This window comes from Lentzea kristufekii, from assembly GCF_033949925.1.
GTDB classification, from domain to species: Bacteria; Actinomycetota; Actinomycetes; order Mycobacteriales; family Pseudonocardiaceae; genus Lentzea; species Lentzea kristufekii.
Map to the genome: position 1 here is coordinate 226,591 of NZ_JAXAVV010000009.1, position 115,343 is coordinate 341,933.

The 115,343-nt window shown below is 69.4% G+C and carries 86 protein-coding genes and 1 pseudogene (2 of these 87 only partly in view); 50 read left to right on the forward strand and 37 right to left on the reverse strand.

Translation table 11 applies throughout. The features are described 5' to 3' along the window. Nucleotides 1-700, reverse strand: partial view of a LacI family DNA-binding transcriptional regulator gene (locus tag SK571_RS20225; protein WP_266040462.1) — the 5' portion only. The gene continues 314 nt to the left of window position 1, outside the view; only the first 700 of its 1,014 coding nucleotides appear in the window; its start codon is at nucleotides 698-700; its stop codon lies beyond the left edge, outside the window. 121 nt (nucleotides 701-821) lie between these two features. Here SK571_RS20225 and SK571_RS20230 point away from each other — a divergent pair, with 121 nt between their 5' ends. The 5 genes from SK571_RS20230 to SK571_RS20250 are packed head-to-tail and all read left to right on the forward strand — an operon-like array spanning nucleotide 822 to nucleotide 6,465. After that, nucleotides 822-2,099 (forward strand): extracellular solute-binding protein, encoded by a 1,278-nt coding sequence (locus tag SK571_RS20230; protein WP_319985646.1) that lies wholly within the window; start codon nucleotides 822-824, stop codon nucleotides 2,097-2,099. Then, nucleotides 2,099-3,070, forward strand: coding sequence for a carbohydrate ABC transporter permease (locus tag SK571_RS20235; RefSeq protein ID WP_319985647.1), 972 nt, complete (start codon nucleotides 2,099-2,101; stop codon nucleotides 3,068-3,070). Before SK571_RS20230 ends, SK571_RS20235 begins: the two co-directional genes overlap by 1 nt. Before the next feature lies 1 nt (nucleotide 3,071). After that, nucleotides 3,072-3,887 carry a carbohydrate ABC transporter permease gene (locus SK571_RS20240; protein WP_319985648.1) on the forward strand — a complete coding sequence of 272 codons (816 nt, stop codon included), beginning with the start codon at nucleotides 3,072-3,074 and terminating at the stop codon, nucleotides 3,885-3,887. An 18-nt stretch (nucleotides 3,888-3,905) separates the two neighbouring features. Then, nucleotides 3,906-4,901: an endo-1,4-beta-xylanase gene (locus tag SK571_RS20245; RefSeq protein WP_319985649.1), complete on the forward strand. Its 996-nt coding sequence runs from the start codon at nucleotides 3,906-3,908 to the stop codon at nucleotides 4,899-4,901. A gap of 13 nt (nucleotides 4,902-4,914) precedes the next feature. Beyond that, nucleotides 4,915-6,465 carry a glycoside hydrolase family 43 protein gene (locus SK571_RS20250; protein WP_319985650.1) on the forward strand — a complete coding sequence of 517 codons (1,551 nt, stop codon included), beginning with the start codon at nucleotides 4,915-4,917 and terminating at the stop codon, nucleotides 6,463-6,465. Nucleotides 6,466-6,469: 4 nt separating this feature from the next. Here the strand turns inward: SK571_RS20250 and SK571_RS20255 are convergent, their stop codons facing one another. From SK571_RS20255 to SK571_RS20275, 5 genes are all read right to left on the reverse strand, one after another. Then, the gene (locus SK571_RS20255) at nucleotides 6,470-6,940 is read right to left on the reverse strand and encodes a roadblock/LC7 domain-containing protein (protein WP_319985651.1); all 471 of its coding nucleotides are present in this window, start codon (nucleotides 6,938-6,940) and stop codon (nucleotides 6,470-6,472) included. 5 nt (nucleotides 6,941-6,945) lie between these two features. After that, entirely contained in the window at nucleotides 6,946-7,320 is a 375-nt protein-coding gene (locus SK571_RS20260; RefSeq protein ID WP_319985652.1) for a hypothetical protein, read from the reverse strand. Between the two features lie 279 nt (nucleotides 7,321-7,599). Then, the gene (locus tag SK571_RS20265; protein WP_319985653.1) at nucleotides 7,600-8,295 is read right to left on the reverse strand and encodes an RICIN domain-containing protein; all 696 of its coding nucleotides are present in this window, start codon (nucleotides 8,293-8,295) and stop codon (nucleotides 7,600-7,602) included. Beyond that, nucleotides 8,223-8,615, reverse strand: coding sequence for a hypothetical protein (locus tag SK571_RS20270; RefSeq protein WP_319985654.1), 393 nt, complete (start codon nucleotides 8,613-8,615; stop codon nucleotides 8,223-8,225). The genes SK571_RS20265 and SK571_RS20270 overlap by 73 nt, the downstream gene beginning before the upstream one ends. Before the next feature lie 454 nt (nucleotides 8,616-9,069). After that, nucleotides 9,070-9,807 (reverse strand): FadR/GntR family transcriptional regulator, encoded by a 738-nt coding sequence (locus SK571_RS20275; RefSeq protein WP_319985655.1) that lies wholly within the window; start codon nucleotides 9,805-9,807, stop codon nucleotides 9,070-9,072. Nucleotides 9,808-10,030: 223 nt separating this feature from the next. On the opposite strand from SK571_RS20275, the gene SK571_RS20280 reads away from it, so the two are divergent. Next, nucleotides 10,031-11,458, forward strand: a complete 1,428-nt coding sequence (locus tag SK571_RS20280) for an RICIN domain-containing protein (RefSeq protein WP_319985656.1) — start codon at nucleotides 10,031-10,033, stop codon at nucleotides 11,456-11,458. 11 nt (nucleotides 11,459-11,469) lie between these two features. On the opposite strand, the gene SK571_RS20285 is transcribed toward SK571_RS20280, so the two are convergent. Together SK571_RS20285 and SK571_RS20290 are read right to left on the reverse strand one after the other, a co-directional pair. Beyond that, nucleotides 11,470-12,360 carry a cellulose binding domain-containing protein gene (locus SK571_RS20285; protein WP_319985657.1) on the reverse strand — a complete coding sequence of 297 codons (891 nt, stop codon included), beginning with the start codon at nucleotides 12,358-12,360 and terminating at the stop codon, nucleotides 11,470-11,472. A 208-nt stretch (nucleotides 12,361-12,568) separates the two neighbouring features. Beyond that, complete coding sequence (locus SK571_RS20290) at nucleotides 12,569-13,570, reverse strand: LacI family DNA-binding transcriptional regulator (protein ID WP_319985658.1); 1,002 nt, start codon at nucleotides 13,568-13,570, stop codon at nucleotides 12,569-12,571. Nucleotides 13,571-13,782: 212 nt separating this feature from the next. Between SK571_RS20290 and SK571_RS20295 the strand changes: the two genes are divergently transcribed. After that, nucleotides 13,783-14,814, forward strand: coding sequence for a LacI family DNA-binding transcriptional regulator (locus SK571_RS20295; protein ID WP_319985659.1), 1,032 nt, complete (start codon nucleotides 13,783-13,785; stop codon nucleotides 14,812-14,814). 163 nt (nucleotides 14,815-14,977) lie between these two features. Then, nucleotides 14,978-15,667, forward strand: coding sequence for a GH12 family glycosyl hydrolase domain-containing protein (locus tag SK571_RS20300; RefSeq protein WP_319985660.1), 690 nt, complete (start codon nucleotides 14,978-14,980; stop codon nucleotides 15,665-15,667). A gap of 4 nt (nucleotides 15,668-15,671) precedes the next feature. Here the strand turns inward: SK571_RS20300 and SK571_RS20305 are convergent, their stop codons facing one another. Together SK571_RS20305 and SK571_RS20310 are read right to left on the reverse strand one after the other, a co-directional pair. Further along, entirely contained in the window at nucleotides 15,672-16,649 is a 978-nt protein-coding gene (locus SK571_RS20305; RefSeq protein WP_319985661.1) for an acetylxylan esterase, read from the reverse strand. Between the two features lie 33 nt (nucleotides 16,650-16,682). Further along, nucleotides 16,683-19,508 (reverse strand): glycoside hydrolase family 3 C-terminal domain-containing protein, encoded by a 2,826-nt coding sequence (locus SK571_RS20310; RefSeq protein ID WP_319985662.1) that lies wholly within the window; start codon nucleotides 19,506-19,508, stop codon nucleotides 16,683-16,685. Between the two features lie 160 nt (nucleotides 19,509-19,668). Between SK571_RS20310 and SK571_RS20315 the strand changes: the two genes are divergently transcribed. The 11 genes from SK571_RS20315 to SK571_RS20365 all read left to right on the forward strand — a co-directional run bounded on the left by SK571_RS20315 (nucleotide 19,669) and on the right by SK571_RS20365 (nucleotide 36,469). Further along, complete coding sequence (locus tag SK571_RS20315; protein WP_319985663.1) at nucleotides 19,669-21,351, forward strand: type 2 periplasmic-binding domain-containing protein; 1,683 nt, start codon at nucleotides 19,669-19,671, stop codon at nucleotides 21,349-21,351. A gap of 59 nt (nucleotides 21,352-21,410) precedes the next feature. After that, on the forward strand, nucleotides 21,411-22,304 hold the full coding sequence (locus SK571_RS20320) for an ABC transporter permease (RefSeq protein ID WP_319985664.1): 894 nt from the start codon (nucleotides 21,411-21,413) through the stop codon (nucleotides 22,302-22,304). A gap of 5 nt (nucleotides 22,305-22,309) precedes the next feature. Beyond that, on the forward strand, nucleotides 22,310-23,278 hold the full coding sequence (locus SK571_RS20325; protein WP_319985665.1) for a carbohydrate ABC transporter permease: 969 nt from the start codon (nucleotides 22,310-22,312) through the stop codon (nucleotides 23,276-23,278). A 6-nt stretch (nucleotides 23,279-23,284) separates the two neighbouring features. Next, nucleotides 23,285-24,313 (forward strand): LacI family DNA-binding transcriptional regulator, encoded by a 1,029-nt coding sequence (locus SK571_RS20330; protein WP_319985666.1) that lies wholly within the window; start codon nucleotides 23,285-23,287, stop codon nucleotides 24,311-24,313. Between the two features lie 39 nt (nucleotides 24,314-24,352). Continuing rightward, nucleotides 24,353-26,389, forward strand: coding sequence for a glycoside hydrolase family 31 protein (locus tag SK571_RS20335; RefSeq protein ID WP_319985667.1), 2,037 nt, complete (start codon nucleotides 24,353-24,355; stop codon nucleotides 26,387-26,389). Then, nucleotides 26,386-28,368, forward strand: a complete 1,983-nt coding sequence (locus SK571_RS20340) for a beta-galactosidase (RefSeq protein ID WP_319985668.1) — start codon at nucleotides 26,386-26,388, stop codon at nucleotides 28,366-28,368. Before SK571_RS20335 ends, SK571_RS20340 begins: the two co-directional genes overlap by 4 nt. Further along, nucleotides 28,365-29,819: a glycoside hydrolase family 43 protein gene (locus tag SK571_RS20345; RefSeq protein ID WP_319985669.1), complete on the forward strand. Its 1,455-nt coding sequence runs from the start codon at nucleotides 28,365-28,367 to the stop codon at nucleotides 29,817-29,819. The genes SK571_RS20340 and SK571_RS20345 overlap by 4 nt, the downstream gene beginning before the upstream one ends. Nucleotides 29,820-29,831: 12 nt before the next feature. Then, complete coding sequence (locus SK571_RS20350) at nucleotides 29,832-31,838, forward strand: cellulase family glycosylhydrolase (protein ID WP_319985670.1); 2,007 nt, start codon at nucleotides 29,832-29,834, stop codon at nucleotides 31,836-31,838. A gap of 116 nt (nucleotides 31,839-31,954) precedes the next feature. Further along, the gene (locus SK571_RS20355; protein WP_319985671.1) at nucleotides 31,955-33,274 is read left to right on the forward strand and encodes a jacalin-like lectin; all 1,320 of its coding nucleotides are present in this window, start codon (nucleotides 31,955-31,957) and stop codon (nucleotides 33,272-33,274) included. Then, nucleotides 33,274-34,869, forward strand: coding sequence for a PHP domain-containing protein (locus tag SK571_RS20360; RefSeq protein ID WP_319985672.1), 1,596 nt, complete (start codon nucleotides 33,274-33,276; stop codon nucleotides 34,867-34,869). Before SK571_RS20355 ends, SK571_RS20360 begins: the two co-directional genes overlap by 1 nt. A 181-nt stretch (nucleotides 34,870-35,050) precedes the next feature. Then, a complete protein-coding gene (locus tag SK571_RS20365) occupies nucleotides 35,051-36,469 on the forward strand; it encodes a cellulose binding domain-containing protein (protein ID WP_319985673.1) in 1,419 nt (472 codons plus the stop codon). Nucleotides 36,470-36,472: 3 nt separating this feature from the next. Here the strand turns inward: SK571_RS20365 and SK571_RS20370 are convergent, their stop codons facing one another. The 6 genes from SK571_RS20370 to SK571_RS20395 form a co-directional block, all read right to left on the reverse strand. Continuing rightward, nucleotides 36,473-36,898, reverse strand: a complete 426-nt coding sequence (locus tag SK571_RS20370; protein WP_319985745.1) for a nitroreductase family deazaflavin-dependent oxidoreductase — start codon at nucleotides 36,896-36,898, stop codon at nucleotides 36,473-36,475. Between the two features lie 29 nt (nucleotides 36,899-36,927). Then, entirely contained in the window at nucleotides 36,928-37,767 is an 840-nt protein-coding gene (locus SK571_RS20375; RefSeq protein ID WP_319985674.1) for an expansin EXLX1 family cellulose-binding protein, read from the reverse strand. Then, nucleotides 37,764-38,726 (reverse strand): galactofuranose ABC transporter, permease protein YjfF, encoded by a 963-nt coding sequence (gene yjfF, locus SK571_RS20380; RefSeq protein WP_319985675.1) that lies wholly within the window; start codon nucleotides 38,724-38,726, stop codon nucleotides 37,764-37,766. The genes SK571_RS20375 and yjfF overlap by 4 nt, the downstream gene beginning before the upstream one ends. Continuing rightward, nucleotides 38,723-39,706 (reverse strand): ABC transporter permease, encoded by a 984-nt coding sequence (locus SK571_RS20385; RefSeq protein ID WP_319985676.1) that lies wholly within the window; start codon nucleotides 39,704-39,706, stop codon nucleotides 38,723-38,725. The genes yjfF and SK571_RS20385 overlap by 4 nt, the downstream gene beginning before the upstream one ends. A 58-nt stretch (nucleotides 39,707-39,764) precedes the next feature. Beyond that, nucleotides 39,765-41,297 (reverse strand): sugar ABC transporter ATP-binding protein, encoded by a 1,533-nt coding sequence (locus SK571_RS20390; protein ID WP_319985677.1) that lies wholly within the window; start codon nucleotides 41,295-41,297, stop codon nucleotides 39,765-39,767. Between the two features lie 110 nt (nucleotides 41,298-41,407). Beyond that, the gene (locus SK571_RS20395; RefSeq protein ID WP_319985678.1) at nucleotides 41,408-42,379 is read right to left on the reverse strand and encodes an ABC transporter substrate-binding protein; all 972 of its coding nucleotides are present in this window, start codon (nucleotides 42,377-42,379) and stop codon (nucleotides 41,408-41,410) included. Nucleotides 42,380-42,543: 164 nt separating this feature from the next. Between SK571_RS20395 and SK571_RS20400 the strand changes: the two genes are divergently transcribed. From SK571_RS20400 to araA, 6 genes are all read left to right on the forward strand, one after another. Continuing rightward, entirely contained in the window at nucleotides 42,544-45,015 is a 2,472-nt protein-coding gene (locus SK571_RS20400; protein ID WP_319985679.1) for an alpha-L-arabinofuranosidase C-terminal domain-containing protein, read from the forward strand. After that, a complete protein-coding gene (locus tag SK571_RS20405; RefSeq protein ID WP_319985680.1) occupies nucleotides 45,012-46,451 on the forward strand; it encodes a family 43 glycosylhydrolase in 1,440 nt (479 codons plus the stop codon). Before SK571_RS20400 ends, SK571_RS20405 begins: the two co-directional genes overlap by 4 nt. Before the next feature lie 108 nt (nucleotides 46,452-46,559). Continuing rightward, nucleotides 46,560-47,546 carry a LacI family DNA-binding transcriptional regulator gene (locus SK571_RS20410; protein ID WP_406602010.1) on the forward strand — a complete coding sequence of 329 codons (987 nt, stop codon included), beginning with the start codon at nucleotides 46,560-46,562 and terminating at the stop codon, nucleotides 47,544-47,546. Between the two features lie 1,156 nt (nucleotides 47,547-48,702). After that, the gene (gene araB, locus SK571_RS20415; RefSeq protein WP_319985746.1) at nucleotides 48,703-50,376 is read left to right on the forward strand and encodes a ribulokinase; all 1,674 of its coding nucleotides are present in this window, start codon (nucleotides 48,703-48,705) and stop codon (nucleotides 50,374-50,376) included. After that, nucleotides 50,376-51,029 carry an L-ribulose-5-phosphate 4-epimerase gene (locus SK571_RS20420; RefSeq protein ID WP_319985682.1) on the forward strand — a complete coding sequence of 218 codons (654 nt, stop codon included), beginning with the start codon at nucleotides 50,376-50,378 and terminating at the stop codon, nucleotides 51,027-51,029. Before araB ends, SK571_RS20420 begins: the two co-directional genes overlap by 1 nt. A gap of 17 nt (nucleotides 51,030-51,046) precedes the next feature. Further along, nucleotides 51,047-52,549, forward strand: a complete 1,503-nt coding sequence (gene araA / locus SK571_RS20425) for an L-arabinose isomerase (RefSeq protein WP_319985683.1) — start codon at nucleotides 51,047-51,049, stop codon at nucleotides 52,547-52,549. Here araA and SK571_RS20430 read toward each other — a convergent pair. Further along, nucleotides 52,519-53,346 carry an alpha/beta fold hydrolase gene (locus tag SK571_RS20430; protein ID WP_319985684.1) on the reverse strand — a complete coding sequence of 276 codons (828 nt, stop codon included), beginning with the start codon at nucleotides 53,344-53,346 and terminating at the stop codon, nucleotides 52,519-52,521. The genes araA and SK571_RS20430 overlap by 31 nt on opposite strands. Before the next feature lie 155 nt (nucleotides 53,347-53,501). Here SK571_RS20430 and SK571_RS20435 point away from each other — a divergent pair, with 155 nt between their 5' ends. The 3 genes from SK571_RS20435 (at nucleotide 53,502) to SK571_RS20445 (ending at nucleotide 57,419) form a co-directional block, all read left to right on the forward strand. After that, nucleotides 53,502-54,269, forward strand: coding sequence for a hypothetical protein (locus tag SK571_RS20435; protein ID WP_319985685.1), 768 nt, complete (start codon nucleotides 53,502-53,504; stop codon nucleotides 54,267-54,269). A 157-nt stretch (nucleotides 54,270-54,426) separates the two neighbouring features. Beyond that, nucleotides 54,427-56,403, forward strand: coding sequence for an RICIN domain-containing protein (locus SK571_RS20440; RefSeq protein ID WP_319985686.1), 1,977 nt, complete (start codon nucleotides 54,427-54,429; stop codon nucleotides 56,401-56,403). Nucleotides 56,404-56,477: 74 nt separating this feature from the next. Further along, nucleotides 56,478-57,419, forward strand: a complete 942-nt coding sequence (locus SK571_RS20445) for a cellulose binding domain-containing protein (protein ID WP_319985687.1) — start codon at nucleotides 56,478-56,480, stop codon at nucleotides 57,417-57,419. Here SK571_RS20445 and SK571_RS20450 read toward each other — a convergent pair whose 3' ends face one another. Continuing rightward, the gene (locus tag SK571_RS20450; protein WP_319985688.1) at nucleotides 57,420-58,403 is read right to left on the reverse strand and encodes a LacI family DNA-binding transcriptional regulator; all 984 of its coding nucleotides are present in this window, start codon (nucleotides 58,401-58,403) and stop codon (nucleotides 57,420-57,422) included. 73 nt (nucleotides 58,404-58,476) lie between these two features. On the opposite strand from SK571_RS20450, the gene SK571_RS20455 reads away from it, so the two are divergent. The 4 genes and pseudogenes from SK571_RS20455 to SK571_RS20470 all read left to right on the forward strand — a co-directional run. Beyond that, the gene (locus SK571_RS20455) at nucleotides 58,477-59,649 is read left to right on the forward strand and encodes an MFS transporter (protein ID WP_319985689.1); all 1,173 of its coding nucleotides are present in this window, start codon (nucleotides 58,477-58,479) and stop codon (nucleotides 59,647-59,649) included. A 276-nt stretch (nucleotides 59,650-59,925) separates the two neighbouring features. After that, a complete protein-coding gene (locus SK571_RS20460) occupies nucleotides 59,926-62,109 on the forward strand; it encodes a pectinesterase family protein (protein ID WP_319985690.1) in 2,184 nt (727 codons plus the stop codon). Then, entirely contained in the window at nucleotides 62,106-62,981 is an 876-nt protein-coding gene (locus tag SK571_RS20465; protein ID WP_211335798.1) for a carbohydrate ABC transporter permease, read from the forward strand. The genes SK571_RS20460 and SK571_RS20465 overlap by 4 nt, the downstream gene beginning before the upstream one ends. Nucleotides 62,982-63,295: 314 nt before the next feature. Continuing rightward, nucleotides 63,296-63,772, forward strand: a pseudogene (locus SK571_RS20470) (carbohydrate ABC transporter permease); the annotation flags it as partial. On the opposite strand, the gene SK571_RS20475 reads toward SK571_RS20470, so the two are convergent. Beyond that, nucleotides 63,718-65,049 (reverse strand): RNA-guided endonuclease InsQ/TnpB family protein, encoded by a 1,332-nt coding sequence (locus tag SK571_RS20475; RefSeq protein WP_319985691.1) that lies wholly within the window; start codon nucleotides 65,047-65,049, stop codon nucleotides 63,718-63,720. The pseudogene SK571_RS20470 and the gene SK571_RS20475 sit on opposite strands and share 55 nt — an antisense overlap. A gap of 173 nt (nucleotides 65,050-65,222) precedes the next feature. Here SK571_RS20475 and SK571_RS20480 point away from each other — a divergent pair, with 173 nt between their 5' ends. Then, nucleotides 65,223-66,494, forward strand: coding sequence for an ABC transporter substrate-binding protein (locus SK571_RS20480; protein WP_319985692.1), 1,272 nt, complete (start codon nucleotides 65,223-65,225; stop codon nucleotides 66,492-66,494). Continuing rightward, nucleotides 66,491-67,636: an enolase C-terminal domain-like protein gene (locus SK571_RS20485; protein ID WP_319985693.1), complete on the forward strand. Its 1,146-nt coding sequence runs from the start codon at nucleotides 66,491-66,493 to the stop codon at nucleotides 67,634-67,636. Before SK571_RS20480 ends, SK571_RS20485 begins: the two co-directional genes overlap by 4 nt. 33 nt (nucleotides 67,637-67,669) lie before the next feature. Here the strand turns inward: SK571_RS20485 and SK571_RS20490 are convergent, their stop codons facing one another. After that, nucleotides 67,670-68,434: a pectate lyase gene (locus tag SK571_RS20490; protein WP_406602006.1), complete on the reverse strand. Its 765-nt coding sequence runs from the start codon at nucleotides 68,432-68,434 to the stop codon at nucleotides 67,670-67,672. A gap of 227 nt (nucleotides 68,435-68,661) precedes the next feature. Here SK571_RS20490 and SK571_RS20495 point away from each other — a divergent pair, with 227 nt between their 5' ends. The 7 genes from SK571_RS20495 (at nucleotide 68,662) to mmuM (ending at nucleotide 78,501) form a co-directional block, all read left to right on the forward strand. Then, nucleotides 68,662-69,540, forward strand: a complete 879-nt coding sequence (locus SK571_RS20495; RefSeq protein ID WP_319985694.1) for a pectate lyase family protein — start codon at nucleotides 68,662-68,664, stop codon at nucleotides 69,538-69,540. Nucleotides 69,541-69,783: 243 nt separating this feature from the next. Beyond that, nucleotides 69,784-72,660, forward strand: a complete 2,877-nt coding sequence (locus SK571_RS20500; protein WP_319985695.1) for a glycoside hydrolase family 48 protein — start codon at nucleotides 69,784-69,786, stop codon at nucleotides 72,658-72,660. Nucleotides 72,661-72,671: 11 nt separating this feature from the next. Then, complete coding sequence (locus tag SK571_RS20505; protein WP_319985696.1) at nucleotides 72,672-73,940, forward strand: lytic polysaccharide monooxygenase; 1,269 nt, start codon at nucleotides 72,672-72,674, stop codon at nucleotides 73,938-73,940. Beyond that, on the forward strand, nucleotides 73,925-74,392 hold the full coding sequence (locus tag SK571_RS20510; protein ID WP_319985697.1) for a hypothetical protein: 468 nt from the start codon (nucleotides 73,925-73,927) through the stop codon (nucleotides 74,390-74,392). The genes SK571_RS20505 and SK571_RS20510 overlap by 16 nt, the downstream gene beginning before the upstream one ends. Nucleotides 74,393-74,412: 20 nt before the next feature. Beyond that, nucleotides 74,413-76,161: a glycoside hydrolase family 6 protein gene (locus SK571_RS20515; protein ID WP_319985698.1), complete on the forward strand. Its 1,749-nt coding sequence runs from the start codon at nucleotides 74,413-74,415 to the stop codon at nucleotides 76,159-76,161. A 235-nt stretch (nucleotides 76,162-76,396) separates the two neighbouring features. After that, nucleotides 76,397-77,422: a LacI family DNA-binding transcriptional regulator gene (locus SK571_RS20520; protein WP_266043960.1), complete on the forward strand. Its 1,026-nt coding sequence runs from the start codon at nucleotides 76,397-76,399 to the stop codon at nucleotides 77,420-77,422. A gap of 182 nt (nucleotides 77,423-77,604) precedes the next feature. Further along, nucleotides 77,605-78,501 carry a homocysteine S-methyltransferase gene (mmuM, locus tag SK571_RS20525; protein ID WP_319985699.1) on the forward strand — a complete coding sequence of 299 codons (897 nt, stop codon included), beginning with the start codon at nucleotides 77,605-77,607 and terminating at the stop codon, nucleotides 78,499-78,501. Nucleotides 78,502-78,894: 393 nt separating this feature from the next. Here mmuM and SK571_RS20530 read toward each other — a convergent pair whose 3' ends face one another. The 6 genes from SK571_RS20530 to SK571_RS20555 form a co-directional block, all read right to left on the reverse strand. After that, on the reverse strand, nucleotides 78,895-80,181 hold the full coding sequence (locus SK571_RS20530; protein WP_319985700.1) for a ricin-type beta-trefoil lectin domain protein: 1,287 nt from the start codon (nucleotides 80,179-80,181) through the stop codon (nucleotides 78,895-78,897). Between the two features lie 23 nt (nucleotides 80,182-80,204). Beyond that, nucleotides 80,205-81,494 (reverse strand): cellulose binding domain-containing protein, encoded by a 1,290-nt coding sequence (locus SK571_RS20535; RefSeq protein ID WP_319985701.1) that lies wholly within the window; start codon nucleotides 81,492-81,494, stop codon nucleotides 80,205-80,207. Between the two features lie 45 nt (nucleotides 81,495-81,539). Then, nucleotides 81,540-84,374: a glycosyl hydrolase family 95 catalytic domain-containing protein gene (locus tag SK571_RS20540; protein ID WP_319985702.1), complete on the reverse strand. Its 2,835-nt coding sequence runs from the start codon at nucleotides 84,372-84,374 to the stop codon at nucleotides 81,540-81,542. A gap of 25 nt (nucleotides 84,375-84,399) precedes the next feature. Then, on the reverse strand, nucleotides 84,400-85,737 hold the full coding sequence (locus SK571_RS20545) for an extracellular catalytic domain type 1 short-chain-length polyhydroxyalkanoate depolymerase (RefSeq protein ID WP_319985703.1): 1,338 nt from the start codon (nucleotides 85,735-85,737) through the stop codon (nucleotides 84,400-84,402). Further along, nucleotides 85,734-87,107 (reverse strand): glycoside hydrolase family 43 protein, encoded by a 1,374-nt coding sequence (locus SK571_RS20550; protein ID WP_319985704.1) that lies wholly within the window; start codon nucleotides 87,105-87,107, stop codon nucleotides 85,734-85,736. Before SK571_RS20550 ends, SK571_RS20545 begins: the two co-directional genes overlap by 4 nt. A 77-nt stretch (nucleotides 87,108-87,184) precedes the next feature. Beyond that, entirely contained in the window at nucleotides 87,185-88,558 is a 1,374-nt protein-coding gene (locus SK571_RS20555; protein ID WP_319985705.1) for an endo-1,4-beta-xylanase, read from the reverse strand. 457 nt (nucleotides 88,559-89,015) lie between these two features. On the opposite strand from SK571_RS20555, the gene SK571_RS20560 reads away from it, so the two are divergent. After that, complete coding sequence (locus SK571_RS20560; RefSeq protein WP_319985706.1) at nucleotides 89,016-90,398, forward strand: glycoside hydrolase family 6 protein; 1,383 nt, start codon at nucleotides 89,016-89,018, stop codon at nucleotides 90,396-90,398. Between the two features lie 217 nt (nucleotides 90,399-90,615). Here the strand turns inward: SK571_RS20560 and SK571_RS20565 are convergent, their stop codons facing one another. Then, a complete protein-coding gene (locus SK571_RS20565) occupies nucleotides 90,616-92,988 on the reverse strand; it encodes an RICIN domain-containing protein (RefSeq protein WP_319985707.1) in 2,373 nt (790 codons plus the stop codon). Nucleotides 92,989-93,286: 298 nt separating this feature from the next. On the opposite strand from SK571_RS20565, the gene SK571_RS20570 reads away from it, so the two are divergent. The 6 genes from SK571_RS20570 to SK571_RS20595 all read left to right on the forward strand — a co-directional run bounded on the left by SK571_RS20570 (nucleotide 93,287) and on the right by SK571_RS20595 (nucleotide 101,573). Next, nucleotides 93,287-94,054: a FadR/GntR family transcriptional regulator gene (locus SK571_RS20570; RefSeq protein WP_319985708.1), complete on the forward strand. Its 768-nt coding sequence runs from the start codon at nucleotides 93,287-93,289 to the stop codon at nucleotides 94,052-94,054. 141 nt (nucleotides 94,055-94,195) lie between these two features. Continuing rightward, nucleotides 94,196-95,233, forward strand: coding sequence for a LacI family DNA-binding transcriptional regulator (locus SK571_RS20575; protein WP_319985709.1), 1,038 nt, complete (start codon nucleotides 94,196-94,198; stop codon nucleotides 95,231-95,233). A 173-nt stretch (nucleotides 95,234-95,406) separates the two neighbouring features. Further along, nucleotides 95,407-96,420, forward strand: coding sequence for a cellulose binding domain-containing protein (locus SK571_RS20580; protein WP_319985710.1), 1,014 nt, complete (start codon nucleotides 95,407-95,409; stop codon nucleotides 96,418-96,420). 39 nt (nucleotides 96,421-96,459) lie between these two features. Then, entirely contained in the window at nucleotides 96,460-97,923 is a 1,464-nt protein-coding gene (locus SK571_RS20585) for a non-reducing end alpha-L-arabinofuranosidase family hydrolase (protein WP_319985711.1), read from the forward strand. Nucleotides 97,924-97,986: 63 nt separating this feature from the next. Continuing rightward, nucleotides 97,987-99,624 (forward strand): glycoside hydrolase family 27 protein, encoded by a 1,638-nt coding sequence (locus SK571_RS20590; RefSeq protein WP_319985712.1) that lies wholly within the window; start codon nucleotides 97,987-97,989, stop codon nucleotides 99,622-99,624. Then, a complete protein-coding gene (locus SK571_RS20595) occupies nucleotides 99,621-101,573 on the forward strand; it encodes a family 43 glycosylhydrolase (RefSeq protein ID WP_319985713.1) in 1,953 nt (650 codons plus the stop codon). The genes SK571_RS20590 and SK571_RS20595 overlap by 4 nt, the downstream gene beginning before the upstream one ends. A gap of 4 nt (nucleotides 101,574-101,577) precedes the next feature. On the opposite strand, the gene SK571_RS20600 is transcribed toward SK571_RS20595, so the two are convergent. From SK571_RS20600 to SK571_RS20620, 5 genes are read right to left on the reverse strand one after another with little or no spacing between them, the layout of a single operon-like run. Beyond that, a complete protein-coding gene (locus tag SK571_RS20600) occupies nucleotides 101,578-101,913 on the reverse strand; it encodes an anti-sigma factor family protein (protein WP_319985714.1) in 336 nt (111 codons plus the stop codon). Beyond that, the gene (locus SK571_RS20605) at nucleotides 101,910-102,419 is read right to left on the reverse strand and encodes a sigma-70 family RNA polymerase sigma factor (RefSeq protein WP_319985748.1); all 510 of its coding nucleotides are present in this window, start codon (nucleotides 102,417-102,419) and stop codon (nucleotides 101,910-101,912) included. The genes SK571_RS20600 and SK571_RS20605 overlap by 4 nt, the downstream gene beginning before the upstream one ends. A 12-nt stretch (nucleotides 102,420-102,431) precedes the next feature. Then, nucleotides 102,432-103,205, reverse strand: coding sequence for an enoyl-CoA hydratase/isomerase family protein (locus tag SK571_RS20610; protein ID WP_319985715.1), 774 nt, complete (start codon nucleotides 103,203-103,205; stop codon nucleotides 102,432-102,434). A gap of 10 nt (nucleotides 103,206-103,215) precedes the next feature. After that, the gene (locus tag SK571_RS20615; RefSeq protein ID WP_319985716.1) at nucleotides 103,216-104,448 is read right to left on the reverse strand and encodes a hypothetical protein; all 1,233 of its coding nucleotides are present in this window, start codon (nucleotides 104,446-104,448) and stop codon (nucleotides 103,216-103,218) included. After that, entirely contained in the window at nucleotides 104,445-105,983 is a 1,539-nt protein-coding gene (locus tag SK571_RS20620; protein WP_319985717.1) for an amino acid adenylation domain-containing protein, read from the reverse strand. The genes SK571_RS20615 and SK571_RS20620 overlap by 4 nt, the downstream gene beginning before the upstream one ends. Nucleotides 105,984-106,197: 214 nt before the next feature. Between SK571_RS20620 and SK571_RS20625 the strand changes: the two genes are divergently transcribed. Beyond that, nucleotides 106,198-106,530 carry a hypothetical protein gene (locus SK571_RS20625; protein ID WP_090064653.1) on the forward strand — a complete coding sequence of 111 codons (333 nt, stop codon included), beginning with the start codon at nucleotides 106,198-106,200 and terminating at the stop codon, nucleotides 106,528-106,530. Between the two features lies 1 nt (nucleotide 106,531). Here the strand turns inward: SK571_RS20625 and SK571_RS20630 are convergent, their stop codons facing one another. Genes SK571_RS20630 through chvE form a run of 5 tightly spaced genes read right to left on the reverse strand, consistent with a single transcriptional unit; the run spans nucleotide 106,532 to nucleotide 114,567 of the window. Beyond that, nucleotides 106,532-107,617, reverse strand: a complete 1,086-nt coding sequence (locus SK571_RS20630) for an aldose epimerase family protein (protein WP_319985718.1) — start codon at nucleotides 107,615-107,617, stop codon at nucleotides 106,532-106,534. 13 nt (nucleotides 107,618-107,630) lie between these two features. Next, on the reverse strand, nucleotides 107,631-110,705 hold the full coding sequence (locus tag SK571_RS20635) for a family 43 glycosylhydrolase (RefSeq protein ID WP_319985719.1): 3,075 nt from the start codon (nucleotides 110,703-110,705) through the stop codon (nucleotides 107,631-107,633). Nucleotides 110,706-110,738: 33 nt separating this feature from the next. Continuing rightward, a complete protein-coding gene (gene mmsB / locus SK571_RS20640) occupies nucleotides 110,739-111,953 on the reverse strand; it encodes a multiple monosaccharide ABC transporter permease (RefSeq protein WP_319985720.1) in 1,215 nt (404 codons plus the stop codon). Next, complete coding sequence (gene mmsA, locus SK571_RS20645; RefSeq protein WP_319985749.1) at nucleotides 111,950-113,455, reverse strand: multiple monosaccharide ABC transporter ATP-binding protein; 1,506 nt, start codon at nucleotides 113,453-113,455, stop codon at nucleotides 111,950-111,952. The genes mmsB and mmsA overlap by 4 nt, the downstream gene beginning before the upstream one ends. A 26-nt stretch (nucleotides 113,456-113,481) precedes the next feature. Beyond that, entirely contained in the window at nucleotides 113,482-114,567 is a 1,086-nt protein-coding gene (gene chvE, locus SK571_RS20650) for a multiple monosaccharide ABC transporter substrate-binding protein (RefSeq protein WP_266043986.1), read from the reverse strand. Nucleotides 114,568-114,829: 262 nt separating this feature from the next. Between chvE and SK571_RS20655 the strand changes: the two genes are divergently transcribed. Continuing rightward, on the forward strand, nucleotides 114,830-115,343 hold the start of the coding sequence (locus SK571_RS20655; protein ID WP_319985721.1) for an esterase/lipase family protein. It continues 1,052 nt past the right edge of the window; the window shows 514 of its 1,566 coding nt (coding positions 1-514); it begins with the start codon at nucleotides 114,830-114,832; its stop codon lies off the right edge, out of view.

The window sequence follows — 115,343 nt, forward strand, 5'->3', positions numbered from 1 at the left end:
GGTACCGCGCGGACGCGGCCGCCACGTCCGCGTCGTAGTCACCGCGCCGGACCAGGGTCTCGTCCACCGCGACACCCGCGCTGGCGAGGGCTCCCCGGTAGCCGGTTTCGCGCTGCTGCGCGGATTTCAGGTCCTCGCGGCCGGTGAGCAGCCCGATCCGGCGGTGGCCGAGTGCGAGCAGGTGCTCGGTCGCGAGCCGTCCGCCGTGCAGGTTGTCCGAGTCGACCGTGGGCAGCGCCGCGCGCCCGGTGTGCGGGTCGACCGCGACGACGGGTGTGCCGGGCAGGCCTTCGAGGTCGACGGCCGGCGTGACCAGCACGGCGCCGTCGACTAGGGTGCCGCTCAGCCGCGTGAGGTACCGCTGCTCCCAGCCGTGGGGGTCGCCGGTGCGACCGCCCGCCGAGTACACGACGAGCTCGAAACCGGTGCCGCGAATGGCATCCGCCGCGCCCTTGAGCAGTTCGGTGCTGAACGGCTCGATGTCGGCGACCAGGATGCCGATGACGTTCGTGCGGTGGTTGCGCAGGCTCTGCGCGACGAGGCTCGCCTCGTACCCCATGTCCTTGATCACGGCGGTGACCCGCGCGAACGTCTCCGCGGAGACGCCGTACCGCTGGTTGAGGACCTTGGACACGGTGGCTACCGAGACGCCGGCCTGAGCGGCGACGTCCTTGATCGTGACGCGAGAGCGTGGAGGCACCGGCACAGGCTAGCCGTGTAAAACGTTATCGACAACGATTGACACGAGACCGATTTCACGCAATTCTCTGGCCCCAACACAGGCAGTCCAACCGGCCGACGTCGTCAGGAGTGGACCCGAAATGCGTTCCAGAAAGCCCCTTGCCCTCTTCGCCGCCGCGGCTTTCGTGCTGGCCGGGTGCGGTGGTGGTGGCGGCGACGCCTCCACAGAAGGTCCCGTCACCCTCACCTGGTGGCACAACCGGACCACCGAGCCCATGAAGTCGAAGTGGCAGCAGATCGCCGACGACTTCCACAAGACCCACCCGAACACCTCGTTCACGATCGAACCGCTGCAGAACGAGCAGTTCCAGACCAAGGTGCCGCTCGCCCTGCAGGGCAACACCCCGCCGGACCTCTTCCAGCAGTGGGGCGGCGGAGCGCTCGCCGACCAGCTGAAGTCGGGCAAGATCGCCGACATCACGCAGGCCTCGTCGGGCTGGATCGGTCCGCTGGCCAAGAACGCCGACGGCTGGAAGGCCGGCGGCAAGCAGTACGGTGCGCCGTACCTGATGCACGCGGTCGGGTTCTGGTACCGCAAGGACATCTTCGCCTCCGCCGGAATCACCTCGACACCGACCACTGTGGACGAGCTGAACGCGGCGGTCGCGAAGCTGAAGACCGCGGGCGTCGTGCCGATCGCGCTCGGCGGCAAGGACCGCTGGCCGGACGCGTTCTACTGGGCCTACTTCGCGGTGCGCCAGTGCTCGGTCGACACGCTGAAGAAGGCGGTCGAGAAGACCGAGCTCACCGACCCGTGCTTCCTCAAGGCGGGCGAGAACCTCAAGAGCTTCCTGGACACGAAACCGTTCCAGGACGGGTTCGTCGGGACGCCCGCTCAGCAGGGCGCGGGCAGCTCGGCGGGCCTGGTCGCCAACGGCAAGGCGGCCATGGAGCTGCAGGGCGACTGGAACCCCGACGTGATGCAGGCGCTCACGGAGGACAAGGAGATCGGCTCGAAGATCGGCTGGTTCCCGTTCCCGAGCGTGCCGGGCGGGCAGGGCGATCCGAGCGTGCTGCTCGGCGGTGGTGACGGGTTCTCCTGCACCACCCGCGCGGCCAAGGCGTGTGCCGAGTTCCTCGGGCACCTCGTCGGCGACGACGTGCAGAAGATCCTCGCCGAGACCAACTCCGGTCTGCCGGTGACCCCTGCCGGGGTGGCCGCGCTGAAGAGCGAGCCGCACAAGCAGATCGCCGAGGCCATGACCAAGGCGTCGTATCTCCAGTTCTACTTCGACACCGCGTTCCCGACCAAGGTCGGTCAGGCCCTCAACGACACCATCGCGAACTTCTTCGCGGGTCAGGGCGGACCCGACACCATCGTGAAATCGGTGAGCGAAGCAGCAGCCGGGAACAAATGATGAGTGCCGCGATCACCACGCGGCCGCCGACCGCCCCCGTGCCGCACGCGCCAGCGGCCGGGGGCACCCGGCGGCGGTCCCGACTGCGAACCCGCCTCGAACTCGCCCTGCTGCTCGTCCCGGCACTGGTGCTGTTCGTCGGGTTCGTCCTGATCCCCATCGGCGTAGCCGGTTACTACAGCCTCTACTCGTGGAACGGCTTCGGCCCGCTCACGGACTTCGTGGGGCTGGACAACTACGTCGAGGCCTTCTCCGGTGACGTCTTCCAGGGCGCCATCGGGCACAACCTGATCATCGCCACGCTCTCGATCGTCGTTCAGCTGCCGCTGAGCATCGGCCTGGCGCTGTTGCTCAACCGGAAGCTGCGCGGCCGGACGTTCCTGCGGATGGTGGTCTTCGCGCCGTACGTGTTGTCCGAGGCCGTGACCGCGGTGATCTGGCTGCTGATGCTGCAGCCCGGCGGGTTCGTCGACGCGATCCTGCGCGGTGTGGGCCTGGGTGGACTCGTCCAGCTGTGGCTCGCCGACCAGTCGCTCGTGCTCTACACGCTCTTCCTGGTGATCACGTGGAAGTACATCGGGTTCGGCGTGATCCTGCTGCTGGCCGGCCTGCAGGGCGTTCCGCCCGAGCTGCGGGAGGCCGCCGCGCTGGACGGCGCGAGCGCCTGGCAGACCACCCGGCACGTCGTGCTCCCGTTGCTGGGACCGACGATCAGGATCTGGGTGTTCCTGTCCGTCATCGGGTCGTTGCAGCTCTTCGACCTGGTGTGGATCATGACGCTCGGCGGTCCCGCCAACGCGTCGACGACCATGGCCACCTACCTGGTCGACCACGGCTTCAAGCGCTACGAGTTCGGTTTCGGCAGCGCGGTCGCGGTGATCCTGTTCATCATCTGCTTCCTGTTCGCGTTGCTGTACCAGAGGTTCGCTCTGCGTCGCGACACCCAGGGCGCGTTGACGGGAGTGCGCTGAGATGTCACGTCGTAACACCGTCGGCTACCTCGCCGCGTTCGCCGTCATCGGCGTGACGGTGGTGCCGCTGTTGTTCGTGGTGCTGGGCGGTTTCCGCACCACGGCCCAGATCAACTCCTCACCGGCCGGGTTGCCCGGCCCGTTCGTGTGGGACAACTACCTGGAAGTGGCGACCTCGCTGCAGTTCTGGCGCCTGCTCGGCAACAGCATGCTGATCGCGGTCATCGCGACCACGCTGGCGGTCGTGCTGGGGTCGATGGCGGCGTTCGCGTTGTCCCGCTACGTGTTCCGGGGCCGCGAGGCGTTCTACACGTTGTTCACGCTGGGTCTGCTGTTCCCGCTCGGCGTGGCCACGCTGCCGCTGTACCTGTGGTTGAGAGAGCTGAACCTGCTGGAGAACCCGCTCGGTGTCGCGATTCCGGAGGCGGCGTTCTCGCTGCCCGTCACGATCGTGATCCTGCGGCCGTTCATGAACGCGATCCCCGGTGAGCTCGAGGACGCCGCGCTGCTCGACGGCGCGGCCAAGCTCGGCTTCTTCTGGCGGATCCTGCTCCCGCTGTCGCGGCCGGCGCTGATCACGGTGTCCGTGCTCGCGTTCGTCACGAGCTGGAACTTCTACCTGTTGCCGTTGCTGGTGTTCAACGACTCGACGAACTTCACGCTTCCGCTCGGCGTGGCGATGTTCCAGTCCGAGCACACCCAGGACACCGCGAAGGTGCTCGCCTTCACCGCGCTGTCCATGATCCCCGCGCTCACGTTCTTCGTGCTCGCCGAACGCCGCATGGTCGGGGGCCTCACCGGTTCCGTGAAGGGCTGAATCACAAGGGAGTGAATCATGCGAACCCGATTAGCTGCCGGCATCGCCGTTCTGGTGGTGCTGTCCCAGACAGTTCCCGCTTCGGCGGCGGGACCGTTGAAGAGCGTCACGAACAGGTACGTGGGCAGTGCGGTGGCCGCCCAGCACCTGACCGCCGAGGCCGACTACAAGAAGGTGCTGACGCGGGAGTTCGACAGCGTCACGCCCGAGAACGAGATGAAGTGGGGCGTCGTCGAAGCCGTGCGCGGCCAGTACGACTGGTCGGGCGCGGACGAGATCGTCAGATACGCCAAGAAGACCGGCAAGTCCGTGCGAGGACACACGCTGGTCTGGCACAGCCAGCTGCCGGACTGGGTCGACGACCTCGAGGCGGCGGAGCTGCGGGACGTCGTCAAGAACCACATCAGGACCGAGGCGGGCCGCTACCGCGGCAAGATCCGCGCGTGGGACGTCGTCAACGAGGCGTTCAACGAGGACGGCACCCGCAGGCCGACGGTGTTCCAGGAGAAGCTCGGCGACCGCTACATCGCCGACGCGTTCCGCTGGGCCCACGCGGCCGACCCGAAGGCGAAGCTCTACATCAACGACTACAACGTCGAGGGCCTCAACCCCAAGAGCGACGCGGTCTACGAGCTGGTCAAGTCGTTGAAGCGCCAGGGCGTGCCGATCCACGGCGTCGGCATCCAGGCGCACCTGTCGCTGATGTACGGCTTCCCGGCGGGCGTCAAGGAGAACATCGCCAGGTTCGCCGCGCTCGGGCTGGACGTCGCGATCACCGAGGCCGACGTGCGGATCCCGTTGCCCGTCACGCCCGAGAAGCTGGTCGCGCAGGCGGACTACTTCGGCCAGGTGTGGGACGCCTGCCACGCGGTGCGGCGGTGTGTCGAGTTCACCACGTGGGGCTTCACCGACCGCCACTCGTGGGTGCCGGACGTGTTCCCCGGTGAGGGCGCGGCCTGCCTGTTCGACGAGAACCTGAGGCCGAAGCCGGCCTACGCCCGTCTCAACCCCTAGCGGGAGTCTCCACTTGGCACAGTTCGAGAACCCGGTCCTGCCCGGCTCACACCCCGATCCTTCGGTGTGCCGGGCGGGATCGGACTACTACCTCGTCACGTCGACCTTCGAGTACTTCCCCGGCCTGCCGATCTACCACAGCAGGGACCTGGTGCACTGGCGGCTGCTCGGGCACGTGCTGGACAGGCCGTCCCAGCTGCCGTTGCAGGGCGTGCGCGCGTCCGGCGGCCTGTACGCGCCGACGATCCGCCACCACGACGGAGTGTTCTACGTCGTGTGCACGCTGGTCGGCGGCACGGCGAAGAGCGGCAACTTCGTCGTCACCGCCACCGATCCGGCCGGTGAGTGGTCGGAGCCGCGGTGGCTGCCGGAGGCGGACGGGTTCGACCCGTCGCTGTTCTTCGACGACACCGGCCGCGCGTGGTGGACGGCCACCCGCGAGGTGGCCGGTGGCAGGCCGGGCCAGACCGAGGTCTGGCTGCGCGAGTTCGACCCGGAGCGGCTGGAGCTGATCGGCGACGAGCACGTGCTGTGGACCGGCGCGCTCCGCGACTCCGTGTGGCTCGAAGCACCGCATCTGTACGAAGTGGACGGCAAGTACTTCCTGCTGTGCGCGGAGGGTGGCACGGACTTCGAGCACTCGGTGGTCGTGGCGACGGCGGACGAGGTCACCGGTCCGTACCGCGGTTCACCGCTCAACCCCGTGCTGACCCACCGGCACCTCGGCCGGGACCACCCGATCGCGGCTGTCGGGCACGCCGACCTGGTGCGCACCCAGGAAGACCAGTGGTTCGCGGTGCTGCTCGCGACCCGCCCGTACGGCGGCTACTACTACAACCTCGGCCGCGAGACGTTCCTCGTGCCGGTGTCCTGGGAGGCGGGCGGCCCGGTGTTCAGCCCGGGCACCGGTCGTCTCGAGACCCGGTACGACGTTCCCGACCTGCCCGCGCACCCGTGGCCGGAAGCCGGTCCGACCGACGACTTCGACGCGCCGGTGCTCGGTCCTGAGTGGTCGTTCCTGCGCACACCGGACGAGGAGTTCTGGTCGCTCACGGACCGGCCCGGCCACCTCCGGCTGGCGGTGCGCCCGGAGTCGATCAACGACCTGGTGACGCCGAGCCTGGTCGTCCGGCGCCAGCAGCACCAGGACTTCCACGCGTCCTGCGAGGTCGAGTTCGAGGCCGCGGGTCCGACCGAGTGGGCCGGACTCGTGCTGCTGCAGAACAACGACCACCACGTCAGACTGCTGCTCGGTGCCGGACGCGAGGTCACCCTCGTGCTCCGTGCCGGTGGCCGCGACGAGCTCCTCGCCACGGCACGGCTGCCGGAAGGTCCGGTGCGGCTGTGCTTCGAGGCCGTCGGCCAGGAGTGCAGGGCGCTGGTCGCCGGGTCCGCGCAGGAGTGGCGGCCGCTCGGCGAGCCGTTCGACGGACGGGTGCTCAGCACGCAGGCCGCGGGCGGGTTCACCGGCGTCCACATCGGACTGTACGTGACCGGTGACTGCGTCGCGGGCACCTCGTGGGCGGACTTCGGCAGCTTCACCTACCGGAGCCTGGACGGCTGATCGATCACCGGCGAGCGGCGACCGCCTGCTGCAGCAGGGCCAAGGCCTTCTTGGCCACGACGTTGAACATGCCCATCGTGGTGTCGCGCTCGCCGAGCACCACCAGCAACGTGTCGGCGTCGACCCCGAAGACGCCGACCTGGCCGGACTCGCCCTCGAAGAACACCGCTCGCGGGCTGCCGACCCCGGCCTGCGAGGTGAACTGGGTCGCGAGCCCCGCGGCCGCCGAGGCCATCGCGGCGACGCCGTCGTCCTCGATGCCGCGCGTGACCCCGCACAGCACCAGGCCGTCCCGCGTCGCGACCAGCACCCCGTTGATCGCCACGGAGTCGAAGCTGTCGTGGACCTCCTGCAGTGCCTCGGTCATCAACTTCGCGGCGGCACTGGTAGGCACGTGCCGTTCTGCCGCCGGAGGGGCTTCCGACAGCGGTCCGCGCCGGCGCAGGGGCAGCGCACCCGGTGCCTGGGTCGACATCTCGTTCACACCGTGAGGCCGGCTTCGATGGACTTGAGGTTGTGCCGGGCCAGCGCGAGGTTGGCGCGCTCCCGGTCCAGCACGAGGTAGAGGAACAGCTTCGAGTCGCTCCGCTTGCCCGTCGTCAGCAGGCGGATCAGGTGGTACTGGCGGTGCAGCGTGATGAGGATGTCCTCGATCTCGTCGTTCAGCTTGAGCGCCGCGATCACCCGCTGCTTGGCCCGCACGACCTCGGTGTTGCCGGCCGCGGCCACCTCCAGGTTCAGCCAGTCGCCACCACCGATCGAGCCCAGCGACATGCCGCTGTCGTAGTCCACGAGCGCGGCTCCCACGGCACCGGTGATCGTCATTGCTTCTTTGAGCGCTGTCTCGATGTCCATTGCGACTGCTTCTCCTAGTACGCGACCGGTCACGCGCGGCGACGATCTGCCTGCTCTTCGCTGAAATCCGCTGGCAGACCGTGTGATCGACTCACCCTACGTCGCCGCGCCGGGGCGGGGGACAGGTCCGTTCGGAGCAACGTGCGGGCAGGACAGTCCGTTCAGGACCGGAGGGGAACGGCCCGAGCCTCTACAAAGGACGTTCTCTCGCGGTGAGGCTCACCTGGGTGCCGACAAGGCAGTGGCGTGACCGGCGGACCGGCCACGCCACTGGACGTCCTAGAGCCGCTGGAGCCCGAACCGCTGGTTGAGCCCGCTTCCCGTGGTCCACTGCGAGATGCGGGCACCGTCCGCGGTCGAGGCCTGCCACACGTCCACGGCGAGCCCGCTCTGCCGGTTGACCAGGCTGATCACGCCGAGGCCGTGGTCCACCACCTGCCACTGCCGGCTGGGTGAGCCGGAGTCGGGCTGCTGGGTGATGTCGGCCCCGGTGCTGGAACTCGCGACCTGGAGCACCAGGCCGCTGTGCCGGGCCCGCACGCGGTAGTAGCCGCTGCCGGAGTCGAGGAGGTCGAACACCTGGTTCAGCCCGCCCGTGGCCGTCCACTGGGTGGCGGTGGCACCAGCGGACGCGGATCCGCCGTTGATGTCGACCAGCTTGGAGCTGTGCTGGGCGACGAGCCGGTAGTCCACCCCGGTCTGCACCGGACCGGTGCCGCCACCCGCGGTGCCGACCGGCTCGCTGGACAGCGCCTGTGCGTCGGCGAGGTTCGGGTAGGTGTAGGTGTAGTCGCGGTTGGGGAAGAGCTTGTAGGTGTCGAGGGGGTGCACGCCCCAGCTGTCGTTGCCGCCGATGCCGGTCTGGCGCAGGTTCAGCCGCAGCACCACGTCCTGGCGCCGGGTCAGCTGGTAGTCGTGCCGGACACCTTTCGAGAGGTCCTCCGGCGTGAAGTACGACGGCCGTTGGCACCCCACCACGGGTAGGTGACGTTGAGGTAGATCGGGAAGTCGTAGCCGTGCAGCTGCCAGTTGGACGGCACCGGGATGGTCGCCCAGCCGCTGTCGTCGACGTCGGTGCGCCAGAAGTTCAGGTCGCGGTCCGCGGGGCGGTTGGCGTACTTGGACCGCCATCTGCCGCTGATGTCCAGCCGGAACGGCGAGTTCGTGCGGTCCAGCGCGAGCGCCTGCTGCAGGTCGGCGTAGGGCATCAGGGTGGCGTGCGCCGGTTGGGCGTTGACCGCGAAGATCCCGATGTTGTTGTTCCACTCGGGAATCCGTTGGGAGGGTCGGGCCACGCCGCCGCGGCCGGGAGCGGGGCCGCCGCGGCCGGCGTGGCCAGGCTCGGCACGGCGAACGCCGCGAGTCCTCCGCCGGCGGATCCTGCGTCGGTGCGGCGGCAGGCTCTCGTCAGGGGTGGTGGACGAGGTGCTCTCCTAGCCGGTCAGTGCGGCGAGCGAGCGATCTGACGGGCCGCCGCGGGTGGACAGCCGAACATCGCGACCCCGATGGGAGGAAGGGCCGTTCGAGTTCACGGCACGGCTCACGCCGGCCGATGTCCGGTGCCGGCGGCGGTGCGGCGATCCGGAGAGGTCCTCAGTGGACTGTGGACGGTCTCCTGCCGTGCGGGCACGGCAGGGTGGCCGGGTGTTCCGGCGAGCGGCTGGACGTAGAGCGGCCAGCCTTTTCAGTGCGACACATCACACCGAGCAGCGAGAAGGTTGTAGCACACACCCGGAAGACGGGTCCAGGTCAGCCGAACACGCGGCGCTGGATCTCCCGCCGGTAGTCCTCGAGGGTCCGCTCCACGTGCACGGCGGCCGCGTCGGCGGCGGCTTCGGGGTCGCCCCGCCGGATGGCCTGGTAGAGCGCGGCGTGCTCCTCGACCGCCTCCGCGGTGTGGCTGCCCACCCCGCCGTGGAGGCCGATGATGTTGGACTGGCGCTGCAGGCGGCGGGCCTCGCGCACCGCCGCGACGAGGAACTGGTTGTGCGAGGCGGCCGCGATCGCCGCGTGGAAGTCGTCGTCGCCCTGGTCGAACAGCGCGGCCTGACCGGTGAGGTGACCCTGCCGGCACATCTCGGCGGCGGCCTCGATGGTGTGCAGCTCAGCGGGGGTGGCGCGGGTCGCGGCGTACCTCGCGGCCGCGGTCTCCTGGACCCGGCGGAACTCGAAGAGCATGTAGACGTGGTCGAGGTCGGTGGGCAGGAAGAAGCCGCCCCACCGGGAGGCGCCGAGCATCCCCTCGTCGTTGGCGACGTAGAGCCCGCGGCCCTTGTGCGCGCGCACCCTGCCGAGCGCCGAGAGGATCTTCACGGCCTCCCGCACGACGGTCCGGCTGGTCCCCATGCGGGCGGCCAGCTCGTTCTCGGTCGGCATCCGGTCGCCGGGGCGCAGCTCCAGCTCGGCGATGAGCTCGAGGATCTTCTCCGCCACGACCTCGTAGCCGGGCCGGTAGGCGGGCGGTGCGTACGCGGCATCGGCATCCACCGGACGGCTCCTTCATGAGTAAGACTTTTCCCCGTCGAACGAGGATACACGCGGCGATCGAACGAGCAGGCAAACCCGTCGAACGCGAGTTCAACGCCGTCCAGGGTGAAGATCTCCCGTCAGGCCAGGGCGAAGAATAAGCATGCTCATTTGCTTGACGGTGCCTCTGCCAGGCTGCCATGGTCCCACCGGGCACGGGTGGCACGACGTAGTGGAGCAGTCGATGAGTCGTTGGAAAGCGCTTACCGCCTTGCGGTTGTTGATGTCGATCCTGCTCGCCACCGCACTGGCGACCGCCGTCCCGGCCACCGCGCAGGCGTCCACGAGCCAGTTCAGAGGCGTCAACTGGGCCGACCAGAGGGACAACTTCGTCAACGGCGTGCTGTACCCGTCCGGGCTCAGCGCGTCGGACACCTACTCGTCGGCGGCCGTCGTCGCGGACCGCGTGGTGGGACAGCTGTACTCGCTCACCGGCGCCAACACGGTGCGGCTTCCGATCAACGAGCCGACCGTCACCAACTACTGGGGCACCTACACCGGCGCGATCGACACCGCGCTCGGCAAAGGCAACGTGATCTTCGCGTACTGGGCCCACACCGGTGGCAGGCCGCAGAACCAGGCCGCTTTCGAGAGGATGTGGGACACCGTCATCGCGAAGTACGGTGCCCATCCCAACGCGTACTTCGAGGTCATCAACGAGCCGCACGGCTACAGCACGACCGACCTCAACAACATGTACAGCTCCTGGCTGAACAGGTACTCGGCCGTCCCGCGCGGCAGGGTGGTCCTCGACGGCGCGGGCCTCGCCCAGAACGTCCCCGCGGTCGGCGGCGACAGCAGGCTCAACGGCACGCTGCTCGCGGTGCACGACTACTCGTTCTTCGCCGGGTACGAGAGCGAGACCCAGTGGGCGGACCACATCGCGAGCTACATCGGCGCCTACGCGAGCCGCACCATCGCCACCGAGTGGGGCGGCGCGATGGGTCCGGGCACCAAGAACGGCGTGTCCTTCGACGCGATCGACTACAGCGTGCCGAGCGGGTCGTACATGGCCGACTACGTCCGGGGAGTCAGCGCGAAGCTGCGCAGTCTCGGCATGGGCAGCGTGTACTGGCCCGGCCTGCGCGACGGCGACTGGTACAGCCTCACCACCAGGAGCGGCACGGCGCTGTCGCTGACGAACCGCTCGGGACTGCAACGGCTGCGCTACTCCTGGGGTCTGGGCGACGCGGGCACCGAGGTCGCCGGGATCCGCAACGTCGCGACCGGCTGGTACGTCGACGGTCTCGGCAGGACCACCGAGTCCCCGGCAGGACAGGGCACGGGTGGTGCGAGCCCCGGTCAGCGGTGGGTCGTCGAGAACTCGGGGGCCTACGTCCGGATCAGGAACGCGACCACCGGCCTGTACCTCGACGGCCTGGGCCGCACGGCCAACGGCTCGGACGCGGTCCAGCGCGCCGGCAGCACCGCCACCAGTCAGCAGTGGACGGTGCTGACCGGCACCAGCAGGGGTAACGACGTGCGCATCAGGAACCGCGCCACCGGGCTGTACCTGGACGGCATGGGGCGCGCGTCGACCGCCGCGAACCTCGGCCAGTGGAGTGACAGCAACAGCGTCAACCAGCAGTGGCGGATCGTCGCGGCGGGCTGACCGCGCACACCTCAGGCGAGCGAACAGGCGTGCCCGTTGAGGGTGAAGGCGCGGGGCGTGGTGCTGCTCCCGGACGCGGTGAAGCCCATCAGCACCGACTCTCCCGCCGGGATCGCGACGTTGTACGGCACCGCGGTCGCGGCGACGTCCCCGCCCGTCTGCCGCTGGGTCGCGTTCCACATCTCGGACACCGTCTGCCCGCCGGCGAACGTCCACCGCAACGTCCAGCCGTGGATCTCCGCGGCACCGGTGTTGCGGAGGGTGACGTCGGTGCGGAAGCCGCCCGGCCAGGTGTGAGTGACGACGTAGGCGACCGAACAGCCGGTCACCGGCTTCGGGGCGGCGGGTGTGGACGGGGCCGGGGCGGTGGGAGCCGGTGGTGGGGCGGAACTCGGAGCGACGCAGGGCGGACCCCACCGCCCGAGCCGCTTGGCGGACGCGGACTCCTCCGCCTCTCGCATCGCGCGGTCGTCGGGGTTCTCGCTGCGCGTCATGCCCATCTCGACGGCGAGCAGCGCGTAGTCGGTGCCGTCCGCCAGGCGCAGCGACACCACCGGTTCACCGTCCGGTGTCCGCTCGACGGGCTTCTCGAGCAGCATCGTCTTCGCGAACGTCGTCGACGCGTCCGCCCAGCACGCGTCGGGCGCGGCAAGCCCCTTGACGCGCACCTCCTCGCCGTCGGAGAGCCGCACCGTCCGGACGTCCACGACGTTCTGGACGGTCGCGGAGTACGCGGTCTTGAGCGGCGGCTCGATGATCGAGGGGAACGCGGGCGGCGTCGTGCCGGCGACCGGGGGTGCCGGCTCCCCGCCGCAGCCCGCGACACCGACCAGCAGAACCGCGGCGATCGCCGGCCACCTGGTCGCCGGAGCAGGCCGCGCGTCGCCTCGTGATCGTGTCATTGTTCCTCTGCGGGGCTGCGGCGAACACCAGGAGGAGTACGCCCGAACGGTCGATGTGATCCCGGGAGGCTACGACCTTTCGGAGGAACACGGAAGATCTTTCGCACCAGTGAAAAGTGTTCTTCGACGCTTTCGAGTCGAATTCCTGTCGAATGCTCGGTGCGCGTGAAAATGGAGAACAACGTTGCCGACTCGGCAGCGAGGAAACTCAGCGGCCGGCGGTGCTGCCGCGATCGGTGAGCATCGGCTGGAGGAGACGCACCTCCGGCGCGAGCTCACGGCCCAGACGGGCCATCACCATCTCGACGGCGATCGCTCCCAGGTCCTCCGCGGGAACGGCGATCGAGGTGAGCGGGACGGGCAGCGTCTCCGCGACGTCGTCGGGGCACAGCGTGATCACCGACAGGTCGCCGGGGACGTCCAGCGACCGGCGCCGCAGTTCGAGCAGCAACGGGCCGAGGACGGCCTCGTTGTGCACCACCAGTCCGGTGGTGCCGCGGTCCGGGTGCAGCACGTCGTCCAGGCACTCGGACACCGCGTCGTAGCCGGGGGCGCACGAGTGGACCGAGGCGAGCAGACCGCGTTTGGCGGTCTCGCCCTGGAACCCGGCCAGCAGCCGCGCGGCGAAGCTCGTGCCGCGTGCGTAGACCGGGGGAGGTGAGCCGATCAGCGCGATCGAGCGGTGTCCGCGATCCGCGAGATGGCTCGCCATCTGCCTTCCCGCGGTGGCGAAGTCGAGGTCGAGGCAGCTCAGGCCCTCGTGGTCGTCGGGCACGCCGAGCAGGACGACCGGAGCGTCGACGTCGCGCAGTTCCGGCACGCGCGGATCCGCGCTCTCGACGTCCATCACGATGATCGCGTCCGCCATGGACCGCGCGATGACGCGGTGGGCCTCGCCGGGGCCCGCCTCCTTGGTCAGCAGCAGCACGTCGTAGTCGTGGTCGCGGGCACGTGCCACGATCGACGACACGAACCGCATGATGATCGGCATGTTCTGGTCGGAGTGCAGCGGCACGACCAGGCCGACCACGCGCGACCGGTTCGAGGCGAGCGCCCGCGCTCCGGCGTTGGGGTGGTAGCCGAGGGCCGCGATGCTCTGCTCGACGCGGCGCTTGGTCTCCTCGGAGATGCTGCGCTTGCCGCTCAGCACGTACGAGACCGTGCTGATGGAGACGCCGGCGTGGTGGGCGACCTCCTTGATCGTGATCATGCCCGCCCTTCGCGCCGGTTCGTCGCGAGCATCGTAGTGCGTGGGACCTGTGTGGTCGAACAGCTGTCGAACTCCGGCGCGGTAATCGTCGAACTCGTCGAACAGGTGCGGTGTGCTTGACGTGCGGGTTTCGCCTGTGTCACATTCTGAAACCACGTTCGAAGCGCTTCGATTTCATTCTGCTCAGGCGCTGCGGGACCGGAGGTGTCGACGTGGTCACCATTGTGGACGTGGCGAAGCACGCGGGTGTCGCGCCCAGCACGGTCTCCTACGTGCTGACCGGCAAACGGCCGGTTTCGGCCGAAACCCGAATGCGCGTGGGGGAGAGCATTCGGGTTCTCGGCTACCAGCCGCACGCGGGGGCGAGGGCGTTGGCCGGAAGCCGGACGAATGTGCTGGCCCTCGTCCTGCCGCTGCGGGAGGGCGTGCACCTGCCGGTGGTGATGCGGTTCGCCTCCTCGGTCGTCACGACCGCCCGCGAGCACGACATGGACGTGCTGCTGGTGACCGCGGACGAGGGCGCCGCCGGACTCCGGCGGGTGGCCGGCACGTCCAGGGCGGACGGGTTCCTCGTGATGGACGTGGGGCTGGACGACGAACGGGTGCCGGTGCTGCGCGACCTCGGCCGCCCGGCCGTCCTGCTGGGTCATCCCACCGTGGCCAACGGTCTGACCTGCGTCGACCTGGACTTCGAGGCGGCGGGCGCGCGGTGCGTCGACCACCTCGTCGAGCTCGGGCACCGCAGCATCGGCTTCCTCGGGGCGCCGGGAGCGGTCTACGCGCGCAACACCGGGTTCGCGCAGCGCACCCTCACGGGGTTCAGCTCCGCGGCCATGCGGCGCGGTGTCGCCTCGACGGCCCTGCCCGCCGAACGGCACCGCGACGCCGTGCGCGCCGTGGTCAGGACGCTGCTCGGAGAACTGACGCGGATGACCGCGCTGGTCGTGCACAACGAGGCGGTGCTGGGCTGGGTCGTGGAATGCCTGCGCGCCGAGGGCCGCCGCGTGCCGGAGGACGTCGCCGTGGTCGCGATCTGCCCGGACGAACTCGCTGAGCAGCTGCGACTGACCTCGGTGCAGCTGCCCGCCGACGTGCTGGGGCGGCGCGCGGTCGAGCTGCTGATGGCCAAGCTGAACGGGCAGAAGCCCCCCGCGCTCACGCTGCTGCCGCCGAAGCTGTTCAGCCGGACGGGGCAGGCCGGGCCCAGGCTCGTGGTGGCGCCCCCGCCTCGCCAGGTCGGCTGAGTGGTGAATCGGGATTCGGCGCCACACTCGGGCTTGTATCCTCATCGAATTTTTTCGCTCGGCGGTGTTCGATGATTTCGATGTTAGGTTGAATTCAACGAACCGCTTCGGCTCTCGGGCGGTGCGAATTCCGTTCAATGGTGTGCGGAAGGACAAATCGAAGATGAAAATCGTGCGTGCACTTGTTGTCGTGATGGCTGCTGTCCTGGCGGTCCCCCTGGGGGCCGGCACCGCGTCCGCCGCGGCCTGGAGTTCCTCGGACAGGTGGGGAACGTGGTCGAACGGCGGCTACACGGTGCGCAACAACATCTGGGGCAGCGGGTACGGGCCGCAGACGGTCTGGGCCAACTCCTACAGCAACTGGGGCGTCTGGGCGAACCACCCCAACACCGGGGGGATCAAGTCCTACCCGCACTCGGAACGGCAGGTGAATCGGCGGCTCAGCTCTCTCGGCAGCCTGTCGAGCAGCTTCAACGTCTCCTACCCGAACTCCGGCGCCTACACGACCGCCTACGACATCTGGGCGGACAACCACGCCTACGAGATCATGCTGTGGATGAACAAGGTCGGTCCCGTCGGCCCGATCGGGGCGCGGGAGACGACGGTGTCGGTCGGCGGCCACACCTGGGACGTCCACCGCGGTTCGAACGGCTCGAACCAGGTGTTCTCGTTCGTCCGCACGTCCAACACCGGGTCCGGCACGGTCAACGTCAAGGCCGTGATGGACTGGATCCGCAACCGCGGCTGGTTCGGTGACGTCACGGTCGGCTCCGTCCAGTTCGGCTACGAGATCACCTCGTCCAGCGGCGGTCTCAACTTCACCACCAACAGCTACTCGGTCTCCTTCGGCTGACCGGTCACGGCGCCAGATCCCGGTCGCGCAGCCACTCCAGCTGCGTGACCGGGTTGGACCCGTACCCGCCACCGTGGTCGGCGAACGGCCACACGGTCATCGTCCGGTCCTCGCCCGCGTAGTGGTTGAAGGCGGCGTACACGGTGGACGGCGGGCAGACCGGGTCCATCAGCCCGACGCTGAACAACGACGGCGCCGTCGCCCGTTGCGCGAAGTGGACACCGTCGAAGTAGGACAGCGTGCTGAACGCCGGCTCCACGCGGTGCCTGCTGTGCCAGCGCAGGTACTCCGCGATCTCCACGTACGGCCCCTCGCCGGCCATCTCGGCCGCGCGCCGGAAGTGGCACAGGAACGGCACGTCCGGCAGTGCGGCCGCGACGCGCTCCCGCGCCAGCCCGGCGACGGCGATCGTGAGCCCTCCGCCCTGGCTGCCTCCCGTGACGACCACCCGGTCCGGGTCCACGGCGGGGAGGTGCGGAACCGCGTCCACGGCGCGGACGCAGTCGGTGATGAGGCGGCGGTAGTAGTAGTCGTCCGGTGAGTCGATGCCGCGGGTCATGAGGCCCTTGGCCCACTGGGTGCCCCCGCTCGCCGCGAGGTCCGGGGTGTCGTGGCCCTGGCCGCGGCTGTCGACCACGAGCTGGGCGTACCCGGCGGCGGACCACAGCAGGTGGTCGGTCGGCAGGCCGCGACCGCAGCTGTAGCCCATGTACGTGACGACGACGGGCAGCGGGCCGTCGTTGCCGCGCGGGCGCAGCAGCCAGGCGGCCACCGGGTCGCCGCCGAAGCCGGGGAAGCGGACGTCGGCGACCTCGACGGTGCGCAGCAGGTGCCGGTCGGTGACCTCGGTGGTCTCCACCGCGCCACCGGCCGAGCGGGCCTCGGCGAGGGTCTGCTCCCAGAACGCGTCGAAGTCCGGTGGTGCCTGCATCTCCGGGCGGTAGACGACGAGTTCGTCGAGCGGGGCGTCCGTCAGCGGCATCGAGGCTCCTTCAGGCGGGTCGGCGTGCGGATCTCATTCTGCGGCGGAGAAGCGGAACGACGTGAGCCGGCAGGAGCCGTGCAGGACCACCCGCAGGTCGTGGACCCCGGTCACCGGTGACGGCAGCTCCGACGAGACGGTCGTCCACTCGTACCGGCCGCCGGTGGCCGGTACCGCGATTTCGGCCAGCACTCCCTCGTCCGTCCTGAACTCCAGTCGTGCCGAGGGGTCCTTCGAGGAGATCTCCGCCTCGACGCGGACGGCGCCGGACAGGTCGGTCCGCCCGAACCACAGGGTGGCAGGCCGGCCGGTGTCGGCAGGGGTGACCGCGTCACCGGTCACGCGCGTGGCGTCGACGAGGGTCACGTTGTCGTGGTCGTCGAAGTCGGCGGCGAGAAGGCGGCCGACGCCCGCACGAGGTGCGGGAGCCGGTCCCGCCACCGCGAGCGGGGCGGTGAGCACGACGTCCCCGGCGGAACGGGCGACGAGAACCTCGTAGTCGCCGGGATCCACCGCGAAGGCACCGGTCGTGACGTCCCAGTGAGAGAGCCGGTCCACCGGCAGCCGGAAGGACAGGATCCTGCTCTCGCCGGGATCCAGCGTGACCTTGCGGAAGTCGGCGAGCCGCAGTTTCGGCGCCTCGTAACGAGCCTGCAGCGCACGGACGTAGAGCTGGACGACCTCGCTGCCGGTCCTGGTGCCGGTGTTGGCCAGCGTGACGGAGAGGTCGACGGCGCTGTCCGGGGTGGCGGTGTTCGACGACAGGATCAGGTCGCGGTGGGCGAAGCCGGTGTAGGAGAGGCCGTGGCCGAAGGGGTACAGCGGCGCGGCCCGGTGGTACTGGTAGGTCCAGCCCGCCTTGATGATGTCGTAGTCGAGCGGGTGCGGCAGCGCGTCGCGGCCGCGGTACCAGGTCTGCGGGAGGCGCCCGGAGGGATCGGCCTCGCCGAGCAGGACGGCGGCCAGCGCCCGGCCTGTCTCCTGCCCGCCGTGGGACGTCCACACCACGGCGGGCAGGTGCTCGTCCGCCCAGTCCAGGGCGTAGGGGTAGCTGCTCATCACGACCAGCGCCGTGTCCGGGCGGATCTCCGCGACCGCGCGCAGCAACGCGTCCTGGGCGGCCGGGAGCGCGATTCCCGCGCGGTCCTCGGTCTCCCGTCCGTGGATCAGCGGGTGGTTGCCGAGGACCACCACGGCGACGTCCGCCGACAGTGCGGCGGCCAGCGCTGCCGCGGTGCCGTCCCGCAGGACCTCGCGCTCCCAGCGCTCGGCGGCGTCGGCGGTCTCCGCGGTGACGCTCACCCGGCCGTCGACGGGGTCGACGACGGCGTACCGGCCCGTGAGGACGTTCTGCAGCAGCACCGAGTCCTCGGCGGGCACGAGGCGGAACGTCTCGCGGACCTCCCAGCTCTTGATCCGCTCCTGCTCGGCGGCCAGCGAGGTGTCCTGGAGGCCCAGGTAGCGCCCGGACTCCGCCGACCGCAGCGTCAGCACGCCGTCGCCCCAGTCGACGACGTCGAACGCCGTTTTGCCCAGCAGCTCACCGCTCGTGCGCGAACGCAGCGCGATCCGGTCCGAGCCGTCCGCGACGACCACCTCGCCGCCCTCGCCCAGAACGGACCGGAGTCCATCCGCGACGGTCACCTGGTACGGAAGCGTGCCGCTGTACCAGTCCTCGCACACCATGTCGGCGAGCGGGCCGATGACGGCGATCCGCGCCACGCTGCTCCCGTCGAGCGGCAGCAGTCCTTCGTTGCGCAGCAACACGACCGACTCCGTCGCGGACCGCAGCGCGAGGGCGCGGTGCTCGGCGCAGCCGATGACCTCGGGGCCGATGGTGGCGTACGGGTCGAGTTCGGGGTCGAACTCGCCGAGGCGGAAGCGGATCTCCAGCTGCCGGCGCACGGCGCGGTTCACGTCCTCCTCGCCGATCAGGCCGCGCTCCAGCGCCTCGCGGAGCCTGCCGATCGGGACGGCGCTGTCCTCGCCGTGATCGGTGAAGCTGTCGATGCCCGCCTTGAGGGCGGCGGCGTGGGACTCGGCGTGGTCGTCGAAGTAGTGCTCCGGGTCCACCAGGTTGGACGGCGCCTCCGCGTCGCTGACCACGAACAGCTCACGCCCGGTCGGCTCGGCCCAGCGGCGCAGTTCCGTCTCGATGAGCGGCGTGACGTGGCACGGGCGGCCGTTGACGAGGTTGTAACCGGCCATGGCACCGGTGGCGGCACCCGAGGCGACCACCGGGCGGAAGGCCGCGAGGTCGTACTCCTGCAACACGCGCGGGCGCAGGCCGGAGGACGTGACGCAGCGGTCGTCCTCGTTGTTGTAGGCGAGGAAGTGCTTGAGCACCGGGGCAGTGCGCAGGTACCGGTGGTGGTCGCCCGTGAGGCCGCGGCAGAACGCCGTGCCGATCCGCGCGGTGTGCACCGGGTCCTCGGAGTAGCCCTCCTCGTTGCGGCCCCAGCGGGGGTCGCGCAGCAGGTTCAGCACCGGAGCCCACGCCTGCAGGCTGTTCCTGCCCGTGCCGACGGCGGCCGGGCGGTGGTAGTGGAACGCCCTCAGCTCGACCGAGGTGGCCTCGGCGACGCGGCGCACCAGCTCCTCGTCCCAGGTCGCGCCCAGCCCGACCGCCTGGGGGAAGACCGTGGCGGGGCCCAGCCACGCGACGCCGTGCAGTGCCTCCGACCCGGTGCGGAACGCGTCCACGCCGAGGCGGGGCACGGCCGGTGAGTACTGGTGCAGCATCGCGATCCGCTCGTCGAGCGTGAGCCGCGCGAGGAGATCGTCGACGCGCTTGCGCATCGGCAGCGCGGAGTCGCGAAAAGGCAGCCGATCGACGGCGGGCACGGACTCGGAAACCACGTGGTAACCCCTCAGCTCGGAGCTAGCGTTGAAGCGTTTCGACGTTGTCACGCAGAGGTTTCTGCTGTCAACGGTCTTGTCTGATGCGACCTGCGTCACTAACCTCCCCGACATCTGTTTAAGCGCTTCGACACTTCAACGATGAAGGATCGGTTCCGCCATGGGCAACGAGTTGAACCGCAGAAGCTTCCTGAACGCCGCCGTCTCGGCGGCCGGGCTCGTCGCGATGGGACCACTGCTGTCCGCCTGCGGTAGTGGCCCGGCGCAGCGGGCCGGAGTCGGTTCGGAAGCCGCTCTCAAGGCCGTGTTACCGGCCTACGTGCCGAACACGTCGATCAAGCCGGACATCCCGTCCGTCGCGGGCGGCCCCGACGTGATGACGAACCCCGGCTTCCTCAGCTACCCGGCGAACCGGGTCGCCACGGTGTCCGGCATCCCCGGCAAGGGCGGCACGTACTCGGCCGTCACGCCGCTGTGGGGAACCATCCCGCCCGCAGACAACGCGTTCTACGCGGCCATGAACAAGGCTCTGGGCGTCCAGCTGGAGATGAAGCCGGCCGACGGCAACAACTACAACACCATCATCCCGACGATGACCGCCTCGAAGCGGCTGCCGGACTGGATCCAGCTGCCGACCTGGTGGAACTCCCAGATGAACGTCGGCGGGCTGGTGGGGAACCAGCTCGCGGACCTGACGCCTTTCCTGTCCGGCGACAACATCAAGAAGTACCCGAACCTCGCGGCCATCCCGACCGCCGCGTGGCGCACCGGTGCCTGGGGCGAGAAGCTGTACGGAATCCCCTCCTTCGCCACCGGCTTCCAGATCGCGGGCACCCTCTACTACCGCCGCGACGTCTTCGACGCCAAGGGCATCACCGCCGACCAGGTGAAGTCCGCCGACGACCTGATGAGGCTCGGCAAGGAGCTGACCGACGCCAAGAGCGGCGTGTGGGCGTTCGACGACGTCTACCGCTACCTCTACACCTCCTTCGGCGCGCCGCTGAAGTGGCGGGTGGACAACGGAAAGCTGGTCCACCTGTATGAGACCGAGGAGTTCTACGCCGCGCTCGACTGGAACAACCGGCTCGCCACCTCCGGATACGTGCACCCCGACGCGCTGGCGGGCGACAACGCCAACGGCAACACCAGGTTCTTCGGCGGGAAGACGCTGATCTCCAGTGGTGGCACGGGAACGTGGAACCTCGCCGACCTCCAGTCCGGCAGGGCCGCCGACCCGAACTACCGGCGCGGAGCGTTCAACATCATCGCCGCCGACGGCAAGAGCACGCCGCGCGTGGACATGGGCGCGGGCGCCAGCATCATGAGCTACCTCAACATCAACCTGAAGCCGGAGCAGATCGAGGAGTGCCTGGCCATCGCGAACTACCTCGCGGCGCCGTACGGCTCCGCCGAGTTCACGATGGTCAACTTCGGCGTCGAGGGCACCCACTTCACCATGGTCGACGGCGTGCCGACGGCCACCGAGGCCGGCAAGAAGGAGGTCCAGGCGCAGACCTACCCGTTCCTGGCCGCGCCCGCCGCCGCGGTCAACAGCCCCGGCGTCGACTTCGTCACCAAGGACTACTGCGCCTGGCAGGCCGCCAACGTGAAGGCACTGGCCAAGCCGGTCTTCTGGAACATGAACATCAGCATGCCACAGGCGCAGGCCACCGCGGACGCCGCACAGCAGGTCGAGGACGCGATGAGGGACTGCATCCACGGCAAGAAGTCGGTCGCCGAGGTGAAGGACGCCGTGGCGAGCTGGAAGACCAGTGGCGGCGGGGACAAGCTCATCCAGTGGACGAACGACAACGTCCTGCAGAAGCACGGCACCGGGCAGTGACCACGGCGACCCCGACGCGGCCGGACCGCGGGACGCGACCGGCGCGACTGAGCTGGCGGGTGAGGTTGCGCCGCGACCGGTCGTTGATCCTGATGACGCTGCCCGCCGTCGTCCTGCTGCTGGTCTTCAACTACGTCCCGCTGTTCGGGCTCGTCACCGCGTTCCAGGAGTACGACCCGCTGGCCGGGATCTGGCACAGCACGTGGGCGGGACTCGACCAGTTCCAGCGCCTGTTCGGTGACGCGAACTTCTGGAACGCGGTGCAGAACACGCTGTACCTGAGCTTCGTGCAGCTGATCCTCTTCTTCCCGGTGCCGATCGCGCTGGCGCTGCTGCTCAACTCGGTGCTGTCGTCGAGGGTCCGCAACTTCATCCAGTCGGTCGTCTACCTGCCGCACTTCTTCTCGTGGGTGCTGGCCATCACGATCTTCCAGCAGATGCTCGGCGGCGCGGGTGCGCTCAACCACTTCCTGCGCAACAACGACATCGGTACCTGGGACGTCATGACGAACCCGGACACCTTCGCGTTGCTGATCTCCGCCCAGGTGATCTGGAAGGAGGCGGGCTGGGGGATCATCGTCTTCCTGGCCGCGCTCGCCGCCGTCAACACCGACCTCTACGAGGCCGCGGCGGCGGACGGCGCCGGGCGGTGGCGGCGGCTGTGGCACATCACCCTGCCCGGTCTGCGCGGCGTCATCGTGCTGATGCTGGTGCTGCGCCTGGGAAACGCGCTGACCGTCGGCTTCGAGCAGTTCCTGATCCAGCGCAACGCCGTGGGCTACGACACGGCGGACGTGCTGGACACCTTCTCGTTCTACTACGGCATCGCGACCGGTGACTACAGCTACGGCGCGGCGGCGGGTCTGTTCAAGAGCGTGATCTCGCTGCTGCTCATCTGGGGTGCGAACAAACTGGCGCACGCCTTCGGCGAAGACGGGTTGTACCGGAGGTGACCGACATGCTCACGATCGAACGCACGCTCGACGTCGCGAAAAGCCTTGCGCCGCAGCCGGTGCGCAAGAAGAAGCGGAATCCCCGGCCGGCGTGGGAGGAACCGCCGACCGTGATCGGCGAGGCCGCCAAGGGCATCACCCTCGGCGGCGTGCTGCTGGTGATGCTGGTGCCGCTGTGGATCATCGTGGTGACCAGCCTGTCCACCCAGGGCGCCGTGAACCGCGCCGGTGGCCTCGTGATCTGGCCCGACGGACTGACCTTCGAGGCCTACCGCGTGATGCTGGAGGACACCACCGTGCGCACCGCGCTGCTGGTGAGCCTCGGCATCACCGCGGCCGGCACCGTCGTGTCGATGGCGGTCTCGGTCATGTGCGCCTACGGCCTGTCGCGGTCGCGGTCGTTCGCGCACCGCTTCCTGCTGACGCTGTTGATCGTCACCATGTTCGTCAACGGCGGCCTGATCCCCACCTTCCTCGTCGTCACCGGGCTGGGCGGCTACGGCCAGTGGTGGTCGCTGATCCTGCCGAGCGCGATCTCCGTGTTCAACATCCTGATCCTGCGGTCGTTCTACTCCAGCACCTCGGCCGACCTGATCGAGGCGGCGCGGATCGACGGCGCGGGGGAGTGGCGGATCCTGTGGTCCATCGTGCTGCCGACCTCGCGCGCGGTGACCGCGGTGATGGCGCTCTTCTACGGCGTCGGCTACTGGAACTCGTTCTTCAACGTCATGTTGTACATGCCCACGGACAGCGAGAAGTGGCCGCTGCAGTACGTGCTGTACACGTACGTCAACCGGGGCAACGGCATGCCGGGCTCGGTCAACTCGGGCTTCGGCACGGCGTTCTCGCAAACGGCGCCGCTGTCGCTGCAGATGGCCGTCGTGGTGCTCACGCTCGTGCCGTTGCTCATCGTTTACCCGTTCGTGCAGAAGCACTTCCGCACGGGCGTCCTGACCGGCGCGATCAAGGGCTGAACATCCATGGTGACCATTGCCGACGTGGCCAGGCACGCGGGCGTGTCGTCCAGCACGGTCAGCTACGTGCTCAGCGGCAAGCGCGCGATCTCCGAGGAGACCCGCCGCCGGGTGCGCAGCGCCGTGCGGGAGCTCGGGTACCACCCCAACGCCGGTGCGCGTGCGCTGGCCGCACGGCGGTCGCACATCATCGCGCTGATGGTGCCGTTGCGCACCGACGTCTACGTGCCGGTGATGATGGAGATCGCGATCGCGGTGACCACGGCGGCCCGCCAGCACGGGTACGACGTCCTGCTGATCACGAACGACGAGGGGCCGGACGGGGTCCGCCGGATCGCCGCCAGCGGTCTGGCGGACGGACTGATCCTGATGGACGTCGAGCTGGACGACGAACGCATCCCGGTGCTGCGCGCCCAGGGCACCCAGGCCACGCTGATCGGGCTGGCCGACGACGCGCGCGGAGTGTCCTGTGTGGACCACGACTTCGCGGCGGCCGGTGCGTTGTGCGCGGACCACCTCGCCGATCTCGGTCACCGCGAGATCGCGTTCATCGGCTACGGATCCGGGGTCTACCACCGGCACGCGGGGTACGCCGAGCGCACGCTCGCGGGGTTCCGCGACAGGGCGGGGCAGCGCGGGTTGCGCTTCCTGCACCGCACCTGCGAGGGCACCTACGAGAGCACCGCGGGCACGCTCGCCCGCGTTCTCGCCGACCGTCCCGGCACCACCGGGTTCGTGGTGCAGAACGAGGGCGCGATCGGCCCGTTGCTGACCCTGCTGCGCACCAGCGGGCGGACGGTTCCCGAGGACGTCTCGGTGATCGCGTTGTGCCAGGACCAGCTCGCCGAGCAGTTCGCGCCGAGGCTCACGGCGGTGACCGGGTCCGCGCAGGAGCTCGGCCGGGTCGCCGTGGAGCAGATCATGGGCCGGCTCGCCGCGGCGAGCGACGGCGGCCGTCCGGACGACGACCAGGCTCTGCTCACCCCGACGCTGACCGTGCGCGAGAGCACAGGCCCCGCGCCACTTCTGCCCTGACCTACCTCGCACTCATCCAGGAACGTGAGGAGCTTCCGCATGCCCCAGTACTTCCGAGACCTCGGCACCGCGCTCGAATGGCGGGCCAGGGGCGAGACGCTCCGAGTCGAGGCGTGGGGCTCCGACGGGGTCCGCGTGCGCGCCACCCCCGCCGGTCCGCTGCTCGACGACCTCCCCGGCGCGTTGCTGGGCACGCCCCCGGACGGCGGCGCGGTGGAGGTCAAGATCTCCGAGCACCACGCCACGCTCGTCCACGGCGCGCTGACCGTGCGGATCGACGCGGGCACCGAAGGCAGCCTGACCCCGGAACTGGGGGCGTCCGCGGGCACGCTGACGTTCACCAGGACCGAAGACGGCACCGAGCTCCTCGCCGAAGAACCGGCCCACTTCTGGTGGCCGGGGCCGCGTCTCGCCACCGCGACCGGCAACGGCCACCACCGGCTGGAGCAGCGTTTCCGCGCCTACCCGGGGGAACGGCTCTACGGCCTCGGCCAGCACACCCACGGGATGCTCGACCAGAAGGGCGCGGTCATCGACCTCGTCCAGCGCAACGCCGAGGTCACCATCCCGTTGCTGGTCTCCGACCGCGGCTACGGCCTGCTGTGGAACTCGCCCGCGATCGGGCGGGTGGAGCTCGCGGAGACCGGCACCCGCTGGGTGTCCGACAGCGCCCGCCAGATCGACTACTGGATCACCGCGGGCAAGCCTGCGGACGTGCTGCGGCGCTATGCGGACGTGACGGGGCATTCGCCCGAGCTTCCCGAGTGGGCCTCCGGTTTCTGGCAGTGCAAGCTGCGCTACCGCACCCAGGAGGAACTGTTGGAGGTCGCCCGCGAGTACCGGCGGCGCGGGCTGCCGCTGTCCGTGATCGTCTGCGACTTCTTCCACTGGACGCACCTCGGCGAGTGGAGGTTCGACCCCGCCGAGTGGCCCGACCCCGCGGCGATGGTCCGCGAGCTGGACGAGATGGGCGTCAAGCTGATGGTCTCGGTCTGGCCCTCGGTCAGCCCGGCCAGCGAGAACTACCACCCCATGCTGAATCAGGGCCTGTTCGTCGGCACCGAGTTCGGGCCGATGGCGCACGCCGACTGGCCGGACAAGGGCCTCGGCGCCTACTCCGCCCAGGTCGCCTTCTACGACGCCACCAACCCCGAGGCGCGCGAGTACGTCTGGGAACGGATCCGGCGCGGCTACCACGACCTCGGCATCTCCGTGTACTGGCTGGACGCGGGCGAGCCCGAGCTCAAGCCCGGCCACCAGTACAACCTGCGCTACCACGCGGGTCCCGGGCTGGAGGTAGGCAACCTCTACCCGCGCGAGAACGCCCGGACAGTCCACGACGGACTGCGCGCGGCGGGGGAGACCGAGATCATCTCGCTCAACCGCTCCTCGTGGGCGGGCGCGCAGCGGTACGGCGCCGCGCTGTGGTCCGGTGACATCGGCACGGACTTCGCCACGCTGCGCACGCAGATCAAGGCCGGGCTGAACGTGATGATGTCCGGCATCCCCTGGTGGACCACGGACATCGGCGGCTTCCACGGCGGCGACCCCGACGACCCCGCCTACCGCGAGGTCCTCGTGCGCTGGTTCCAGTACGGCACGTTCTGCCCTCTGTTCCGCCTGCACGGCTTCCGCGGCGACGAGCAGGTGCTGGAGCCCGCGATGACCGGGCTGGCCAACGAGGTCTGGTCCTACGGCGAGGAGGCGTACGAGATCCTCGCCGGGCACCTGCGGCTGCGGGAACGCCTGCGCCCCTACGTCATGGAGCAGATGCGCACGGCCTCCGAGACCGGCGTGCCGCCGATGCGGCCGGTGTTCCTGGAGTTCCCGGACGACCCGGCGGCCTGGCGGGTCGAGGACGCGTTCCTGCTCGGCCCCGACCTGCTCGTGGCTCCGATCACCGAGGCAGGCGCCCGCGAGCGCGACGTCCACCTGCCCGCCGGCGCGCGGTGGACGGACGCGTGGACCGGCGAGGAGCACGACGGCGGGCGGACGGTCACCGTCGCGGCCCCGCTCGACCGCATCCCGCTGTTCCTGCGCGACGGCGCCCGCCTGCCCGTGCGGGAGGAGGCGTGATCGCGGACCGGCTGGGCGGCCTGGCCTTCGGCGGGGACTACAACCCCGAGCAGTGGGACGAGCGGGTGTGGAAGGAGGACGACGAGCTGATGCGCGAGGCCGGGGTGAACCTGGCCACGGTCGGCGTCTTCTCCTGGGCACTGCTCGAGCCGGAGGAGGGCCGCTACGACTTCGCGTGGCTCGACGCGCACCTGGACCGGCTGCACGCCAACGGGGTCGCGGTCGACCTGGCCACGCCGACCGCCTCGCCGCCGCCGTGGTTCACGCTGGCCCACCCGGACGCCATGCCCGTCACCCGCGACGGCACCAGGCTGGTCCACGGCAGCCGCGACACCTACTGCATCAGCGCCCCGGCCTACCGCACCGCGGCCCAGCGCATCGCATCGGCGCTCGCGGAACTCTACGGAAACCACCCGGCGGTCGCGTTGTGGCACGTGCACAACGAGTACGTGACGTTGTGCTGGTGCGAGCACACCGCCGCCGCGTTCCGGGTCTGGCTGCGTGCCCAGCACGGTTCGCTCGACGCGCTCAACGAGGCGTGGGGGACGGCGTTCTGGAGCCAGCGGTACGGCAGCTGGGAGCAGGTCCTGCCGCCGCGCGCCACCCAGTGGCACCGCAACCCCGGCCTCACGCTGGACTTCAGCCGGTTCTTCTCCGACGAGGTGATCGCCGCCTACTCCGAGCAGCGGGACGCGATCCGCGCGCACAGCGACCGGCCGGTGACGACCAACATGATGCAGCCCGGCTATCAGAACGTGGACCTGTGGGCGTTGAGCCGCGAGGTGGACCTGGTCGCGATCGACCACTACCCGGACCGGCCGGGTCTCGACGCCGCGGCGGACGTGGCGTTCGCCGCGGACCGGGCCCGTTCGTTCGGCGGCGGCAGGCCGTGGCTGCTGATGGAACAGGGCACCAGCACGGTCTACGACCGCGGCCGGACACTGGCCAAGGAACCCGGCGAGATCCTGCGGCACTCGCTCGGCCACATCGCGCGCGGCTCGGACGGAGCGCTGTTCTTCCAGTGGCGCCAGTCGAAGGCGGGCGCCGAGCAGTGGCACTCGGCGATGGTCCCGCACGCCGGCCCCGACAGCCGGGTCTTCGCCGAGGTGAAGGCGACGGGCGAGGCCGTGTCCCGGCTCGGCGAGCTCGCGGGCTCGACCGTGACCGCCGACGTGGCCGTGCTGCACGACTCCGACGCCTGGTGGGCGTTGAACTCGGACGGCCTGCCCTCGTCCGATCTCGGCTACCACTCCGCGCTGCGCAGTGCCCACCGGGCGTTGTGGGACAACGGGGTCGTCACCGACTTCGCGCACCCGGAAGCGGATCTGAGCCGGTACCGGCTGGTCGTCGCCCCGGCCCTGTACCTGCTCTCCGACACGGGAGCGGAGAACCTGCGCCGTTACGTCGTCAACGGTGGCACGTTGCTGGTCCAGCACTTCAGCGGAGTCGTCGACAGCCGCGGGCACGCCCGGCTCGGCGGCTATCCGGCCGCCCCGCTGCGCGAGGCGCTGGGCATCCGGGTCGAGGAGTACCGGCCGCTGCGGCACGAGGAACGGATCGTGCTCTCGGACTCCTCGCACGGCACGGTGTGGAGCGAGTCGGTGCGGGCACAGGGTGCGGAGACGATCGCCACCTACACCCACGGCGCGCTCGCCGGTTCTCCCGCGCTGACCCGGAACCAGTGCGGCGTGGGCGATGCCTGGTACCTGTCCACACGGCTCGACGACGCGGACTACACGGCCCTGGTGTCCCGGCTGCTGGCCTCCGCCGGCGTCGGCCCGGTCCTGCCCGGCCTGCCGCCCGGCGTCGAAGTCGTTGTCCGACAAGGTGAGGACGGCCGCCGCTGGCAGTTCGTGCTCAACCACCGCGCCGAACCCGTGTCTCTGCCCGGTGGCGCCCACGACGTGCTGACGGGCGCTCCGGCGCGGGAGCTGCCGGCCGGTGGATGCGCTGTGCTGCAGGGAGGAAGTCCCCTGTGATTCCCGTGATCCCCGGAATGCACCCGGACCCGAGCGTGTGCCGGGTGGGGGAGGACTACTACCTGGTGTGCTCCAGCTTCGAGTACTTCCCCGGAATCCCCGTCTTCCACAGTCGGGATCTGAAGAGCTGGACCCAGATCGGCAACGCCCTGGAGCGCACCGGCCAACTGCACCTGACCGCGGAGACGCCGTCGTCGGCGGGAATCTACGCGCCGACGCTGCGCCACCACGACGGCCGGTTCTGGCTGGTCGTCACGAGCGTGAGCCACGGCGGCGGCAACATGGTGTTCACCGCCACCGATCCGGCCGGGCCGTGGTCCGACCCGGTGCCGCTGCCCGGAGTCGGCGGCATCGACCCCGACCTGGCCTGGGACGACGAGGGCACCTGCTGGTGCACGGTCGCCGGGGTGCGGCAGTACCGCGTCGACCCGGCCACCGGCGAGACGTTCGGCGAACCGCGACCGCTGTGGTCCGGCACCCCCGGCGCCAAGGCACCGGAAGCGCCGCACCTGTACCGGATCGGCGACCACTGGTACCTGCTGATCGCCGAAGGCGGCACCGAACGCGGCCACGGCGTCTCGATCGCCCGCGCCTCGTCGCCGGACGGCCCGTTCGAGCCCTGCCCGGCCAACCCGATCCTGAGTCACCGCGGCACCGACGAGCCCGTCCAGAACACCGGGCACGCGGACCTGGTGCAGGCGCCGGACGGTGCGTGGTGGATGGTGCTGCTCGGTGTGCGGCCCGGCGGCGGCACACCCGGCTGGCACGTGCTCGGCCGGGAGACCTTCCTGGCACCGGTGACCTGGACCGACGGCTGGCCGGTGGTCGGCGAGCTGTCACCGGGCGCGCCCGGTCCCCCTGCGCCGGAACGGGACGACTTCGACCTCACCGAACTGCGGCCGTGCTGGATCTCCCTGCGCGACCGGCCGGAGCAGCACTGCACCACGAAGGAACGGTCGGGCTGGCTCACCCTGCACGCCCGCGGGTCCGGAATGGACGATCCCGCCGTCGTGTTCGCCGGGCGGCGCCAGCAACACCTGTCCTGCCTCGCCCGCACGCTGCTCGACCCGGCGGAAGGCCGCGGTGGCCTGGCGGTCCGGCTCGACGAGGAACACCACTACGAGATCGAGGTCTCGTACGGCGAGGTGCGGGTTCTCGCCCGCGTCGGACCGGTGTGCGCCGTGGTCGCTTCCCGGCCGGTCCCGGAGGGGCCGCTGGTGCTGGTGGTGCGGGTGGACGAGGCCCGGACGCCGCGGGACGCGCGCTCCGGGCCCGACACCCTGTCGTTCGGCGTGGAGGAATCCGACGGCACCTTCACCGCACTGGCCACGCTCGACGGGAAGTACCTCTCGACCGAGGTGGCCGGTGGGTTCACCGGCCGCGTCATCGGTCTGTACGCCGCGGCGGGGACCGTCCACTTCGACTGGTTCGAGTACCAGCAGCTCAACTGAATGCGAGGGTTCATGAACGGATCACGCAGGGCAGTGCTCGGCGCGGTGGTGGCCCTGGTGGCCACCGTCGCACCGATGACGGCGTCCGCGGCCGCCGAGACCGGCTGTGAGATCACCTATTCGACGACCGGCCAGTGGCAGGGCGGCTTCGTCGCCGACGTCGCCGTGACCAACCGCGGCGCGCCCCTCGACGGCTGGGAACTGACCTGGGAGTGGCCGTCCGGCCAGCAGGCGGGCCACGGCTGGAACGCGAAGATCACCGAGTCCGGTCATCAGGTCACCGCCGAGGACGCCGGGTACAACGCCAGGATCGCGACCGGTGCGACGGTGAAGTTCGGCTTCCACGGCACCTGGGCGGAGGCCAACACGGCGCCGTTGTCGTTCTTCCTCAACGGAGTCACCTGCGTCCACGGCGGTCCGCGCCTCAGCGCGATGCAGCACACCGCGGCGATGCAGCCGGGGTGGAACCTGGGCAACACGCTCGACTCGACGGGCGGCGACGAGACGTCGTGGGGCAACCCGCGCATCACGGAAGCCCTGCTGGACAACGTGAAGGCGCAGGGCTTCAAGAGCGTGCGCCTGCCCGTCACGTGGAGCGCACACCTGGGGCCCGACCACGTGATCGAGCCGGCGTACCTCGCCCGTGTCAAGGAGGTCGTGCGCTGGGCGTTGGCGCGCGACCTGTACGTGATGCTCAACATCCACCACGACTCGTGGCAGTGGATCCTGAACATGCCGGCGGAGCACGACGGCGTGCTGACCCGGTTCAACGCGATCTGGACGCAGCTGGCGGGCGCCTTCACCGAGTTCGGTCCCAAGCTGACCTTCGAGAGCTGGAACGAGCCGCAGTTCACCGGGAGCACCGGCAAGCCGCAGGAGATCGAGCTCAACCGCGAGCTGAACGCGTCGTTCCGCGACATCGTGCGCCGGTCGGGCGGCAACAACGCCACCCGCCTGCTGGTCCTGCCGACCTTGCACACCTCGTCCGAGCAGACGTACGTCGACGCGCTGGTGGAGCAGATCCGCGGGTTCGCCGACCCCGACCTGATCGCGACCGTGCACTACTACGGCTACTGGCCGTTCAGCGTGAACGTCGCCGGTGGCACGCGCTTCGACGCGACCGCGCAGAAGGACCTGACCGACACGTTCGACCGCGTGCACGACAGCTTCGTCGCGCGCGGCATCCCGGTGATCATCGGCGAGTACGGCCTGCTCGGGTTCGACCGCCACACCGGCACCATCGAGCAGGGCGAGAAGCTCAAGTTCTTCGAGCACCTCGGCCACCACGCCCGCACCAAGCAGCTCACGACCATGTTGTGGGACAACGGCCAGCACCTCAACCGGACCTCGGGGCAGTGGAACGACCCCGAGCTCTACGCGCAGATCAGGTCGAGCTGGACGACCCGCTCCGGCACGGCCCACACCGACCAGGTGTTCATCGAGAAGTCGAGCCCCATCACCGCGAAGACCGTCGCGCTCAACCTCAACGGCACGAAGTTCACCGACCTCTACCACGGCTCCACGAAGCTGACGCGCGGCCGTGACTACACGATCTCGGGCGACCAGCTCACCCTGACCGAGCCGGCGCTGACGAGGTTGAGCGGTTCCCGGGGCTACGGCACGAACGCGGTGCTGACGGCCCGCTTCTCCCACGGCGTGCCGTGGCGGTTCTACGTCATCACCTACGACACCCCGGTGCTGTCCGGCGCCTCGGGGACGACGGAGAAGTTCGAGATCCCCACGGCCTTCCGCGGTGACCAGCTCGCCACCATGGAGGCCAAGTACGACGACGGCACCAACGCGGGGCCGCACGACTGGACGTCGTTCAAGGAGTACGACCGGGCCTTCCGGCCGAACTACTCCGACGGCCGCACGATCCTGACGCCCGACTTCTTCGCCGCGGTCAGGGACGACGCGCGAGTGACGCTCACGTTCCACTACTGGAGTGGCGCCAAGGTCACCTACCACGTCACCAAGTCCGGCGGCGCGGTCACCGGTACGGCCATCGGGTCCAATTAGGATCGCGGTTCGCGTTGCCTTGTGTACATGTTGTTGTCACTCCAGCGGTATGTGAATCGGATTCACATCGTCCTAACCTCGGGGCGTCAGCTCGAACGGGCGTCAGGAGTCGTGCGATGAGAATGGTCCGATTGGCCGGAACTGTTGCTGCCGTTGGCCTGCTGGTGGGGGTGGTGCCGGGCGCTGCCACGGCGGCACCCCCGTCCAGCGGCACGTTCTCGGTGCTCAGCTACAACGTCGCCGGCCTGCCGGAAGGGCTGTCCAGCGGCAACCCGCGGGTGAACACGCCGATCATCGGCCAGCGCATCCGGCCGTACGACGTCGTCCACGTGCAGGAGGACTTCAACTACCACGCCTCCCTCTACGCCAACAACACGCACCCGTTCCGCACGCCGACCAGCGGCGGTGTCCCGTTCGGCGACGGGCTCAACACCCTGTCGGACCACCGGTACTCCGACCTCGCCCGCGACAGGTGGGACAGGTGCAACGGCACCGACTGCCTGACCCCCAAGGGCTTCACCTTCTCGCGGATCCGGGTGGCGGAGGGAGTGCTGATCGACTTCTACAACGTGCACGCCAACGCGGGCTCGGCCGAGGCCGACCTGGCCGCACGCCGGGCGAACATCAGCGAGCTCTCCCGGTTCGTCACCGCGAACTCGGCGGGCAACGCCGTCGTCATCGCGGGCGACACCAACACCCGGTACACCCGCGCCGCCGACAACATCCGGGAACTGCTGTCCGCCAACGGGCTCAAGGACGCCTGGGTCGAGGAGGAACGCGGTGGCACGCCGCCGGCCGCCGGCAGCCCGACGATCGGGTGCGACGACCAGAACATCACCGACGCGTGCGAGGTCGTGGACAAGATCCTCTACCGCGGCAACCGGTACATCACGCTCGACCTGAGCCGCTACGCCAACGAGAACGCGGCCTTCCGCACCGCCGACGACAAGATGCTGTCCGACCACTACCCGATCGCGGCGGACTTCCGGTGGACGCTCAACTCCGCGCTGTCGCTCAGCGACCCGTTCGGCGGACCGCACGGCACGCCGTTCACCGACGTCGCCTCGGTTCCGCTGGGGCAGCGCGTCACCGGGGTCAGCCTGCGCGCGGGATCGAGGCTCGACCAGGTCGGCCTCTCGTTCGCCGACGGCACGGCCTTCACGCATGGCGGCGGTGGCGGGACGGCGCAGCAGCTGACGCTGGCACAAGGGGAGTACCTGAAGTCGGTCACCCTGCACTCGGCCCAGTACAACGGCCGCACCAGGATCTTCCGCGCCGGGTTCACGACCAGCACGGGCCGCGTCCTGTCCGGCGGCGGCGAGACGTCGAGCTCCGTCACCCACACCGCGCCCGCGGGCTGGCAGATCGCCGGGTTCCACGGCCGTTCCGGTGACGAGGTCGACTCGCTCGGCGTGATCTACACCAGGGCCTCCTGATGACCGACCGACGCGGATTCCTCAAAGGCACAGGTCTCGCGGCCGGGGCCGTGCTCGCCGGCACGCCCGCACACGCGCACGACGAGCGCCGTGGCGGCTACCTGTGGCTCGCCGGCGACCACCACATCCACAGCCAGTACAGCAACGACGCCATGTACCCGGTGGCCGCTCAGGTGCAACGAGCGGCGAAGCACGGCCTGAGCTGGCTCACCATCACCGACCACGGCAACGTCCCGTTCGCGACGCACAGCGTTCCTTCGCTCGTCGCGGACATCGCGGCGGCGCGGCGCCAGTACGAGGACATGCTCGTGTTCACCGGGCTGGAGTGGAACATCCCGGCGGGGGAGCACACCACGCTGATGCTCGCGCCGGGTCGCCACGAGGCCGACCTCCTCCAGGAGTTCGTCACCCGGTTCGACGCGCGGGTGAACGGCACCAGGGACGGCACGCCCGCCAACGAGGCGATCGCGGTGGAGGCGTTGAAGTTCCTGCGTGACGCCGTGGCCACCGGACGCGCCGCCGACGCGCTGGTGCTGCCCAACCACCCGTCCCGGCTCGGCATCAACTCCCCGCAGGAGACCCGCAACTGGCGGGACACCGCCCCCGGCATCGTGATCGGCATGGAGGGCGCGCCGGGGCATCAGGCGGCCGGCCTGCCCGCACCGGGCATGGCGCGCGGCCGCGGGTTGTACGACTCGGCGCCCAGCAGGTTCTCCTTTCCCGGCTACCCCGCCGAGAGCTACCGCACCTGGGGAGGGTTCGACTGGACCGCGGCCACCGTCGGCGGTTTCTGGGACAGTCTGCTGGCCGAGGGAAGACCGTGGTGGATCACCGCGACCTCCGACGGCCACCAGGGCTGCGGTGACTGGGTGAAGAATCCCGTCGACCGGCTGGACCAGCAGGCCTACGACAACGTGCCGTACGACAGCGAGGGACGCACGTTCACCAGCACCGGCCGCTTCCCGGACCCGGTCAACTCCGGCCGCCCGATCATCGAGTACAGCTCGTTCCCGCCCGGTGCCTACAGCAAGACGTGGGTCGGTGTCACCCGGCGTGAGCACCGCGAGGTGATGCGGGCGATGCGGGCCGGCCGGATGTGGGTCTGCCACGGAGATCTCGTGGCGGGTCTGGACGTGCGGCTGCGTCCGCGCGGGTCGCGCGAGCCCGGTGCGGGGATGGGCGGCACGCTGCGGGTGCGCCGCGGTGCCGTGGTGGAGGTGGTGATCAGGATCGACCTCGCGGACAGTGCGAACTTCGCCGGGTTCGTGCCGGGGCTCGCCAGGGTCGACCTGATCACCGGCAGGATCACCGGCCCTGCCGCGGACCGATCGGTGCTGGACGCACCGCACACGAAGGTCGTGAAGTCCTGGGACGTGCGAAAGCGGACCGGCGTTGTCGAGCTGGTCCACCAGATCACCGTCGACGGGCCGTTCTACCTCCGTGTCCGCGGGACCGACGGCAAGCGGAGCGCAGCGGGGCACCACGGCGTCGAGGTCGATCCGGCCGGGCCCGCACTCGACGTCGCCGGTCAGTCGGACCCGTGGGAGGACCTCTGGTTCTACTCGAACCCGGTGTTCGCGGCGGCAGAACGCTGAGCGAGGACCGAAATCGTCGAACGGCGTCGATCCGATTCGCGTCCGCTGTCGAAACACCACCGTCGATTCGCAGAAAAACTGTTGCTGTGGAACGAGATCTAGGAACGGAGGCGGTGTCTGGGCTACGTTCTGGAGGTGGGCGGTCTCACCGGTCCACAGTGGACTTTCTGCGGAGGTGCAGGTGTACCGGTCCAAGTCGGCGGCCACGGCCGTCCTCGTCCTGACCGCGGCGGCCGCGCTGAGCGGCGCGCCCCAGGCCGCGGCCGCCGCCGGGTGCGAGGTCTCCTACCAGGTGACCCAGGAGTGGCAGGGCGGCTTCATCGCCGACGTGACCGTCACCAACCTCGGTGACGCCGTCAACGGCTGGCAGCTGACGTGGACGTTCGGCGCAGGACAGACGGTCGCCCAGCTGTGGAACGGGACCGTGCGCCAGACCGGCGCGGACGTGACGGTCGGCAACGCCGCCTACAACGGCTCCCTCGGCACCGGGGCGAGCACCGGACTGGGGTTCGCCGGCACCAGGAGCGGCTCGAACCCCGTCCCCGCCGGCTTCGCCCTCAACGGCACGGCGTGCACGGGAACGGCGCCCGCACCGGACCCGCTGACCCAGGCGCACACCGCGGGCCGCGTCACCGCGTCCGGCCAGTACACCTGGCCGGGGGTCTACTTCGAGGGCCGTTTCCGGGGCACCGGCGTCGGGATCGTCCTCAACGACTCGGTGAACGACTACGACGTGCAGATCGACGGCGCGACCGTCGCGACGCTGGTGACGCCGGGCAAGACGACGTACTGGGTGCGCGACCTCGCCAACGCCGAGCACCGCGTGCGGCTGGTCAAGCGGACCGAGAGCACCTGGGCGGCGGGGGAGTTCGGCGGTTTCGTGGCGGCGAACGGCGGGACGGTCCTCGCCAAACCCGCGGCACGGACCCGTCAGATCGAGTTCATCGGCGACTCCCTGACCGCGGGCTACGGCAACCTCTCGACCACCCGTGACTGCTCCGCCAACGGCGGCGTCGCGCGCAACACCAACACCGACATCAGCTTCGGGGCGCTCGCCGCGAAGGCGCTGAACGCCGACTACCAGGTCAACGCGTTCTCCGGGCTGGGCGTGGTGCGCAACTACAACGGTCACACCCCCGGAACCAGCTACCGCACCTACTACGACCGGGCGTTGCTGCACGTCGAGGGCGACGTGTGGCGCAACCCCGGCACGTGGCGGCCGCAGCTGGTCGTGGTCGGCCTGGGCACCAACGACTTCTCCACCGCCCTCAACCCCGGCGAGCAGTGGCCCGACCAGAACAGCCTGGTCACCGCGTACAAGTCCGCCTACCAGGGCTTCCTCGACAAGCTGCGCACCCGGTACGGCCCTGCCACGACGATCGTCGTGAGCGTCCCCGAGGCGTCCGGCGCGTTCGCCGACGCCGTCCGCCAGGTCGTGCAGGACCGCAACGGCCAGGGCGACAGCCGGGTCCGCCACTGGAACTACAGCGACCCGGCACTGGACCGCCTCGGGTGCGACTGGCACTTCTCCGCGCGCGACCACCGGCTGATCGCGGGGAAGCTCGGCGACTACCTCGCCACGCTTCCCCTCGCCTGGTGACGCCTACTTCGGGTCGAGCACGAACACCGGGATCTGCCGGTCGGTCTTCTCCTGGTACTCGGCGTAGCTGGGGTAGGCCGCGACGGCGCGCTCCCACCACTCGGCCCGCTCGGCGCCGTCGACCTCGCGCGCGACGTAGTCCTTCACCTCGGTGCCGTCCTGCAGGACGATCTCCGGGTGCGCCTTGATGTTGTAGTACCAGGTGGGGTGCTCGGGCGCGCCGCCCTTGGAGGCGACGACCGCGTAGCTGCCGCCGTGCTCCACGCGCATGACCGGGGTGTAGCGCAGGGCGCCGGTCTTCGCGCCGCGGACGGTCAGCAGCACGATCGGCTTGCCGAGGACCAGGATGCCCTCGGTCGTGCCGGTCTCGAGGATCTTCTTCGTCTGCTCCTGGACCCACTCGGTCGGGCTGAGCTTCACATCTGCCATGTCCACGATCAACAACTCCCGCGCTGGTCTCATTCCCCGGCGCGGGCGAACTGCAGGTTCGTCGGCTGCACCGCGTCCGGCCTGACTGGCAGGGCATTCACCACCAGGCGTTCGCCGTAAACGTCGGTGACCGCGACGGTCCCGCCGCACCCGGCACCGTTCTCGGAGAGGAAGTAGTTGTACTCGGCGCGTTTCAGCTGCCGCCACTGCCCGCCCGCCTGGACCTCCAGCCGGGCCACGGGGTTGCGGTGGTCGAGGACCTGGATCCCGCACCAGTACTGGCTCGAGCCGGTCTTGTAGCGGATCGCGATGGTTTTGGACGTGTCCGGGCTGACGAGGGTCCAGGTGATCGGGATTTCACCCTTCACGGGCGGTGCGAGCTGGGCGAACGCCTCCGCGCTGAGGTCCAGCTGCCCCGGACGGCACGGCGCGGGGCAGAGGTTCGTGATCCGCACCGTGATGGTCTTCCCGCCGGCCTGGACCCGGACGTGCGCCCCGCACGCGGCGGAGTTCTCGTAGTCCGCCACGTTCATCGCGGCGGTCAGCGGGTCGGGGCCCGGATCGTACGAGCACGCGCCGCCGCCGTCGGAGTCGTAGAACGTCGCGACTCCCTGACGGGGCTCACCCGGCTTGATCTTCCCGGCCAGGGGAGCGCCCGCCCGGGTCGTTGTCGTCGTGGTGGTGGTGGTCGTCGTCGGGCTCGGAACGGACGTGGTCGCGGCCGTGGTGGTCGTGGCCTGAGTGGTCGCGGCGCTCTGACCGGCCACGGGGGTGCCCGCGACACTCTGCGGATCCCGCAGGACCACCACGCCGACGACCGCCACGAGCAGCGCGAGCAGGACGAACAGCAGGGGGCGAGTGCGTCTCACCGCCGAACCATAGTCCGCTGCACGGCGATGAACACCAGCAGCAACACACCGATCACGATCTTCGTCCACCACGAGCTGAGCGTGCCCTGGAACGAGATCAGCGTCTGGATCGTGCCGAGCACGAGCACGCCGACCAGCCCGCCGAGCACGTACCCGACACCGCCCGCCAGCAGCGTCCCGCCGATCACGACCGCCGCGATGGCGTCCAGTTCCATGCCGACCGCGTGCAGGCCGTAGCCGGACAGCATGTAGAGGCTGAACAGCAGACCGGCCAGCGACGAGCAGAGGCCGCTGATGACGTAGACGCCCACCTTGACGCGGGTGGTCGGCAGGCCCATCAGCAGCGCGGACGACTCGTTGCCGCCGACCGCGTAGACCGTGCGGCCGAAGCGGGTGCGGTGCAGCACGTACATCGCCGCGGCGACGACCAGCAACGCGATCACCACGTTGTAGGTGATGGTGACGCCGCCGGGCAGCTCGATCGCGGTGGTGGCGACGTCGCGGAACGTCCTGTCCTTGATGGACACCGACTCCACGCTGATCAGGAAGCACAGGCCGCGGGCTAGGAACATGCCGGCGAGCGTGACGATGAACGGCTGGATGTCGAACTTGTGGATCACCAGGCCCATCAGCAGGCCGAGCGTGGAGCCGGTGAGCAGCACCGCGAGGACCACCAGCGGCACGGGCCACCCCGCCTGCAGACCCGAGGCCGTGACCATCGTGGACAACGCGACGACCGAGCCGACGGACAGGTCGATGCCGCCGCTCAGGATCACGAACGTCATGCCGGCGGCGAGCACGATCAGGAAGGCGTTGTCGATGAACAGGTTCGCGATCACCTGGCCGGACGCGAACCCGTCGTAGCGCGCCGAGCCGACGCCGAACGCGAGGACGAACAGCACGACGGTCGCGAGCACCGGCAGGAACCGCGAGGGCACCCGTTGGGTGAGAGTGGTCATGATGAGACGGCCACCTTCCGGAAGCTCAGTGCGGCACGGGCCTTCGGCGCCTGGACCAGGCACACCGCGATGACGACGATCGCCTTGAAGACCAGCGTCACCTCCGGGGCGACGCCGATCGTGTAGACGGTGGTGGTGAGGGTCTGGATGATCAGCGCGCCGAGCAACGTGCCGGTGAGCGAGTAGCGCCCGCCGGCGAGCGACGTGCCGCCGATGACGACGGCGAGGATCGCGTCCATCTCGATCCACAGCCCGGCGTTGTTGGCGTCGGCCGCGCTGACGTTGGAACTGATCATCAGCCCGGCGATGCCCGCGCACACGGCGGCGAACACGTAGACGGTCCAGATGATCGTGCGGGACCGCACCCCGGCCAGCCGTGATGCCTCGGGGTTGACCCCGACGGCCTCGATCAGCATGCCGAGCGCGGTCTTCCGGGTCGCGAACGCCACCAGCCCCAGCACCAGCAGGGCGATCAGGATCGAAACCGGCAGCACCACGAACCCGGCGCCGACCTGGCGGTAGGCGGTGTTGTTGACCGTGACGATCTGCCCCTCGGTCACGAGCATGGCCACGCCACGTCCCGCGGTCATCAGCACCAGGGTCGCGATGATCGGCTGGATGCCGAGCCCCGCCACCAGGAACCCGTTCCACAGCCCCAGCACCGCGCAGAGCACCAGCGCGATCGCCATGCCGGCGAACGCGGTGCCGGCACTGCCCGACGTTCCGATGTGGACACACGTCACGGCACCCGCGATCGCCGCCACCGCGCCGACGGAGAGGTCGATGCCGCGGGTGGCGATCACCAGCGTCATGCCGAGAGCGATCAGCAGGGTCGGCGCGCCGTTCTTCAGCACGTCGACCAGACCGCCGTAGAGGTGGCCGTCCTGCATGCGCAACGCGAAGAACGACGGCGTCACGGCGAGGTTGAGCAGCAACAGCGCGACCAGCGCCAGCAGCGGCCACAGCAACCGGTTCTTCATGGGGTCACCTCTTCCGGTGCGGTCGGGCCGTGAGCGGCGGTGAGTTCGTCCTGGCTGTTCACGACACCACCTTCTCCGGCGCGGCCCCGCCCGCGATCAGCTCGACGACCTCGTCCACACCGGTCACCGAGCCGTCCAGCTCGGCGATCTTGCGCCGGTCGCGCAGCACGACGATCCGGTCGGCGATGCGCACGACCTCCTCCAGTTCCGCGGAGATGAACAGGATCGCGGTGCCCTCCGCGGCGAGCGTGGTGACGAGCTGCTGGATCTGCGCCTTCGCGCCGACGTCGATGCCCCTGGTCGGCTCGTCCAGGATCAGCAGCCGCGGCTCGGTGACGAGCCAGCGCGCGAGGAGGACCTTCTGCTGGTTGCCGCCGGACAGGGTGCGCACCAGCGCGTCCGGGTTGGCGGGCCGGATGTCCAGTGCCTTCAGGTACTTCTCGACCAGCTGGTCCTTGGTCCTGCGCGACAGCGGACGCGTCCAGCCGCGGGCCGCCTGCATCGCGAGCACCAGGTTGTCGCGGATCGACAGGTCCGCGACGACGCCCTCGCCCTTGCGGTCCTCGGAGCTGAACGCGATGCCCGCCGCGATCGCCGAACGCGGTCCGCGCAGGCGCAGCGGCGCGCCGTCCACGAGCACCCTGCCCGAGTCCGCGCGGTCGGCGCCGAACAGCAGCCGGGCGAGCTCAGTGCGGCCCGAGCCGAGCAGACCGGCGAGGCCGACGACCTCACCCGCCCGGATGTCGAGGTCGAACGGTTCGATCGCACCGCGCTTGCCGAGTCCCTCGGCCTGCACCAGCGCCGGTCCACTGGGCTTGCGCTTCTCGGCGGCGTCCTCGATGGCCTCCAGCGCGCCGAGGTCGCGGCCGATCATCTGCGCGATGAGCGTGCGCCGGTCCACGTCGGCGGTGAGGTGCTCGCCGACGAGCGCACCGTTGCGCAGCACCGTCATCCGGTCGGAGATCTCGTAGACCTGGTCGAGGAAGTGCGACACGAACAGGATCGCCACGCCCTCGTCGCGCAGCACCCGCATGATCCGGAAGAGTTCCGCGACCTCGCCCGCGTCCAGACTGGACGTCGGCTCGTCGAGCACGAGCACGCTGCAGTCGACCGCGATCGCACGGGCGATGGCGACCAGCTGCTGCACCGCGATCGGGTGTTCGCCGAGGCTCGACGCCGGGTCGATGTGCACGCCGATGCGCGCCAGCACCTCCGCGGCACGGCGGCGCATCGCCGGGAAGTCGATGCCGCCGAGGCGACGAGGTTCCCGGCCCAGCAGGATGTTCTCCGCGACCGTGAGGTTCGCGCAGAGGTTGACCTCCTGGTACACCGTGCTGATCCCGGCGTGCTGGGCCTCGCCGGGGGAGGAGAACGCCACGTTCTCGCCCGCCAGCACGACCTCGCCGGCGTCGGGCCGGTGCACGCCGGTCAAGGTCTTGATGAGGGTGGACTTCCCGGCGCCGTTCTCGCCCATGAGGGCGTGCACCTCACCGGGGAACAGCCGGAAGTCGACGTCCTGCAACGCCTTCACGCCGGGAAACGCGAGGCTGATGCCCCGCATCTCGACGACAGGTGGCGGTGACTCGGTCATGGGCTCTGGCCTTCGTCGATGGGGCCGCGGGACCCGTCACGCGGATGCGCGCGATGACGGGCCCCGCGGGGTCTGGGGAGAAGCTACCGAGAACGACTACTGGCGCTGAATCAGTACTGGCGCTGCGGGAGCACGGCCTTCGCCTGCTCCTGCGTGAACGTGCCCTCCTCGGTCACGACCCGCTCCGGCACCTGCTCGCCGGCCACGACCTTCTTCGCGAGCTCCATCAACTGCTTGCCCAGCAACGGGTTGCACTCGACGATGAAGTTGATCTCGCCGTTGGCCAGCGCCTGCATGCCGTCCTTCACCGCGTCCACGGTGATGATCTTGATGTCCTTGCCGGGCACCTTGCCGGCGGCCTTGATCGCCTCGATCGCGCCCAGGCCCATGTCGTCGTTGTGCGCGTACACCACGTCGATCTTCGGCTGGGACTTGAGGAAGGCCTCCATGACCTGCTTGCCGCCGGACCGCGTGAAGTCACCGGTCTGCGACGCCACGACCTTGATGTCGGGCTTGGAGGCGATCTTCTCCTCGAAGCCCTTCTTGCGGTCGATCGCGGGAGCCGCGCCCGTGGTGCCCTGCAGCTCCACGACGTTCGTCGGGCCGGAGGCGTTGGCCACCAGCCAGTCGCCGGCCTTGCGGCCCTCCTCGACGAAGTCCGAACCGAGGAACGTCTTGTACAGCGACGTGTCGTCGGAATCGATCGAGCGGTCGGTGAGGATGACCGGGATGTTGGCGCGCTTGGCTTCCAGCAGCACGGTGTCCCAGCCGGTCTCCACGACCGGGCTGAACGCGATCACCGAGACCTTCTGCTGGATGTAGGAGCGGATCGCCTTGATCTGGTTCTCCTGCTTCTGCTGCGCGTCGGAGAACTTCAGGTCGATCCCGGCCGTCTTGGCCTCGTCCTGGATCGACTTGGTGTTGGCGGTGCGCCAGCCGCTTTCCGCTCCCACCTGGGCGAAGCCCATGGTGATGGTGCCGCCGGGCGTAGTCGAACCGGTGCTCCCACCACCTCCTGAACCGCACGCGGTGAGCGCGCTCAGCAGGACCACGCTGGCGACTGTCGTGATCTTCTTCAGCACTGGGGTTCCTCCGGGGTGACGACGGTGTCGCGGAGCTCGACCGCGTGTCCGCGGTTGTCAGGTGGACAAGAGTGAACGCTCACAACTGTCGCGTCAAGGTCTTGCTCGTAACGAGTTCGCAGCCCTATGTTAACGCTCACTTCCGAGCTTGGGGAGGAAAACCCGTGCCCCGCAAGCACGTCCTGTTGAGCGCCGCTCTCGCGGCCAGTCTCCTGGTCGCCGTTCCCGGATCGGGAGCGGCCGCCGACACCGACTACACGCTCAAGATCGACGCCACGAAGAAGGGCGCGTACATCGACGACTCGATGTACGGCGTCTTCTTCGAGGACATCAACCGCGCAGCCGACGGCGGCCTGTACGCCGAGCTCGTGCAGAACCGCTCGTTCGAGTACGACCCGGCGGACAACGCGAGCTACCACGGCCTGACCTCCTGGGCGCCGCACAGCGGCACCGTGGACCTCGCCGACGACGCCGGCCGGATGAACGAGCGCAACCGCCGCTACCTGAAGCTGGGCCTGCCCGCCGGGGTCATCAACTCCGGCTACAACAGCGGCATCTCCGTCCGGAGCGGTCAGCGCTACGACTTCTCCGTCTGGGCGCGCACCGACCAGGCGAGCACCCCGCTCACCGCCACGATCACCGACCCCGCCGGAGCCGCTCTGGGCGATCCGGTGCAGGTCCAGGTCCGCGGCGACGGCTGGGCACGCTACACCGGAACGATCCGCGCGAAGAAGACCTCGACGACCGGCAGGCTGCTGGTCACCGGCGGCGGCGCCGGAACGCTGCGCCTCGACATGGTCTCGCTGATGCCCCAGGACACCTTCAAGGGCCACGGCCTGCGCCGCGACCTGGCCGAGAAGATCGCCGCGCTCAAACCCGGCTTCGTCCGGTTCCCCGGCGGCTGCCTGGTCAACACCGGCAGCCACTACGGCTACGACGCGCCGAACTTCGAGCGCCGCCGCTCGTACCAGTGGAAGGACACCATCGGCCCGGTCGAGCAGCGCGCCACCAACTGGAACTTCTGGGGCTACAACCAGTCCTACGGCCTCGGCTACTACGAGTACTTCCAGTTCTCCGAGGACATCGGCGCCATGCCGCTGCCGGTCGTGCCCGCGCTGGTCACCGGCTGCGGCCAGAACCGCGCCACGGACGACCCGGCGTTGCTGGCCAGGCACGTCCAGGACACGCTCGACCTGATCGAGTTCGCCAACGGTCCCGCCGACTCCACCTGGGGCCGCAAGCGCGCCGAGATGGGGCACCCCAAGCCGTTCAAGCTGACCCACCTCGCGGTCGGCAACGAGGAGAACCTGCCCGACGAGTTCATGGCTCGCTTCACGAAGTTCCGCGACGCCATCAACGCGAAGTACCCGGACATCACCGTCGTCAGCAACACCGGCCCCGACGACACCGGCGGCACGTTCGACCGCCTGTGGCAGCTGAACAAGCAGGCCGGCGTGAAGATGGTCGACGAGCACTACTACAACAGCCCGAGCTGGTTCCTGGAGAACAACAACCGCTACGACTCCTACGACCGCAACGGTCCCAAGGTGTTCCTCGGCGAGTACGCCTCGCTGGACAACAGGTACTTCAACGCGCTGAGCGAAGCGGCGTTCATGACCGGCCTCGAACGCAACGCCGACGTCGTGAAGCTCGCGTCGTACGCGCCGCTGCTGGCCAACGAGGACTACGTCCAGTGGCGCCCGGACATGATCTGGTTCAACAACCACGCGTCGTGGGGCTCGGCGAGCTACGAGATGCAGAAGCTCTTCATGACCAACGTGGGCGACCACGTCGTGCCGAGCACCGCGTCCGCCACGCCGTCCACCCAGGCGCCGATCACCGGTGCCATCGGGCTCTCGACCTGGGCGACCGCGGCCACCTACGACGACGTGAGCGTGACCAGCGCGTCCGGTCAGGCGTTGTTCAACGACGACTTCTCCGGCACCGACGCGCAGTGGACGAAGTCGGGCCGCGGTGCCTGGAACGTCGTGAACGGCGCCTACGTCCAGTCCGACGCCGCGGCCGAGGACACCCTCGTCACGGCGGGCGACAAGAGCTGGCGTGACTACACGCTGAACCTCAAGGCCACCAAGCAGGCCGGGCGCGAGGGCTTCCTCGTCGCGTTCGGCGTGCAGGACACCGGCAACTACTACTGGTGGAACCTCGGTGGCTGGAACAACACCCAGTCCGCGGTGGAGAAGGCCGTCGGCGGCGCCAAGAGCACGCTGATGACCAACGGCACGCGCATCGACACCGGCCGCACGTACGACGTGCGGGTCGAGGTCCGCGGACGCCACGTCGCGTTGTTCCTCGACGGCCAGAAGTGGGGCGAGTTCACCGACGACAAGCTCGCCGAGCCGTTCCGCCAGGTCGTCACCCGCGACCTCGCCACCGGTGAGCTGATCGTCAAGGTGGTCAACGCGCAGGACAACGCCGCTCGCACGCGCATCGACCTCGGCGTGCCGGTGGCCTCGACGGCGCGGGCGACCGTGCTGCAGGGCCGTCCCGACGACGTGAACACCGAGTTCAGCCAGCCGATCCGCGCTCGTGCCGAGCAGGTCAGGGTGGCGAGCAGCTTCACCCACACGTTCCCGCCCAACTCCGTCACGTTCCTCCGGATCAGGAGCCGCTCGTGATCTCCCGACGTTCTCTGCTGGCCACGGGTGGCGTGCTCGCCGCGACCGGGGCGCTCAGCTCCGCCGCGCCCGCCGCCACCGCCGCCCCCGAACCCGGGGCAGGGCTGCCGACCCGCAACCCGCTCGTCGAACAGCGCGCCGACCCGTTCATCACGCCGCCGACCGACGGCATGTACTACCTGACCGGGTCCGTGCCCGAGTACGACCGGGTCGTCATCCGCGGAGCGTCCACTCTGGACGGTCTGTCCGCCGCCCGTGAGCGCACCATCTGGCGGCGGCCCGCTTCGGGCCGGATGGGCGGCTACATCTGGGCGCCGGAGCTGCACCGCATCGACGGCAAGTGGTACGTCTACTTCGCCGCCGGTGACAAGGACGAACCGTTCCGGATCCGCACCTACGTGCTGGAGTCGCCGAACGCCGACCCGCGTGAGGGCGGCTGGGTGCTGCGCGGGCAGATGGAGACGGCGTGGGACACGTTCACCCTGGACGCGACCACGTTCGCGCACCGGGGCAAGCGCTACTTCCTGTGGGCGCAGAGCGAACCCGGCATCGCCACCAACACCAACCTCTACATCGCCGAGATGGCCTCGCCGCTCGCGCTGAAGACCGCCCCGGTGCGCATCGCGACGCCGACGTTGTCGTGGGAGGTGCAGGGCTTCAAGGTGAACGAGGGGCCCGCGGTGCTGGTCCGCAACGGTCGCGTGTTCGTGACGTTCTCCGCGAGCGCCACCGACGCCCGTTACTGCATGGGCCTGCTGACCGCCGACGAGAACGCGAACCTCCTCGACGCGCGGTCGTGGACGAAGTCGCCGAACCCGGTGTTCACGACAAATGTCGCCACTTCGCAGTACGGGCCGGGACACAACTCGTTCACCACGGTGGGTTCCACCGACGTGCTCGTCTACCACGCCCGCGACTACCGCGACATCACCGGCGACCCGCTGTTCGACCCGAACCGGCACACCCGCGTTCAGAAGCTCCACTGGAACGCGGACGGCACACCGTCGTTCGGCGTTCCCGTCGGTCGCGGCGGACCGATCGTGCGGTTGTCACCTGTGGACGCGCCTTCGCTGGTGGTGCGGCACTACGAGTACCGGCTGCGGGTCGACGGCAACGTCCGCGACCTGGGCGACAGCCAGTTCCGCTTCGTGCCGGGCTTTCTCGGTGCCGGCACGGTCGCGCTGCAGTCGGTGAACTTCCCGGACCGGTACGTGCGGGTGGACGGGGACATGATCCGCATCGACCCGTTCGAGGACACCGACGCGTACGGCCGTGCGGCGAGTTTCGTTCGTGTACCAGGACTTGCGGACGGTGGCGCGGTGTCGCTGCGTGTCGGAGCGGACACGTATCTCGCCCATGACAACGGTCGCGTGGTGTTGTCCAGACCAGGAAGGGACCGCGACGCGCGCCGACGTGCCACATTCCGACTCGAATAAGTGGACAATGAGCACTGCATCGAAGCCGACCTGGTGTTATCGCTAACATCACCGGCTCAGATCGAAGATCGGAGACCGCTCGTGGAGAAGACGTCGCGTGACCCCGCGATGACCGACGTGGCACGACTTGCCGGGGTGTCGCACCAGACGGTCTCGCGTGTGCTCAACAACCACCCGAACGTCCGCGAGCAGACCCGGCTGCGGGTGAAGGCGGCCATCAAGGAGCTCGACTACCGGCCCAACCGCGCGGCCCGCGCGCTGGTCACCGGCAAGACGCAGCTCATCGGCGTGGTCGCGCAGAACTCGACGCTGTACGGCCCGGCCTCGTTGCTGTCCGCCTTCGAGGAGGCGGCGGGCGAGGCCGGGTTCGCGGTCAGCGTCGGCAGGGTCAAGGTCCTGGACCGCGACTCCATCGCCGCCGCCGTGGAACGCCACCGCGACCAGCGCGTGGCAGGCATCGTGGTCATCGCACCGAACTCGTCCGCGGCAGACGCCCTGGCCGACGTCCCGGCCGGAGTCCCACTGGTGACCGTGGACGGCGACCCGGATCGCCCCACCCCGCTCGTAACGGTCGACCAGGCGACCGGCGCCTTCGACGCCACGAAGCACCTGATCGACGCGGGCCACGAGACGGTCTGGCACGTATCCGGCCCCGCCGACTGGTTCGACGCGGCGGGCCGCGTGGAGGGCTGGCGCGCGGCGCTGGACGCCACCTCGGCCGAGGTGCCACCGGTGGTGGCGGCCGACTGGAGCGCGGCGTCGGGCTACCGGGCAGGGCAGATGCTCGCCAGGATGCCCGAGGTGACGGCCGTGTTCTGCTCCAACGACCACCTCGCCCTCGGCGTGCTGCGCGCGATGAGCGAGCGCGGCAGGAACGTGCCGCACGACGTCAGCGTCGTGGGCTTCGACGACGTGCCCGAGGCCGCGTACTTCATCCCGCCACTGACCACCGTGCGCCCGGACTTCGCCGCGGTGGCACGCGAGACGCTCGGTCTGCTGCTCGAGCAGTTCAGTGACGGGGAGACGGCCCGGCCGCAGCGGACGGTCGCGCCGAAGCTGGTGAAGCGGGACAGCGTGGCACCGCCGCCCCGGTAGGCGGGGGCTGGGCGAGGTCGGGCTGGGTGAGGCCGGGCTGAGCGAGGCCGGGCTGTGTGAGGCCGGGCTGTGTGAGGCCGGGCTGGGCGACGTCGGGCTGGGCGACGTCGGGCTGGGCGACGTCGGGCTGGGCGACGTCGGGCTGGGCGAAGTTGGCTGGGTGAGGTCGGCTGGGCTGAGTCGGGCTCGGCAGAAGTCGGGCTGGGCGAGGTCGGCCGGGCGACGTAGGCCGGAGGCAACCGCCTCGCCGCACAGGTGACCGGGCACGCGCCGGCGCGGCAAGCTGGGCGGTCAAGGTCTGGCTGGGCAAGGGTTGTTGGAAGAGCAGCCACCCTCGCCGAAGGCTCGCCGCCAAGTGATTGCGGCACCCACCGGGTGGGCGAGCACGGCTGGGCAAGCGCCGGCTGGGCAAGCACCGGCTGGGCACGTATCGGCTGGCCAAGCACTGGCTGGGCAAGCATCGGCTTCGCCAAGCGGCGGCTGGGCAACGTAGGCCGGGGAGCAGCCGCGCTCGCCGCGGACTCGCTGCACAGTGATTGCGGTATGCACCTGCTGGGCGGGCATCAGCCGGGCAGGCACCTGCCGGGCAGTGGCACCGACTGGGCAGTGGCACCGACTGGGCAGTGGCACCGACTGGGCAACGTCCGACTGGGCAACGTCCGACTGGGCACGGTTGGGTCGAGCAAGGTTTGGCCGGGGAGCAGCCGCCTTCGCCGGAGGCTCGCTGCACAGTGACTGCGGCACACACGCACGAGCTGTGGCGCCTGCACCAGCTGCGGCGCCCGCACGAGCTGTGGCGCCCGCACCGACTGCGGTGCAGGTACCAACCGTGGCGCCCGCACGAGCTGTGGCGCCCGCACCGACTGCGGTGCAGGTACCAACCGTGGCGCCCGCACCAGCTGTAGCGCCCGCACCACCTGGCGCACACGCCCCTCCGGTACGCACCGGACCGGCACGCGCTGGCCCAGGGCGCGCGAGCGCCCTTTCGCGCCAGCCCGTTCCCCCACGCGGCGCCTGCTCCGCACCGGTCCCGACGAGGACCGGATTGTCGTGCGCTCACCTCCCACCCATTTCCCGCGCTCGCAGGGAAATCACGATGTATCGGGCACATCTTGACTCCCTGATTGTTAGCGATAACACTCAGGTCGTGACTGACATGACGATCGACCGCGACGCGTGCGTGGTGGGTGTCGACTTCGGCACGCTGTCCGGCCGCGCCGTGGTCGTGCGCGTCCGCGACGGCGCGGAGCTCGGCACCGCTGTGCACGAGTACCGCCACGGAGTGGTGGACCAGGTGCTGCCCGCTACCGGCCGGCCGCTGCCGCCGGAGTGGGCGCTGCAGGTCCCGGCCGACTACCTCGACGTCCTGCGCACCGCCGTCCCGCAGGCTGTCGAGGCGGCCGGGATCTCCGCGGATCAGGTGATCGGCATCGGGACCGACTTCACCGCCTGCACGATGGTGCCGGTCACCGCGGACGGCACGCCGCTGTGCGACCTGCCGGAGTTCGCGGAGAACCCGCACGCCTACATCAAGCTCTGGCGCCACCACGCCGCGCAGCCGCAGGCCGACCGGATCAACGAGCTCGCGCACCAGCGCAAGGAGCCGTGGCTCGCGCGTTACGGCGGTCTGATCTCTTCGGAGTGGGAGTTCGCGAAGGGCCTTCAGGTGCTGGAGGAGGCGCCTGAGGTCTACGCGGCGATGGCGCACTGGGTCGAGGCCGCGGACTGGATCGTCTGGCAGCTCACCGGCACCTACACGCGCAACGCCTGCACCGCCGGGTACAAGGGCATCCACCAGGACGGCCGGTATCCGAGCGACGACTTCCTCGCCGAGCTCAACCCCGACTTCGCGACCTTCGTCGCGGACAAGCTCGACCACCCGCTGTCCGCGCTCGGCGATCGGGCCGGTGAACTGACCGCGCAGGCCGCCGAGTGGACCGGGCTGCGCCAGGGCATCGCGGTGGCGGTCGGCAACGTCGACGCCCACGTGACGGCGCCCGCCGCGCAGGCCGTCGGTCCCGGCCAGATGGTCGCGATCATGGGCACCTCCACGTGCCACGTGATGAGCGGTGACGTGCTGCGCGAGGTGCCGGGCATGTGCGGCGTCGTCGACGGCGGCATCGTGCCGGGGCTGTGGGGGTACGAGGCCGGGCAGAGCGGTGTCGGCGACATCTTCGCGTGGTTCCTGCGCAACCAGGTGCCGCCCGCCTACCACGAGGAGGCGAGCGAGCGCGGCATCACGGTGCACGAGCTGCTCTCCGAGCTCGCGGCGCGGCAGGAGGTCGGCGAGCACGGGCTCGTCGCGCTCGACTGGCACAGCGGCAACAGGTCCGTGCTGGTCGACCACGAACTCTCCGGTGTGGTCGTCGGCCAGACGCTCGCCACGAAGGCCGAGGACGTCTACCGCGCGCTGCTGGAGGCCACGGCGTTCGGCACCCGGATGATCATCGACACCTTCACCGACGCGGGCGTGCCGGTGACCGAGTTCGTCATCGCCGGCGGGCTCATCAAGAACACGCTGATGATGCAGATCTACGCCGACGTCGTGAACCTGCCGCTGTCGGTGATCGGCTCGGAGCAGGGGCCCGCGCTCGGCTCCGCGATGCACGCCGCGGTGGCGGCGGGCGCGTACCAGGACATCCGCGAGGCGTCGGACTCGATGGGATCGGTGCGGCGCAACGTTTTCACACCCGTCCAGGAGAACGTCGAGGCGTACGAACGGCTCTTCCACGACTACCTGGAGCTGCACGACTACTTCGGCAGGGGTGCCAACGACGTCATGCACCGGCTGCGCGAGTACCGCCGCGCCGCCCTGGAGGGGAAGAGCTGATGTCCGCAACGGCAGAACTGCGCCGCACGGTCGCCGAACTCCACCGCGAGCTGACCCGCTACGAGCTGGTGAGCTGGACGGCGGGCAACGTGTCGGCGCGCGTGCCCGACCACGAGCTGATGGTGATCAAGCCGTCCGGGGTGTCCTACGACGAGCTCGGACCGCACGCGATGGTCGTGACCGACCTGCACGGCAAGCTCGTCGAGGGTGAGCTCGCGCCGTCCTCCGACACCGCGGCCCACGCGTACGTGTACCGGCACATGCCCCACGTCGGCGGTGTCGTGCACACGCATTCTCCTTACGCGACAGCGTGGGCGGCGCGCGGTGAGCCCATTCCGTGCGTGCTCACCATGATCGCGGACGAGTTCGGCGGCGACATACCGGTCGGGCCGTTCGCGTTGATCGGCGACGACTCGATCGGCAAGGGGATCGTGGAGACCCTCAGCACCAGCAGGTCTCCGGCCGTGCTGATGCGCAACCACGGCCCGTTCACCGTCGGCGCGACCGCCCGCGCCGCCGTGAAAGCCGCGGTGCTGGTGGAAGACGTCGCCCGCACCGTCCACTTCGCACTCCAGCTCGGCAAGCCCGACGTGATCGAGCAACAGCACGTCGACCGGCTCTACGAGCGCTACCAGAACGTTTACGGCCAGTGAGCCCAGAAGGAGAGCACATGCCGGACAAGCCCCAGATCTGGTTCCTCACCGGCAGCCAGCACCTCTACGGCCCCGAGACGCTCGACCAGGTCGCGGCCCAGTCCCAGCAGATCCAGCGGATGCTCACCGACTCCAGCCGGATCAGCGCGGAGATCGTGTGGAAGCCGGTGCTGACCGACTCCGGCGCCATCCGCGCGATCATGCAGGAGGCGAACAACGACCCGTCGTGCGTCGGTGTGATCGCGTGGATGCACACGTTCTCGCCCGCGAAGATGTGGATCACCGGGCTGGACCTGCTGCGCAAACCGTTGCTGCACCTGCACACGCAGCTCAACGAGGCGTTGCCGTGGTCCACCATCGACATGGACTTCATGAACCTCAACCAGGCCGCGCACGGCGACCGCGAGTTCGCCTACGTGCAGACCAGGATCGGGGTGGCGCGCAAGACGGTCGCCGGGCACGCGAGTGATCCCGTGGTGGCCGAGCGGATCGACGGCTGGGCCCGCGCCGCCGCCGGTCGCGCTCACCTGCGCGGCCTGAAGCTGGCCCGGTTCGGCGACAACATGCGCGACGTCGCCGTGACCGAGGGCGACAAGGTCGAGGCGGAGCTGCGGTTCGGCGTCTCGGTCAACACCTACGGCGTCAACGACCTCGTCGCCGTGGTCGACGCCGTGCCCGACGCGAGCATCGACCTGCTCGTCGCCGACTACGCCGAGACCTACCGGCTTTCGGCGGAGCTGGCGCGCGGGGGACAGCGGCACGACTCGCTGCGGTACGCGGCCCGCATCGAGATCGGACTGCGGTCCTTCCTGGACGACGGCGGGTTCGGGGCGTTCACCACGAACTTCCAGGACCTCGGCGGGTTGCGGCAGCTGCCGGGTCTCGCCGTGCAACGGCTGATGGCGGACGGCTACGGCTTCGGCGGCGAGGGCGACTGGAAGACCTCCGCGCTGCTCGCGGCCGTGAAGGCCATGGGCGCCGGCACCGGCCGCGGCACGTCGTTCATGGAGGACTACACCTACCACTTCGGGCCGGGCGAGCCGAAGATCCTCGGCGCGCACATGCTGGAGGTCTGCCCGACGATCGCCGCGGCCCAGCCGTCCTGCGAGATTCACCCGCTGGGCATCGGCGACCGGGAGGACCCGGTGCGGCTGGTGTTCGACGCGGCGTCCGGTCCCGCCGTGGTGGTCGGACTGGCCGACATGGGTGACCGGTTCCGCCTGGTGGCCAACGAGGTCACGGTGGTCCCGCCGGACGAGCCGTTGCCGAAGCTGCCGGTCGCACGGGCCGTGTGGCAGCCGGAGCCGTCGCTGTCGACGTCAGCGGAGTGCTGGCTCACCGCTGGCGGCCCGCACCACACGGTGATGACCCAGGCCGTCGGGGCCGAGGTGCTGCGCGACTTCGGGCAGATGGCCGCCACGGAGCTCGTGCTGATCGACTCCGCGACGACCCCGGCCTCGTTCACCGACCGGCTGCGCTGGAACTCCGCCTACCACCGCCTGGCGCTGGGAATCAGCTGACGAGCGTGGAACTCGGCGATCTGCCGCCACATCGCGACGGGGTTGGAGTACATGGGGAGATGCCCGCTGTGCGGGATCTCCGCCAGCTCCACCCCGTTCGCGTCGAGGATCGGCAGGTACGACAGGTTGGCGCACTGCTCGCCGTAGAGGTACATCTTCGGGCAGGGCAGTGACAGGAACTTCTGCAGCAGGTTCCCGTGGTCGGCGAGCTCGACCATCGACCGGAAGAGCGTCGGCACGGCGCCGCGCTGGACCTTGTTCGGAAGGTTCGCCGCGTACAGGCCGCCGCCGTAGCAGGGTGTCTCCCGGCTGCGTTCCGCGAGCTTGATGAGGTAGGCACCGGGATCGCGGTGGTTCAGCGCCTCCCTGCTCAGCACGCAGTCCTCGGGGGCGAGCACACCCTTGATGTTGACGAAGCTCAACACCCGGCCCGGTTCCTTGTGGGCCAGCAGGAGCGCCGTGAGCGCGCCCGTCGAGTGACCGACCACGTGGAACCTGCCGATGCCCGCGCGATCGAGCACCGCCCTCGCGGTCTCCGCCATGAACTGCAGGTCCACTTCACCCAGACCGGCGCACTCCGTGGCGCCGGCACCGGGTGCGTCGTAGGCGAGGAACGGGCGTCCGGCGAAGTCGTGCCGTTGGAGGACGTCGAGGTAGTCCTCCTTGCTCGTGCCGAATCCGTGCAGGAAGACGACAGGGGCGTCGACGCCCCCGCGGCGCACCGAAGCGACCTTGAGGTTCACCCCGTGGATGCGCAACGGGATCTGCTCGTGGACGACTCTGTCTGCCGATGGCATGGCTGTTCCCCGGTTCTTCGCAGGTGCGGTACTGCGGAATGAGTCGAGAGCATGCCATCAGCTGTGAACGCTCACAAGTGGTTGAACTTTTTGCTTTCCCGGTCCGTACTCCACTTGTGCCGGCACAAAACGTCCCCAAGTCGTGAGGTTCGAATATGTCGAGAGCGCATGCACGACCGCAACGGAGCAAGCGGGTGCTCGTGGCCGGAGTCGCCGTCGCCGCGACGTTGACCGCGGTGACCGCGGCCGTCGCCTTCGCCGGTGGGGAGACCGTCACCGGCTCGATCGCGTGCCCGCAGCCGGTCGTCCCGGCGGTGCCGGCCGCGGCGCAGGCCGAGGTCCAGCGAGAGCTGGCCAACCTCGACAAGCAGATCGCGGAGGCGAACAACCGGCTGCGCACGTCGGCCGGTGAAGGCGGGCCGAACTTCGTCCAGAACGCGATTCTGGGCCCGCTGGCGAGCAAGCGGGTCGCGGCGCTGAACCGCATCGAGACCGCCATCGGCAGGGTCGCGGAGAAGCCGGAGGGCCTGGAGAGGTTCGCGACCTGCGGGCTTGGTCAGGCACCCGCCGTGTCCGCGCCGCCGGCGACGACGCGACCGGCGTCCATGAGCGCGAACGCCGGTACCGGTTCGGCGGCTGGACGGGTCATCGAATGCCCGCTTCCGGTGGTGCAGAACGTTCCCGCGGCCGCACGCGCCGAAGTGGACCGCGAGCTCGCCAACCTCGGCAAGCAGCTGGCCGAGGCCAACGACAGGCTCCGCACGTCGGCCGGTCAGGGCGGGCCGAACTTCGTGCAGAACGCGATCCTGGGCCCGTTGGCCAGCAAGCGGGCCGCGGCGCTGGACCGGATCGCGATCTCCATCGACCGCGTGGGGGAACGGCCTCAAGGGCTGGAGCGCTTCGCCACCTGTTCGCTCAAGTAACTCTCCTCGGGGTTCGAGCGTGCAGGCCCGTCTCCTCGGGGGCGAGCGTTCCCAGGGGTCCTGCCGGACGGGTGCGCCTCCGTCCGGCAGGACCTTGACGCGCCAGTAGGTTATCGATAGATGTTAGCGTGAACATCGCGCGTTCAACGGAGAACCGATGACCAGAATTGTCGCTCTGCTCGCCGCTTCGGCGCTCACGCTCTCCACCGCGGCGCCTGCCACGGCCGCCGTCGAATCCGTCACCGTGAGACCGGATCCGACCTATCAGCAGGAGCCGTTCCAGGGCTGGGGCACGAGCCTGGTGTGGTTCGCCAACGCCACGGGTGGTTACCCGGACGAGATCCGCAACCAGCTGGCGGAACTGCTGTTCGGTGAGGACGGTCTCAACCTCAACATCGCGCGGTACAACGTCGGCGGCGGCAACGCCCCGGACGTGCCGGAGTACCTGCGCGCCGGTGCCGCGGTGCCCGGCTGGTGGAAGGCGCCTGCCGGAACCACCCGCACGGACACCGACTGGTGGAAGCCGGGCGACCCGCGTTTCTTCGACGCTGACGCGGACCCGCGTCAGCGGTGGTGGGTCGACCGGATCAAGCAGGACGTGACCCGATGGGAGTCGTTCAGCAACTCGCCGCCGTGGTTCCAGACCGTCAGCGGGTACGTCTCCGGTGGCTTCGACCCGAACGCGGACCAGTTGCGGGAGGACCGGATCGGCGACTTCGCCGCCTACCTCGCCCAGGCCACCGCCGAACTGGAACGGGCCCACGGCATCAAGTTCGCCACGGTCGACCCGTTCAACGAGCCCAACACCTCCTACTGGCGCACGACGCTCGGCCCGGACGGCAACCCGACGGGCGGACGGCAGGAAGGCGCCCACATCGGGCCCGCCCTGCAGGCGAAGGTGGTGCCCGCGATGGCACAGGCCTTGCGCGCCAACAAGCTCAAGGCGACGGTGTCCGCGCCGGACGAGACCAACCCCGGCATCTTCGCCGACGACTGGGCGGGTTATCCCGCCTCGGTGCGCGCCCAGGTCAGCCAGCTGAACGTGCACACGTACGGCACGGCGCGCCGCACGTCCGCCCGTGACATCGCCAAGGGCGCGGGCAAGCCGTTGTGGATGAGCGAGGTCGACGGGCACTGGGGTTCCGGGCAGAGCTTCACCAGCATGGAACCGGGCCTCGGCATCGCCGAGCGCGTGATCGACGACCTGCGCGAGCTGGAACCGCGCGCCTGGCTGCTGTGGCAGGCGGTCGAGGACTACAACAACATGACGCCCGGCGCCGAGTCCCCGGACGGCATGAACTGGGGCGTGATCCAGATCCCGTTCGACTGCGGGGCGCAGGACACGCTCGCGACGTGCCCGGCGCGCGTCAACACGAAGTTCCACGCGCTGCGCAACTTCACCCACTTCGTCAAGCCCGGTGACCGCCTCGTGAAGGTCAACACCACGACCGACGTGGCGGCGGTGCGCAACACCGAGCTGAAGTCCCTGGTGCACCTGAACAAGTCCGATCAGGCGCAGTCCGTGACGCTGGACCTGTCGGCGTTCGGATCGGTGCGGCAGAACGCTTCCGTCCGTCCGGTGGTGACGGACCAGCACGGCGCGTTGATGAAGGGCGCCGCCGTGCGCGTGAAGGACCGCAAGGCGACGCTGTCCGTGCCGGCGAAGTCGGTCACCACGTTCGAGGTGAGCGGGGTCAGCGGGGTGAACCGCGCGGCGGCTTTGGGTGGCGAGTACCGGCTCACCGGCGTGCAGAGCGGCAAGTCGCTCGCGCCGTCGGGCACCTCGCTCGTGCAGCGCACCACCGACCCGGCAGCGGCCGAGCAGGTGTGGCGCGTGGAACGCCGATCCGGCGGCTACGACAACCGCGCCCAGTTCTCCGTCATCAACGCCGCCACGGGCCAGCGGATCGCGGCAAGCGGTGGGAACGTCGTGCTGAGCTCCTCCGACAGCCCGGCCGCGAGATGGGTGCTCTCGTCGACCGGGGACGGCACGTGGACTTTCGTCAACCAGGAGAACGGAAGTCTGCTCGACGTGGTCGGCGAGTCGCGTGAGGACGGTGCCAGAATTGGTTTGTACCAAGCGACTTCCGGCGCCAACCAGCGTTGGTCGGTGACCGCCGTTCCGCGCAGGTAGTCCACTCCGAACGGTCGATTGAACCGGGCCCGTGACCCACTAGGGTTGTTGATGGTTCAACGACAATTGGGGTAGTGGTGGCGCGCAAGCACTGGCTCGTGGTTCTGGTCCTGCTCACCGGAGCCTGCACGGCAGGGCCGCCGTCGCCGACGCCGTCCACCCGCACGCCCTGGAAACCGCCCTCCCTCGTCAACGAGGACGCGCGGTACCAGGGCGTGCTGCACTTCGTGCGCGACGTGATCGACGGCCGGACCGTCGAGCTGGCGGATGGCACGAAGGCCCGCATCGCGCAGCTGGCGGAACCTCCGGCCTGCTGGGCCGAGGGCGCGCTGTCGTTCGCCAGGACGACGCTGCTGGCCAGCGCCGTCCGGATCAGTCCCGTCATCTCCGGCGACGTGAACCTGACGCTGGAGGACGGCACCGACTACGCGTTGCTCGCGGTGCGGCAAGGCGTGCTGCGGGCGCAGGGTGTCGATGGCGGCGCGCTGCTCACGGCGGAGTCCGAGGCGGCAGGGGCGAACAAGGGCCTGTGGGGACCGCCCTGTGACGGTCTCGACGCGCCCCTGCCTCCTGCCACCACTGCCCTCCCGGCGCCGGGCACGCCCGCGGTGCCGCCGCGGCCGGTTCCGGCTCCCTCGACCACGGTGCCTCCCCGTCCGGCGCCCACGACGACCGCGCCGCCGAAGCCGCCCGCACGGACGTGCGCGGTCTCCTATCGCATCTCCGGCCAGTGGCCCGGTGGTTTCCAAGCCAATGTGAGCGTGCGCAACACCGGTTCCAAGGCCGTCAACGGCTGGACGCTGCGGTGGAGCTTCGCGAACGGGCAGACCGTCACCGACATGTGGAACGCGAAAGCGCGGCAGTCCGGCGCGACCGTCGACGCCGCGAACGCCGACTACAACCCGCAGATCCAGCCGGGCGGTTCGGTGACGATCGGGTTCAACGGTTCGGTGCGGGGCGGGAACGCCGCTCCCAGCGTGTTCGCGCTCAACGGTCAGCCCTGCTCGGTCGAGTGATCACGCGCTGTCCCGCACGACGAGTGCGGAGGGGTAGAACGTCGCTCCGGAGATGTCGCGGCGGTCGAGGACGGCCTGTGCCGCCGCGGCGGCGATGTCCTCCACCGGGTGCGTGCTCGTCGTGAGCGCGGGGCGGCTGAGTCCGGCGAACGCGATGTCGTCGAACCCGGCGACGGCCACGTCCCCCGGCACCCGCACGCCCAGCGCGTGAAGTCCGTCGAGGACACCCAGCGCGGTGAGGTCGCTGAGCGCGAACACCGCGTCGGTGTCGGGCCACCGCGCCATGATCTCGGTGGCCGCCTCGGCGCCGCGGGCGGCCGTGAAGTCACCGGTGACGACCCGGGGTTCGGCACCGCTGTCGCGCAGCACCCGCCGGTAGGCGTCGACGGCGCGGTCGCAGCACGGCAGCCAGGCCGGCCCGGTGACCATCGCGATCCGGCGCCTGCCGGTGCGCACGAGGTGCCGCACGACCCCGTCCGTGCCGGCGCGGTTGTCGACGTCGAACGACGGCACGTGCCGCGCGCCGACCCCGACCGCGGCGACCCGGCCGCGCAGGGTCCGCGGCACGCTCTCCAGCGCAGGACGCGTCGGGTTCACGACCACCAGGCCACCGAGCCCGCGCCCGTCAGCCAGCCGGGCGAGTGAGCCTGGGTCGGCCAGGGGCAACCAGTGCAGGGAGACGCCGACCTCGCGCTCGGCGGCGACGTGGGCCGCCGAGGTCAGGACGCGGCCGACGTAGGGGTCGTCGAGCACGGCGGCGGTGTGGCCGATGACGGCGATCGCGAGGCGGGTGCCGGTGCGGGTGACCAGCGCGCGGGCGGAGGCGTCCGGCACGTAGCCGAGCGCCGCCACGGCCGCGGTCACCCTGTCCCGTGCCCGCGGCGATGCCGGACCCTGGCCGGTGACCACGCGCGAGGCGGTGGCCCGTGACACGCCTGCGGCCCGTGCCACGTCGTCGAGTGTCGCGGTGTGTTCTCCCGTCATCTCAGCAGTATTGCGGTGGAAGCGCTTCCATGTATGGGGTGGTGACTTCGTGTATCGAGAAAGGAGGACCGGGATGTCGGTCACGGTGCCCCGCAGTCAGGTCCGAGCCGCCGCCGCGGGGGTCGCGGTCACCTTCGGGCTCAACGGCGTGGCCGTGGCGACCTGGTTCGCCCGCGTGCCCGCCGCCCGGGACGCACTGGGCCTGACGCCCGGCGCGCTGGGGTTGCTGCTGCTGTCGATGTCCGTGGGCGCGTGCCTGGCGATGCTCACCGCGGGCGAGGTCACGCACCGGCTCAGGCCGAAACGGACGGTGAGCCTCTCGGCGGTGACGGTCGCCTTGGGACTCGCGGTGGCGGGCGTCGGCATCGGCGCCTACCCGTCGCCGGTGGTGACGGCGATCGGGATCTTCGTGCTCGGCTACGGCTCGGGCCTGTGCGACGTGGCGATGAACGTCGAGGCCGCGGAGGTGGAACGCGCGCTCGGCAAAACGGTGATGCCGCGCTTCCACGCCATGTGGAGCCTCGGCACGGTGGCCGCGGCCGGCCTGGCGTCGTTCGCGGCGTGGGCGGTTCTGCCCGTCACCGCACACCTGGCCGTGGTGGCCGTGGTGGTCGCCGGCGGCACGTTGCTGGCCGCGCGCACGTACAGCCTGGCCGCCGAGGCGGAACAAGGCAGCGGCAGCGGTGTGATGGCGGCGTGGCGGGAGCCCCGCACGTTGCTGATCGGGCTGCTGGTGCTGGTGCTGGCGTTCACCGAGGGCACCGCGAACGACTGGGTGGCGGTGGCGTTCATCGACGGTTACGAGGTCGACCCGGCCCTGGGCGCCCTGGTGTTCGGCGTGTTCGTCACGACGATGACGTTCGGCAGGATCTTCGGCACCATCGCGCTGGACCGCTGGGGCCGCGTGCCGGCGGTCGTCCTCTCGATGCTGCTGGCCGCCTCGGGCGTGACGCTGGCCGTGTTCGCCGGGTCGTTCGGCGTGGCGGTCGCCGGCGTGGCCGTCTGGGGACTCGGGACCGCGCTCGGTTTCCCGGTGGGCATGAGCGCGGCCGCCGACGATCCCGAACGCGCGGCGGCACGGGTCAGCGTCGTCGCGGTGATCGGCTACACCGCGTTCCTGGCGGGACCGCCGCTCGTGGGGTTGCTCGGCAACCAGATGGGGGTGTTGCGGGCCTTGCTGGTCGTGCCGCTGTTGTTGCTGCCCGCACTGGTGCTCACGCCTTCGCTGCGACAGCCCAAGGGCTGAGGTCCTCTCCGGCCCTCGAAGAACGAACGCCGCGATCGGCTTCCGATCGCGGCGTTCGTCTGTTTGCCGCATTCTGAAGCGCGCAGAATTGATCAACCGCTGATCCACCGTCCCGCGCATTCGACGGTATTCGATTCGAAGAATCGTCGAACGCCGGGACGAATCGTCGAATGAATTCACTTCGTTGACGCATGCCGGAAGCATTCGTAATACTCGGTTCACGATCGTGGACCTTGTTCAAGAATGTGAATCCTCCTTTCCGAAGGGTATTCCGTCATGCGGCTTTTCGTTGGCGCGCTGGTTCTGGCCTGCGCATCCACCGGGGTGGTGAGCCTTCCCGCGCACGCCGGTCACGACCCCGCGCGGCAGGTGCTGCCCGCGGGGGACGGCTGGGCGTCGGCCGGGCCGGGCACGACCGGGGGAGCGGCGGCCCCCACCGCGAACGTGCACGAGGTGCGCACGCGCGCCGAGCTCGTCGCGGCGCTCGCGGCCCCGGCTCCCCGGATCATCAAGGTCAGGGGAGTGATCGACGCGAACACCGGCGCGGACGGGAAACCGTTGCGGTGTGAGGACTACGCGACCGACGGCTACACGCTGGCCGGTTACCTCGCGGCGTACGACCCGGCGGTCTGGGGATGGGAGCGTGAACCCGAAGGGGCGCTCGAGGACGCTCGGGTGGCGTCGGCGAAGAAGCAGGAAGCGGTCATCGGGCTGAACGTCCTCGCGGACACCACGATCATCGGGGTCGGTCGCGGGGCCGGGATCACCGGCGGCAGCCTCAGGATCCACAACGCGCGCAACGTGATCGTGCGCAACCTGACCTTCCGCGACACCCGTGACTGCTTCCCGCAGTGGGATCCCACGGACAACAGTCCCGGCTCCCCGCCGGGCAACTGGAACTCGCTCTACGACTCGGTGTCGGTCCAGCGTTCCGAGAACGTGTGGGTCGACCACAGCACGTTCACCGACGAGCCGAACGTCGACAGCACCCAGCCGCTCCACTTCGGACGGCCGTACCAGGTGCACGACGGACAGCTCGACATCACGAACGGGTCCGACCTCGTCACCGTGTCCCGCAACGTCTTCGCCGAGCACGGCAAGACCATGCTGATCGGCTCGTCGAACTCCTCCACGACCGATCCGGGCAAGCTGCGGGTCTCGGTGCACCACAACGTCTTCCGCAACGTGCTGGAACGCGCGCCCCGCGTGCGGTTCGGCCAGGTGCACGTCTACAACAACCTGTACGAAGGCGCGCAGACCTACAGCTGGGGCGTCGGCGTCAAGTCGCAGATCTACGCGCAGAACAACTACATCGAGGGCATCGCGCCGGAGAAGATCGTCTACAACTGGGGCGGCACGGCGATCACCGACACCGGCAACCTCGTCGACGGCAAGCCGGTGAGCCTGGTGAACGCGCACAACGCGGCGTTCCCGGACAAGGCGCTCGGCACCGACGCCGGGTGGACGCCGACCCTCAACCGCGGACTCGAACCCGCGCACCGGATCAAGCACCTCCGAGCGGGCGCCCCACCGGCAGGACACCACATCGTGGTGGGCCAGGGGTTCGCCACCGTGCAGTCCGCGATCGACGCGGCACCGGCCGGAGGCGTGATCACGCTGCCGAAGGGCGTGTACCGGGAGGTCGTCAAGATCCCGGCGACCAAGAAGGACCTCACCCTGCGAGGTGCCACCGGACGCGCCCAGGACGTGGTGATCGACTTCGACAACGCCAGCGGCACCAAGAAGCCCGACGGCACCACCTACGGCACGACGGGCAGCGCCACCGCGACCATCGCGGCCGACGGGTTCACCGCCCGCGACGTCACCTTCCGCAACTCGTTCGACCGCAAGAAGCACCCGGAGATCACGGCCACGCAGGCCGTCGCGGTCAAGGCGACCGGCGATCGAATGCTGTTCGACCGCGTGCGCTTCGAAGGCCACCAGGACACCCTGTACGCCGACACCCCGGCCGTGAACACGCGGTCGCGGCAGTACTACCGGGACTGCGCTATCACCGGTGACGTCGACTTCCTCTTCGGCAGGGCGACGGCGGTCTTCGAACGGGCGACCATCACCGCGCTGAACCGCGGCAGCGACCCCAACGGGTACGTGACCGCCGCCAGCACGCGGAAGGACAACCCGCACGGCTTCCTGATCGTCAACTCGAAGATCCGCAGCGACGCCCCGGCCGGCACGTACTTCCTCGGCAGGCCCTGGCACCCCGGCGGTGACCCGGACGCGATCGCACAGGTCGTCATCCGCGACACCGAGCTGCCCGCGGCGATCAAACGCCAGCCGTGGACCGACATGTCCGGGTTCCCCTGGCGTGAAGCCAGGTTCGCCGAGTACCGCAACACCGGGCCCGGCGCCGGCACCGGAACCGACCGTCCCCAGCTCACCGACGAGCAGGCGCGGCAGCACACCAAGGCCGCCTACCTGAGCGGGTGGAACCCGGCGTGAGGACCCGCACGTGGGCGCCGTACGCCCTGATCGCCCCGACGCTCGTGCTGATGGCGGTGTTCCTGGTCTACCCGATCGCCAGCGTCGGGTGGTTCAGCCTTCGCCAGCACACCGTCACGCAGCCGTGGAAGAACGGCTTCATCGGCTTCGAGAACTTCCGGCGGATGCTGTTCGAGGACCAGCTGTTCTGGCAGAGCCTCGTGTTCAGCGCCAAGTGGGTGGTCGTCGAGGTCGGTCTGCAACTGGTGCTGGGACTCGTCCTCGCGCTGATCGTCAACGAGACGTTCGTCGGCCGGGCGATCGCGCGGGCGCTGGTGTTCTCGCCGTGGGCGGTGTCCGGCGTGCTCACCACCGGCATCTGGATCCTGCTCTACAACCCGTCGACGGGCATCTTCCAGCAGCTCGCCCAGTGGGGCATCGGTGATCCCGGCACGTCGGTGCTCGGTGATCCGGCGACCGTGTTCCCCGCGACCGTCATCACCGAGCTGTGGCGCGGGGTGCCGTTCTTCGCGATCCTGCTGCTCGCCGACCTGCAGACCATCCCGAACGACCTGTACGAGGCCGCGTCGGTCGACGGAGCGGGACGGTGGCGCAAGTTCATCAGCGTCACCCTGCCGCACCTGCGGGACGCGATCGTGCTGTCCACGTTGCTGCGCGCGGTGTGGGAGTTCAACAACGTCGACCTCATCTACACCCTCACCGGTGGCGGACCGGCGAACCAGACCACCACGCTGCCGCTCTACGTGGCTCGAAAAGCCGTCGACTCGCACGACTTCGGCTACGGCTCGGCGCTGACGATGGCCGGCTTCGTGATCCTGCTGTTCTTCTCCATCCTCTACCTGAGGCTGTCCAAGTTCGGGAGCAGGGCATGACCCAGACACTCAGCCGCCCGACGACGACGGTCGTGCCACCACCGGCGCCGCCGCGACGCAAGAAGCACCGCGACCCGAGCCGGTACTTCCGGCTGCACCTCCCGCTGGTGCTCTACCTGCTGTTCACGCTGATCCCGTTCTACTGGATGCTCGTCTTCGCGTTCCGGCCGACGGGCCAGACCTCGCTCGTGCCGTGGCCGATCACGCTCGAGCACTTCGACACGGTGTGGAACGGCATCGGGTTCGGGGTGTTCTTCCAGAACAGCCTGATCATCGGGGTCGGCACGATGATCGTCGTCACCGTGTTCGCTCTTATGGGCGGATACGCGCTGGCGCGCTTCAAGTTCCGCGGTCAGCGGGTCTTCCTGCTGGCGTTGCTGTGCACGCAGTTCATCCCCGGCGCGATGATGCTGATCCCGTTGTTCGTGATCTTCAAGTCGGCCGGGCTGCTGAACAGCCTCACCGGCCTGGTGATCGCGGACACCGCGTTCCAGCTGCCACTCGCGCTGATCCTGATGAGCGGCTTCGTGCGCAACGTCCCGATCGAGCTCGAAGAGGCCGCCATGGTCGACGGGTGTTCGCGGCTGCGCGCGTTCTTCGCGGTGACGCTGCCGCAGCTCAAGCCCGCGCTCGTGGCCGTCGGGTCGTTCGCGTTCATCGGTGCCTGGAACAACTTCCTGTTCGCGCTGATGTTCGCGAGCAGGCAGGACAAGTTCACGCTGCCGGTCGGGCTGAGCTACGCGCTGGGGGAGTTCAACACCGACTTCGGGGCGCTCGCGGCGGGCGGAGTCGTCGCCGCGGTGCCGGTCGTACTGGTTTTCGCCGTGGTGCAGCGGTTCCTGGTGCAGGGACTCAGCGCCGGCGCGGTCAAGGGTTGACTTCTCTCCTTCATGAGCGAAGGGGATTCCTGTTTCAACGCCGATTGCCCGCTCGGAGTGTTCCGTTGAGGTCTTACATCAGCTCCACAGGCCGATACCGCCAGCCCGGCGGCCTTGAGGTTGCGTGCCGCATTGACGTCGCGGTCGTGTGTGACACCGCAGGTGCACGTCCAGACACGGACGCTCAGCGGCATGGCGTCTTGCTGTGCTCCGCATGCCGAGCACAGCTTGGAGGAGGGGAACCACCGGTTCAAGGTAATTACCTCTCGCCCGTACCACGCGGCCTTGTATTCCAGCTGTTGCCGGAACGTCCTCCATGCCGCGTCGCTGATGGCAAGGGCGAGGTGTCGGTTCCTGACCATGTTGCGCACGGCCAAGTCCTCGATCACGAGCGTTTGGTTGTCGCGCACGAGTCGAGTGGTGATCTTGTGCAAGTAGTCGTTGCGGCGGTCAGCGATCCTGGCATGAACGCGGGCTACTTTGCGGCGTGCCTTGGCTCGATTCGCCCCGTCGCCCTTCGCCTTGCGCGCCAGAGCACGCTGAAGGCGGGTGAGCTTCTTCTGGTCACGGCCTTCGTGCCGAGGATTGGAGATCTTTTCCCCTGTGGACAAGGTCAGCAGATGTTCCACACCAACGTCGATACCAACCGCGCTCGTCGCAGTGCGCAGCGGCGCCACAGTCGGGTCCTGACAACGCAAGGACACGAACCAGCGGCCCGCGCTGTCCTGCGAAACCGTCACCGTGGACGGAGACACTCCGTCCGGCAGTCTGCGCGACCACACGATGTCCAGCGGCTCGTCCATCTTCGACAGGGTCAACCGACCATCGGAGTAGCGGAACGCGCTGAGGGTGTACTCGGCCGAACGACGAGATCTCTTCCGCGACTTGAAACGTGGGTACCTCGCCCGATTGCCAAAGAAGTTCACGAATGCCGTTTGGAGATGCCTCAAAGTCTGCTGCAACGGCACCGACGACACTTCGTTGAGGAAGGCCAGTTCTTCTGTCTTCTTCCAAGCCGTCAGCAGCGCCGACGTGGCGTAGTAGTTGACCCGTTCCTGCCGCGTGACCCACGCCTCTGTTCGCGCAGCGAGCGCCAGGTTGTAAACCTTGCGCACGCAGCCGAACGTGCGCAACAGCGCTGCGGCCTGCGCATCGGTTGGGTAGAAGCGGAACTTGAACGCCCGCGTCACTGGTACTGGCCCCACATCTCACAACCTACCGCTACTGCTCTCCAATCTCTGGAGTGGGTGGTGCTCGGCCCTCTCGTCTCAGCGCGGAAGACCGGTTGTCCTCCGCTGTGTCGTGTTCCAGAAGTTCATTTCGTTGTTGACCCGCGAGCCGGAAAGTCCACAAAGGAGAGCAAATGAGAGCGTTGCTGGTCGCGCTGGCACTGGTGCTGAGCGCGTGTTCCGCGGGGGGACAGGACGGACCCACGACGGTCACGTTCTGGGACAACAACGGCGGCCCCGGCCGCACACCCATCTACCAGGAGCTGATCAAGCGGTTCGAGGCGGCGAACCCGGACATCAAGATCGAGTACGTCGGCATCCCGAGCTCGTCGGTGCAGCAGAAGTACGACACGGCCATCGCCGGCGGGTCCACTCCGGACGTCGGCGGTGTCACGACGTCCTACCTCGCGCACCTCGTCGGGCAGGACGCGCTCGAGCCGGCAGACGACCGGATCGAGAACGGCGCGCTCAAGGGAAAGCTGTTGCCAGGACTGCTGGAGACGGTGCGGCAGACCTCACCGGACGGCAAGCTCTACGCCGTTCCCGCGTCGGGCAACATGGACATCATCTGGTACCGGTCCGACCGGTTCGAGGAGAACAAGATCCCGGAACCGTCCACCTGGGACGACCTGACCAAGGCCGCCGTCCAGCTGACGAGGCCGGCGGACAACCAGTACGGGTTCACGATCCGCGGTGGTGCGGGATCGGTCTTCCAGCTGCTGTCCGAGGCCTACTCCTACTCCGGTGTCGAGAAGTTCTACGAGGGCGGCAAGAGCACGGTCGCCGACCCGCGCAACGCCGAGCTCGTGCGCAAGGTGGCCGAGCTGTACAAGAAGGCCACGCCCGAGGCCGACGTGAACAACAGCTACACGCAGATGGTCGCGCAGTTCACCGGCGGCACGGTGGCGATGATGCACCACAACCTCGGCTCGACCGCGGACGTGATGAAGGCCCTCGGCCCGGAACGCGTCGCCGCCATGCCGTTGCCCAAGGGACCGTCCGGCAAGCGCACCGTGGTGCCGAACCCGACCGACGGTTTCGCGGTGTTCAAGGGCAGCAAGAACCGTGACGCGTCCTGGAAGTTCGTCGAGTTCCTGACGTCGGCCGAGAGCAACGGCTACTGGAACGAGAAGGTCGGCCAGATCCCGGCGAACACGGACGTGCGCGGCGCCGAGTGGATCCAGAAGAACCCGGCCGTGAAGATGGCGCTCGGGGTGCTGGAGGACCCGGCCACCGTGCTCGTGCCCGCGCCGGTCTACCTGCCGGAGTACTCCTCGATCACCAAGACCGACACCGAACCGCTCTACCAGAAGGTGTTGCTGGGCCAGATGCCCGCGCAGGAGTTCCTGGACCAGCTCGCGGCCAAGCTCACCGCCGCCCAGCAGGACTGGGAGAAGCGCAAGTGATCGAACGGGTGGTGGTGCGGACGTTCAAGACCACGGCGGCCACGTCCGTCGACCCGGAGGGGCACCGGCATCCGGCGCCCGAGCACGAGGTCGTCGAGGCACTGCTGGAGATCACCGACACCGACGGCGTCACGGGGTACTGCCAGGTCCAGCCCGACCAGCTGCGGCCCGCCGTGCTGGACAAGCACGTGCGGCCGGTGCTGCTGGGGCAGGACCCGTGGGACCGCGAACGGCTGTGGCGCCTGCTCGCGCGACGGCAGCGGGGCGCGCACGGCGGGTTCACCGACCGCGCGCTCGGGTTCGTCGACCAGGCGCTGTGGGACCTGGTGGCACGCCGCGTCGAGTTGCCCGCGTGGAAGCTCGCCGGCGGTGCTCGTGACCGGATCCCCGCCTACGCCAGCACGATGTGCGGTGACACGGACGGCCTGGCGACACCGGGCGACTACGCGGACTTCGCGAAGCACCTCGTGTCGGTGGGCTATCGGGCCATCAAGCTGCACACGTGGATGCCGCCGGTGCCCGGTGCGCCCAGCGTCGCCCGTGACGTCGAGGCGTGCCAGGCGGTGCGGGACGCGGTGGGGCCGGGCATCGCGCTGATGCTCGACGCGAGCCACTGGTACTCGCGGACCGAGGCGCTGCAGCTCGGCAGGGCGTTGCAGGAGCTGGACTTCTACTGGTTCGAGGAGCCGATGGAGGAGGCGTCGATCAGCTCCTACCGGTGGCTCTCCGAGCAGCTGGACATCCCGGTGATCGGCCCGGAGGTGGCGTGGGGCAAGCACCTCACCCGCGCCGAGTGGATCGCCGCCGGGGCGTGCGACATCCTGCGGGCGGGCCCCGCGGGCAGTGGCGGCATCACCCCGGTGCTCAAGACCGTGCACCTCGCGGAGTCGTTCAACATGGACTGCGAGATCCACGGCAACGGGGCGGGCAGTCTCACCGTCCTCGGCGCGACCGACTCCGGCCGCTGGTACGAACGAGGTCTGCTGCACCCGCAGGTCGACTTCGACCGGGTCCCGCCGCACCGCAACTCCATTGCCGATCCGCTGGACGAGAACGGGTGCGTGACGCTTCCGCTGATACCCGGAATCGGCGACGACTGGAATTTCGAACACATCGGAGTTCACACTCTTGAAGTGTGGTGAGAAATGCCCCGGCCGGCGGCCGGGGCATTTCCTCTACCTATAGGTGATGTCCGAGGACTTGAACAGGCAGTTCGTGCTGTCCGCCCCGGTGCCGATTTTCTTCGGTTCACCGCTCGTGACGCCCTGGTACTTGTCGCAGATCGCGATCTTCTTGCTGCTGTCCCCGACGACGGTGATCCTCGAGAACCGCGCGGTGTCGCCGTAGTTGGTGTTGATGCCGACCAGCGACTTGCCGGGGGAGAACGCGGTGACGTTCTCCAGCACGACGTGCCGCTTGTGCTGCGTCTTGCAGTTTCCGCAGGACCGGTAGAGCTTGCCGAAGTCGTCCACCTGGAAGTTGCGGATGATCATCGTGCCCGGCCCGTTGTGCTGGAACACCTTGTCCGACGCCTTGCGCGCGCCACCACCGCTGATGGTCATGGTCTGCGACGACGACGTGCCCTTGAACGTGGCCGCGTCCTCGCCGACGTCCTCCCACCACACGTTGGTGAGCGTGCAGGTACCGAGGCAGTGGACGCCGTCCGCGGCCGGCGCGCCGAGCACGACGTTCTTCAACGTCGCGCCGTCGGCCAGCTGGAAGATCGGGCCCTGGTCCTCGCCCTGACCGCCGGAACCGAGTTCGCCGGTGCCGTAGAACCGTTGCATGCCACCGTCGTAGCCGCTCGATCCGACCTTGATGGTCGTGCCGACCGGTTTTGATCCGGACGGCGTGGGGAAGGTGCTGCCCGCAGCCTGTGCCTGAGGTGCGAGAAACGCGGCCAGAGCCGCGGCCAACACCAATGGTGCCATTTTCTTCATGTGCGCTCCGCTTGCAGGGGGATGCGCGGCGGTAATGTGATGGTAGGGCGGAGATCTTTTCTGTCAACCTCTATTCGAATGTTCGAATCGAATATCGTCGAATTGGTTGACCGTGCTACCTGGTGCTGGTTGTGTGAGTTCTACCGCCGCTCACTCTCATTGGGAGCGAGTAAATGATTCCAAAGCGCACAGCATTGATTTCCGCCGTCGCGCTGGTCCTGGGTGCGATGTCCGTTCCTCAGGCGGCCGCCGCTCCGTTCGGGCTGGTCGGCTGGGCCACTCAGGGTGGTGGCACGACGGGTGGCGGCAGCGCCTCACCGGTCACCGTCACCACGGCGTCCGCGTTCGTCGCGGCCGCGAAGGCGTCGGGCGCGGCGGTGATCCGGGTCTCCGGCACGATCTCGCTGCCGAGCATGACGAAGGTCGCCTCGAACAAGACCATCGAGGGCGTCGGCTCGACCGCGACGATCACCGGGCAGGGGCTGAACATCGCCAACGCCTCGAACGTGATCGTGCGCAACCTCAACTTCCGCAGCTGGGGTGACGACGCGGTCAACGTGCAGTACTCCACCCGCGTGTGGATCGACCACAACACCTTCTCCAACGGCTACGACGGTGCGGTCGACGTCAAGCGGGCCTCGGACTACGTCACGGTGTCCTGGAACAAGTTCACCAGTCACAACAAGACGATGCTGCTGGGTCACAGCGACGACAACGGCTCTGAGGACCGCGGCAAGCTCCGGGTGACCTACCACCACAACTGGTTCGACGGCACGCAGCAGCGTCACCCGCGGGTGCGGTTCGGCAACCCGGTGCACGTCTACAACAACTATTACGGCGGTGTGACGGACTACGGCGTCGCGTCGACCGTCGAGGCCGGCGTCCTGGTCGAAGGCAACTACTTCGAGAACACCGAGGACCCGTTCCACCGCGGTGAGGGAAGTTCGCCCGGTGGGTCGCTGGTGGCGCGCAACAACCACTTCGTCAACTCGGGAACGGGCGACCAGGGCGGCTCTGTGAAGAGCCTTCCCTACTCGTACCCGCTGGACAGTGCGAGCAGCGTGAAGAGCGTGGTCACGGCCGGTGCGGGAGCCGGACGCGGCTGACAAGACCAGGGGGCGCCCGAAGTGGCGTGGGCGCCCCCATCCTCTTCTGGGACCGCTCCCAGGATTCCACTCGAAGAGAGCAGTAAGAGGAACCGGCAGAGCAACCGTTGTTGTGCCGAAAGGCGCAACCGGCAGGGCTTTGCGGCTCAGAATCGGCTACACCTCTGGTCCTTTGACCGCTGTGGGCCACGTTACAGTGCCGTGAACTCTGGGAGCGCTCCCAGTTGTCGAGAGGGCGGCGGCATGACTCGACGAAAAGTGGCGTTGGCGGTTGCGGCGGTGGTGTTGGTCGGCGGAACTCCCGCCGTCGCGGCACCGGCCGCGGTGGCCTGCACCGTCACCTACCAGATCACCAACGAGTGGAACACCGGATTCGGCGCTGCTGTGTCGATCCGGAACGACGGGGAGGCGCTGAACGGCTGGAACCTGACCTGGACGTTCCCGGACGGGCAACGCGTCACGCAGGGCTGGAGCGGCAACTTCACGCAGACCGGCGCAGTGGTGAGCGTGACCAACCCGCCCTGGGCCCCGACCCTGGCCGCGGGTGGCACGGCGCAGGTCGGCTTCAACGGCAGCAAGGGTGCGACGAACCGGCCCCCGACGGACTTCGCCGTGAACGGCGTGTCCTGCACCGGGCCCAACCAGTCGCCATCGGTGGCGCTGACGGCGCCCACGAGTGGCAGCAGCTACACCCTGCCCGCGCAGATCCCGCTGGCGGCGACCGCGCAGGACACCGACGGCACGGTGGCCAAGGTCGACTTCTACGCGGGGGACACCCTGATCGCCACCGACACCAGCGCGCCGTTCAGCGGCACGTGGACGTCGGCGCCGGCGGGTGACCACAGCATCACCGCGAGGGCGACGGACAACCTCGGTGCCACCAAGACCTCGGCACCGGCGGCGGTCAAGGTCCTGTCCGGACCGGCGGTGCTGGCCTCGCCGAGCACGGTCTCGGTCAAGCAGGGCCAGACGGCGACGTTCGACGTCTCCCTGGCGACGGCACCGAGCCAGCCCGTCACGGTCACGCTCGCCCGCAGCGGCAGCGCGGACCTGACGGCGACCCCGGCCACGCTCACGTTCTCCGGCACCGCGAAGCAGACGGTGACGGTGACGTCGGCGAACAACGGTGGCGCACTCGGCACCGCCACGTTCACGGCCTCGGCCACCGGGTACAGCCCGGCGAGCGTCACGGTCAACGAGATCGACCCGTCCACATCGGACTTCAACAAGGCGTTCCTCGACCAGTACAACAAGATCAAGGATCCGGCGAGCGGTTACTTCCGCAAGTTCGGCGACTTGCTCGTGCCGTACCACTCGGTCGAGACGCTGATGGTGGAGGCACCGGACCACGGTCACCAGACCACGTCCGAGGCGTTCAGCTACTACCTGTGGCTGGAAGCGAGCTACGGCCGGGTCACCGGTGACTGGGCACCGTTCAAGTCCGCCTTCGCGTCGATGGAGAAGTTCATCATCCCGGCGAAGGCCGACCAGCCGACCAACGACAAGTACGACCCGTCGAAGCCGGCCACGTACGCGCCCGAGCACCCGAGGATGGACGCCTACCCGTCGACGCTGGACGGCACCGTTCCGGTCGGCCAGGACCCGATCGCGGCCGAGCTGAAGTCCGCGTACGGCAACTCGGACGTCTACGGCATGCACTGGCTCATCGACGTCGACAACACCTACGGCTTCGGCCGGTGCGGCGACGGCACGACGGCCCCCGCGTACATCAACACGTACCAGCGCGGTTCGTCGGAGTCGGTGTGGGAGACCATCCCGCAGCCCTCGTGCGACACGTTCAAGCACGGTGGCCCGAACGGCTTCCTGGACCTGTTCACCAAGGACGCGTCCTACGCCAAGCAGTGGAAGTACACCAACGCACCGGACGCGGACGCCCGCGTGGTGCAGGTGGCGCTGCTCGCCCAGCAGTGGGCCACGGCGCAGGGCAAGGCCGGCGACATCTCCAGTGAGATCGGCAAGTCCGCGAAGATGGGCGACTACCTGCGGTACGCGATGTTCGACAAGTACTTCAAGCGCGTCGGCAACTGCAACAGCCCCGCGTCGTGCCCCGGCGCGACGGGCAAGAACAGCGCGCACTACCTGATGTCCTGGTACTACGCGTGGGGCGGTGCGACCGACACGTCCGCGGGCTGGGCGTGGCGCATCGGTGACGGTGCCTCGCACCAGGGCTACCAGAACCCGTTGGCAGCGCATGCTCTTGCGAACGTGCCCGCGCTCAAGCCGTTGTCCGCCACCGGGCAGCAGGACTGGGCGACGAGCCTCAACCGGCAGCTCGAGATGCTGCAGTGGCTGCAGTCGGCCGACGGTGGTCTCGCCGGCGGTGTCACGAACAGCTGGGAGGGTCAGTACGCCTCGCCTCCGGCGGGCACGCCGACGTTCTACGGCATGCACTACGACGCCCACCCCGTGTGGCGCGACCCGCCGAGCAACCGGTGGTTCGGCTTCCAGGTGTGGGGGATCGAGCGCACGGCGGCGCTGTACCGGCTGACCGGTGACGCGCGCGCCAAGAAGATCCTCGACAAGTGGGTGCCGTGGGCGATCGCGAACACCACCACGGGCACGAACTTCCAGATCCCCGCGGACCTGGAGTGGTCGGGCGCACCGGACACGTGGAACGCGACCAACCCCGGCGCGAACGCGAACCTGCGGGTCCGCGTGGTCAACCACAACCAGGACGTCGGCATCGCCGCGTCGTACGCCAAGGTGCTGCTCAACTACGCGGCCAAGTCGGGCAACGCCCAGGCCAAGACCACTGGTGAGTCGCTGCTGACGTCGTTGCTCTCGCACCAGGACAGCCTGGGCATCGCGACGCCGGAGACCCGCGCGGACTACAACCGGTTCGACGACGTCTACAACACCTCCACCGCGGAAGGCCCGTACGTGCCACCGGGCTGGACCGGGAAGATGCCCAACGGTGACCAGATCGGTCAGGGCTCGTCGTTCCTGTCGATGCGCTCGATGTTCCGCAACGATCCCCAGTGGCCGAAGGTGCAGTCCTATCTGGACGGTGGACCGGCACCGACGTTCACCTACCACCGGTTCTGGGCGCAAGCCGAGATCGCCACGGCGTTCTCCCTGCACGCCGAGCTCTACGGGTGAGGAGGCTAGAGATGAGAAAACGCATAGCGTTGTTGGCAGTCGCAGCCGCGGTGGGCGCCGTGCTGGTGCACACCGGTGGCACGGCCGTCGCGCACGGGTCGATGGTCTGGCCCGGCAGCCGCACGTACCTCTGCTACGAGGACGGCCGCGCAGGCGGCGGTGGCGGTGACCTCCAGCCCACCAATCCGGCGTGTGCCGCCGCCGTTGCCCAGGGCGGGAAGCAACCGTTGTGGGACTGGTTCGGCAACCTGATCAGCAACGCCGCCGGACGTCACCGGGAGATCGTTCCCGACGGCAGCCTGTGCGGTCCCACCACGAAGTACTCCGCCTACAACCTGACGCGGGCCGACTGGCCCGTGACGCAGGTGCAGGCGAACAGCTCGGTCACCTTCCGGTACAACGCGTGGGCGCCGCACCCCGGCACCTGGGAGCAGTACGTCACCAAGGACGGCTTCGACGTGACGAAGCCGCTCAAGTGGTCCGACCTCGAGCCGGTCCCGTTCGACAAGGTGACGAACCCGCCGCTGGCGAACGGCGAGTACGCGTGGCAGGCCCGGCTTCCCAACAAGTCCGGCCGGCACATCATCTACTCGCTGTGGCAGCGCTCGGACAGCCCGGAGGCGTTCTACAGCTGTTCGGACGTCGTGTTCGGCGGTGGCACCGGCACGCCGGACACCACCGCCCCGTCGGCGCCCGGCACGCCGGTCGCGTCCGGCATCACCGGCAGCTCGGTGAAGCTGGACTGGCCCGCGGCGACGGACAACGTGGGTGTGACGGGATACCGCGTCTACAACGGCAGCCAGGTGGTCGCCACCTCCGCCACGAACTCGGCGACGGTCAGCGGCCTGACGGCGGACACCCAGTACTCGTTCACGGTGGTCGCGACGGACTCGGCGGGCAACGCCTCGCCGGCGTCCCCCGGCGTCACGGTCAGAACGACGACCGGTGGCGGTAGTACCGGTTCCTGCACGGTGGCGTACTCGCGGCCGAGCACGTGGAACGGCGGCTTCACCGCGAACGTGACGGTGTCCAACAGCGGCACCAGCGCGATCAGCGCGTGGCAGCTCGTGTGGGAGTTCCCTTCGGGGCAGCAGCTCTCGCAGGCCTGGTCGTCGACGGTCACCGTCGCGAGCGGGCAGGCGACCGCGAAGGGCGTGTCGTACAACGCGGACATCCCGGCCGGAGGCTCGGTGACGTTCGGGTTCAACGCCACGACGGCGTCCACGCCGGCTGATCCGACGTCCTTCACGCTCAACGGTTCCGCGTGCGCCATCCGGTGACGAGGGCCCTGGCCGCCCTCCTGGTCGTGGGTTCGGTCGCGTTCGTCCTCCTCGTCGGACGCGCCGAACCCACGCCGGACCTCAGCAGAGGCGTCGACGGTGTCGCCGCGTGGCTGCACGACCTGACCGACGAGTGCGCGACCGTCGAGCGGGACGACGACTTCACCGACTTCGCCGGTCCGGTGCGGTCGAAGGTCTACGCGCCGTTCATCGCGGAGTGGGGGACCTGCGCCAAGCCGCCCTACGAGCGGCTCGGGCTGCTGGTTCTGCGCCCTGGCCTGGAACAGGCCTGGCGGACGGCGCTCGCGAACGGCGAGGTCCGGGGCGACCCGGACCTCGCCTTCGGGGACGGCTTCGCGCTCACCGGCTCGATCGGGATGGAGTACCTCGGCCTCAAAAGACTCGAGTGCACGCCCAGCGCGTGTTCGCTCGTTGAGATCAAGCACCATTGAGAGACAGGAGATCCGGAGCAATGAAGCTCTACGGACAGAGGCGGTGGGCCGCGACAGGAGTCGTGGTCGCCACCACCGCGGCGACGGTCGCGGTGGCGCTCAGCGCGCCACCTGCGGGCGCTGCGCCTGGCTGCCGTGTCGACTACACGGCGAACAGCTGGGGCGGCGGAGGGTTCGGCGCCTCGGTGAAGATCACCAACCTGGGTGACGCGGTGACGGGTGGCTGGACGCTGAAGTTCGCGTTGCCCGGCAACCAGCGCGTGGCGCAGGGGTGGAGCGCGACCTGGACGCAGTCAGGCGCGAACGTGACCGCGGCGAGCATGCCGTGGAACGGGAACCTGGGTACCAACGCGTCGATCGACATCGGCTTCAACGGCTCCAACGCCGCCAGCGGTGACGCGAACCCGACGACGTTCACCCTGAACGGCACGGTGTGCACCGGGGCGCCGCCCACGAGCACGACGACCACGACGACGACCACGACTACCACCACCACGTCGAACAACCCCGACCCCGGCAACCGCGTCGACAACCCGTACGCGAGCGCCAAGGTCTACGTGAACCCGGACTGGTCGGCCAAGGCGAGTGCCGAGCCGGGCGGCAGCCGGATCGCGAACCAGCCGACCGGTGTGTGGATGGACCGCATCGCGGCGATCAACGGCACCACCGGTGCCCGCGGGCTGGCCGCGCACTTGGACGAGGCGGTGCGCCAGGCGGCGGGCTCACCGCTCGTCATCCAGCTCGTGATCTACAACCTGCCGGGTCGCGACTGTGCGGCGCTGGCCTCCAACGGCGAGCTCAAGGCCACGGAGATCGATCGCTACAAGACCGAGTACATCGACCCGATCGCGTCGATCCTCGCCAGGCCCGCGTACGCGAACCTGCGCATCGTGACCGTGGTGGAGATCGACTCGCTGCCGAACCTCATCACCAACGTGACGCCGCGGCCCACGCAGACGCCGCAGTGCGACGTCATGAAGGCCAACGGCAACTACGTCACCGGTGTCGGGTACGCGCTCGCGAAGCTGGGTGCCGTCCCGAACGTCTACAACTACATCGACATCGGCCACCACGGCTGGCTGGGCTGGGACGACAACTTCGGCGCGACGGCGGACCTGCTGTTCCAGGCGGCCAACGCGTCCGGCAGCACCAAGGCCAACGTGCACGGCTTCATCGCCAACACCGCCAACTACGGCATCCTCACCGAGCCGCACTTCTCGATCGACGAGTCGATCAACGGCACGTCGGTGCGCCAGTCGAAGTGGGTGGACTGGAACCGCTACACCGGTGAGCTGCCCTACGCGCAGGCGTTCCGGCAGCGGGCCGTGCAGGCGGGCTTCGACGCGAACGTGGGCATGCTGATCGACACCAGCCGCAACGGCTGGGGTGGCTCGGCCCGTCCGTCCGGTCCTGGACCGAGGACGACCGTGGACGCCTACGTCGACGGCGGCAGGCTCGACCGGCGCATCCACCTCGGCAACTGGTGCAACCAGGCCGGCGCGGGCATCGGCGAGCGCCCGAAGGCCGCACCCGCGGCGGGCATCGACGCCTACGTGTGGATCAAGCCGCCGGGCGAGTCCGACGGCGCCAGCGAGGAGATCCCGAACAACGAGGGCAAGGGCGCGGACAAGATGTGCGACCCGACCTACACCGGAAACGCGCGCAACGGCAACAGCATGTCCGGTGCGCTCGGGAACGCGCCGCTGTCCGGGCACTGGTTCTCCGCGCAGTTCCAGGAGCTCATGCGCAACGCCTACCCGGCGCTCTGAGCCTGAGCATGTGAGCGTGCCCATGCGGCCGGCCTCGCGTCCGAAGTTCCGGACGCGTGGGCACGCTCCTCTTAATTGATACGGATTTCTGTCCGGCAACTTTCCAGACAGTGCAGAATTCGTCTGGACCACCCTTGACGCGCAATGTTAACGCGCACATCACTCTTGATGTCATCAGAAGGTGCTCCCTATGGTGTCGACACACTCAGTGAGTGAAAGTGTGAAAGGAGGCTGTGTGGTCACCATCGCGGATGTCGCGCGGCATGCGGGGGTCGCCCCGAGCACAGTCTCCTACGTGCTCACGGGCAAGAGATCGATCTCGGCGGACACGAAGACGAGAGTCCGCGACAGCATCAGGGAGCTGGGCTACCAGCCCCACGCCTCCGACCGCGCGCTGTCCACCGGCAGGACGAACGTGATCGGGCTGGTGCTGCCGCTGCGGGCGGGCACACACCTGCCGGCGGTGATGCGCTTCGTCACGGCGGCGGTGACGACAGCGCGCAGGTACGACATGGACCTCCTGCTGATGACCGCGGACGACGGCGCGGCGGGACTGCGCCGTGCCGCGAACAGCGCCCAGGTCGACGGCTTCCTGGTGATGGACGTGGAGATGGACGACGACCGCGTGCCGTTGCTCCGCCAGCTGTCCAAACCGTCCGTCCTCATCGGACATCCGGCGGCCGCCCGCGGGCTCACCTGCGTGGACCTGGACTTCGAGGCGGCGGGCGCGAAGTGCGTCGACCACCTCGCCGACCTCGGGCACCGCTCCATCGGTTTCCTCGGCGCGCCGAGCGCGGTCTACCGCCGCAGCACCGGTTTCGCCCACCGGACCATGAACGGGTTCAGCGCGGCCGCCATGCGCAGGGGAGTGGCCGCGACGGCACTGGCCGTCGAGGGCGACCACGACTCGGTGCTCAGGGCCACCAAGGCGCTGATCCGGGCGCACCCGTCGATGACCGCGCTGGTCGTGCACAACGAGGCGGCACTCGGCTGGATCACCTCGTGCCTGCGCGCGGCCGGTCGCCAAGTCCCCGGTGACGTCGCCGTGGTCGCGATCTGCCCGGACGAACTGGCTGAGCAGACGTCCCCCCTGCTCACCTCGGTGCGCCTGCCCGCGGAGGAGCTCGGCAGGCACGCGGTCGACCTGCTCGTCGCCAAGCTGGAGGGCAAGCAGCCGCCACCGCTGATGCTGTTGCCCCCCAGGCTGTCCCGGCGGGCGAGCACACCGGACCACGCCGTACACCGCGGCGCGACAGGCTGACCGGTCCGCCACCGGCGGACCGGGACAGGACGGGCGGTCGCTGGGAAGGCTTCTGCGCGTGCGGAAATGCGGCGCGCACACGCGGAGGCCCCCGAAGATCGTCCTGGAGGGGTGCGCGACACCACGGCGGAGCGGCCGTCGCGCACCCCTCCCCTTTGTTCTCATGGCCTTAGACTCGCCGGGTGGAACTGGCAGAGGCTTTGGCACGCAGGGCGGTCGTGCTCGACGGCGGGATGTCGACGGCCCTGGAACTCGCCGGGCACGACCTCTCCGACGAGCTCTGGTCGGCCCGGTTGCTGCTCACCGACCCGGACGCCGTGCGCGCCGCGCACCTCGCCTACTATCGGGCGGGCGCCGAGGTCGCCATCACCGCGAGCTACCAGGCGAGCTTCGAGGGCTTCGCCCGCCGCGGCATCAGCGAGACCGAGACGGCGCGCCTGCTGCGGTCCAGCGTCGAGCTGGCCCGCTCCGCCGCGTCCGAGATGGACGGACCGCGCTGGGTCGCGGCATCCGTCGGCCCGTACGGCGCGGTGCTCGCGGACGGCTCGGAGTACCGGGGCCGCTACGGCCTGAGCCGGCAGGAACTGGTCCGCTTCCACGCCCCTCGCATCGAAACGCTCTGCGAGGCCGGACCGGACGTGCTCGCTGTCGAGACGGTTCCCGACGTGGACGAGGCCGAGGCCGTGCTGGAGGTGGTGCGCGGCAGCGGCGTGCCGGTCTGGCTCTCCTTCACCGTGCGCGGCGACCGGACCTGCGCCGGGCAACCGCTCGAGGAGGCGTTCGCGGTAGCGGCCGGCGTGGACGAGGTCATCGCCGTCGGCGTGAACTGCTGCGCGCCGCAGGACGTGGCGGGCGCGGTCGCCGTGGCCCGGCGGGTGAGCGGGCTGCCGGTCGTGGTGTACCCGAACAGCGGTGAGCAGTGGGATGCGGCGGCGCGGTCCTGGTCCGGGGACGGGGGCGGGTTCGCCGCGCAGGCCGTGGACTGGGTCGGCGGTGGCGCGCGGTTGGTGGGTGGGTGCTGCCGGACTGGGCCGGACGCGATCGCGGTGCTGGCGGAAGGGCTGGCGGCGGCGAGGTAAGAGGACTTCGGCCGGCTTCAGTCCGGTGAAGGCTCCCGGCGCCGTTCACCCAGGCGGCGCTCTCACTTCGGTCACGGGTGAGGGGATGGGAAGGCGGCATTCTCGGGATGGTCGGACGTGGCTGGTGGGTGGGTGCTGCGGGACCGGGCCGGACGCCATCGCTGTGCTGGCGGAAGGGCTGACGGCGGCAAGGTGAGAGGGCTCCCACCGACCCGAGGTCGGTGAAAGCCCTCCGTTCGGCCGAACAACGTCCCGCGGTCCGTCCTCGATGGTCACGGGCGAAAGCCCCGGCGGCACCGCCGAAACGACCAGACACGCCCGTATGAGGCCGTCCCGGCGGCACCTCCTCCAAACCTCCCGCCTGTGAGTCCCATCGAACCCGCGGGACCTGGCCTACACCTGCGACCAGCGCTGGTTCGCACCTCCGTGGCAGGTCCACACGATCGCGGTCGTGCCGTTGGCGGTGCCGGCGCCGTTGACGTCCAGGCACAGCCCGGTCTGTGCGTTGGTGATCGTGCCGCCCGCGTTGACGTTCCACTGCTGGTTCGCGCCGCCCTGGCAGTCCCAGAGCCGCACCGCTGTGCCCGCCGTGGCGTTGGCGGGAGCGTCCAGGCACTTGCCCAGGACCTGAAGGGTCTGGCCGGTGCGGGTGAACTGCTGGTTGGCGTTGCTGTGGCAGTCCCACACGACCATCGGGGACCCGTTGGCCGTGCCGGCGCCGCTGACGTCCAGGCAGCGGCCCGAGGCCTCGCCGCGCAACCGGAACGTCGTCGGGGTGGGGGTGGTGCCGCCGGTGAAGAACTTCCAGACCTCGGTCTTCACCCAGCTGCGCGCTCCGCTCTCACAGCCGGCGCACCCGTCCACCGGTCCCTGCTGGTGGCCTCCGTCGAACGGAGCCCAGACCACCGGGTAGCCGGCCCGGCAACCCGCGTAGGTGGTGGTGATGTGGGTGCGGCTGCCGGCCGCCGGTTCCGGTGCGTTCTGGGGCTGGCAGCCGTTGTTGCGCACCCACCTGTCCCGCTGGCCGCGGCCGGAGCCGATGTTGTCGCCGATGCCGTGGATCCCCATGAACGCGACGGGCGCTGTGCCGCCCGCGCACCCGCTGATCTCGCCGGGGCTCGCGATGGCGGCGATCGCGCGGAAGACGTTCGGCCGGGAGCACGCCAGCGAGATGCTCATCGCGCCGCCGTAGCTGAAGCCGAGAGCGAAGCGCTGCGTCGTGTCGACGCAGAGGTCGTTCTCGATCCGGCGGAGCATGTCGTCGACGAACGTGACGTCCTCGCCGCCGGAGTTGGCCCAGCCGTTGCCGATGCCCTGCGGTGCAACGAAGATCGCCGTGTTGTTCGCCAGCCTTCGCAGGCCGTAGTGGGCGTAGACGTCGCCGTCGCTCCCACCGGAGGCGACGTCGTTCATCGTGCCGCCCCACCAGTGGAAGCCGAAGACCAGCCGGTGCTGCCGGGTGTTGTCGTAGTTGTCCGGGACGCTCAGGACGAACGACCGGGTCTTGCCCCCGCTCTGGATCGTGTGCGTGCCGCTGCGCAGGGTCGGTGCCTTGCCACAGCCCGGGGTCGCGGCAAGAGGTGCCGCGGGATCGGCGACACCGGTGCCGGCGCCGGCGCCGGAGAAGACGAGTGCGGCGATGGCCACCGCGGTGAGCCACCACTTCTTGTTCTGGTGCATGTTCGCGCTCCCTGTGATGGCGGTCAGGCGACTGAGCACGTGTTGCCGTTGAGGCTGTACGAGGCCGGCGCCGAGTCGTTGCCGGTGTGCGTGGCCTGGAAACCGACGGTGATCGACGCGTTCGGCGCGATGTCGCCGTTGTACTGGACGTTTCTCGCGGTCACCTGCCCGGACGTGGGGGAGTAGGTGGCGCTCCAGCCGGACGTGATCGTCTGCCCACCGGGCAGGGTGAAGACCAGCGACCACCCGCTGACCGGCGAGGAACCGGTGTTCGTGATGGTGATGTTCGACGTCAGGCCGTTGTTCCAGGCGCTGATCACGTTGCTCACGCGGCAGGCCGCGTCACCGGGAGGCGTGGTGGTGGTCGTGGTCGTCGTGGTGGTGCTCGTCGGGCCGCCGCCGCCCGGGAACTGGGTGATGAACTTCCACACCTCACCGGACGTCCAGGTCCGCCAGCCGTCGCCACCCGAGTCGATCGGACCCGGCGTGTGGCCGCCGTCGAACGCGGCCCACACCACGGGATAGCCCGCCCGGCAGCCGCTGTAGTTCGTGATGATGTGCGTCCTGCTGCCCGCCCGCGGTTCGGGAGCGTTCTGCGGTGTGCAGCCGTTGTTGCGCACGAACGTGTCGCGCAGTCCGCGGCCCAGGCCGATGCCGAGCACGTTGTCGCTGATGCCGTGGATGCCCATGTAGCCGATCGGCTGGGTGCCGCCGTCGCACCCGCTGAGCTGCGCGCCCGAGTAGGCGATCACCGCGCGGAAGACGTTCGCGCGGGCACAGGCCACCGCGTACGACATGCCGCCGCCGTAGCTGAAGCCACCGGCGAACCGCTGGGTCGTGTCGATGCACAGCCCCGAGTCGAGGCGGTTGACCAGGTCGTCGACGAACCTCAGGTCCTGGCCGCCGGGGTTGGCCCATCCGTTGCCGTTGCCCTGCGGCGCCACGAAGATCGTGCCGTTGTTCGCCGCGTCGGAGAGCCGCCGCAGCCCGTAGTAGGACCAGTTGTAGCCGTCGGTGCCACCGGAGTCGACGTCGTTCATCGTGCCGCCCCGCCAGTGGAAGCCGACGAACAGCCGGTACTGGCGGTTGTTGTCGTAGTTGGGCGGCAGCCGCAGGATGAACGAGCGGTTCTGGCCACCGCTGTTGATCGTGTGCTGGCCGCTCGTCAGCGCCGGTGGCTTGCCGCACCCCGCCGTCGCCGCCGCCGCGCCGACATCCCCGGCGGACTGGCCGCCCAGCGCGATCCCCGCCGCGCCCAGGAAGACCACGGCGCTCGCGACGGCCGCCGCGAGCACGGACCTATGCCGCGACATGGCAGGACCCCTTGTGCAGGTGGAACATCGTCGTCCCTTCGCTCGTCACGCTTGCTGGAGTTGGAACCGCTGGTTGTTGGAGCCGGTCGGACTCCACTGGGAGAGCCGGGCGCCGTCGGCGGCCGACGCCTCCCAGACGTCCGCGGCAAGCCCGCTCTGGCGGTTGACGAGGCTGATCACGCCACCGCCGTGGTCGACCACCCGCCACTGCTGGCTCGTCGCGCCGGAGTCGGGCTGCTGGGTGATGTCGGCGCCACTGCTGGAGCTCGCGACCTGGAGCACCAGGCCGCTGTGCCGGGCCCGCACGCGGTAGTGGCCGCCGCCGGAGTCGAGGAAGTCGAACTGCTGGTTCAGCCCGCTGGTCGCGGACCACTGCTGCACCAACGCTCCTGCCGCCGTGGACCCACCGCTGACGTCGGCGCACTTCCCGCTGTGCCGTGCGACGAGCCGGTAGTGGACGCCGGGCCGCACGCCGGGGCCGGAGGCCTGACCGGTCACGCGATAGGTGCGTCCACGTTGGACGGAGAACGTGACGACGTCGGACTCCGGCTTGGCGGGCTCGATCACGCTGCCGCTCGTCGTGTCGCGCAGCTCGAACGTGCCGGCGAAGACCCGGTTGCGGATCCGGGCGGTGCCGTCGCGGTCCGGCGTCACGGTCAGGGTGGTGGAACCGTCGGCCCCCCAGATCGCGCCGACGGTGTACCCACCACGCCCGCGCAGGCCCGCGAAGCTGCCCGCGGACCACGCCGGTGGCAGCGCGGGCAGCACGTGCAGCTCCCCGGCGTGGCTGTGCAGCAGCATCTCCGCGACGCCGGAGGTCGCGCCGAAGTTGCCGTCGATCTGGAACGGCGGGTGCAGGTCGAACATGTTGGGCGCGAGGCGTTCGGTCGTCACCAGAGACCGGAGCAGGTCGTGCGCCCTGGCGCCCTCCTCCAGCCGGGCCCAGAAATTGATCTTCCAGGCCAGCGACCACCCGGTGCCCGCGTCACCCCGCAGCTCCAGGGTGCGCAGTGCCGCGGCGTGCAGCTGGGGAGTGCCGCGCTTGGTGATCTGGTTGCTCGGGTGCAGGCCGTAGAGGTGCGAGACGTGCCGGTGGTTGCGCTCGGTCTCGGTCCAGTCGTACAGCCACTCCATCACGTTGCCCCGCGACCCGATCCTCGTCGGGGCGAGCCGCTGCCGCGCGGTGCGCACCTGCGCGCGGAAGTCGGCGTCGACGCCGAGCACCTCGGAGGCGCTCGCACAGCCGTCGAACAGGTCGCGCAGGATCTGCATGTCCATCGTCGGCCCGGCGCAGACGCTGGCATTCGTGTGGTGGTTGAGCTCCGGCGAGTTCGACGGGTTGGTGACGAGGTTGCCGAGGCTCGGCTCGGTGACGAGCGTGTCCAGGAAGAACTGCGCACAGCCCTTCAAGGCCGGGTAGTACGTCCGCAGGAAGCCGAGGTCGCCGGTGAACAGGTAGTGGTCCCAGATCAGCGTCGAGAGCCATGCCCCGCCGGTCTGCCACATGCCCGCCGCGGCGAAGTCGACGACCGAGGAACCGCGCCAGGCGTCCGTGTTGTGGTGGGTGACCCAGCCGCGGGCGTTGTACTGCAGCTGCGCGGTGCGGGCACCGGTGACGGTCAGGTCGTCGACCATGCGGAACACCGGCTGCAGGCACTCGCCGAGGTTGGTGGTGTCCGCCGGCCAGTAGCTCATCGGCAGGTTGGCGTTGATGGTGTACTTCGAGTCCCACGAGGGCGCCATCTGGTCGTTCCAGATGCCCTGGAGGTTCGCCGGTTGCGTGCCGGGGCGCGACGACGAGATCAGCAGGTAGCGGCCGTACTGGAAGAGCAGCACCGCGAACTGCGGGTCGCTCGTGCCCGCGTGCTGGGTGATCCGGACGTCGGTCGGCTGGTCGGCCGCCGCCGTGCGCCCGAGGTCGAGCGACACGCGCCCGAACAAGGCCTGGTAGTCGGCGACGTGCCGGGCCCGCAGGGTGTCGAAGGCGATGCCCTGCGCGGCGTTCAGGCGGTTGCGGGCGTTGCCCTGGTAGTCGCCGTTGACCGTGCGGAAGTCGACGTAGCTGCTGCCGATGGAGATCAGCACCGTCACCGCGTTCGCCCCGGTGACGCGCAACGTGCCACCGGAGCTGCTGACGGTGCCGCCCTCGGTGACCGCCCTGGCGAGCGCGAGGAACCGGACGGTGCCCGCGATGCCCCGCTGGGCTCCGGAGGTCCCGTCCAGCCCGATCGTCGTGCCGTCCACTGTGGACGTCGTGGTGCGCTGCGGTGAGCTGAACGACGCGGTGAACGAGATCGAGCCCGGCGTCTGGGCCGTCAGGCGCATCACGATCACCTGGTCCGGCGCGCTGGCGAACACCTCCCGCTGGTACCGGAGGTTGTTCGCCGTGTAGGTCACGGCCGTCGTCGCCGTGGTGAGGTCGAGCGACCGCTGGTAGGACGACGCGGTCGCGGAGGGGAACGTCAGGCGCAGGTCGCCGACCGGCTGGTAGGCCATCTGCCCGGCGGGACTGCCGAGCATGGTCTGGTCGATCAGCGACTGCGCCTGCGTCCACTGGCCGGCGAACACGAGCCGCCGGATCTCGGCGAGCGATCCGGCGCCACGCGGGTTGGTGTAGTCGTGCGGCCCGCCCGCCCAGACCGTGTCCTCGTTGAGCTGCAGGCGTTCGGTGTCGGTGTTGCCGAACACCATCGCACCGAGCCGCCCGTTGCCGATGGGCAGGGCGCGCAGCCAGTCGTTCCCGGCAGGCCCGCCGTACCACAGCGAGAGGTCACCGGGTGCCCGCACGTCCGCGGAGGCGGGGCTCGCGGTCCACCCCGCCTGCGTCAGTGCTACACCCGCGCCGAGCTTGATGAGCTGCCGGCGGTTCAGGTCGGACATGCCGGTCCTCCAGTGGTGTGCGCGGTCAGGTCACGGCACAACGCACGCCGTTGAGCGTGAATCCGTCCGCAGGTCCGCTGTTGCCCGTGTGCGTGGCCTGGAAGCCGATGGACACCTGAGCGGAGGGCTGGATCTGCGCGTTGTAGCCGACGTTGCGGGCGGTCACCTGGCCGGTGGCGGGGGAGTAGGTGGCGCTCCAGCCGCCCGTGACGGTCTGTCCGCCGGGCAGCGTGAACTGCAGCTCCCAGCCGTTCACCGGTGTCGAGGACGTGTTGGTGATGGTGATCGTCTCGGTCAGGCCGGTGTTCCAGGCGTTGACCACGGCCTTCACCGAGCAGCCCTGGGACGGCGGCGGTGTCGTGGTGGTCGTCGTGGTCGTGGTGGTGGTCGTCGTCGTGGGTGGACGATCGAGACCGAGGAACGTGATCGCCTGCGCGACCATTCCCGCGGTCGGCACGTCGTGCCCGGTGCCCTGGGCGCTGATCCCCTCGACGACGGCCGGTGTGCCGGTGCCGTAGCGGGTGCGCGTCCAGTTCGGCTGCGGCTGGTCGGTGGTCGTCGGCGTCCTGCTCACGCCGTGCACGTTCGTCCACTGGTCGAGCGCCTCACCGAAGTTCGGGTACGCCAGCGTCGTGTCGGCGGTGCCGTGCCACAGCTGCATCCGCGGGTAGCGCCCGGTGTAGCCGGGGTACATCGCCCTCGCCTGGTCTCCCCACTGCTGCGGGGTCTTCAGCAGGGTGCCGCCCGAGCACTGGCTGTTCCACATCGACCCGTCCGTCGTCGCGAAGCAGCCCGCCGGGACACCGGCGAAGGCCGCGCCCGCGCTGAACACGTCCGGGTACTGGGCGGCCAGCACGTTGGTCATCATCGCGCCGGACGAGATGCCCGAGACGACGATGCGCTCCGGGTCCACGTTGTAGCGCTGGCGCGCGTACGACACCATCGACATGATTCCGGTGGAGTCGCTTCCTCCGTTGCGGCGCAACGCGTTCTGGGTCGACACGTCGAAGCAGTGCCCGTCCCTCGTGGCCTCGGGGTAGACGATCACGTACCCGTTGCGGTCCGCGGCGGTGACGTAGTCGCGTCCGCCGCCGTTGTGCACCGCGCTCGCGGAACCGGTGCAGTAGTGCACCATCACGAGCAGGGCCGGGCGTTCCGCGAGCCTGTCGGGCGCGTAGACGTACATGTTCAGGCCGGTCGGGTTCGTGCCGAAGTTCGTGACCCGCACCAGGGACGCGGCCTGCGCCGGCTGGGGCACGAGCGAGAGCGCGACGGCGGCGACCAGCATCAGCACGGCCGCGACGATGCCGGCGAGGCTGAGCCCGTCGAGGCTCGTCCGGCCGTGGGAACTCGAGTTGCTCATGATGGGCTCCCCCCGCTGAACTGCCACCAGTTCATGTTGAGCAGATAGCCGTTGCCACCGCTGAACCTCAGGTACAGGTCACGCGTGCCGGTCAGCCCGCTCACCGGGCAGGTGACGGTGGTCCACGCCTGCCAGCCGCCGGTGTTGGGCACCGTGCAGCGGCCGGCGAGAGTGCCGGTCGGACTGCCGCTGCGCACCTCGACGGAGCTTCCCGCGACGGTGGACGCGACGCGGGCGGTGAACGTCGAGGCGCCGTTGCCGAAGGCGACGTTCTTCACCTTGATGTTGTCACCGTTGTTGATGTAGCCGACGTTCATGCCGCCCTCGCTGGAGGCCTCGGTCTCGATGCCGTTGCCCCACGCGATGGTCTCGGCTTCCTGCCGTGCGTAGGGGTTGAGGGTGTCGGCCGCCGGTGGTCCCGCCGTCGTCATGGTGAGGGGCGGGATGCTGCCGTCGGCGTTGTAGCTGAACTTCTCGACGGCCACGGAACGGGTGAAGCCACCACCGCCGGGCAGGGCGCCGTTGTGGTAGAAGAAGTACGAGCTGCCCTTGAAGTCGATGATGCCGGCGTGGTTGGTGAAGCTGCTGCCCTGCGTGGCCATCACGGTGCCGCGGTAGGTCCACGGCCCGGTCGGGCCGGGGGAGGTGGAGTAGGCGATGAACTCCGAGCAGCACTTGGCGGCGAAGACGTTGTAGTACAGGCCGTTGCGCTTGTAGACCCAGGGGCCTTCCTCGTAGAGGGTGGGCCGGTTCGGGTCGCCGGTGCGGGTGCCGAAGCCCGCCGTGGTGAGCGGGATCCTGTTGATGCCGCCCGAGTAGGACGTCATGTCGGCGTTGAGGCGGACGTAGGAGAGGTTGGGGTTGCCCCAGTACAGGTACGCCTGGCCGTCGTCGTCGATCATGACCGTGGGGTCGATCTCGCCGTTCTCCACCAGGGGACGGCCGAGGGCGTCGCGGAACGGGCCGGTGGGGCTGTCGGCGACGGCCACACCGATGGCCGGGCGTCCGGTGGTCTTGGTGACGACGGGGACGTACCAGTAGAACTTGCCGTTGCGTTCCACGGCCTGGCCGGCCCACGCGTCCTGTTTCGCCCAGCTGAACGAGGCGAGGCTCAGGGGAGAGCCGTGGTCGGTCCAGTTCACCATGTCGGCCGAGGACCAGACCCGCCACTCCTTCATGGTGAACCAGGTCGAGCCGTCCTCGTCGTGGCCGGTGTAGAGGTAGACCCGTCCGTTGTGGACCAGCGGTGCCGGGTCGGCCGTGTAGATGTGCTGCACGATCGGGTTGTCCGCCTTCACCGGCGAGACCACCGTCAGGACCGTGCCCACCACCAGGGCGATGCTCGCCCAAAGCCTTCGTGTCTTGACCATCATCTTCTTCCCAGGGCAGGGCGCTCCGGCGGACGGTCGCCCGTCCGCCGGAGCTTGCCGGTCGTGTGGTGCGGGAGTCAGCTCGCGGTGCAGGACGGGTTCAGCCCGTCTCCGCTTCCGTTGCCCTGGAAGCCGAACTCGGTGGACTGGCCGGCGGGCACGTTCCCGTTGTAGTCCACGTTGGACCAGTTGATGGCTCCGCTGGTGCCGCTTCGGTTGGCACTCCAGGAGCCGGTGACCGTGCCGTTCGACAGCGTGGTGGTGACCCTCCAGCCGCGCAGGGCGCTGGAGCCGGCGGTGACCTTGATCGTGGCGACGAAACCACCGTTCCACTGGTTCAGCGACACCGCCGCGGTGCACCCGCCCGGACCGGGGTCGTTGCTCGTAGTCGTGGTGGTTGTGGTGGTCGTGGTGGTCGTCGTCGTGCCGGGACCACCTGCGTTGAGCGCGTTGAGCACCGAGGTGTAGGCGGCCTTCTTGTTGCCGTTGCCGTCGAACAGCAGCGGGGTGCCGGAGGCGCGCCAGGAGTCGGTGTCGCGGATGCCCCACACGGTGATGCCGGTGCACCGCGTCACGGCGAGGCAGGCCCGCGTCACGCGGTCGTAGTTCGACGCCTGGGCACTACCGGAGCCCTCGATGTCCAGTTCGGTGATCTGCACGTCGACGCCGAGGTTGGCGAAGTTCTGCAGGGTGGTCTGGTAGTTGGAGGGAACCGGGCTCTGGGCGTTGAAGTGGGACTGGAAGCCGACGCAGTCGATCGGCACGCCGCGGGACTTGAAGTCCTGCACCATCCGGTAGACGCCCTGGGTCTTGGCGTGCGACCAGTCGTCGGTGTTGTAGTCGTTGTAGCAGAGCTTCGCGCCGGGGTCGGCGGCACGGGCGGCGCGGAACGCGGCCTCGATCCAGTCGTTGCCGGTGCGCTGCAGGTTGGAGTCACGACGCCCGCCGCTGCTGCCGTCGGCGAAGGCCTCGTTCACCACGTCCCAGGCGTAGATCTTGCCCCGGTAGTAGGTCGCGACCTGCGTGACGTGGTTCAGCATCGCGTTGCGCAGCGCCGTGCCGGACATGTTCTGCATCCAGCCGGGCTGCTGCGAGTGCCACGCCAGCGCGTGCCCGCGGATTCGCTTGCCCTGGTTGCGCGCCTGGTTGACGATCCGGTCCGCGTTGCCGTAGCTGAACTGCCCCTGGTTCGGCTCAGTGGCGTCCATCTTCATCTCGTTCTCGGCCGTGACCATGTCGAACTCCCGGTTCAGGATTCCGACGTAGGTCGAGTCGCCGAGTCTGCCCGCGGCGACTGCGGTACCGAAGTAACGACCGCTCTGCTGGGCGGCCGCGCCGAGAGTGGTCGCCGCGTTCGCGACGGGAGGTGCGATCAGGGTGGCGCCGATTGCCGCTGCCGCGACCGTGGCAATGATCGGGATCAGAGCCGCTGACTTCGATGTCAGTCTCATCATTCACGCTTTCGCAGGAACACCCGTTGCGGGGTGTGATGGACAGGGTCAGCTCACGAGGTCCGGTGCGCCAGTGCCGGATCCCGTTGAACGACAAGGAGTGTCGCAGCTTCCTGTTCACGCTCACAAGAACGCACTGTCGAATTCGACAGCAGGTTGACTCGATCGGCGCACAAATGTAGGGGAGCGCTCCCAGTGCAGACGTCAAACCGTTTGAGTGCGATCGTCGAACGGTATTGAAACCGCATTCTGCTAAAGTTAGCGCTAACATCTTTAGCATTGACGGACCGGTGTTTCGCAGCTACCTTGGCCCGAACTCGTATTCGCTTTTCCGCGATGCCGGTCCGAAGCGGACCGAGTGCTCGGCTGTGCGCCGCATGCTCTGCGCACTGCCTGTGAGAGCGCTCTCATGCATCGTGAACCCCTTCCCCATGGCAACGACGCTGCGAGGACCTGAATGTCAGCAACTGTTCCGTCCCGAGAAAAGACGACGGCACCGAGGAAGCGAGCGGCGGGCGCGTGCCTGTTCGCGTCCGCGCTCGTCGCCGGGGTCACCACCCTGGTGGTCAGCGGCGGCACGGCCGTCAGCGCGGCCGAGTCGGCGTTCTACACCGACCCGTCCAGCTCGAGCGCCAAGTGGGTCGCCGCCAATCCGGGAGACTCGCGTGCCGCGGTCATCCGCGACCGCATCGCGTCGGTTCCGCAGGCGCGCTGGTACACCACGACCAACACCTCCACGGTGCGGTCGGAGATCAGCTCGTTCGTCGGCGCGGCGGCCTCCGCCGGCAAGATCCCGATCCTGGTGGTCTACAACATCCCCAACCGCGACTGCGGTGGCCCCAGCGGCGGCGGGGCGTCCTCCCACGCGGCCTACCGGGCGTGGGTGGACGAGGTGGCCGCGGGCCTGGCCGGCCGCCCGGCGACGATCGTGCTCGAACCGGACGTGCTGCCGCTGATGTCCACCTGCCAGACCGCGGACCAGCAGAACCAGACCAAGGCGTCCATGGCCTACGCCGGCAAGAAGCTCAAGTCCGGCTCCGGGCAGGCGAAGGTGTACTTCGACATCGGGCACTCCGCGTGGCTGAGCCCGGCGGAGGCAGCGAACCGGCTGCGCGGCGCGGACATCTCCAACAGCGCCGACGGCATCTCGACGAACGTGTCGAACTACCGCTCCACCTCCGACGAGGTGAACTTCGCCAAGAACGTGCTCAACGCCGTCGGCGACAGCCGCCTCAAGGCGGTCGTCGACACCAGCCGCAACGGCAACGGTCCGAACGGCAGCGAGTGGTGCGACCCGGCGGGACGCGCGATCGGCACTCCCAGCACGACGAACACGGGTGACGCGAAGATCGAGGCGTTCCTGTGGGTCAAGCTGCCGGGTGAGTCCGACGGCTGCATCGCGCCGGCCGGTCAGTTCGTGCCGCAGCGCGCCTACGAGCTCGCGATGGCCGCCGGTCCGATCACCACGACCACGACCACCACGACGACCACGACGACCACGACCACGACCACGACTGGCGGTAACCCCGGTGGCGGCTGCAAGGCGACCCACCGCGTGGTCAGCCAGTGGCAGGGCGGCTACACCGGCGAGATCGTGATCGAGAACCGCGGCCAGGCGATCAACGGCTGGACCTTCTCGTTCTCCGCTCCCGGCGTGTCCGTCACGCAGGGCTGGAACGGGACGTGGACCGACTCCGGCGACGAGGTCCGGGTGGCGAACACCGCCTGGAACGGCTCGCTCGGCGCCGGCGCCCAGCTGAGCATCGGGTTCAACGCGAACTACAACGGTGGCACGCCACCGTTCTCGTCACCGGTGCTGAACGGCGTCGCCTGCTCCTGAGGTGACGGCGAACGAGGTCCCCGCACCGGCCGGTGCGGGGACCCGGTGGCGTGGCTCGGAAGGTCGGCTGGGTAATTCACGCTCAGCAGGGCGCCTCGCGGCACCGCCCCCACGCCCCCATACGACTCCGGTATGAGGACGTGGGGGCGGCACCACGATGCACCCGTCTGACCGCGAATTCGCCTGGCAACCTTTCGAGCCACACCACCAGTCGCTGTCAGCCGCGCAGGCTCCACTGCTGGTTCGTCCCGCCGTGGCAGGCCCAGAGGTGGATCAGCGTGCCGTTCGCGGTGCCGTTGCCGCTGGCGTCGAGGCACAGCCCCGACTGCGCGCCGGTGATGGTGCCGTCGGCGTTGACGTTCCACTGCTGGTTCACGCCGCCGTGGCAGTCCCACAGGATCGCCGCGGTGCCGTTGGCGGTTCCTCCGCCGGAGGCGTCGAGGCACTTGCCCTGCACGGTGAGCTGCCTGCCGGCCGTGTGGTTCCAGCGCTGGTTCGCGCCGCCGTTGCAGTCCCAGAGCCTCGCCTGGGTGTTGTTGTTCGTGGTGGCGACGTCGAGGCAGCGGTTCGACTGGCTGCCGACGACCGTGACGTTCTCCCGGCCGCCCCCGCTGCCGCCCGGACCCGCGTTGGCCATGACCGCCTGGGCACCGGACGGCCAGTTGCCGTTGGACACGACCACGTTGCCGTTGACGACGTTGCCGCGGTCGCCGTTGGTCACGTTGGTGCTGTTGTTGGTCGACCAGTTGCCGGTGAGGGTCCAGTTGCCCATGTTCTCGCCGCCCCAGTAGTTGGCGGTGGCCCAGGTTCCGGTGGAGGAGAAGACGTTGCCGGTCGCGCGGTAGTACTTGGAGCCCTCGTCGAAGTAGAGCCCGAACCACCCGTTGGTGCGCAGGCAGTGGTTGCCGCTGATCTCCGCGTTCGGGTTCCAGGCGAGCGTGTAGATGCAGCCGCCGTCGGTCATCTGCTGCATGACGTCGTGGACGTAGTTGTTGATGAGCTTGTTGTTGGACGCGGTGGTGGGCGTCGAGTACCGCGGCTGGTAGTTGTACAGACCGCGGTTCGCGTAGTGGTTGCTGCCGCCCGCGTCGTTGGCGCCCCAGCCGTAGCCGAGGGACAGGCCGGAGTACGGCATGTTGTAGATCTCGTTGTGGGACACGGTCGCCGTGTTGACGTAGGTGTTGAGCACCGACACGTTGCCGCGGTACTCGACGCCGAGGTCGTGGATGCGGTTGTGGCTGACCGTGATGTCCCGGTTGACCATCCGCTGGTCGCTCGGGTGGTGCGCGTCGGCCCGCACGCCGCCGACCACGACGCCGCCCGCCGAGCTGCGGGCGATCTCCGACCTGGTGATCGTGATGCCGGACGCGCCGAGTCCCACACCGCTGGCGTGCGCGTTGGCGTCGTTGCCGATGCCGATCGCGGTCTGGCCGAGGTTGACGAACTGCGAGTCGGTGAAGGTGATTCCACTGGCCGCCGAGACCTGGACCGCCGCGGGCATCTGGAACCAGTGCGGCCGCACCGCCTCGAACTGCGCACAGCCCTGCTGGCACGAGTTGATCCGGTCGGCCGGCCAGTTCTGGTTGCCCGCCATGTAGGCGCCGGTCTGCTGGTCGGCGAAACCCTGGTTGCCGCTGGGACCGAGCCAGGACGTGCCGGTGAAGGTGATGCCGCTGAACGTGATGTTGCGCGCCGGAGCGTCGTAGGTGCCACCGACGTTGACCAGTGACTGCATCACCGGCAGTTCCACGCTGACGTTGCTCATGTTCTGCCCGGCGAGCGGGATGTAGTAGAGCGCTCCCGCACCGGGGTTGATGTACCACTCGCCCTGCGCGTCGAGGAACTCGTACGCGTTCGCCAGGTACAGCGGGCCAGCCCGGTGCGGCTTGCTGAGCGTGTCGTAGCCGAAGGTGTTGTTGTTCCACGCGGGTTGTTGCATCGTGAGGAAGTTCCCGGCGATGCTCTGCACCGGCGAGTAGCGGTCGGTGAACGAGTTGACGCTCTCCACCTCGACGCGGTTCTGGTTCGCCAGGTTGTTCAGGTAGTTCAGCGCACTGTTCGAGAAGCGCATGCCGGTGTCGGTGAACGTGAAGTCGGCGCGGTTCACCTGGGTCCGCGCGCGGGTCGCGATCGCACCGTTGACGTACAGCTGCCGGCTTTCCACGCCGGTGCCGACGCTGGCCCGCCAGATGTTCCTGCCTGCGTCGGCCAGCGACCACCCGGTGACCGCCCTGGCGCCGCTGATGACGGGACGTGCCGACGCGGCGGCCTGCCACAGCACGCGGTACCCGTTGCTGCCGGAGTCCGCCGCGGTGAGCCGGAACGGCTCGGTGAGCCGGTAGGTGCCGCCGGCCAGTTCCACGACGATGTCACCGGACATCGACGCGTTGCGGGACCTCACCGCCGCCTGCGCTCCCGGCAACGAGCACGGCGCCGTGGCGGAGCAGGCGGTGCCGCTGCCCGAGGGAGAGGCGTGGAGGGTCGTGGTGGCCGCGGAGGCGGGGGGAGCGGTGGCGAGGGCGGCGATCACCGCTGCCGTGGCGGCGAGCGCGATCCGCCCGCGCACAGCGGGGAACGGGGACGTGGACAAGTGACCTCCTGGTGGGTGTGGCCTGATCACCTCTCCCGCTGCGGCGGACGGGACAGCTCGTGTCCTGTGTGGACGTTCGGGTTCGTCGAGCCTGCCGGGGAACGCGCCGGCGGGCGGCCAGGACTTCGCGGCGACGGCAACCGGGAACGGGGCGTGCGGACGGGTCTCCGTGGACGGGAGGCCGGGCGTCCGGGCCGGTTCAGGAACAACGCGAACGTAACTCGTATGACGTGTGACGTCAATGGTGTTACGTATACTGTCGGGTCCTGGAAACAGGTTGCGGCGCAACGGAGGCGAGATGTCGGTGACACGTCCGGACCAGGATGCGGCCGCTACCCCCGGATGGACGCGGAGACCGGCGAGCCTGGCCGCCGCGGTCACCGCCGAGCTGGTGCAACGCGTCGTGCGCGGTACCTACGCCGCGGGAACCACGCTTCCGCCCGAACCTGTCCTGTGCGAGACCTTCTCGGTGAGCAGGACGGTGATCCGCGAGGCGGTGAAGGTCCTGCAGGAGAAGGGGTTGGTGCGGGTGCGCCAGGGCGCGGGCACCACGGTCACCCCGATGGCGCAGTGGAACATGCTCGACGAGCTGGTGCTCGCCGCCGCCGTCGCCGAGGACGAGAGCCTCGCGGTCCTCGACGACGTGGTGGTGACGCGCCGGCTGCTCGAGTCGGACATGGCGCAGGTCGCCGCGCGCACCGCCGGCCAGGACACCGTGGACCGGTTGCGCGCCCTGGTGGACCGGATGGACGAGCTCGTCGGCGACACCGCCACCTACGAGGAGCACGACCGCCTGTTCCACGACACGATCATGCAGGCCTCGGGCAACCGCATCGCCCGTGGCGTGGTGCGCTCGCTGGAGAGGCAGGTCCTCAACTCCGCCGGCTACCACGGGCGCAGCGGCCGGGACATGTGCACGGCCTCCAACAAGGGGCACCGCCGCATCTGCGAACGCATCGCGGCGCGAGACGAGGCCGGTGCGGCGCAGGCCATGTTCACCCACATCACCGAGGCGTGGCTCGTGCGCCGCGGCGAGGCCGGAGACCCCGGTCGCCTGAAGCGGTAGGACGCTCGTCGCCGGACGGTCCCCTCCGCCAGGGCCGTTCGGCGGAAGGCGTGTGACCACAACCATTTCGTGGAACATCCGACTGCGACGCGGTCGGGCCCGTACGGCACGGGAGGCGGATCTGCGGTGGGACGAACTCGCGTGACCCTGGCCGACGTCGCGGCGGCGAGCGGGGTGTCGGTGACGACGGCATCGCTCGTGCTGACCGGACGTGCGCGCGAACTGCGCATCTCCGAGGACGCCGAGCGGAGGGTCCGGTCCACGGCGCAGGAGCTGGGCTACCGGCGCGGCGCCCTGGTGAGCGGGCCGCGTCCGGGGCCGTCGCGGACGATCGGGTTCGTGCTCGACACCGTCACCTCGTCCGGACTGGCGGGCGAGGTCGTGAAGGGCGCAGTGGAGGCCGCCTACCGGCACGGGTTCATGCTGTTCGCCGGGGAGACGGGCGGGGACCCGGCGCTGGAGCGGTCGCTGGTCCAGGCGATGCGCGACCGCCGCGCGGACGGCATCGTCTTCGCCACCACGCACACGAGGGCGATCACGGTGCCGGAAGGCCTGCACCACGGGCCCACCGTGCTGCTCAACGCCACCGCCGGGGCCGGTCCGGCCATCCCGTCGGTGGTGTCCGACGAGGTGCAGGGCGGGCGTTCGGCGGCACGCCTGCTCGTCGAGGCGGGGCACCGCCACGGCGTTCACCTGATCGGCGCGGGACCGGGTCCCTACGACGTCCCACCGCGCAGCATCGCGGCCGTGCAGCGCCTCATCGGGCTGCGCGAGGTGTTCGCGGCCGCGGGCGTCGAGGTGGTCAGCGCACACCGCTGTCCCAGGTGGACACCGGAGGACGGGTACGACGCGACCAGGGACCTGCTGCGCCACCACCTGCCCAAGGCGCTGGTGTGCTTTGACGACCGCCTGGCGTTCGGGGCGTACCAGGCGCTCGGGGAGGCCGGGCTCGCGGTGCCGGGTGACGTCTCCGTGCTCGGGTTCGACGACCACCCCGTCGCCTCGTGGATGCGCCCCCGGCTGACCACCATCGCCCTGCCGCACCACGAGCTCGGCGTGCAGGCGGTCGAGGTCCTGGTGGAGATGCTGGGACGGCGTGGGCGCGGGGCCCGGCCCCCGCTGATCCGCCGGGTGCCGATGCCGGTCCGCGAGGGCGGTTCCGTCGCGCGACCGCAGTGACGAGCGGTGCTTGTTCGCGTTAACAGGGGAAGGCGCCTGATCGCGGCTTGAGCGCGCAAAAGCGCCATTTTGCTAAAGGTTAGCGCTCACATTTTAGCTTTGACCCGGCATGACGGGGTCTTCTACATTGCTGGAAGCCGCCCCGCCGCTGACCGCTCGTCGAAAGGCTCATCATGCCGAGCCCGCTCAAAGCGCTGTGCGGTGCGCTGATCGCCACCCTGCTGGCCGCGTCGCCCGCCTTCGCCGAACAGTCCACTGTGGATGATCCGGCCGCCTCCGCCGACCCGGTGCGGGTGATGCCGCTGGGTGACTCCATCACCCAGGGCGGCTCCATCGGCGGCTACCGCCTCGACCTCGGCACGAAGCTGCGTGCCGCCGGACGCGCCGTCGACTTCGTGGGCTCGCTCGCGGACGGGCCGGGCTCCATGCCCGACCGCAACCACGAGGGACACCCCGGCTGGACCATCGCGCAGGTCGACGCGAGCGTCGTGAACTGGCTGAGGACCTACACCCCGCGCACGATCCTGCTGCACATCGGCACCAACGACATGTACGGCAGCGACCCCGCCGGCGCGCCGCGAAGGCTGTCCGCGCTGGTGGACAAGATCACCGCTCAGGCGCCGAACGCCGACGTGTTCGTCTCGACCATCATCCCGATCCGCTTCGCCGACTCCACCGTGCGCGGTTACAACGCCGCCATCGTCCCGCTGCTGCGGGCGAAAGCCGCGGCGGGCAAGCGGGTGCACGTCGTGGACATGTACCCGGCGGTGCCGATCGCCGACCTTCCCGACGGCATCCACCCGAACGCCACCGGCTACAGCAAGATGGCGACGGTCTGGTTCAACGCGCTGTCGTCGGTTCCCGGCAGCATCGGCGATCCTCCCGCACCCGGCGGCACCTGCACGGCCACGTCGAGCGTCACGGGCACCTGGAACGGTGGTTTCCAGGCCGAGGTCGCGGTCACCAACCCCACCGCGTCCGCCCTCTCCGGCTGGACGGTCCGGTTCACGCTTCCCAACGGGCACACCGTGTCGCAGATCTGGGGTGGCGTCGCCAGCGGTTCGGTCACGGTCACGAACGCCCCCTACAACGGCTCGATCAGCCCCGGCGCCTCGGTGACGTTCGGCTTCCTCGCGTCCGGTTCCGGTGCGGCGGCAGTCGGAACCGCCACCTGCGCCGGCGCGTGATCCCTGCTCCTCCGCTCCCTCCGACGACGAAGGGTGATCATGTTCTTCGCACGATTGTTCGCATCACGACGAGCCCGGCTCACGGCCGTCGCCGCCGTCCCGCTCATCGCGGTGTCCGCGCTCGCCGCGGTGGCGGTGCCTCCCGCCGCGGCGGCCCCGGGCTGTTCGGTGACCTACTCCGCACCGTCGCAATGGGACGGTGGCTTCACGGCGAACGTCAGCGTCACCAACCTCGGTGACGCCGTCAACGGCTGGACGCTCACCTGGAGCTTCTCCGCGGGCCAGCAGGTGAAGCAGGCCTGGAACGCCGAGGCGACCCAGTCGGGCAGCCAGGTGACCGTCCGCAACGTCTCGTACAACGCGGCGATCCCCACCGGTGGCCGGGTCGAGTTCGGGTTCAACGGTTCCTCCACCGGCACGGCGAACCCGAACCCCACGGCGTTCACGCTCAACGGCACCCTGTGCACCGGTGACGTCGGCCCCACCACGACGACCACGACCACGACGACGACCACGACCACGACGGGCAACCCGCCCGTGGGCAGCCTGCCGTCGAGCTTCCGCTGGAACTCCAGCGGCGTGCTGATCAGCCCGAAGCCGGACGCCACGCACCCGAACGTCGCGGTGAAGGACCCGAGCGTCGTCTACTACAACGGCAAGTACCACGTGTTCGCGTCGACCTACACCAACGGCTACAACCTGATGTACACCAGTTTCAGCGACTGGTCCCAGGCCTCGGCGGCACCGCACTACTACCTCGACCGCTCCGGCATCGGCGGCGGGTACCGGGCAGCGCCGCAGGTGTTCTACTTCGCGCCGCAACGCCTCTGGTACCTCGTCTACCAGACCGGGGACAACGCGTCGTACTCCACGACGACGGACATCTCCAACCCGGCGTCGTGGTCCACGCCGAAGAACTTCTACGCCGGCGGGATGCCGCAGATCATCCGCGACAACATCGGCAACGGCTACTGGGTCGACTTCTGGACGGTGTGCGACACCGCGAAGTGCTACCTGTTCTCCTCCGACGACAACGGCCACCTCTACCGGTCGGAGACCAGCCTCGCGCAGTTCCCGAACGGCTTCACCAACACGGTGATCGCCATGCAGGACAGCAACCGCAACCGGTTGTTCGAGGCCGCCAACGTCTACAAGATCGCCGGCAAGAACCAGTGGCTGCTGGTGCACGAGGCGATCGGCTCGGACGGCCGCCGCTGGTTCCGCTCCTGGACCGCGCCCTCCATCACCGGTCCGTGGACGGGGCTGGCCGAGAGCGAGTCGAACCCGTTCGCCCGCGCGAACAACGTCACGTTCCCAGGTGGACAGTGGACCCGCGACATCAGCCACGGCGAGATGGTGCGCACGAACGTCGACCAGACGATGGAGATCAGCCCCTGCAAGCTCAGCTACCTCTACCAGGGCATGGATCCCAACGCCGGGGGTGAGTACAACCGGCTGCCCTGGCGGCTCGGCCTGCTGACCCAGACCAACTCGACCTGCTGAGTGCAGGACCGACGCCGCCGGGCACGCGCACCGGCGGCGTCCCCCTGCGAGAAAGGGGCAACGATGCCCTCCTGGTCCAGGAAACTCACGCACCTCGCCGCCGTTCTGCTGGCGGCGATGGCGACCGTCACCGCGAACCCCGCCACCGCGCCCGCCGCTCCCGGCAGCCCGGCGCTGACCCCGCCGCTCGGCTGGAACAGCTGGAACAGCTTCGGCTGCGGCATCACCGAGGGCCAGGTCCGCCAGGCCGCCGACGCGATGGTGTCGTCGGGGATGCGCGACGCCGGCTACCAGTACGTCGTCGTGGACGACTGCTGGTTCGACCCGCAGCGCGACTCCGCCGGCAACCTGCGGGCGCACCCGTCGAAGTTCCCGAGCGGGATGAAGGCGCTGGGCGACTACATCCACGCCCGCGGCCTGAAGTTCGGCATCTACCAGGCGCCGAACGAGAAGACGTGCGCGCAGGGCACCGGCGCCCACCCCGGTTCGACCGGCAGCAAGGGCCACGAGGTCCAGGACGCGCGGATCTTCGCGTCGTGGGGCGTGGACTACCTGAAGTACGACTGGTGCTCGGGTGCCGGCACCCGGGACGAGCAGATCGCCCGGTTCACGATCATGCGTGACGCCCTGCGCGCCACCGGCCGCCCGATCGTCTACAGCATCAACTCCAACAGCTTCCACGCTCCCACCGGTGACAGGTACGACTGGAGCGAGGTCGCCGACCTGTGGCGCACCACCGAGGACCTGCTGGACATCTGGCAGAACGGCAACACCAACAGCTATCCGATGGGCGTGGGCAACGTCGTCGACATCACCGCCCCGCTCGCGGTGCAGTCCGGTCCCGGCCACTGGAACGACCCGGACATGCTCGTCGTCGGACGCCCCGGCCTCACGCTCACCGAGTCGCGGTCGCACTTCACGCTGTGGTCGCTGATGGCGGCGCCGCTCATGGCGGGCAACGACATCCGCACCATGTCCGCCGACGTCAGCGCGATCCTGCGCAACCAGCGCCTGATCGCCGTGAACCAGGACGGCCTCGGCGCGGGCGGGCGCCGGGTGCGGGACGACGGCGCCACCGAGGTGTTCGCCAAACCGCTCGCGGACGGCTCGGTCGCCGTCGGCCTGTTCAACCGCGGCGGCGGCACCGCGACCATCGCCACCACGGCCGCCCAGATCGGCCTGTCCGGTGGCAGCTTCACGCTGACCGACCTCTGGACCGGTGGCACGTCCACCACGTCGGGCGCGATCTCCGCCTCCGTCCCGGCGCACGGCGTCACCGCGTTCCGGGTGACCGGCGGCAGCCCGCTGCAGAACACCACCTCCCGGTTGCGCGGAGCCGGGTCGAACCGCTGCCTGGACGTCGAGAACGGCTCCACGGCCGCAGGGGCCGCGGTCGTGATCCAGGACTGCCTCACGCCCGCCTCCCAGCGGTGGACCTCCTGGCCGAACGGCGAGGTCCGCGTGTTCGGCGACAAGTGCCTCGACGCGTACGACCAGGGCACCGCCAACGGCACGAGGGTCATCGTCTGGCAGTGCAACGGCCAGGCGAACCAGCGCTGGACGCTGGGCTCCGACGGGACGCTGCGCAACACCAACGCCGGTCTGTGCCTGGACGTCGAACGGGCCGCGACCGCCAACGGCTCGAAGCTGGTGCTGTGGACCTGCAACGGCCAGACCAACCAGAGGTGGTCACGATCATGAGATGGGCTCCCGTCGCGGCGGCGGTGTCCGCCCTCACGCTCGTGGCCGCGGGCCTTGCCGCGAGCACGACCGCGCATGCCGCTCCCGGCTGTTCGGTCACCTACACCAAGACCTCCGAGTGGCAGGGCGGCTTCGGCGCGTCCGTGTCCATCACGAACACCGGTGACGCGATCACCGGCTGGACGCTCGAGTGGACGTACGCCTCCGGTCAGCAGGTCGGGCAGCACTGGAACGCCGTGATCACGCAGAGCGGTGGCGAGGTCAGCGCGCGCAACGCCTCCTACAACGGGTCCGTGCCGACCGGCGGCAAGGTCGACTTCGGGTTCAACGCGACGTCCGGTTCCGCCAACCCCGACCCGGTGTCGTTCCGCCTCAACGGAACCAGCTGCAACGGCGGCACGGATCCGACCACCACGACGACAACGACCACCACCACGTCGACACCCCGGCCGGCGTCGTTCAACAACCCGGTGCTGTGGCAGGACTTCGCGGACATCGACATCATCCGCGTAGGCGACGCTTACTACTACTCGGCGTCGACCATGCACTACTCGCCGGGAGCGCCGATCCTGCGTTCCTACGACCTGGTGAACTGGGAGTTCGCCGGGCACTCCGTGCCCCGGCTGGACTTCGGCTCCAAGTACGACCTCAACGGCAGCCGGGCGTACGTGCGGGGGATCTGGGCGTCGTTCCTCAACCACCGCAAGAGCAACAACACCTTCTACTGGGGCGGGTGCGTCGACTTCGCCCAGACCCACATCTACACCGCCGCGGCCGTGGACGGGCAGTGGTCGAAGCTGTCCACGATCAACAAGTGCTACTACGACGCGGGAATGCTGGTCGACGACAACGACACGATGTACGTCGCGTACGGCAACACCACGATCAGCGTCGCGCAGCTGTCGGCGGACGGGAAGTCGGAGGTGCGCTCGCAGCAGGTGTTCCAGACGCCGTCCAACATCGGCACGCTGGAGGGCGCGCGGTTCTACAAGCGGGGCGGCAGCTACTACATCTGGCTGACCAGGCCCGCGAACGGCCAGTACGTGCTCAAGTCGTCGAGCCCGTGGGGCCCCTACACCGTGCAGCAGGTGCTGCTGAACATGCCCACGCCGATCCAGGGCGGGGGAGTGCCGCACCAGGGCGGCATGGTGCAGACGCAGAACGGCGACTGGTACTACATGGCGTTCGTGGACGCCTACCCCGGCGGCCGCGTGCCGGTGCTCGCACCGATCACCTGGACCTCCGACGGCTGGCCGCGCATCACCACCGTCAACGGCGGCTGGGGCGCGAACTACCCGATGCCGAACCTGCCCCCGCCACCGCGCCAGGTCAAACCCATGACCGGGGTGGACACCTTCGACGGCACGAGACTCGGTCCGCAGTGGGAGTGGAACCACAACCCGGACACCACGAAGTACAGCGTCAACAACGGTCTGCGGCTGTCCACCGCGACCGTCACCAACGACCTGTACAACGCCCGCAACACCCTCACCCACCGAATACAGGGGCCGACGTCCACGGCCACCGTCACACTCGACCTCACCTCGATGCGCGACGGCGACCGCACCGGCCTGGCGATGCTGCGCGACTCCTCGGCGTGGATCGGGGTCAAACGCGACAGCGGCCGCAACCGCGTGGTCATGGTCAACGGCCTGACCATGGACAGCAGCTGGAACACCACGGGCACCGGCACCGAGGTCGCGAGCGCGAACCTCGCCAGCACCCGGATCTGGTTGCGCGCCAACGCCGACATCCGTCCCGGCAGCGGACGGCAGGCCCGGTTCTCCTACAGCACGGACGGCGTGAACTTCACGTCGCTGGGCAGCGGCTTCACGCTGAAGAACGAGTGGCAGTTCTTCATGGGCTACCGGTTCGGCATCTTCAACCACGCCACGCAGGCGCTCGGCGGCTCGGTCGGGGTGCAGCGCTTCGAGCTGTCCACTCCCTGACAGGTCAGGGGTAACACCAGATCAGCACGCCGAGCACCGCACCGGTCATGGCGGCGACGAGAACCGTCGCCGCCATGACCACGAGCTGACGCCGCCGCACGGCCCGGACGAGCCGGGGCAGGACGGCGGCGGGCACCTCCGGATCGGTGCCCAGCGACTGCACCGCCCACGCCTCCGGCACGCGCGACAGCAGGCCCGTCAGTCCCGCCAGCCCGCAGACCTCGCGCTCGCACGAGGCGCACTGCGCGAGGTGCTCCTCGTAGGCGAGCCGTTCCGCGGTCGACAGCGAGCCCAGGACGTAGGCGCCGTCCCACTCCCGGAACGGATCCGGTGTGCTCACCGCCCCGTGACCCCGTTCTCCTGCAGAGCCAGTCTCAGCGCCCGCAGGCCGTAGTGCAGCCGCGACTTCACGGTGCCCTGAGGCACCTCCAGCGCGTCGGCGAGCTCCGCGATGGACTCACCGCGGTAGTAGGCCCGCACGATCACCTGCCGGTGCTCCGGCTTGAGCGTGGACAGCGCGTCGGCGACGAGCCAGGCGTCGAGCGTGGAGTCGGTGTGGTCGGCCCGCGACCGTTCGGGCAGGCTCTCCGACTCGACCTCCCAGCGGGCACGGGCGCTGCGCCGCTCGTCGATGGCGTAGTTGCGCGCCACGGCGTAGAGCCACGCCTTGGACGCCGACGAACCCTGCTCCAGGACCTCGGGATGCCGCCAGGCGCGCAGCAGGGCCTCCTGGACGATGTCCTCGGCGAGCTGCTCGTCTCCGGTCAGGCGCAGGGCGTAGCGCCACAGGGCGGCGGCGTGGCCGTCGTGCAGCGCGCGCAACAGGGCGATGTGGTCGTCGTTGATGACGCACCCCGCCTACGTGCGGAACGCCGGGGAGCGCTTGCCGAGGAACGCCGCTGTGCCCTCACGCATGTCGTCGGTGGTGAAGGTGTGCCGGAACGCCTCGAGCTCGACGTCCAGCCCCGAGCCGACGGGCAGGCCGTCCACGGTGTTGATCACCGACTTGCACGCGGCGACGGCGGCGGGCGAGTTGGCGGCGATGTCGGCGAGCACCAGCCGTGCGGCGGCGAACATCTCCTCGCGGGTGTCGAAGACCTGGTTCACCAGCCCGGTGCGGTGCGCCTCCGCCGCGTCCACCCGCCGGCCGGAGTAGATCATCTCGCGGGCTCGCGCCACCCCGACCCGCCGGAACAACCTGACACAGCCCCCGAAACCGGGGATCAGCCCGAGGAGCACCTCCGGCTGCCCGAACACGGCCTTGCGGGTGGCGTAGACGAAGTCGCACGCCAGCGCCATCTCGCAGCCGCCGCCGAGCGCGTACCCGTCGACGCAGGCCACGACGGGGACGGGGAGCCGTTCCAGCAGGCACGTCACCTCCTGGCCCAGCGCGCCGAACACCTCGCCCTCCTCGGCGGTCATGGCCGCCATCTCGCGGATGTCGGCGCCGGCGATGAACGCGGGTCCCTCGGACCCCGTGAGCAGCACCGCGCGAGGACCGGAGAGGGTCGACAGCAGGTGGCGCAGCTCGGTGAGGGTCCGCTGGGACAGGGCGTTGCGGGCGTGCGGCCGGTGCACGGTCACCGTCAGCACGCCGCCCTGCTCGTCGAGCACGAGGTTCTGATAGTCCACAGTGGTCTCCTCACGAGTCCCAGATCGCGCCGTAGGCGGGGATTCCCCTGGCCTCCAGCTCTTCGACGACGTGCCAGGTGGTCTGTTTGTTCGAGATGCAGATGACCGCTTCCGCGTCGAAGCGCCGGCAGGCGTCGTGCGCGAGCGCGACGAGGTCCGGCTTGCCCTGGCCGGCGGTGTCCCAGACGACGGCGTCGGGTTGCGCGTCGAGGATCTCGTCGACCAGCGCGTCCCCGTAGGTGCGGCGGGGGTCGCGGGTCGACCACACCAGCGTGGCCGGAGCGGTGCGGGCGAGCAGGTGGGGCAGGCAGGGGCCGATGCCGCTGCCGGTGGCCACCCACACCACGCGGTGGAACAGCTTGTCGATGTTGCCGACGCCCGCGGTCGGGATCCCCTTCACCCACAGGTGGCTCGGCTGGTCGGCGATGAGCTTCGCCGTCCAGTCGCCGGCGCGGGAGATGGTGAGCCGGAAGCCGGAACGTCCCGGAGCGGGGACGTTCGCGAAGGAGTGCCATTCGAGCAACGGGTTGCGGCTCACCGCTGTCGAGGAGCCCGCGAACGGGGTGACGCCGTGGTCGAACGACACGAGCGCGACGTGCGGGGACGGGCTGACGATCCGCACCGGCACGCGCCGCAGCCTCAGCCACGGCAGCGCCACGCTGACCACCACGAGGGCGAGCGGCCAGAGGAACACCGGGTTCGAGACCGCGGCCAGCGCCGCGAACAGCACGAGCACCGTCCAGCCGCCGAACCGGTGCGACCGCTCGAAGAGGTCGTGGTGGCGGGCGCGGAGCCGGGGGAGCGCGAGCACCGTCATCGCGCCGAGCAGGGCGAAGATCGTCCAGCTCAGCGCTATCGGCAGGGCGCCGCGCGCGGTGACGGCGAGCGGGAGGAACCAGACCACGGCGCAGACGGCGGCACCGACGTGCAGGCCGCCGAAGTGGTAGACCTTGCCCAGCGTCCACCGCACGCGCAACGGCCAGTGCTTCGGCGCGCTGGTGGCCAGCCGGAACAGCAGGTTGATCACCAGCTGCTGCCGGACGAGCGCGGCGAGCGCCACGTTGACGACCACGAGCGTGGTCAGCACGTCCTGGTCGCCGCGCCAGTCGCCGATGACCGCGAAGACCAGGTTGGCGAGCACGACGGCCGCCGCGAGCCGGTTGTGGTGTGTGAAGGGGCGCCGGCGCAGGACCGCGCGGAGGGAACGGTCGGCCGGTGGCAGGACGACGTGCTGCACCGTCATGCCACGGGCTCCCGCCGCAGTCCGTCCACATGGGACAGCAGCGCGCGCCGGTCGACCTTGCCGCGGTCGGTCGTCGGCAGCGTGTCGACCGGGACGATCAACGTCGGCACGCAGTAGTACGGCAGCCGTTGCGAGACCGCCCGCCGCGCCTGCTCCGGCGTCGCGGTGCCGGGGCTGATGAACCCGACGAGCTTCCCGTCGTGCACCACGGTCGTGGCGCGGTCGCAGTCCTCCGCACGCTCCAGCGCCGCGGTGACCGCGTCCAGTTCGACGCGGAACCCGCGCACCTTGACCTGGTCGTCGGTGCGGCCGCGGTGCTCCAGCCGGCCTTCGCGCGTCCACCTGCCGAGGTCGCGCGTCCGGAACATGAGGTGGTCGCCGCCGAGGAACGGGTCGGGGCGGTACCGCTCCGCCGTGAGGTCGAGGTCGCCCAGGTACCCCGCCGTCACGCAGGCGCCACCGGCCCACATCTCACCGACCGCGCCGATGGGGCACGGCAGCAGGTCGTCGTCGAGCACGTACACGGTCGTGTTCGGCACCGGCCTGCCGATGGTGAGCTGCCCGGTGCCCGGTTCGTAGCGGTGCACGGTGTTGACGATGGTGACCTCGGTGGGACCGCACGCGTTGTAGAAGACCACGCGGTGAGCCCACACGTCGGCGAGGGCCTGCGGGCAGCGCTCACCGGCGACCGCGACCGTGTGCACCCGTTGGCACACGGCGGGATCCAGCGTCGCCAGCACGCTGGGCGTGGCGATCACGACGTCGACCGTGCTCGCCGTCCGCGCGAGGTCGTCGCCCCGGATCACGAGCGTGCCGCCGTTCGCGAGCGTGCCGAGGATCTCCCACATCGCCATGTCGAAGGCGATGTTGAGCAGCTGGGACACCCTGGTCCCCGGTGTGATGCCCAGAGAGCCGGGCGTGGTCAGCAGGACGTTGCACAGGTTGGCGTGGGAGACCCGCACGCCGTTGGGACGCCCGGTGGTGCCGGAGGTGAAGATGACGGCGGCGATGTCCGACTCCGCCGTGAAGGCGCGGCAGAACGTGCTGACGTCGGGCAGGGTGTCGATCGTGATGATCGTGGCCAGGTGAGAGGGCAGTGACGCCGCGTCCGCGGTCGTCGTGAGCACCACGTCGACGTGCGCGGCCCGGACGATGTGCCGCAGGTGGGCCTCGGGCGTGATGCGCACGTCCTGCGGCACGTAGGCCGCCCCCGCCTTGAGCACCGCCAGGATGCCCACCACCATGGAGATCGACCGAGTCAGGAACAGGCCCACGTGGTCACCGGGGCGCACGCCGCCGCGGACCAGCAGTTCGGCCAGCAGCGTGGCTCTGGCGTCGAGCTCCCCGTAGGTCAGGGACTCGCCGAGGTGTTCCACGGCGGTCAGGTGCGGGTGACGCGTCGCGTGCGTCTCGAAGGCGTGGTGGACGTGGTCGGACGGAGGGGTCCGGACTGGGCCGGCGCCGAACACCTGGAACAGTTCGCGGTCGGCGGGGGACAGATCGAACAGGGCGGATTCCTGGAACACGGCTGTCACGACAGGTGCCCTTTCGTGAGCGGTGCGTGGGCAACCGCTTGAACGAGACAGCCCGTCGGGAAGTTCACGTCGTGTCGAATCGCCCGTCGAATCGAAAGTGCTTGTGGTGCAATGCTTTTCTGCACGCCGCGAACTGCGCCGTCCCATCACCCGGACGGGTGATCAAGTGCTCCTGCGTTTGTCATAGTCGTCTGCGCATATGAGCATCTGTCCTATGACGACTGTCGAGCACGCTCCCGCGGAACTGCACCGCCACACCCACGGTCCCGGCTGCGGGCACGACGCCCTCGTGCACCGGGACCACGTCGACTACCTGCACGACGGACACCTGCACCGCGAACACGTGACGGATCGCGGTGTGCACTACGACGAGTGCGACAAGTGCAGGTGCGCGCACTGCACGGACTCGTGCGCGCAGTGCGACTGCTCAGAATGCGACTGCCCGACCTGCAACCACGCTCAATGCGCCTGTGACGGGTGCACCGACTCGTGCGCGAACTGCACGTGTGCCGAATGCAGCTGCCCCACGTGCAGTCACGCCGCCTGAGTCAGTCCGCAGTGGACAGCTGGAAGACCGTCTCCTGGTGGTAGACGTCGCCGGGCCGCAGCACCGTGCTGGGGAAGTCCTGGCGGTTCGGCGAGTCCGGGAAGTGCTGTGCCTCCAGGGCGAAGCCCGCGCCGCGGCCGTACGGGCGGCCGCTGGTGCCGACCAGGTCCTCGGTCAGGAAGTTGCCCGAGTAGAACTGCAGGCCGGGTTCGCTGGTCCACAGGGTCAGCAGGCGCCCGGAGACCGGGTCGCAGGCCTGCGCTGCGAAGGTGGCGCCGGACGAGTCCAGCACCCAGTTGTGGTCGTAGCCTCCCGCGATGCGCAGCTGGGGGTGGGCCGCGCGGATGCGGGAGCCGATCGCGGTCGGCAGCCGGAAGTCGAACGGGGTCGCCTCGACCGGCACGGGCGCCCCCACCGGGATGAGGGACTCGTCGACGGCGCAGAACCGGCTCGCGTTCAGCATCAGCGACTGGCGGTGCACGTCGCCGCTGCCTTCCCCGGCCAGGTTCCAGTAGGTGTGGTTGGTCATGTTGAGGACGGTGGGCGCGTCCGTCGTCGCGCGGTAGGTGATGCTCAGGCGGTTGTGCCGGTCGAGCCGGTACGTCACCTGAGCATCAACGGTTCCGGGGAAGCCACCGTCCCCGTGCGGGCTCACCAGTTCGAGCCGCACGCCCACGCTGTCCGTCTCGTGCAGCTCGGTCGCGGACCACACCCGCGTGTCGAAGCCCGCCGGCCCGCCGTGCAGGCTGTTCGGGCCGTTGTTGAGCGGGAGCTGGTGCTGGACATCGTCGAGGGTGAAGGCGCCGCGGGCGATCCGGTTGGCGTACCGGCCGATCACGGCGCCGAAGAACACCCTGGCCGCGTCGGGCCGGTTGTTCGCGACGTAGTCGTCGAGCGCGGGGAACCCGAGGACCACGTTGGCGGGAACACCGCGGCGGTCCGGTGCCTCCAGTGACTGGATCACCCCGCCGTAGTCCAGCACCCGCACGGTGAGCCCGCCCGGCCACGCCAGGACGTACCGGTGGACGTCGGTGTCACCGGCCCGTCCGAACAGTTCCCGGCGTAGCTCGGGTTCCCGCTGCGACATCGAACTCCTCGTATCAGTTGATCAGGGCCCGGCAGTGCTGCGGCCGGATCCGTTGTGGTGCGACGCTCTCCAACGTCGGCGCGACCGGGACGATGGAGCCGTCACGGCCGAACCTCATCCTGTCGATCGTGGTCTCGCGGTGCGTGCCGTCCCCGCCGGGGATGGCGAAGCGGTGGTACACGAGGTACCAGTCGTCGGTGCCCGGCACCTGCAGCATCGAGCTGTGCCCGGTGCCCTTGATCCCGAGCTTCAGGTCCTTGCTCAGGATCAGGCCGCGGTTCGTGAACGGGCCGGTGGGGCTGGGCGCGGTCGCGTACGCGACGCGGTAGTCCTCGCTGCGGGTGTCGTCGATCGACCAGCTCAGGTAGTACGTGCCCTTCCGCTCCACCATGAACAGCCCCTCCCGGAAGTCCGTCAGCCCGGTGAGGCGGGTGATCTTGGCCGGGTCGTAGGAGATCATGTCACTGTTGAGCGGAACGACGTAGGCCTCACCGTTGCCCCAGTAGAGGTACGCCTGCCCGGAGCGGTCGACGAAGACGGCGGGGTCGATGGCCTGGCCTCCGCCGGTGGGGTTGCGCGCGATCAGGGGCTGACCGGAGTCGACGAACGGGCCGGTCGGGGAGTCGCTCACCGCGACGCCGATCTTGGCCTCGGCGCAGAAGTAGAAGTAGTACTTCCCGCCGCGTTCGACGATCGCCGGTGCCCACGCGTTGCGGTCCGCCCAGCTCACGCCGGGACCGAGGTCGAGGATGACACCCTCGTCCTTCCAGTCGACCAGGTTCTTCGACGACCAGGCGGAGAACTTCGTGCCGCTCCAGCCGTCGAAGCCGTCCGTGGTCGCGTAGATGTAGTAGGTGTCGCCGAACGCGACGATGTTCGGGTCGGCGTTGAGGCCCGGCAGCACGGGGCTGCGCATCTCATGGGCCTCGACCGTCCACACCCGACTCTCGCGGCCCGACCGCACGGTGAACTGCCGCGGCTTGCGCAGGTCGACCGGCCCGCTGGGCGTGATGGAGGCACCGGGGGCGAGACCGAAGTCGAGCTGGACCCGTCGCAGGTCGGTGCCCGGTCGCACGGGGAGCACGACGCTGCCCGGTTCGATGACGGCGGGTGCCTTGAGCGAGCTGTGCGCGACCGACCTGATCAGGGTCGCGTTGAACGGGAGCGCCGCCACGTCGGTGCCGGAGAGCGCCCGGTTGTAGAGGCGGACGTCCTTCATCCTGCCGAGGAGCGTCCGGTCCGCCGCGTAGACCGAGCGACCGAGGTAGTTCGCCGCCGTGATCCCGCCGCCGAGGTCGGACGGCTTGGCGGTGACGCCGGTGTTGCGCGCCACCTCGACGCCGTCCAGGTAGAGCACCTCCACCCCGCCGCCGATCGTCAGCGTCACGTTCTTCCAGACGCCACGGGGCAGCGCACGGCCGGAGTTCGCGCCCTGCTCGGTCGTCCAGTTGCCGGTGGCGATCGCGCCGCGGTAGGTGTCACCGGTGCTGAACAGGTAGCCGTTGCCGGTGCCGTTCGGCGCGGTGTTGCCGAAGCCGTACAGGAAGTACGGCGTCTGCTGGGCCGGATCCACCAGCACGTCGGCGGAGATCGTGGCGGCCTGGGCGCCGGTCAGCATGTTGTTCGGCAGCTGGACGTGCCCGCCGCGCAGCGACAGGGACCCTTCGGAGAACGCGGCGTTGCCGGCGAGCACGCCGTCGTAGCCGTGACCGGTGGCGTCAGCGGCGGAACCGGTGAGCGGCCAGTGCGCGACGAGGCCCTTCGCATCGGCCTTCACCGGCGCCGGGGGAGCGGTGAGCCTGGTCAGCTCGGCCTGGGTCACCGGCAGCACCGTGCCGTGGCGCGGGGACGTGGGCAGGCGTGCGCCCGTGGACATCGTCCACTTCCCGGAGGCGAGGTCGGTCGTCTCGAACGGCACGTAGCCGCGGCCGCCGTACTCGTCGATGAAGAGGTACCACTTGTTCTCGGTGTTGGACTTGAACCCGGTCGGGCCCTCACCGGCGCTCAGGCCGGGGCTGGTCGCGGTGGCCTTGCCGATGCACTCGGCGACGAAGTCGTACTTCGGGTTCAGCAGGTCCGCCGACTTCTCCGCGGTGATGTACTTGCTGCACGGCGAGGACGACGAGTTGTTCCGCTCGTCCTTCGTGTACCGGTAGTAGGTGCCGTTGTGCTCGATGACCGTCGAGTCGATGACCGAGTAGCCGGGGTCGATCCACACCTTCGCCGGGCTGAACGTCACGAAGTCGCGCGTGGTCGCGTACATCATCCGGTTGTAGCTGTCGCCCGTGTGGCCGGGATCGTTCTCCGCGTACAGCTTCGAGGCCCAGTAGACGACGTAGCTGCCGCGCTTGGCGTCCCAGAACGCCTCCGGAGCCCACGTGTTGCCCGCGGTCGGCGGCGAGACCTCGACGCTGCGCTGGCGCGACCAGTTCCGCAGGTCCGTCGACTCCCACACCATCAGCGACCGGCTGCCGCTGCGCTGCGCCGCGTCCCAGCCGCGCCCGCCGTTGATCTTCAGATCGGTGGCCAGCAGGAAGAACTTGTCCCCCTCGGGGGAGCGCAGGATGAACGGGTCGCGCACGCCCAGTTCGCCGAGGCTGGACTTCAGCACCGGCTGGCCGCCGTTGACCTCGGAGAAGTCCAGCGGGTTGTTCCCGTTGCTGGCGGCGGCGTAGATCTGCTCACCGATCGGGCTGCCCTCGCCGGTGAAGTAGAAGAAGCTGTAGCCCGCCAGCGGTTCCTTGACGGGCAACGGGGCGACGGTGGCGGTGAGCGCACGGGTGGCGCTCTGCTGTCCGCGGCTCACCTTCGCCGTCAGCACGACCTTGGTGGGTTTGCTGCCGGCCGGAGGGCGGCTCACCTCACCGGTCGGTGTGATCACCTTGCCGTTGGACGACTTCCACGTGATGGTCGTGTCGTTCGTTCCCGTGGTGGGCAGGGTGAGGTGTCCGCGGACGTCGTCGATGTTCGGGACTTCCAAGGCGTTCGCCGCTGTCCGCACGAGCGGTTCGGCGGCGGCCGGCGTGACGGGGAGCAGGGCGGCCGTCACGGCCACGACGACTCCGAAATGGCGCAGGGATGACAACATCTTTGTTGTTCGCCTTCCGGGGATGGGAGGAATTCAGGCGCGTCGCTTGGTCCACACGTCGTAGGCGACCGCCGCGAGCAGGACGAGACCCTTCACAAGCATCACGCGTTCACTGGGCGCGCCGATCAACGACATGCCGTTGTTGATCACGCCCATGATCAGGCCACCGGTGATGGCGCCGACGACCTTGCCGACACCGCCCTGTACCGCGGCGCCACCGATGAACGCGGCCGCGATGGCGTCCAGCTCGAACGACATGCCCGCTGTCGGGCCCGCCTGGTTGAGCCGGCCGGCGAAGATCACGCCGGCCAGTGCGGCCAGCGCGCCCATGTTGACGAACACCCAGAACGTGACGGCCTTGACCTTCACGCCGGACAGCGTGGCGGCCTGCAGGTTGCCGCCGATCGAGTAGATGTGCCGTCCGAACACGGAGTTGCCGGCCATCAGCGAGTAGCCGAGCGCGAGCGCCGCGAGCAGCACCAGCACCCACGGCAGGTTGCGGAACCGGGCGAGCTGCACCACGACCGCCATCACGACGACACCGACGCCGACGATCTTGAGGACGAACACCGGCATCGGCTCGACGACCTGGCCGTAGCCGAGCCGGGCCGCGCGCTTGCGCCACTGCGACAACGCGAACCCCACCACGAACGCGAGTCCGGCGAGCAGGCTCACCAGGTCGGCGCCGCCGAGCGGGCCGAGACCGATGTTGCCGAGGTAGCCGCCCGTGAAGCCGTTCGCCAGCGACCGGATCTCGTCGGGGAACGGCCCGATGCCCTGGTTGCCCAGCGTTGTCAGCGTGAGCGCGCGGAACACCAGCATGCCGGCCAGCGTGACGATGAACGCGGGAATGCCGAAGTAGGCGATCCAGTAGCCCTGCGCCGCGCCGATCAACGCGCCCGAGAGCAGCGTCAGCAGCACCGCCACCGGCCACGGGAGTCCCCATTGGACGGTCAGCACCGCGCAGATCGCCCCGGTCAGCGCCACCGTCGAGCCGACCGACAGGTCGATGTGCCCGCCGATGATCACCAGGATCATGCCGATCGCGAGGATCAGCACGTAGGAGTTCTGCACGATGATGTTCGAGATGTTCTGCGGCTGCAGCAGGGCGCCGTCGGTCAGCACCGCGAACAGCACGACGATCAGCGCGAACGCGACGTAGATGCCCGACTGCCGCAGGTTGATCGAGAACCGCCGCGACCGCGCGGGCGGGGCGGCGGCGGGAGCGGGCGCGATCTTCGTGGTCATGAGCCTTGTCCTCGCGTCATGTACTGCATCAAGCGTTCCTGCGTTGCCTCTTCGCGGCTGACCTCGCCGGTGATGCGGCCCTCCGACAGCGCGTACACGCGGTCGCACAGGCCGAGGAGCTCCGGCAGCTCCGAGGAGATCACCAGCACCGCGCGGCCCTGGGCGGCGAGGTCGTTGATGATCGAGTAGATCTCGTACTTCGCGCCGACGTCGATGCCGCGCGTCGGTTCGTCGAGGATCAGCACGTCCGGGTCGGTGAACATCCACTTCGCCAGCACGACCTTCTGCTGGTTGCCGCCGGACAGCGTGCCGGTCGGCGTCGACACGGCGGCGGTCCTGATGCCCATCGACCTCCGGAACCGTTCCGCGACCGTGTACTCCTCGTTCTCGTTCACCCAGCCGCGGTTCGCGAGCTTGTCCAGTGCGGCGGCGGAGACGTTGCGCTGCACGCCCTCGATCAGGTTGAGCCCGTACTTCTTGCGGTCCTCGCTCACGTACGCGAGGCCGTGCCGGATCGCGCCGCGCACGGTGCGCGTGTCGATCTCCTGGCCGTCCTTGACCACGCGTCCGGAGATGCCGACGCCGTAGGAACGGCCGAAGACGCTCATCGCGAGCTCCGTGCGGCCCGCGCCCATCAGGCCGGCGAGACCGACGATCTCCCCGCGCCGCAACGACAGCGTGGCGTTGTCGACGACCACCCGGTCCGGCTGGGCGGGGCTGTGCACCGTCCAGTCCTCGATGCGCAGCACCTCCTCGCCGATGTCGGGCGTGCGTGGCGGGAACCGGTGTTCCAGGTCGCGGCCGACCATGCCGGAGATGATGCGTTCCTCGCTGAGTCCCTTGGCGGGCAACGTCTCGATGGTCTTGCCGTCGCGCAGCACCGTGACCGTGTCAGCGATCTTGATGACCTCGCCCAGCTTGTGGGAGATGATCACCGAGGTGATGCCCTCGTCCCGCAGGCCGTCGAGCAGGTCCAGCAGGTGCTGCGAGTCGTCGTCGTTCAACGCGGCCGTCGGCTCGTCCAGGATCAGGAGGCTGACCTCCTTGGACAGCGCCTTGGCGATCTCGACGAGCTGCTGCTTGCCGACGCCGAGGTCGTTCACCGGGGTCGTCGGGTTCTCCCGCAGTCCCACGCGGTCGAGCAGCGCCTGGGCCTCGTGGTTGGTGCGGTTCCAGTCGATGAACCCGCGCCGGGACCTCTCGTTGCCCAGGAACAGGTTCTCCGCCACGGAGAGCTGGCCGCACAGCGCCAGCTCCTGGTGGATGATCACGATGCCGCGGCGCTCGCTGTCGCGAATGCCGTCGAACGCGCACGGCTCGCCCTCGAAGAGGATGTCGCCGTCGTACGTGCCGTGCGGGTGCACCCCGGACAGCACCTTCATCAGCGTGGACTTGCCCGCGCCGTTCTCGCCGCAGATCGCGTGGATCTCACCGCGCCGCACGGTCAGGGAGACCTCGTGCAGCGCGGTGACACCCGCGAACCTCTTGGTGATGCCGCGCATCACCAGGATGTCGTCGGACACAGGACCTACCTGAGCTGGTCTGCGGTGTAGTAACCGGAGTCGATCAGTTCCTTCTGGTAGTTCGCCTTGTCCACGGGGACGGGCTGGAGCAGGAACGACGGCACGACCTTGTTGCCGTTGTCGTAGTCCTTGGTGTTGTTGACCTCGGGCTTGCCGCCCTTGAGCACCGCGTCGGCCATCTTCACCGTGACGTCGGCGAGCAGGCGGGTGTCCTTGTGGATCGTGGAGTACTGCTCACCGGCGATGATCGACTTCACCGAGGCGACCTCGGCGTCCTGACCGGTGACGATCGGGTAGGCCTGACCGGCCGCGCCGTAGCCGCCGCTCTTGAGCGCGGAGAGGATGCCGATCGAGATGCCGTCGTAGGGGGACAGGACACCGTCGACCTTGGCACCGCCGTAGGTCGAGGTGAGCAGGTCCTCCATGCGCTTCTGCGCGGTCGCCGGGTCCCAGCGCAGGATCGCGACGGTCTTGAAGTCCTTCTGGCCCGACTTCACGACGAGCTTGCCCTGGTCGATGAGCGGCTGGAGCACGGACATGGCGCCGTTGAAGAAGAACGTGGCGTTGTTGTCGTCCGGCGACCCGGCGAACAGCTCGACGTTGAACGGGCCCTCGCCCTTCGTCTTCAGGCCGGCCAGCAGCGAGTTCGCCTGCTCCACGCCGACCTTGAAGTTGTCGAACGTCGCGTAGTAGTCGACGTTCGGGCTCTTGCGGATCAACCGGTCGTAGGCGATCACCGGGATCTTGGCGTCGGCGGCCTGCTGCAGCTGCGAGGTGATCGCGGTGCCGTCGATCGAGGCGACGATCAGGAGCTTGGCGCCCTTGGTGATCTGGTTCTCGATCTGGTTGGCCTGGGTCGGGATGTCGTTCTCCGCGTACTGGAGGTCGACCTTGTACCCCTTGCCCTCCAGGGCCTTCTTGATGTTGTCGCCGTCGTGGATCCAGCGTTCGGACGACCGCGTCGGCATGGTGACGCCCACCAGCGCACCCTCGCTGGAGGTGGTCTGCTGGTCGACCGTCTTCTGCGCCGAACCACAGGCGGCGAGGGTGACGGCGAGTGCGGTGGTGGCCGCGATCCTGGCAAGCCTCATTGCTTCTCCTCGATGTCACCGACAGGCAACAATGCTGTAGGCGGCGAGTGTTATCGCTAACAACTGGCCCGTCAAGTTTCATCTGGATAACAGCAGGTAGTGCCTGTTAGCGCTCACAGCAGCCACAAACGCCCCGTCGGCAGCCCTGGTCCCGGCGTCACCGTCTCCGCGGAGCCGATCTGCTCCGAACGGGTCAACGAACGTGGCCGCGGGAAACGCCGTGCGGCGTAGGCGCGACCTCCTGGGCAGGTGAGGAGACGCCATGTCAGGTGTGCTGGTCGTGTACGTGCGCGGGTTGACGGAACGCCCGGAAGTGAGTGCGCCGCTGCTCGAGAAGATCCGTGAGCAGGAAGGACTCGCCGCGGAGGACACGTGGCTTTATCCGAAGCCGGTGCGTCCGCTGACCAGGGGGCGGCTCGCGGGCCACGCGCTGCTCCTCTCGGAGTCGATCCAGCGGTACTGGGAGCGCCGGGGCAGCCCTGGCCGGATCATCCTGATCGGACACAGCATCGGCGGTCTGCTGGTGCGCTACGCCTACCTGCAGGCCTTGGGATCGCTCGGCGGGAACTCCCGTTCGTGGGCCCGGCACCTGAGCCGCATCGTGATGCTCGCGACGCCGAACCGCGGGTGGGACGGGAACCGGCTCGGGTGGTGGGGCAGGCGACTGTCCTGGCTGGCGGTGCCGCTGACCCGTGGCTTCGCGGTGCGGGACGCCCTGAGGGGCTCGGCGTTCATGACGGCGTTGAGACTGGAGTGGCTCCGCCGGGTCGGTGCGC

Bases quoted from the DNA above. Each gene is read 5' to 3' on its own strand.
- SK571_RS20435 (WP_319985685.1), top strand. From the start codon at position 53,502: ATGTCGAGAGCGCATGCACGACCGCAACGGAGCAAGCGGGTGCTCGTG.
- SK571_RS20455 (WP_319985689.1), top strand. From the start codon at position 58,477: ATGTCGGTCACGGTGCCCCGCAGTCAGGTCCGAGCCGCCGCCGCGGGG.
- SK571_RS20635 (WP_319985719.1), bottom strand. From the start codon at position 110,705: ATGTTGTCATCCCTGCGCCATTTCGGAGTCGTCGTGGCCGTGACGGCC.
- SK571_RS20325 (WP_319985665.1), top strand. From the start codon at position 22,310: ATGCTCACGATCGAACGCACGCTCGACGTCGCGAAAAGCCTTGCGCCG.
- SK571_RS20430 (WP_319985684.1), bottom strand. From the start codon at position 53,346: ATGCCATCGGCAGACAGAGTCGTCCACGAGCAGATCCCGTTGCGCATC.
- SK571_RS20580 (WP_319985710.1), top strand. From the start codon at position 95,407: ATGCCGAGCCCGCTCAAAGCGCTGTGCGGTGCGCTGATCGCCACCCTG.
- SK571_RS20500 (WP_319985695.1), top strand. From the start codon at position 69,784: ATGACTCGACGAAAAGTGGCGTTGGCGGTTGCGGCGGTGGTGTTGGTC.
- SK571_RS20255 (WP_319985651.1), bottom strand. From the start codon at position 6,940: ATGTCGACCCAGGCACCGGGTGCGCTGCCCCTGCGCCGGCGCGGACCG.
- SK571_RS20450 (WP_319985688.1), bottom strand. From the start codon at position 58,403: ATGACGGGAGAACACACCGCGACACTCGACGACGTGGCACGGGCCGCA.
- SK571_RS20230 (WP_319985646.1), top strand. From the start codon at position 822: ATGCGTTCCAGAAAGCCCCTTGCCCTCTTCGCCGCCGCGGCTTTCGTG.
- SK571_RS20495 (WP_319985694.1), top strand. From the start codon at position 68,662: ATGTCCGTTCCTCAGGCGGCCGCCGCTCCGTTCGGGCTGGTCGGCTGG.
- SK571_RS20300 (WP_319985660.1), top strand. From the start codon at position 14,978: ATGAAAATCGTGCGTGCACTTGTTGTCGTGATGGCTGCTGTCCTGGCG.
- SK571_RS20545 (WP_319985703.1), bottom strand. From the start codon at position 85,737: ATGAGCAACTCGAGTTCCCACGGCCGGACGAGCCTCGACGGGCTCAGC.
- SK571_RS20615 (WP_319985716.1), bottom strand. From the start codon at position 104,448: ATGACGGTGCAGCACGTCGTCCTGCCACCGGCCGACCGTTCCCTCCGC.
- SK571_RS20360 (WP_319985672.1), top strand. From the start codon at position 33,274: ATGACCGACCGACGCGGATTCCTCAAAGGCACAGGTCTCGCGGCCGGG.
- SK571_RS20245 (WP_319985649.1), top strand. From the start codon at position 3,906: ATGCGAACCCGATTAGCTGCCGGCATCGCCGTTCTGGTGGTGCTGTCC.
- SK571_RS20625 (WP_090064653.1), top strand. From the start codon at position 106,198: ATGACGACTGTCGAGCACGCTCCCGCGGAACTGCACCGCCACACCCAC.
- araA (WP_319985683.1), top strand. From the start codon at position 51,047: ATGCCGGACAAGCCCCAGATCTGGTTCCTCACCGGCAGCCAGCACCTC.
- SK571_RS20590 (WP_319985712.1), top strand. From the start codon at position 97,987: ATGCCCTCCTGGTCCAGGAAACTCACGCACCTCGCCGCCGTTCTGCTG.
- SK571_RS20350 (WP_319985670.1), top strand. From the start codon at position 29,832: ATGAACGGATCACGCAGGGCAGTGCTCGGCGCGGTGGTGGCCCTGGTG.
- SK571_RS20555 (WP_319985705.1), bottom strand. From the start codon at position 88,558: ATGAGACTGACATCGAAGTCAGCGGCTCTGATCCCGATCATTGCCACG.
- SK571_RS20280 (WP_319985656.1), top strand. From the start codon at position 10,031: ATGAGTCGTTGGAAAGCGCTTACCGCCTTGCGGTTGTTGATGTCGATC.
- SK571_RS20235 (WP_319985647.1), top strand. From the start codon at position 2,099: ATGAGTGCCGCGATCACCACGCGGCCGCCGACCGCCCCCGTGCCGCAC.
- SK571_RS20355 (WP_319985671.1), top strand. From the start codon at position 31,955: ATGAGAATGGTCCGATTGGCCGGAACTGTTGCTGCCGTTGGCCTGCTG.
- SK571_RS20330 (WP_319985666.1), top strand. From the start codon at position 23,285: ATGGTGACCATTGCCGACGTGGCCAGGCACGCGGGCGTGTCGTCCAGC.
- yjfF (WP_319985675.1), bottom strand. From the start codon at position 38,726: ATGACCACTCTCACCCAACGGGTGCCCTCGCGGTTCCTGCCGGTGCTC.
- SK571_RS20530 (WP_319985700.1), bottom strand. From the start codon at position 80,181: ATGCACCAGAACAAGAAGTGGTGGCTCACCGCGGTGGCCATCGCCGCA.
- SK571_RS20550 (WP_319985704.1), bottom strand. From the start codon at position 87,107: ATGGTCAAGACACGAAGGCTTTGGGCGAGCATCGCCCTGGTGGTGGGC.
- SK571_RS20335 (WP_319985667.1), top strand. From the start codon at position 24,353: ATGCCCCAGTACTTCCGAGACCTCGGCACCGCGCTCGAATGGCGGGCC.
- SK571_RS20285 (WP_319985657.1), bottom strand. From the start codon at position 12,360: ATGACACGATCACGAGGCGACGCGCGGCCTGCTCCGGCGACCAGGTGG.
- SK571_RS20410 (WP_406602010.1), top strand. From the start codon at position 46,560: ATGACCGACGTGGCACGACTTGCCGGGGTGTCGCACCAGACGGTCTCG.
- SK571_RS20570 (WP_319985708.1), top strand. From the start codon at position 93,287: ATGTCGGTGACACGTCCGGACCAGGATGCGGCCGCTACCCCCGGATGG.
- SK571_RS20585 (WP_319985711.1), top strand. From the start codon at position 96,460: ATGTTCTTCGCACGATTGTTCGCATCACGACGAGCCCGGCTCACGGCC.
- SK571_RS20630 (WP_319985718.1), bottom strand. From the start codon at position 107,617: ATGTCGCAGCGGGAACCCGAGCTACGCCGGGAACTGTTCGGACGGGCC.
- SK571_RS20515 (WP_319985698.1), top strand. From the start codon at position 74,413: ATGAAGCTCTACGGACAGAGGCGGTGGGCCGCGACAGGAGTCGTGGTC.
- SK571_RS20315 (WP_319985663.1), top strand. From the start codon at position 19,669: ATGGGCAACGAGTTGAACCGCAGAAGCTTCCTGAACGCCGCCGTCTCG.
- SK571_RS20305 (WP_319985661.1), bottom strand. From the start codon at position 16,649: ATGCCGCTGACGGACGCCCCGCTCGACGAACTCGTCGTCTACCGCCCG.
- SK571_RS20385 (WP_319985676.1), bottom strand. From the start codon at position 39,706: ATGAAGAACCGGTTGCTGTGGCCGCTGCTGGCGCTGGTCGCGCTGTTG.
- mmsB (WP_319985720.1), bottom strand. From the start codon at position 111,953: ATGACCACGAAGATCGCGCCCGCTCCCGCCGCCGCCCCGCCCGCGCGG.
- SK571_RS20540 (WP_319985702.1), bottom strand. From the start codon at position 84,374: ATGTCCGACCTGAACCGCCGGCAGCTCATCAAGCTCGGCGCGGGTGTA.
- SK571_RS20240 (WP_319985648.1), top strand. From the start codon at position 3,072: ATGTCACGTCGTAACACCGTCGGCTACCTCGCCGCGTTCGCCGTCATC.
- SK571_RS20440 (WP_319985686.1), top strand. From the start codon at position 54,427: ATGACCAGAATTGTCGCTCTGCTCGCCGCTTCGGCGCTCACGCTCTCC.
- SK571_RS20595 (WP_319985713.1), top strand. From the start codon at position 99,621: ATGAGATGGGCTCCCGTCGCGGCGGCGGTGTCCGCCCTCACGCTCGTG.
- SK571_RS20370 (WP_319985745.1), bottom strand. From the start codon at position 36,898: ATGGCAGATGTGAAGCTCAGCCCGACCGAGTGGGTCCAGGAGCAGACG.
- SK571_RS20390 (WP_319985677.1), bottom strand. From the start codon at position 41,297: ATGACCGAGTCACCGCCACCTGTCGTCGAGATGCGGGGCATCAGCCTC.
- araB (WP_319985746.1), top strand. From the start codon at position 48,703: ATGACGATCGACCGCGACGCGTGCGTGGTGGGTGTCGACTTCGGCACG.
- SK571_RS20290 (WP_319985658.1), bottom strand. From the start codon at position 13,570: ATGATCACGATCAAGGAGGTCGCCCACCACGCCGGCGTCTCCATCAGC.
- SK571_RS20420 (WP_319985682.1), top strand. From the start codon at position 50,376: ATGTCCGCAACGGCAGAACTGCGCCGCACGGTCGCCGAACTCCACCGC.
- SK571_RS20560 (WP_319985706.1), top strand. From the start codon at position 89,016: ATGTCAGCAACTGTTCCGTCCCGAGAAAAGACGACGGCACCGAGGAAG.
- SK571_RS20535 (WP_319985701.1), bottom strand. From the start codon at position 81,494: ATGTCGCGGCATAGGTCCGTGCTCGCGGCGGCCGTCGCGAGCGCCGTG.
- SK571_RS20505 (WP_319985696.1), top strand. From the start codon at position 72,672: ATGAGAAAACGCATAGCGTTGTTGGCAGTCGCAGCCGCGGTGGGCGCC.
- SK571_RS20460 (WP_319985690.1), top strand. From the start codon at position 59,926: ATGCGGCTTTTCGTTGGCGCGCTGGTTCTGGCCTGCGCATCCACCGGG.
- chvE (WP_266043986.1), bottom strand. From the start codon at position 114,567: ATGAGGCTTGCCAGGATCGCGGCCACCACCGCACTCGCCGTCACCCTC.
- SK571_RS20480 (WP_319985692.1), top strand. From the start codon at position 65,223: ATGAGAGCGTTGCTGGTCGCGCTGGCACTGGTGCTGAGCGCGTGTTCC.
- mmsA (WP_319985749.1), bottom strand. From the start codon at position 113,455: ATGCGCGGCATCACCAAGAGGTTCGCGGGTGTCACCGCGCTGCACGAG.
- SK571_RS20490 (WP_406602006.1), bottom strand. From the start codon at position 68,434: ATGAAGAAAATGGCACCATTGGTGTTGGCCGCGGCTCTGGCCGCGTTT.
- SK571_RS20260 (WP_319985652.1), bottom strand. From the start codon at position 7,320: ATGGACATCGAGACAGCGCTCAAAGAAGCAATGACGATCACCGGTGCC.